Annotated in this window: 104 protein-coding genes, 2 pseudogenes and 1 riboswitch (2 of these 107 cut by a window edge); of the genes and pseudogenes, 60 read left to right on the top strand and 46 right to left on the bottom strand. The window is 70.3% G+C overall.

Going from position 1 to position 112,271, the window contains the following annotated elements; genetic code table 11:
- Positions 1-241, top strand: the 3' portion of a protein-coding gene (locus AB0E78_RS12480; protein WP_361831174.1) for a PPOX class F420-dependent oxidoreductase. It extends 146 nt beyond the left edge of the window; only the last 241 of its 387 coding nucleotides appear in the window; its start codon lies beyond the left edge, outside the window; the stop codon is at positions 239-241.
- A gap of 90 nt (positions 242-331) precedes the next feature.
- On the opposite strand, the gene AB0E78_RS12475 is transcribed toward AB0E78_RS12480, so the two are convergent.
- Positions 332-1,360: a tetratricopeptide repeat protein gene (locus tag AB0E78_RS12475; protein ID WP_361831172.1), complete on the bottom strand. Its 1,029-nt coding sequence runs from the start codon at positions 1,358-1,360 to the stop codon at positions 332-334.
- A gap of 179 nt (positions 1,361-1,539) precedes the next feature.
- Positions 1,540-2,724, bottom strand: coding sequence for a hypothetical protein (locus AB0E78_RS12470; protein WP_361831746.1), 1,185 nt, complete (start codon positions 2,722-2,724; stop codon positions 1,540-1,542).
- Between the two features lie 447 nt (positions 2,725-3,171).
- Here AB0E78_RS12470 and AB0E78_RS12465 point away from each other — a divergent pair, with 447 nt between their 5' ends.
- Positions 3,172-5,400, top strand: coding sequence for an MMPL family transporter (locus AB0E78_RS12465; RefSeq protein WP_361831169.1), 2,229 nt, complete (start codon positions 3,172-3,174; stop codon positions 5,398-5,400).
- 124 nt (positions 5,401-5,524) lie between these two features.
- On the opposite strand, the gene AB0E78_RS12460 is transcribed toward AB0E78_RS12465, so the two are convergent.
- Together AB0E78_RS12460 and AB0E78_RS12455 are read right to left on the bottom strand one after the other, a co-directional pair.
- Positions 5,525-6,499 carry a DUF3048 domain-containing protein gene (locus tag AB0E78_RS12460; protein WP_361831167.1) on the bottom strand — a complete coding sequence of 325 codons (975 nt, stop codon included), beginning with the start codon at positions 6,497-6,499 and terminating at the stop codon, positions 5,525-5,527.
- A gap of 182 nt (positions 6,500-6,681) precedes the next feature.
- Positions 6,682-7,827 (bottom strand): S1 family peptidase, encoded by a 1,146-nt coding sequence (locus AB0E78_RS12455; protein ID WP_361831164.1) that lies wholly within the window; start codon positions 7,825-7,827, stop codon positions 6,682-6,684.
- Positions 7,828-8,157: 330 nt separating this feature from the next.
- On the opposite strand from AB0E78_RS12455, the gene AB0E78_RS12450 reads away from it, so the two are divergent.
- The gene (locus tag AB0E78_RS12450; RefSeq protein WP_361831161.1) at positions 8,158-10,119 is read left to right on the top strand and encodes a M13-type metalloendopeptidase; all 1,962 of its coding nucleotides are present in this window, start codon (positions 8,158-8,160) and stop codon (positions 10,117-10,119) included.
- Between the two features lie 72 nt (positions 10,120-10,191).
- Here the strand turns inward: AB0E78_RS12450 and AB0E78_RS12445 are convergent, their stop codons facing one another.
- Together AB0E78_RS12445 and AB0E78_RS12440 are read right to left on the bottom strand one after the other, a co-directional pair.
- Positions 10,192-10,626 (bottom strand): DinB family protein, encoded by a 435-nt coding sequence (locus AB0E78_RS12445; RefSeq protein WP_361831158.1) that lies wholly within the window; start codon positions 10,624-10,626, stop codon positions 10,192-10,194.
- Entirely contained in the window at positions 10,623-11,372 is a 750-nt protein-coding gene (locus AB0E78_RS12440) for a hypothetical protein (RefSeq protein ID WP_361831156.1), read from the bottom strand. Before AB0E78_RS12440 ends, AB0E78_RS12445 begins: the two co-directional genes overlap by 4 nt.
- Positions 11,373-11,990: 618 nt before the next feature.
- Positions 11,991-12,104, top strand: a riboswitch (SAM riboswitch).
- A 47-nt stretch (positions 12,105-12,151) separates the two neighbouring features.
- Between AB0E78_RS12440 and AB0E78_RS12435 the strand changes: the two genes are divergently transcribed.
- From AB0E78_RS12435 to AB0E78_RS12420, 4 genes are all read left to right on the top strand, one after another.
- The gene (locus AB0E78_RS12435; RefSeq protein WP_361831153.1) at positions 12,152-12,304 is read left to right on the top strand and encodes a putative leader peptide; all 153 of its coding nucleotides are present in this window, start codon (positions 12,152-12,154) and stop codon (positions 12,302-12,304) included.
- Between the two features lie 76 nt (positions 12,305-12,380).
- Positions 12,381-13,646, top strand: coding sequence for an LLM class flavin-dependent oxidoreductase (locus AB0E78_RS12430; protein ID WP_361831151.1), 1,266 nt, complete (start codon positions 12,381-12,383; stop codon positions 13,644-13,646).
- 19 nt (positions 13,647-13,665) lie between these two features.
- Positions 13,666-15,129, top strand: a complete 1,464-nt coding sequence (locus AB0E78_RS12425) for an NtaA/DmoA family FMN-dependent monooxygenase (RefSeq protein ID WP_361831148.1) — start codon at positions 13,666-13,668, stop codon at positions 15,127-15,129.
- A 14-nt stretch (positions 15,130-15,143) separates the two neighbouring features.
- On the top strand, positions 15,144-16,271 hold the full coding sequence (locus AB0E78_RS12420) for an LLM class flavin-dependent oxidoreductase (RefSeq protein WP_361831146.1): 1,128 nt from the start codon (positions 15,144-15,146) through the stop codon (positions 16,269-16,271).
- A 55-nt stretch (positions 16,272-16,326) separates the two neighbouring features.
- On the opposite strand, the gene AB0E78_RS12415 is transcribed toward AB0E78_RS12420, so the two are convergent.
- A complete protein-coding gene (locus tag AB0E78_RS12415) occupies positions 16,327-17,019 on the bottom strand; it encodes a hypothetical protein (RefSeq protein WP_361831143.1) in 693 nt (230 codons plus the stop codon).
- A gap of 200 nt (positions 17,020-17,219) precedes the next feature.
- Positions 17,220-18,446: a helix-turn-helix domain-containing protein gene (locus tag AB0E78_RS12410; RefSeq protein ID WP_361831140.1), complete on the bottom strand. Its 1,227-nt coding sequence runs from the start codon at positions 18,444-18,446 to the stop codon at positions 17,220-17,222.
- A gap of 182 nt (positions 18,447-18,628) precedes the next feature.
- Between AB0E78_RS12410 and AB0E78_RS12405 the strand changes: the two genes are divergently transcribed.
- On the top strand, positions 18,629-19,801 hold the full coding sequence (locus AB0E78_RS12405) for a lactate 2-monooxygenase (protein WP_361831138.1): 1,173 nt from the start codon (positions 18,629-18,631) through the stop codon (positions 19,799-19,801).
- Entirely contained in the window at positions 19,798-20,775 is a 978-nt protein-coding gene (locus AB0E78_RS12400; protein ID WP_361831135.1) for an NAD(P)-dependent oxidoreductase, read from the top strand. The genes AB0E78_RS12405 and AB0E78_RS12400 overlap by 4 nt, the downstream gene beginning before the upstream one ends.
- 70 nt (positions 20,776-20,845) lie before the next feature.
- Here the strand turns inward: AB0E78_RS12400 and AB0E78_RS12395 are convergent, their stop codons facing one another.
- A complete protein-coding gene (locus AB0E78_RS12395) occupies positions 20,846-21,667 on the bottom strand; it encodes an endonuclease (RefSeq protein ID WP_361831133.1) in 822 nt (273 codons plus the stop codon).
- A gap of 213 nt (positions 21,668-21,880) precedes the next feature.
- On the bottom strand, positions 21,881-22,471 hold the full coding sequence (locus tag AB0E78_RS12390; RefSeq protein WP_361831131.1) for a TetR/AcrR family transcriptional regulator: 591 nt from the start codon (positions 22,469-22,471) through the stop codon (positions 21,881-21,883).
- A gap of 104 nt (positions 22,472-22,575) precedes the next feature.
- Between AB0E78_RS12390 and AB0E78_RS12385 the strand changes: the two genes are divergently transcribed.
- Positions 22,576-24,012, top strand: a complete 1,437-nt coding sequence (locus AB0E78_RS12385) for an aldehyde dehydrogenase family protein (protein ID WP_361831128.1) — start codon at positions 22,576-22,578, stop codon at positions 24,010-24,012.
- Positions 24,013-24,037: 25 nt separating this feature from the next.
- On the opposite strand, the gene AB0E78_RS12380 is transcribed toward AB0E78_RS12385, so the two are convergent.
- Complete coding sequence (locus AB0E78_RS12380) at positions 24,038-24,820, bottom strand: thioesterase family protein (protein WP_361831125.1); 783 nt, start codon at positions 24,818-24,820, stop codon at positions 24,038-24,040.
- A gap of 113 nt (positions 24,821-24,933) precedes the next feature.
- Positions 24,934-26,148, bottom strand: coding sequence for an acyl-CoA dehydrogenase (locus AB0E78_RS12375; protein ID WP_361831122.1), 1,215 nt, complete (start codon positions 26,146-26,148; stop codon positions 24,934-24,936).
- A 215-nt stretch (positions 26,149-26,363) separates the two neighbouring features.
- Between AB0E78_RS12375 and AB0E78_RS12370 the strand changes: the two genes are divergently transcribed.
- Positions 26,364-26,585, top strand: a complete 222-nt coding sequence (locus AB0E78_RS12370) for a hypothetical protein (RefSeq protein ID WP_361831120.1) — start codon at positions 26,364-26,366, stop codon at positions 26,583-26,585.
- 26 nt (positions 26,586-26,611) lie between these two features.
- Positions 26,612-27,106 carry a hypothetical protein gene (locus AB0E78_RS12365; RefSeq protein ID WP_361831117.1) on the top strand — a complete coding sequence of 165 codons (495 nt, stop codon included), beginning with the start codon at positions 26,612-26,614 and terminating at the stop codon, positions 27,104-27,106.
- On the opposite strand, the gene AB0E78_RS12360 is transcribed toward AB0E78_RS12365, so the two are convergent.
- Positions 27,063-27,521, bottom strand: coding sequence for an Rrf2 family transcriptional regulator (locus AB0E78_RS12360; protein ID WP_361831114.1), 459 nt, complete (start codon positions 27,519-27,521; stop codon positions 27,063-27,065). The genes AB0E78_RS12365 and AB0E78_RS12360 overlap by 44 nt on opposite strands.
- Before the next feature lie 147 nt (positions 27,522-27,668).
- Here AB0E78_RS12360 and AB0E78_RS12355 point away from each other — a divergent pair, with 147 nt between their 5' ends.
- The 6 genes from AB0E78_RS12355 to AB0E78_RS12330 all read left to right on the top strand — a co-directional run bounded on the left by AB0E78_RS12355 (position 27,669) and on the right by AB0E78_RS12330 (position 35,547).
- The gene (locus AB0E78_RS12355) at positions 27,669-27,767 is read left to right on the top strand and encodes a putative leader peptide (protein ID WP_361831111.1); all 99 of its coding nucleotides are present in this window, start codon (positions 27,669-27,671) and stop codon (positions 27,765-27,767) included.
- 123 nt (positions 27,768-27,890) lie between these two features.
- Entirely contained in the window at positions 27,891-28,913 is a 1,023-nt protein-coding gene (locus AB0E78_RS12350) for a TauD/TfdA family dioxygenase (RefSeq protein ID WP_361831108.1), read from the top strand.
- Between the two features lie 355 nt (positions 28,914-29,268).
- On the top strand, positions 29,269-29,496 hold the full coding sequence (locus AB0E78_RS12345) for a type A2 lantipeptide (RefSeq protein ID WP_361040187.1): 228 nt from the start codon (positions 29,269-29,271) through the stop codon (positions 29,494-29,496).
- Between the two features lie 93 nt (positions 29,497-29,589).
- Complete coding sequence (locus AB0E78_RS12340) at positions 29,590-30,396, top strand: HlyD family efflux transporter periplasmic adaptor subunit (RefSeq protein ID WP_361831105.1); 807 nt, start codon at positions 29,590-29,592, stop codon at positions 30,394-30,396.
- Positions 30,393-32,678, top strand: coding sequence for an NHLP family bacteriocin export ABC transporter peptidase/permease/ATPase subunit (locus AB0E78_RS12335; RefSeq protein ID WP_361831102.1), 2,286 nt, complete (start codon positions 30,393-30,395; stop codon positions 32,676-32,678). The genes AB0E78_RS12340 and AB0E78_RS12335 overlap by 4 nt, the downstream gene beginning before the upstream one ends.
- A 1-nt stretch (position 32,679) precedes the next feature.
- Complete coding sequence (locus AB0E78_RS12330; protein ID WP_361831099.1) at positions 32,680-35,547, top strand: NHLP bacteriocin export ABC transporter permease/ATPase subunit; 2,868 nt, start codon at positions 32,680-32,682, stop codon at positions 35,545-35,547.
- 36 nt (positions 35,548-35,583) lie between these two features.
- Here AB0E78_RS12330 and AB0E78_RS12325 read toward each other — a convergent pair whose 3' ends face one another.
- The 3 genes from AB0E78_RS12325 to AB0E78_RS12315 all read right to left on the bottom strand — a co-directional run bounded on the left by AB0E78_RS12325 (position 35,584) and on the right by AB0E78_RS12315 (position 37,890).
- Positions 35,584-36,759 carry a serine hydrolase domain-containing protein gene (locus tag AB0E78_RS12325; protein WP_361831097.1) on the bottom strand — a complete coding sequence of 392 codons (1,176 nt, stop codon included), beginning with the start codon at positions 36,757-36,759 and terminating at the stop codon, positions 35,584-35,586.
- A gap of 127 nt (positions 36,760-36,886) precedes the next feature.
- Positions 36,887-37,402 (bottom strand): lytic polysaccharide monooxygenase auxiliary activity family 9 protein, encoded by a 516-nt coding sequence (locus tag AB0E78_RS12320; protein ID WP_361831095.1) that lies wholly within the window; start codon positions 37,400-37,402, stop codon positions 36,887-36,889.
- Positions 37,403-37,542: 140 nt separating this feature from the next.
- Positions 37,543-37,890, bottom strand: coding sequence for a DoxX family protein (locus tag AB0E78_RS12315; protein WP_361831092.1), 348 nt, complete (start codon positions 37,888-37,890; stop codon positions 37,543-37,545).
- Between the two features lie 258 nt (positions 37,891-38,148).
- On the opposite strand from AB0E78_RS12315, the gene AB0E78_RS12310 reads away from it, so the two are divergent.
- Together AB0E78_RS12310 and AB0E78_RS12305 are read left to right on the top strand one after the other, a co-directional pair.
- The gene (locus tag AB0E78_RS12310) at positions 38,149-39,072 is read left to right on the top strand and encodes an NADP-dependent oxidoreductase (protein ID WP_361831089.1); all 924 of its coding nucleotides are present in this window, start codon (positions 38,149-38,151) and stop codon (positions 39,070-39,072) included.
- Positions 39,073-39,143: 71 nt separating this feature from the next.
- Positions 39,144-40,082: an AraC family transcriptional regulator gene (locus AB0E78_RS12305; RefSeq protein ID WP_361831087.1), complete on the top strand. Its 939-nt coding sequence runs from the start codon at positions 39,144-39,146 to the stop codon at positions 40,080-40,082.
- Positions 40,083-40,120: 38 nt separating this feature from the next.
- Here AB0E78_RS12305 and AB0E78_RS12300 read toward each other — a convergent pair whose 3' ends face one another.
- On the bottom strand, positions 40,121-40,597 hold the full coding sequence (locus AB0E78_RS12300; RefSeq protein ID WP_361831084.1) for a carboxymuconolactone decarboxylase family protein: 477 nt from the start codon (positions 40,595-40,597) through the stop codon (positions 40,121-40,123).
- 106 nt (positions 40,598-40,703) lie between these two features.
- On the bottom strand, positions 40,704-41,456 hold the full coding sequence (locus AB0E78_RS12295) for a sulfite exporter TauE/SafE family protein (protein ID WP_361831081.1): 753 nt from the start codon (positions 41,454-41,456) through the stop codon (positions 40,704-40,706).
- A gap of 230 nt (positions 41,457-41,686) precedes the next feature.
- Here AB0E78_RS12295 and AB0E78_RS12290 point away from each other — a divergent pair, with 230 nt between their 5' ends.
- Entirely contained in the window at positions 41,687-42,640 is a 954-nt protein-coding gene (locus tag AB0E78_RS12290; protein WP_361831078.1) for a LysR family transcriptional regulator, read from the top strand.
- A gap of 64 nt (positions 42,641-42,704) precedes the next feature.
- Positions 42,705-43,667, top strand: a complete 963-nt coding sequence (locus AB0E78_RS12285) for an ankyrin repeat domain-containing protein (protein WP_361831075.1) — start codon at positions 42,705-42,707, stop codon at positions 43,665-43,667.
- A 31-nt stretch (positions 43,668-43,698) separates the two neighbouring features.
- Here the strand turns inward: AB0E78_RS12285 and AB0E78_RS12280 are convergent, their stop codons facing one another.
- A complete protein-coding gene (locus AB0E78_RS12280) occupies positions 43,699-44,187 on the bottom strand; it encodes a molybdopterin-dependent oxidoreductase (RefSeq protein WP_361831073.1) in 489 nt (162 codons plus the stop codon).
- A gap of 156 nt (positions 44,188-44,343) precedes the next feature.
- On the bottom strand, positions 44,344-45,450 hold the full coding sequence (locus AB0E78_RS12275; RefSeq protein ID WP_361831070.1) for a substrate-binding domain-containing protein: 1,107 nt from the start codon (positions 45,448-45,450) through the stop codon (positions 44,344-44,346).
- A gap of 272 nt (positions 45,451-45,722) precedes the next feature.
- On the opposite strand from AB0E78_RS12275, the gene AB0E78_RS12270 reads away from it, so the two are divergent.
- The gene (locus AB0E78_RS12270; protein ID WP_361831067.1) at positions 45,723-46,925 is read left to right on the top strand and encodes a carboxylesterase family protein; all 1,203 of its coding nucleotides are present in this window, start codon (positions 45,723-45,725) and stop codon (positions 46,923-46,925) included.
- A gap of 4 nt (positions 46,926-46,929) precedes the next feature.
- Here the strand turns inward: AB0E78_RS12270 and AB0E78_RS12265 are convergent, their stop codons facing one another.
- A complete protein-coding gene (locus AB0E78_RS12265) occupies positions 46,930-47,850 on the bottom strand; it encodes an MBL fold metallo-hydrolase (RefSeq protein ID WP_361831064.1) in 921 nt (306 codons plus the stop codon).
- A 79-nt stretch (positions 47,851-47,929) separates the two neighbouring features.
- On the opposite strand from AB0E78_RS12265, the gene AB0E78_RS12260 reads away from it, so the two are divergent.
- The 7 genes from AB0E78_RS12260 (at position 47,930) to AB0E78_RS12230 (ending at position 54,119) form a co-directional block, all read left to right on the top strand.
- A complete protein-coding gene (locus AB0E78_RS12260) occupies positions 47,930-48,358 on the top strand; it encodes a MarR family transcriptional regulator (protein ID WP_361831061.1) in 429 nt (142 codons plus the stop codon).
- Between the two features lie 277 nt (positions 48,359-48,635).
- Positions 48,636-48,839 carry a cold-shock protein gene (locus tag AB0E78_RS12255; RefSeq protein ID WP_100598391.1) on the top strand — a complete coding sequence of 68 codons (204 nt, stop codon included), beginning with the start codon at positions 48,636-48,638 and terminating at the stop codon, positions 48,837-48,839.
- Between the two features lie 163 nt (positions 48,840-49,002).
- Complete coding sequence (locus AB0E78_RS12250; RefSeq protein ID WP_361831057.1) at positions 49,003-50,532, top strand: DEAD/DEAH box helicase; 1,530 nt, start codon at positions 49,003-49,005, stop codon at positions 50,530-50,532.
- A 79-nt stretch (positions 50,533-50,611) separates the two neighbouring features.
- On the top strand, positions 50,612-51,190 hold the full coding sequence (locus AB0E78_RS12245; protein ID WP_361831054.1) for a TetR/AcrR family transcriptional regulator: 579 nt from the start codon (positions 50,612-50,614) through the stop codon (positions 51,188-51,190).
- A gap of 100 nt (positions 51,191-51,290) precedes the next feature.
- The gene (locus tag AB0E78_RS12240) at positions 51,291-52,073 is read left to right on the top strand and encodes an oxidoreductase (protein WP_361831052.1); all 783 of its coding nucleotides are present in this window, start codon (positions 51,291-51,293) and stop codon (positions 52,071-52,073) included.
- 114 nt (positions 52,074-52,187) lie between these two features.
- On the top strand, positions 52,188-52,757 hold the full coding sequence (locus tag AB0E78_RS12235) for a WHG domain-containing protein (protein ID WP_361831049.1): 570 nt from the start codon (positions 52,188-52,190) through the stop codon (positions 52,755-52,757).
- A 108-nt stretch (positions 52,758-52,865) separates the two neighbouring features.
- Positions 52,866-54,119, top strand: a complete 1,254-nt coding sequence (locus tag AB0E78_RS12230; protein ID WP_361831046.1) for a GDSL-type esterase/lipase family protein — start codon at positions 52,866-52,868, stop codon at positions 54,117-54,119.
- Between the two features lie 18 nt (positions 54,120-54,137).
- On the opposite strand, the gene AB0E78_RS12225 is transcribed toward AB0E78_RS12230, so the two are convergent.
- Positions 54,138-54,872 carry an ankyrin repeat domain-containing protein gene (locus AB0E78_RS12225; RefSeq protein ID WP_361831043.1) on the bottom strand — a complete coding sequence of 245 codons (735 nt, stop codon included), beginning with the start codon at positions 54,870-54,872 and terminating at the stop codon, positions 54,138-54,140.
- 197 nt (positions 54,873-55,069) lie between these two features.
- Between AB0E78_RS12225 and AB0E78_RS12220 the strand changes: the two genes are divergently transcribed.
- The gene (locus AB0E78_RS12220) at positions 55,070-56,149 is read left to right on the top strand and encodes a chitinase (protein WP_361831744.1); all 1,080 of its coding nucleotides are present in this window, start codon (positions 55,070-55,072) and stop codon (positions 56,147-56,149) included.
- Between the two features lie 39 nt (positions 56,150-56,188).
- On the opposite strand, the gene AB0E78_RS12215 is transcribed toward AB0E78_RS12220, so the two are convergent.
- The gene (locus AB0E78_RS12215) at positions 56,189-56,368 is read right to left on the bottom strand and encodes a hypothetical protein (RefSeq protein WP_361831040.1); all 180 of its coding nucleotides are present in this window, start codon (positions 56,366-56,368) and stop codon (positions 56,189-56,191) included.
- A gap of 252 nt (positions 56,369-56,620) precedes the next feature.
- Between AB0E78_RS12215 and AB0E78_RS12210 the strand changes: the two genes are divergently transcribed.
- Positions 56,621-57,457 carry an endonuclease/exonuclease/phosphatase family protein gene (locus tag AB0E78_RS12210; protein ID WP_361831038.1) on the top strand — a complete coding sequence of 279 codons (837 nt, stop codon included), beginning with the start codon at positions 56,621-56,623 and terminating at the stop codon, positions 57,455-57,457.
- Here the strand turns inward: AB0E78_RS12210 and AB0E78_RS12205 are convergent.
- Positions 57,454-57,990 carry a helix-turn-helix domain-containing protein gene (locus AB0E78_RS12205; RefSeq protein ID WP_361831035.1) on the bottom strand — a complete coding sequence of 179 codons (537 nt, stop codon included), beginning with the start codon at positions 57,988-57,990 and terminating at the stop codon, positions 57,454-57,456. The genes AB0E78_RS12210 and AB0E78_RS12205 overlap by 4 nt on opposite strands.
- 109 nt (positions 57,991-58,099) lie before the next feature.
- Between AB0E78_RS12205 and AB0E78_RS12200 the strand changes: the two genes are divergently transcribed.
- The gene (locus tag AB0E78_RS12200; protein WP_361831033.1) at positions 58,100-58,864 is read left to right on the top strand and encodes a methyltransferase domain-containing protein; all 765 of its coding nucleotides are present in this window, start codon (positions 58,100-58,102) and stop codon (positions 58,862-58,864) included.
- A gap of 66 nt (positions 58,865-58,930) precedes the next feature.
- On the top strand, positions 58,931-59,461 hold the full coding sequence (locus AB0E78_RS12195; protein ID WP_361831030.1) for a GNAT family protein: 531 nt from the start codon (positions 58,931-58,933) through the stop codon (positions 59,459-59,461).
- Here AB0E78_RS12195 and AB0E78_RS12190 read toward each other — a convergent pair.
- Positions 59,448-60,452, bottom strand: a complete 1,005-nt coding sequence (locus tag AB0E78_RS12190) for a DMT family transporter (protein WP_361831027.1) — start codon at positions 60,450-60,452, stop codon at positions 59,448-59,450. The two genes, AB0E78_RS12195 and AB0E78_RS12190, sit on opposite strands and share 14 nt — an antisense overlap.
- Positions 60,453-60,683: 231 nt before the next feature.
- Between AB0E78_RS12190 and AB0E78_RS12185 the strand changes: the two genes are divergently transcribed.
- Positions 60,684-61,082, top strand: coding sequence for a TOBE domain-containing protein (locus AB0E78_RS12185; RefSeq protein ID WP_361831024.1), 399 nt, complete (start codon positions 60,684-60,686; stop codon positions 61,080-61,082).
- A gap of 123 nt (positions 61,083-61,205) precedes the next feature.
- On the opposite strand, the gene uvrA is transcribed toward AB0E78_RS12185, so the two are convergent.
- The 3 genes from uvrA to AB0E78_RS12170 all read right to left on the bottom strand — a co-directional run bounded on the left by uvrA (position 61,206) and on the right by AB0E78_RS12170 (position 64,941).
- Positions 61,206-63,692, bottom strand: coding sequence for an excinuclease ABC subunit UvrA (uvrA, locus tag AB0E78_RS12180; RefSeq protein ID WP_361831021.1), 2,487 nt, complete (start codon positions 63,690-63,692; stop codon positions 61,206-61,208).
- An 82-nt stretch (positions 63,693-63,774) separates the two neighbouring features.
- A complete protein-coding gene (locus AB0E78_RS12175; RefSeq protein ID WP_361831019.1) occupies positions 63,775-64,278 on the bottom strand; it encodes a hemerythrin domain-containing protein in 504 nt (167 codons plus the stop codon).
- A 222-nt stretch (positions 64,279-64,500) separates the two neighbouring features.
- A complete protein-coding gene (locus AB0E78_RS12170) occupies positions 64,501-64,941 on the bottom strand; it encodes an ATP-binding protein (protein ID WP_361831016.1) in 441 nt (146 codons plus the stop codon).
- A gap of 325 nt (positions 64,942-65,266) precedes the next feature.
- Here AB0E78_RS12170 and AB0E78_RS12165 point away from each other — a divergent pair, with 325 nt between their 5' ends.
- Positions 65,267-66,076: an alpha/beta hydrolase gene (locus AB0E78_RS12165; protein ID WP_361831013.1), complete on the top strand. Its 810-nt coding sequence runs from the start codon at positions 65,267-65,269 to the stop codon at positions 66,074-66,076.
- A complete protein-coding gene (locus AB0E78_RS12160; protein WP_361831010.1) occupies positions 66,076-67,347 on the top strand; it encodes a SpoIIE family protein phosphatase in 1,272 nt (423 codons plus the stop codon). Before AB0E78_RS12165 ends, AB0E78_RS12160 begins: the two co-directional genes overlap by 1 nt.
- Before the next feature lie 15 nt (positions 67,348-67,362).
- Here the strand turns inward: AB0E78_RS12160 and AB0E78_RS12155 are convergent, their stop codons facing one another.
- Positions 67,363-67,827 (bottom strand): peroxiredoxin, encoded by a 465-nt coding sequence (locus AB0E78_RS12155; RefSeq protein WP_361831007.1) that lies wholly within the window; start codon positions 67,825-67,827, stop codon positions 67,363-67,365.
- Positions 67,828-68,030: 203 nt separating this feature from the next.
- A complete protein-coding gene (locus tag AB0E78_RS12150; RefSeq protein WP_361831004.1) occupies positions 68,031-68,873 on the bottom strand; it encodes a SigB/SigF/SigG family RNA polymerase sigma factor in 843 nt (280 codons plus the stop codon).
- A gap of 450 nt (positions 68,874-69,323) precedes the next feature.
- Here AB0E78_RS12150 and AB0E78_RS12145 point away from each other — a divergent pair, with 450 nt between their 5' ends.
- Positions 69,324-69,650, top strand: a complete 327-nt coding sequence (locus AB0E78_RS12145) for a plasmid stabilization protein (RefSeq protein ID WP_361831001.1) — start codon at positions 69,324-69,326, stop codon at positions 69,648-69,650.
- 68 nt (positions 69,651-69,718) lie between these two features.
- On the opposite strand, the gene AB0E78_RS12140 is transcribed toward AB0E78_RS12145, so the two are convergent.
- A complete protein-coding gene (locus tag AB0E78_RS12140; RefSeq protein WP_361830999.1) occupies positions 69,719-69,958 on the bottom strand; it encodes a DUF5133 domain-containing protein in 240 nt (79 codons plus the stop codon).
- A 63-nt stretch (positions 69,959-70,021) separates the two neighbouring features.
- Entirely contained in the window at positions 70,022-70,855 is an 834-nt protein-coding gene (locus tag AB0E78_RS12135; RefSeq protein ID WP_361831742.1) for an RNA polymerase sigma factor SigF, read from the bottom strand.
- Between the two features lie 378 nt (positions 70,856-71,233).
- Between AB0E78_RS12135 and AB0E78_RS12130 the strand changes: the two genes are divergently transcribed.
- Complete coding sequence (locus AB0E78_RS12130) at positions 71,234-72,397, top strand: PP2C family protein-serine/threonine phosphatase (protein WP_361830997.1); 1,164 nt, start codon at positions 71,234-71,236, stop codon at positions 72,395-72,397.
- Positions 72,398-72,470: 73 nt separating this feature from the next.
- On the opposite strand, the gene AB0E78_RS12125 is transcribed toward AB0E78_RS12130, so the two are convergent.
- The 4 genes and pseudogenes from AB0E78_RS12125 to AB0E78_RS12110 form a co-directional block, all read right to left on the bottom strand.
- Positions 72,471-72,968, bottom strand: coding sequence for a MarR family transcriptional regulator (locus AB0E78_RS12125; protein ID WP_361830994.1), 498 nt, complete (start codon positions 72,966-72,968; stop codon positions 72,471-72,473).
- Positions 72,969-73,256: 288 nt separating this feature from the next.
- On the bottom strand, positions 73,257-73,511 hold the full coding sequence (locus tag AB0E78_RS12120; protein WP_361831799.1) for a hypothetical protein: 255 nt from the start codon (positions 73,509-73,511) through the stop codon (positions 73,257-73,259).
- Positions 73,477-73,800, bottom strand: a pseudogene (locus AB0E78_RS12115) (response regulator transcription factor); the annotation flags it as partial. The gene AB0E78_RS12120 and the pseudogene AB0E78_RS12115, both read right to left, overlap by 35 nt.
- Positions 73,797-75,164, bottom strand: coding sequence for a histidine kinase (locus AB0E78_RS12110; RefSeq protein ID WP_361830991.1), 1,368 nt, complete (start codon positions 75,162-75,164; stop codon positions 73,797-73,799). The gene AB0E78_RS12110 and the pseudogene AB0E78_RS12115, both read right to left, overlap by 4 nt.
- A gap of 120 nt (positions 75,165-75,284) precedes the next feature.
- Here AB0E78_RS12110 and AB0E78_RS12105 point away from each other — a divergent pair, with 120 nt between their 5' ends.
- The 3 genes from AB0E78_RS12105 (at position 75,285) to AB0E78_RS12095 (ending at position 78,615) form a co-directional block, all read left to right on the top strand.
- A complete protein-coding gene (locus AB0E78_RS12105) occupies positions 75,285-75,494 on the top strand; it encodes a hypothetical protein (RefSeq protein ID WP_361830989.1) in 210 nt (69 codons plus the stop codon).
- Positions 75,495-75,755: 261 nt separating this feature from the next.
- Positions 75,756-78,167: a phosphoketolase family protein gene (locus tag AB0E78_RS12100; RefSeq protein ID WP_361830988.1), complete on the top strand. Its 2,412-nt coding sequence runs from the start codon at positions 75,756-75,758 to the stop codon at positions 78,165-78,167.
- Between the two features lie 112 nt (positions 78,168-78,279).
- Positions 78,280-78,615 carry a hypothetical protein gene (locus tag AB0E78_RS12095; RefSeq protein ID WP_361830985.1) on the top strand — a complete coding sequence of 112 codons (336 nt, stop codon included), beginning with the start codon at positions 78,280-78,282 and terminating at the stop codon, positions 78,613-78,615.
- Between the two features lie 10 nt (positions 78,616-78,625).
- On the opposite strand, the gene AB0E78_RS12090 is transcribed toward AB0E78_RS12095, so the two are convergent.
- Together AB0E78_RS12090 and AB0E78_RS12085 are read right to left on the bottom strand one after the other, a co-directional pair.
- Positions 78,626-78,988 carry a DoxX family protein gene (locus AB0E78_RS12090; protein WP_361830982.1) on the bottom strand — a complete coding sequence of 121 codons (363 nt, stop codon included), beginning with the start codon at positions 78,986-78,988 and terminating at the stop codon, positions 78,626-78,628.
- A gap of 12 nt (positions 78,989-79,000) precedes the next feature.
- Positions 79,001-79,495, bottom strand: a complete 495-nt coding sequence (locus tag AB0E78_RS12085) for a cupin domain-containing protein (protein ID WP_361830980.1) — start codon at positions 79,493-79,495, stop codon at positions 79,001-79,003.
- An 80-nt stretch (positions 79,496-79,575) separates the two neighbouring features.
- Between AB0E78_RS12085 and AB0E78_RS12080 the strand changes: the two are divergent.
- The 3 genes and pseudogenes from AB0E78_RS12080 to AB0E78_RS12070 all read left to right on the top strand — a co-directional run bounded on the left by AB0E78_RS12080 (position 79,576) and on the right by AB0E78_RS12070 (position 84,230).
- A pseudogene (locus tag AB0E78_RS12080) lies at positions 79,576-80,426 on the top strand (LysR family transcriptional regulator).
- A 104-nt stretch (positions 80,427-80,530) separates the two neighbouring features.
- Positions 80,531-81,148 (top strand): TOPRIM nucleotidyl transferase/hydrolase domain-containing protein, encoded by a 618-nt coding sequence (locus AB0E78_RS12075; protein WP_361830977.1) that lies wholly within the window; start codon positions 80,531-80,533, stop codon positions 81,146-81,148.
- 241 nt (positions 81,149-81,389) lie between these two features.
- Entirely contained in the window at positions 81,390-84,230 is a 2,841-nt protein-coding gene (locus AB0E78_RS12070; RefSeq protein ID WP_361830974.1) for an NACHT domain-containing protein, read from the top strand.
- Between the two features lie 19 nt (positions 84,231-84,249).
- On the opposite strand, the gene AB0E78_RS12065 is transcribed toward AB0E78_RS12070, so the two are convergent.
- Positions 84,250-84,492 (bottom strand): DUF6411 family protein, encoded by a 243-nt coding sequence (locus tag AB0E78_RS12065; RefSeq protein ID WP_361830971.1) that lies wholly within the window; start codon positions 84,490-84,492, stop codon positions 84,250-84,252.
- A 225-nt stretch (positions 84,493-84,717) separates the two neighbouring features.
- Here AB0E78_RS12065 and AB0E78_RS12060 point away from each other — a divergent pair, with 225 nt between their 5' ends.
- Positions 84,718-85,941: a phospholipase D-like domain-containing protein gene (locus tag AB0E78_RS12060; RefSeq protein ID WP_361830968.1), complete on the top strand. Its 1,224-nt coding sequence runs from the start codon at positions 84,718-84,720 to the stop codon at positions 85,939-85,941.
- A 47-nt stretch (positions 85,942-85,988) separates the two neighbouring features.
- Here the strand turns inward: AB0E78_RS12060 and murJ are convergent, their stop codons facing one another.
- The 3 genes from murJ to AB0E78_RS12045 all read right to left on the bottom strand — a co-directional run bounded on the left by murJ (position 85,989) and on the right by AB0E78_RS12045 (position 89,496).
- On the bottom strand, positions 85,989-87,671 hold the full coding sequence (gene murJ, locus AB0E78_RS12055; RefSeq protein WP_361830965.1) for a murein biosynthesis integral membrane protein MurJ: 1,683 nt from the start codon (positions 87,669-87,671) through the stop codon (positions 85,989-85,991).
- 47 nt (positions 87,672-87,718) lie between these two features.
- Positions 87,719-88,342: a hypothetical protein gene (locus tag AB0E78_RS12050; RefSeq protein WP_361830963.1), complete on the bottom strand. Its 624-nt coding sequence runs from the start codon at positions 88,340-88,342 to the stop codon at positions 87,719-87,721.
- A 92-nt stretch (positions 88,343-88,434) separates the two neighbouring features.
- Positions 88,435-89,496 carry a methyltransferase gene (locus AB0E78_RS12045; protein ID WP_361830960.1) on the bottom strand — a complete coding sequence of 354 codons (1,062 nt, stop codon included), beginning with the start codon at positions 89,494-89,496 and terminating at the stop codon, positions 88,435-88,437.
- A gap of 212 nt (positions 89,497-89,708) precedes the next feature.
- Here AB0E78_RS12045 and AB0E78_RS12040 point away from each other — a divergent pair, with 212 nt between their 5' ends.
- The 4 genes from AB0E78_RS12040 (at position 89,709) to AB0E78_RS12025 (ending at position 94,817) form a co-directional block, all read left to right on the top strand.
- A complete protein-coding gene (locus AB0E78_RS12040) occupies positions 89,709-90,701 on the top strand; it encodes a DJ-1/PfpI family protein (RefSeq protein ID WP_361830957.1) in 993 nt (330 codons plus the stop codon).
- A gap of 133 nt (positions 90,702-90,834) precedes the next feature.
- The gene (locus AB0E78_RS12035; RefSeq protein ID WP_361830956.1) at positions 90,835-91,479 is read left to right on the top strand and encodes a cysteine hydrolase family protein; all 645 of its coding nucleotides are present in this window, start codon (positions 90,835-90,837) and stop codon (positions 91,477-91,479) included.
- 381 nt (positions 91,480-91,860) lie between these two features.
- Positions 91,861-92,271: a VOC family protein gene (locus tag AB0E78_RS12030; protein ID WP_361830953.1), complete on the top strand. Its 411-nt coding sequence runs from the start codon at positions 91,861-91,863 to the stop codon at positions 92,269-92,271.
- A gap of 152 nt (positions 92,272-92,423) precedes the next feature.
- Positions 92,424-94,817, top strand: a complete 2,394-nt coding sequence (locus AB0E78_RS12025) for an excinuclease ABC subunit UvrA (protein WP_361830950.1) — start codon at positions 92,424-92,426, stop codon at positions 94,815-94,817.
- A gap of 281 nt (positions 94,818-95,098) precedes the next feature.
- Here AB0E78_RS12025 and AB0E78_RS12020 read toward each other — a convergent pair whose 3' ends face one another.
- Positions 95,099-95,281 (bottom strand): hypothetical protein, encoded by a 183-nt coding sequence (locus AB0E78_RS12020; RefSeq protein ID WP_361830948.1) that lies wholly within the window; start codon positions 95,279-95,281, stop codon positions 95,099-95,101.
- 662 nt (positions 95,282-95,943) lie between these two features.
- A complete protein-coding gene (locus tag AB0E78_RS12015; protein WP_361830946.1) occupies positions 95,944-96,234 on the bottom strand; it encodes a hypothetical protein in 291 nt (96 codons plus the stop codon).
- 396 nt (positions 96,235-96,630) lie between these two features.
- Between AB0E78_RS12015 and AB0E78_RS12010 the strand changes: the two genes are divergently transcribed.
- The 5 genes from AB0E78_RS12010 (at position 96,631) to AB0E78_RS11990 (ending at position 105,635) form a co-directional block, all read left to right on the top strand.
- A complete protein-coding gene (locus AB0E78_RS12010) occupies positions 96,631-98,187 on the top strand; it encodes an alpha/beta hydrolase (protein WP_361830943.1) in 1,557 nt (518 codons plus the stop codon).
- 385 nt (positions 98,188-98,572) lie between these two features.
- Positions 98,573-99,736, top strand: coding sequence for an ATP-grasp domain-containing protein (locus tag AB0E78_RS12005; RefSeq protein ID WP_361830940.1), 1,164 nt, complete (start codon positions 98,573-98,575; stop codon positions 99,734-99,736).
- Positions 99,737-99,944: 208 nt separating this feature from the next.
- The gene (locus AB0E78_RS12000) at positions 99,945-102,683 is read left to right on the top strand and encodes a non-ribosomal peptide synthetase (protein WP_361830937.1); all 2,739 of its coding nucleotides are present in this window, start codon (positions 99,945-99,947) and stop codon (positions 102,681-102,683) included.
- Positions 102,684-102,697: 14 nt separating this feature from the next.
- A complete protein-coding gene (locus AB0E78_RS11995) occupies positions 102,698-103,660 on the top strand; it encodes an NAD(P)-dependent oxidoreductase (RefSeq protein ID WP_361830936.1) in 963 nt (320 codons plus the stop codon).
- A gap of 1 nt (position 103,661) precedes the next feature.
- On the top strand, positions 103,662-105,635 hold the full coding sequence (locus AB0E78_RS11990; RefSeq protein WP_361830933.1) for an aminotransferase class I/II-fold pyridoxal phosphate-dependent enzyme: 1,974 nt from the start codon (positions 103,662-103,664) through the stop codon (positions 105,633-105,635).
- Between the two features lie 6 nt (positions 105,636-105,641).
- Here the strand turns inward: AB0E78_RS11990 and AB0E78_RS11985 are convergent, their stop codons facing one another.
- A complete protein-coding gene (locus AB0E78_RS11985; protein ID WP_361830930.1) occupies positions 105,642-106,091 on the bottom strand; it encodes a hypothetical protein in 450 nt (149 codons plus the stop codon).
- A 151-nt stretch (positions 106,092-106,242) separates the two neighbouring features.
- On the opposite strand from AB0E78_RS11985, the gene AB0E78_RS11980 reads away from it, so the two are divergent.
- The 5 genes from AB0E78_RS11980 (at position 106,243) to AB0E78_RS11960 (ending at position 112,051) form a co-directional block, all read left to right on the top strand.
- Positions 106,243-108,021 (top strand): carbamoyltransferase C-terminal domain-containing protein, encoded by a 1,779-nt coding sequence (locus AB0E78_RS11980; RefSeq protein WP_361830927.1) that lies wholly within the window; start codon positions 106,243-106,245, stop codon positions 108,019-108,021.
- A gap of 143 nt (positions 108,022-108,164) precedes the next feature.
- Complete coding sequence (locus AB0E78_RS11975) at positions 108,165-109,640, top strand: esterase (RefSeq protein WP_361830924.1); 1,476 nt, start codon at positions 108,165-108,167, stop codon at positions 109,638-109,640.
- Positions 109,641-109,777: 137 nt separating this feature from the next.
- A complete protein-coding gene (locus AB0E78_RS11970) occupies positions 109,778-110,587 on the top strand; it encodes an SDR family oxidoreductase (protein ID WP_361830921.1) in 810 nt (269 codons plus the stop codon).
- 215 nt (positions 110,588-110,802) lie between these two features.
- The gene (locus AB0E78_RS11965) at positions 110,803-111,189 is read left to right on the top strand and encodes a helix-turn-helix domain-containing protein (protein WP_361830918.1); all 387 of its coding nucleotides are present in this window, start codon (positions 110,803-110,805) and stop codon (positions 111,187-111,189) included.
- A 16-nt stretch (positions 111,190-111,205) separates the two neighbouring features.
- Complete coding sequence (locus AB0E78_RS11960) at positions 111,206-112,051, top strand: aldo/keto reductase (RefSeq protein WP_361830915.1); 846 nt, start codon at positions 111,206-111,208, stop codon at positions 112,049-112,051.
- On the opposite strand, the gene cynR is transcribed toward AB0E78_RS11960, so the two are convergent.
- Positions 112,029-112,271, bottom strand: partial view of a transcriptional regulator CynR gene (gene cynR / locus AB0E78_RS11955; protein ID WP_361830912.1) — the final stretch only. Its footprint extends 645 nt past the window's final position; 243 of the gene's 888 nt are visible here — the last part of the coding sequence; its start codon lies off the right edge, out of view; its stop codon occupies positions 112,029-112,031. The two genes, AB0E78_RS11960 and cynR, sit on opposite strands and share 23 nt — an antisense overlap.

Raw genomic sequence — 112,271 nt, 5'->3', positions numbered from 1 at the left:
GAAGGTCAAGCGGATCCGCAATCGCGCCGACGTCCTGATCGGCCCCTGCGACCTGCGGGGCAACCCCACCGGCGAACAGGTCCCGGCCACCGCGGAGATCTGCGACCCCGAGGTGACGGCGCATTACCGCACGCTCATCGTGCGCAAGTACGGTCTGATCGGCCGCCTCACGCTGCTCGGCAGCAAGCTCCGCCGCGGCACCAGCGGGACGATCGGGATCCGCATCACGCCGACGGAATGACGCCCCGGCGCCCCGGCGCCCCGGCGCCCCGGAGCCTCTCCGCCCCGGTGCCTCGACGCCCCCGAGTCCTCAAGCCCCGACGCCCCTGCGTCACGTCATGCTGAGCTCCGAGGCCGTCTCCTTCCGGAATTCGATCGCCGCCTCCCGCGCCTGCCGCAGCCCGATGCGGGCGAAGTCCCCTTCGAGCTCGGCGAGTTCGGCCAGCGTCTCGCTGCGGTCGCGGCCGAGCCGGGCGCGCGACTTGACCAGGCCGAGCCGGGACAGGGCCACACCGCGCGGCTCCCGCATGGCGTCGAACTCCTCCAGGGCGACGGCGTACATCTCGCGGGCGGCGACGTAACTCCCGTGCCGGTACAGGACGTTGCCGCGCATCTTGTGGTTGTACGCGAGCGCGCTCGCCAGATCCATGGCGCGGCAGATGACCTCCGCCTCCGAGAGCAGGTCGAGGGCCTTCCCCGTCTCGCCCCGCAGGGAGAGGACGTCCGCGACCCCGCGCAGCGACCAGGCGCGCCCCCGCGCGTCCTGGGCGTCGGCCGAGATCCTGACGCACTCCTCGAACAACTCGAGCGCCTCGGTGTAGTCGCCGGTGTTGCGCCGCATCTGGGCGATGCCGGACATCGCCCACACCATGTGCCGCGCCTCGCCGTGTGCCCGGCCCTGTTCCAGGAGCTGCTCGTGGAGGGCGGCCACCGCCGCGTAGTCCCCCTGGATACGTCCCGTCTCGGCGAGTCCGGCGAGTGCGTAGCCGTGCGCGAGCCGCTCGCCACTGTCGGCGGCAAGCTCGACGCCCCAGGTCAGCAGCCTTCGGGCGAGCCTCAGCTGTCCGCACTGGCGGGCCAGCGTGCCGCCGCTCCACAGCGCCCAGGCCATGGCGCCCGCGTCCCCCGCGGCGCGTGCGCTGCGGTAGCTCTGCCGCCAGGCGGAGCCCGCGTCGTCCACCTGGCCGAGGCGCCGGTTGGCCTCGGCCAGCGCGAGGGCGGCGCGCGCCCTCTCCAGTGCGGTGTCCGCCTGGGAGAGGGCGCGGTCCGCCGCCGTCAGCACATCCTCGTAGGAGGAGTTCACCCCGAGTGCCGCGCCCAACTCGCCCTGATATTCGGGCGCGAATGCCTTGCCGTGCATAGATTCATGACCTCTCGATCAACTCCGTACGTCGGTCTCCGTACGTTGATCAAGAAGCTACGAGCCAGGTGGGGTGCGGCGAATCCCTCCGCGTATGGGTCATGCCGTACGACTCCAGGGCTACGGACAGGGCCATGGTCATCATCGGGATGTACGGGAGAGCGGAGGGCCCGCGATCGTCAGCCGGCGTCCGTGGTGGCGTCCGGGGTGGCGTCCTGCGCGGCGGTGGCCGTGTCGTCGAAGACGGGCATGTCGTCGAAGACGGCGACGGCGTCAGCAGCCGCGGTGACGGTGGCGGCGGCAGTGGCGGAACCGGTGGCAGACGAACCCGCCGTCGCCGACTGCAGCGCCGTGATGCACGCCGCGATCGACTTCTGCAGCTCCTCCAGGCGCAGCAGCATGTCGTCCTCGTAGATGTCGTCGACCTCGGCGTCGTCGAAGGTCAGCTCCTCGAAGACCTTCGTCGCCTTCTGCAGGCTGCTGTAGAACTTCGCGCGGCGCTCCTGCACCCGCAGCTGCGGGTCGCTCTGGACGGTCTGGGCGACCAGGTCCTTCACGGTGTCGTACGCCTCGCGGGCCCACTCGCCGGAGTCCTCGCCGTCGTCCAGCTCGTCGATGAGGGAAAGGTGCCGCTCGGCCTCTTCCTTCAGCTCGGCGGGCGCGTCGATCAGCTGGCCCGCCGGCGTCTTGACCTGCCCCTTGTCGACGATCTGGCGGACGTAGTCGACGCGGTCGCCCGCCTTGGCCTCGGCCGCGACCGCCTTCTTGAGGTCGTCGGCCCGCACGATGTCCCGGACGAGCTCGGTGCGCAGCGCCGGGTCGTCGTCCAGCCGGTCCATCAGCGCGCGCCGCGCCGCCTCGGCGGTCCCGGGGTCGGCGAGGATCGCGGCCCGCAGCGCGGTGGGGTTCTCCGCGACCTCCAGAGCCTTGGTGGAGCGGATGCCCTCGGCCTCGGCGGCCTCCGTGATCGCGGTGCCGCGCGGGGAGAGGGCGCTGGAGCGGGACGCGTAGTAGGTCAACCACACGTCGGAGTCGGGAAGTTCGATGTCCTCGCCGGGCGTGAGCGCCTCGAAGTGGGGTACGAGGCCGTCGTCAGCGGCCTTGTCCCACGCTTTGTAGTAGCGCATGACGCGCTCGGCGGAGCAGCCGGCCAGCTCGCTGAACTCCTTCGCCGAGACCTTCGGCGTCTCGTCGGCCCCCTGTCCGCCGGGGCGCACGCTGCGCGCCACCTTCAGGGCGAAGGCCCAGCCGCCGGTCCGTGCGTAGGCACCGAACTCGCGGGCGTCCCGGGCCACCGCCTCGGGCACGGCGGCCGCCGGGGCCGCCGCGGGGTCGTCCGAGGGGACCGCCGAGAGGTCGTCCACGGAGGTGTCGCCGGACGAGTCGGCGGCTTCAGACGGCGCGATGGCAAGAGTCACGAAGGTTCTCCTGGATGGTGATGACAAGTATCTGAGAGCTGACTCGCCACCTTATCTCTCCTATTGAGGTGGTATGAGGGCGAGTTGTTCTGTGGTGAACAGGTGTCCCACGGTACGGAGGCGAAGCCTCCGGTGATCGCCGGTGGGATGTGGGGTCTACACATCCTGACCACATCTCCTCCCCGAGGATGACCCAGCGTGCACGGCACTACAGCGGCCGTGGGCCGATAGTCCGACTCTGAGTCTGACTTCCTGGCCGGTTCCCGCCCGGACCATTGAGGGGAAAGCCGCTGACCGCCCTGACGTGCACTGATGTGACGACGGGGAGTCGCCTCTGCCTTGTCTGTCCCTGCCTGTTCCTGCCTGCCGATCCCCGACGGGAGCCCTTTCGCCGTGGCTACGTTCCTCTACAAACTGGGCCGCCTCGCCTTCCGGCGACGCCGCTATGTGGCACTGATGTGGGTGGTGCTGCTGGCCGGCGTCGGCTTCTCCGCGTCCGCCGCACCCGCACCGCCCGAAGACTCCTTCTCCATGCCGGGGACGGAGTCCCAGAAGGCCTTCGACCTCCTCGACGAGAAGTTCCCCGCGGCCAGCGCCGAAGGCGCCACCGCCCGCGTCGTCATCCGTGCCCCCGAGGGCGAGAAGCTGACCGAGTCCGGCCCGAAGGGCGACGTCCAAAAGCTGGTCAAGACCCTGGGCGAAGGCCCGCAGGTCTCCGAGGTCGCTGACCCGTACAAGGCGAACGCCGTCAGCAAGGACGGCACCACCGCGTACGCGTCCGTCACGTACAAGGTCAACGCCCAGGAACTCACCGACAAGGCGCGCGACGCGCTCACCAAGGCCACCGACGACAGCCGCAAGAGCGGCTTCACCGTCGAGACCGGCGGCGACGCCGTCATGGCCGAGCAGGAGATGGGCGGCTCCGCCGAGCTCATCGGCATCGCGGTCTCCGCGGTCGTCCTGATCATCACCTTCGGCTCGATGGTGGCCGCGGGCATGCCGCTCCTCACCGCCATCATCGGCGTGGGCATCGGTGTTTCGGGCATCGCGGCTCTCGGCAGCGTCCTCGACCTCTCCGGCACGACCTCGACGCTCGCGACGATGATCGGCCTCGCCGTCGGAATCGACTACGCCCTCTTCATCGTCTCCCGCTACCGGGCAGAGATCGCCGACGGCAGGGAGCCGGAGGAGGCAGCGGGACGCGCCACCGGAACCGCCGGTTCTGCCGTGGTGTTCGCCGGACTCACCGTCGTCGTCGCGCTGTCCGGCCTCGCGATCGTCAACATCCCGATCCTCACCAAGATGGGTCTCGCCGCGGCCGGCACGGTCGCGGTCGCCGTTCTCATCGCGCTCACCATGATCCCCGCGCTGCTCGGCTTCGCGGGCAAGAAGGTGCTGCGCCGCAAGGACCGCAAGAAGCCCGCGGGCAAGCTCCACGACTCGAACGCCAAGCCGAATCTGGGCACGCGCTGGGCACGCTTCGTGCTGCGCCGCCCGATCCCGGTGCTGCTGCTCGCGGTGGTCGGCCTCGGTGTGGTCGCCGTACCGGCCACCAGCCTGGAGCTCGGCCTGCCGGACGAGGGCACGTCGGCGCCGGACACCACGCAGCGCAAGGCGTACGACATGCTGTCCGAGTCCTTCGGCGCCGGCTTCAACGGCCCGCTGATGGTGACGGTCGACATGGACAAGGGTGCGGGCGCCGCCGCGGCGGCCGACACCGTCGGCAAGGAGATCGCCAAGATCGACGGCGTCGCGGCCGTCACCCCGGCGAACGGCAACAAGCCCGACGACACCGCGATCTTCAACGTCGTACCGAAGACCGGTCCCAGCGACCACAAGACCGAGGGCGTCGTCAAGGAGATCCGCTCGACCGTCGACGGTCTCGGCGACAAGACGGGCTCCGAGGTCCTGGTCACCGGCGCGACCGCCATGACCATCGACTTCTCGCAGACTCTGGACGACGCGCTGCTGCCCTACCTGGGACTCGTCGTCGGCCTGGCATTCCTGCTCCTGATGCTGGTCTTCCGCTCGGTCCTCGTACCGCTCAAGGCGGCGCTCGGCTTCCTCCTGTCGGTGGCCGCCGCGCTCGGCGCCGTCGTCGCGGTCTTCCAGTGGGGCTGGCTCGCCGACATCGTCGGTGTCGACCAGCCGGGCCCGATCATGAGCATGATGCCGATCTTCATGATCGGCGTGGTCTTCGGCCTCGCCATGGACTACGAGGTCTTCCTCGTGACCCGCATGCGTGAGGCGTACGTCCACGGGGCGCGCCCCGGCGAGGCCGTCGTCACCGGCTTCACGCACGGCGGACGGGTCGTCGCCGCAGCGGCGGTCATCATGATCAGCGTCTTCTCCGGCTTCATCATGGAGAACGACGACATGATCAAGATGATGGGCTTCGGCCTGGCCATCGCCGTCCTCTTCGACGCCTTCGTCGTCCGCATGGCGATCGTCCCGGCCGTGCTCGCCCTGCTCGGCAAGAAGGCATGGTGGCTGCCGAAGTGGCTGGACCGCGCGCTGCCGAACGTCGACGTCGAGGGCGAGAAGCTGCACAAGCAGCTCGGCGACTACCCCACGGCGCACCAGGAGGACCAGGAAAGGGAGCTCGAGTCCCTACGCGGCTGAGCACCTGACGCTCCGTGCGGAGCACCCCGTCGGCCCGGTGACCGGACACGGTCACCGGGCCGACGCCTGTCCGGGCCTGTCCGGGCCTGTCCGGGGCCTGTCAGGGGCCTCCGGCCGGGGTGGCTCAGCGGTCCGCGAAGACCATCCAGACCTGCCCGGGAGCGAAAGGCATCCGCCGGCCGTTGGAGAGCGTGAACGACGTGCCGCCCTCGGGGCTCGACCGCTTCCAGTGGGTCTGGTACGCCTTGCCGCCCCGCAGGACCGTCGCCCTGCCGCTGCCGACCGTCTTGATGTACGGGGTCGCCGCGCCGTTGACGTCCTTGTAGCGTGACGGCGGCATGTCCACGTGCTGGATCACGATGGTCCTCGCTCCGAGGCGCGCCCCCGAGGTGCTGCGGGCCGGGGCCCCGTCGAAGGAGGCGAGCCAGCGCTGCTCCTGGGGTGACCAGCTGAAGGTGTGGCTGGCCGAGGCGTAGCGGACGGTCCGCACCGATGCGGGAGTGCCGCCTTCCGGGGCCGGGCCGAAGCGGAATCCGATGTCGGTGGGGTGGTCGGCCCGCGGGGCCGAGCGCAGCACGGCCTGGGGGCGGACGAAGAGGTCGTGCGGGGCGGGGCGGTTGCCGTCGCGGAAGTAGGCGCTGGGGACACGGTCGTGCGGGCGGACGTACAGCGGTGACCGCTCGAGCATCTTGTGGAGCGAACTGCGCACCCCCGAGTAGGCGAGTGCCGGGCGGCCGAACTGCCGCAGCAGCTCGACGTCGGACTCCCGTGCGCTGCGCACCGGGCCGACGGCCTCGGGGAGGCGGCTCGAGTACACGCCCATGAGGCGGCTCATGCCGCCCTCGACCTTCTCCACGTAGACGATGTCCGCCTGCGCCAGACCGGTGTGCGGCCGGGCCATGCGCGCGTTGTCGAACTTCACCGCGAGCACCGGGCCCTGATCCGCCCTCGTTCCGGTGAAGGGTGATCGCTCCAGCGGCGGGGCCCCGGCGTCCGCCGGTGCGCTCGGAAGTGCGGCTCCCGTCGTAAGAGCGCCCGCGGCGACCATGACAAGAAGACACGTGCCGATGCGGGCGCGGCTGCGGGCCCTAGCTGTCATCGTGGTTCTCCGTTCGTCCCCGGACGCGTGGTCCCGGGACCGGTTCGTTCCTGGCAGTGGCAGCCGCAGTCCTTCCTCCGGGGCGCGTGCGGTGAACCCCGTTGGGGCCATCCAGCCGCCAGGACTCACCGCAGCGGCGTACGCGCCGGACCCTCGCGTGGGCCCGGCGCGGTCCGCCGCCGTCAGGCGGTGTGCAGGGTCAGTCCGTAGCGCCCGAGGATCTCGTTGATCGGCTGGTGCCAGGTCTCACCGCCGCCGCTGCAGTTGCCCCAGCCGCCCGAGGTGACGCCCTGGGCCTGGTCGCCGCTGATGAACGAGCCCCCGGAGTCGCCGGGTTCGGCGCAGACGCTCGTCTTGGTCATCTGGTGGACGGCGCCCTGGCTGTAGTTGACGGTCTCGTTCTTGGCGAGCACGGTGCCGCAGTGCCAGTGCGTGGTGGAGCCGGAGCGGCAGATCGAGGCACCCACGGGTGCCTCCGCCGAGCCGCGGACGAGCTGGTCGGAGACGGTGCCCCAGCCGAGCACCACCGGGACGGTCCACCAGCCGTTGCCCACGCTGACGTACGCGTAGTCGTTGTCGGGGAACGAGGAGCCCTGGAAGTTGCCGATGGGCGAGTTGTCCCAGCCGCGCACCGCGGCGCCCGCCTGCCCGCAGTGGCCCGCGGTGACGAACCCGCCGTGCACCGAGAAGCCGATGGAACAGCGGACGTTGCCGGTGTAGTACGGGTCGCCGCCCACGGTGCCCGCGGCGAAGGTGCTGGGTGCCTTGCCGACCGTCTCGACCTGGACGGGACCGGCCTTCCGGGCCCGGTCGACGAACCGTCGGACATCGTTGTCGTCCTTCTGAGCAGCGACGACGTTCACCACTATCTTGTTGCTGCGCGGCGCCACGTGCCAGCTGCTGACGCCCTTGGGTGCGGACAGGGAGTCGATGCGTTCCTTGGCGGCGTCCAGTTGCTTCGCGCTGTGGCGGACCACGCGGACGGCGGCGCCGGTCTCGCGCAGGGCCTCGGTCCTGCCCGCGCTGGTGGTGGCGACGGTCAGCTTGCCGGTGTCGGCGTCGTACCAGGAACCGGCGTACGTGGATCCGGCCGCCCGCTGCGCCGCGCGGTCGACACGGGTCGCGGTCTTCTCGGCGGCGAGGCGGGCGCGCGCCTGGCCCGCGGTGAGTCCGAGGTCGTCCTGCAGGGCGGTGAGCATGCCCGCGGATGCCGGGGGAGCGGCGGGCGCGGGGGCGGCGCTCGCGGTGGGGGCGAGCGAGGCACTCGCCCAGGTGCCGGCCAGAAGCAAGGAGGAGAAGGCGATGCGGACTCCGGTTCTGCGTCTCACGGCAGGGCCCTTTCTGTCGTTCCATCGGGGTGGGGAGGAACAGGGGGTGATGAGAGCGCTCTCACGATGAGTTCAGGCGGAGCATAAGAGCGGCCCGGCAGTCATGTCCATACCAACTGGGCGTCATCCGGAGGCAATTGGAGCCAAAAAACAGCGGCCGGGTGGTGTTCACCGACACGCCCGCGTGCCCGGGTGGCCGGCGGTGACACGGTGACGGCACGGCATCCGCGGGAGTGCGTCGACGACTGAGGACGGCGGGGGCCGGCCGGGGCACGATCGGCGGCCGCAAGCCGATCGTGTTCGGCCACGCTGTCCGCGTAGGGTGCGTGAATGAGCATGCTGGATGACGCCCGCACGGGCATGAACCCCGAGATCCGGCCGCAGGACGACCTGTTCGGCCACGTCAACGGTCACTGGCTGGAGCACGAGCCGATCCCCGAGGATCGCTCCAGCTGGGGCCCCTTTGTACAGCTGGTCGACACGGCCGAGGAACAAGTGAAGGTGATCATCCAGGAGCTGGCGTCGGCCGCCTCGTCCGGCGCCGTCCCGGATGACGCGCGCAAGATCGCCACGCTGTACGCCTCCTTCATGGACGAGGAGACGATCGCCGCCCGCGGGCTCGCCCCGGCCCAGCCCCTGATCGACGAGGTCGCGGGGCTCCGCGACACCCGGGAGCTCGCGGCGTTCCTCGGCCGCTTCGAGCGGATCGGCGGCTCCGGTCTCTTCGGCTCGTACATCGACTCGGACGACCGGAACTCCGACCGCTACCTCTTCAACATCCTCCAGGGCGGGCTCGGCCTGCCCGACGAGTCGTACTACCGGGAAGAGAAGTTCGCCGAGATCCGCGAGAAGTACCTCGCCCACCTCACCGAGCTGCTCACGCTGGGGCAGCACGCCTCGCCCGCCGAGGCCGCGCAGACGGTCCTTGCCCTGGAGACGCGGCTCGCCGCCGGCCACTGGGAGCGGGCCGAGACGCGTGACGTCCAGAAGACGTACAACCTCACCACCCTGCACGAACTGATCACCCTGGCGCCGCACTTCGACTGGCGCGCCTTCGCCGAGGGGCTCGGCGGCTCGGACGCCACCATCGCCGAGACGTGCGTCCGCCAGCCGTCCTACTTCCGTCACCTGTCCGCGGTCCTCGACGAGGTGCCGATCGAGCAGTGGCGGGACTGGACGCTCGTCCGGGTGCTGCGCTCCAGCGCGCCGTACCTCACGGACCCCTTTGTCCGGAACAACTTCGAGTTCTACGGCCGCACCCTCAACGGCACCCCGGAGCTGCGCGCCCGGTGGAAGCGGGCGGTCGCCTTCGTCGAGGGCTCCATCGGTGAGGCCGTCGGCAAGGAGTACGTGGCGCGGCACTTCCCGCCGAGCTCCAAGGCCATGATGGACGACCTCGTCGGCAACCTCCTCGAGGCCTACCGCCAGTCGATCGCCCGCCTGGACTGGATGACGGACGAGACGAAGGAGCGCGCGTACGAGAAGCTCGCCACGTTCCGTCCCAAGATCGGCTACCCGGACACGTTCCGCGACTACTCGGCGCTCCAGGTCTCCGACGACGACCTGCTCGGCAACGCGCACGCGGCAGCCGCCTTCGAGTCCGACCGGCAGCTCGCCAAGATCGGTGCGCCGGTCGACCGCGACGAGTGGTTCATGCTGCCGCAGACGGTCAACGCGTACTACAACCCGGGCACCAACGAGATCTGCTTCCCCGCGGGCATCCTGCAGAAGCCGTTCTTCTCGCCCGACGCCGACCCCGCGGAGAACTACGGTGGCATCGGCTCGGTCATCGGCCACGAGATCGGCCACGGTTTCGACGACCAGGGCGCGCAGTACGACGGCGCGGGCAACCTCAACGACTGGTGGACCGCGGCCGACAAGACGGCGTTCGAGGCGAAGTCGAAGGCACTGGTCAAGCAGTACGACGCGTTCTCGCCCCGCAACCTCCCCGGCGAGTTCGTCAACGGCTCGCTCACGGTCGGCGAGAACATCGGCGACCTGGGCGGCCTGACCATCGGGCACACGGCGTACAAGATCGCGCTCGACGGCGCCCCGATGCCGGAGCGCGACGGCACGACCGGTTCCCAGCGGCTCTTCATGAACTGGGCCTACTGCTGGCGCACCAAGCGCCGCAAGGAGCAGGAGCAGCAGTACCTCACCATCGACCCGCACTCGCCGCCGGAGTTCCGGGCCAACATCGTCCGCAACCTCGACGAGTTCCATGACGCGTTCGGGACGGTGGAGGGCGACGGGCTCTGGCTTGACCCGGCGGAGCGCGTCAGGATCTGGTGACCTGATCTCCCCGGGGGCGGCCATGGCACTTCGCCGTGGCCGCCCCGACCCGTTTCCGCGCCGCCCGCCCGCTCACCGGTCCGGCTCGCGCGCGGCGCGCAGCAGGCGGAGTTGGCCGATCTCGGCGGCGTTCTTCATCAGCTCGGAGTTCACCCAGGCGAGCATGTCGGCCACGGTGTGCCCGGGGTCGTGCTGCCAGGGGAACGGAGCGGTGGCGTCCAGGGCGGCGTCGTCGAGCCGGTCGAGCACCGCCAGCCAGTCCGTGCGCAGGTCACGCAACCAGTCGACGGCTGCCTTGCCGCCACCCGGCCAGGTGATCTCGGTCCGCTGACGCGGCAGTCGCCCCCGCGCGTGGTCGATCGTCACGCTCCACCACCAGCCGATGTGCCAGCTGATCCAGCCGATCGTCGGAACAGGGACGGGCTCGAGCCGCTCCAGGTGGTATTCGAAGAGCGACCAGGTCAGGTCGAACTGCCCGCGGAGCAGAGTGTGCCGGGAATCCGTCACCGGGTGACCCTGGCACAGGGCCTCTCGGCTGGGGAAACGGATTTTGTGCCGCACTCGGGTGGGCTCGGCCGCCGGTTCGGTTCAACGGGGTGCGGGTGGTTGGCGTGGAAGGCCGGGTGGTCGTGCAGGCGGCGTACGTAGGACCACACGTCGGGGCGGGCATCCGTCGCCTCGGCTGCGTCGGGGGTCCGGTGGACGAGCCGCGCCCACAAGTCCACGTCCGCCGCGGTGAGTTCCTCGCCCACCAGGTAGGCGTGGCGGGCCAGTCGGCGGTCGACGTGGTCCAGCGTCGCGGGGGTGAGGGGGCCCGCGAGTTGCTCGTGCCAGGCGTCGATCCGTGCCGCGAGGGCCGACGGGCGCAGCCGGGGCAGCGGGCCGCCGGCGTGCGCGGCGAAGCGGCAGGCCAGGTCGCGCAGGATGTCGGGGGTGTGGTTGCTGACGACGTGCCCGCTCCATCGGTCGCACAGTGCGGGAACGGTCGGCGGACCGTCGAAGTGGTGCTCGGTGGCCTCGTAGTGGCGGTGTAGGTCGGCGTGGGCCGCCGCGGTGGTGTCCGGTGTCAGGAGCGTCGTGGTGACCGCGCTCCTGAGGCCGAGCAGGTCGAGGGTGATCGAGACGCGCAGGGAGCGCGGACATCCGGCCGAGAGGTACAGGTGATAGCGGTGGGGCGCCGGGTAGAAGCCGCCCGCGAGATCGGCTCCGATGCGGCTGCGGATCTGCGGGCGGTGCGACGTGGTCTCGGGCATGGCTCTCCAGACAGGTGAGGGGGCGCCCGCGGCGCTCGGTGCCGGTGGGGCGGCGGGGGAGAGGGGATGGCGTGGCAGCAGAGGGCCTCAGAGGCCACGGAGAGCCGGAGCGATGACGAGCCCTTGCTGCCGGGCGGGCGGTCGGCTCTTGCGCGGTGACGTCAGAGAGCTGGAGCCGAGGCGCTGCACACGCGCAGCAGGTCGATGTGCAGCCGCCTGGTCAGGACGTGGGGGCGGGGTCTGGGTGCGGACAGGGGGGATCGCGGGGTGCTGTTCCTCGCGGCGACCGCCCTGGACATGTTCACCAGCCCTGCTGTCGAGGCCCGTGGTATCCGGAGGTGTACCCGGAGCCGATGGCCCGCTCGGGGACCCGTTCGAGACCGTCCCCGGAAGTCTGGGTCCGGGGTTCCCCCGCCGTCAAGAAGGCCTGTGGAACTCCCCGACCCCCAGGAAACTCCCTGGAAGTCCCCGGAACTCCCCCAGCGGGAGCGGAACAGAAGGCGTGGCCCGCCGGTTGACCCTGACGGAGTCCCACGAAGAGACACGTACGGCGATGTGAGCCCTGCCATGATCCACGGGGCATTGCGCACGGCTACGACCTCACGTAACGTCCGAGCAGGTTACGAGTGTCAGCGTCAAGCCCTGGCTTGCTGACCGGCAACCCTCCCTCGCGGCGGGGTGCTCCAGGTGAGGACCGGGCGGTTCCCGACCAGGGTTCCGCAAGCGCGAGACAGGCGGGGCCCCGGGCCCGCCGAGCCGGAAGGGCGGAGGTGACGGACATGCCACTGGTGCCGCCCGTTCCTGCGCCCGTGCCGCCCGTGCACGCGCCCGCGCCACGCGTCCTGGTGATCGCCCCGAGCCGCCAGGTGCATCTCTACTCCCGGCCGCACATCGACCTGCAGCGTGTCGCCGGCGCGCTCTGTCGTTCCTGACCCGTCACCCCGCCGCCGCACCCTCGGAGCCGAGGGGCCGGTGTTCTCGTACGGTCGATCAGGAAGGCACTCCTCCGTGTCGTCATCACCTTCACCTTCATCCGCCCTGCCCTTTTCCGCTGACTCCGCCTCTTCGGCCGCGCTGCACCTCGCCGTCGCGCTCGACGGCGCGGGCTGGCATCCGGCCGCCTGGCGTGAACCGGTCTCCCGGCCAGGGGAGTTGTTCACCGCCCGGTACTGGACCGATCTGGTCACCGAGGCCGAGCGCGGTCTGCTCGACTTCGTGACGATCGAGGACGGGCTCGGACTCCAGTCCTCGCACTTCACCGAGCCCGACGGACGCACCGACCAGGTCCGCGGACGGCTCGACGCCGTCCTCGTCGCCGCGCGCGTCGCGCCGCTGACCAGCCACATCGGTCTGGTGCCGACGGTGGTGGCCACCCACACGGAGCCCTTCCACATATCCAAGGCGATCGCCACGCTCGACTACGTGAGCACGGGCCGTGCGGGCGTACGTGTGCAGGTGTCGGCGCGCCGGAACGAGGCCGCGCACTTCGGACGCCGCACGCTGCCCGCCCTCGAGGGCGTCGAGGATCTCGGCAGGCCGGACGTACGGGAGTTGACCGCCGACCTCTTCGACGAGGCGGCCGACTACGCCGAAGCCGTGCGCCGCCTCTGGGACAGCTGGGAGGACGACGCGGAGATCCGGGACGTCGCCACCGGCCGCTTCATCGACCGCGACAAGCTGCACTACATCGACTTCGAGGGCAAGCACTTCAGCGTCAAGGGCCCCTCGATCACACCCCGGCCGCCGCAGGGCCGGCCCCTCGTCAGTGCGCTCGCCCACGAGGGCCCGACCGACGCACCGTTCCGCCTCCTCGGCCGCTCCGCGGACCTCGGATACGTCACTCCGCGCGACGCCGGGCACGCACACGCCATCGTCAGGGCGGTCCGCGCCGAACAGGACACGGCCGGACGCGGCGACGAGCCCCTGCACCTCTTCGGCGACCTGGTGGTGTTCCTCGACGACGACCCGGCCGCCGCCGCGGCCCGCCGGGAACGGCTGGACTCCCTCGCCGGGCAGCCGTACACCAGCGACGCGCACATCTTCACCGGTACGCCCGCTCAACTGGCTGATCTGCTCGCAGAGTTGGCGCAGGCCGGGCTCACCGGATTCCGGCTGCGCCCCGCCGTCGTCGGCCACGACCTCCCGGCGATCACCCGGGGCCTGGTGCCCGAGCTCCAGCGCCGCGGCGTCTTCCGCCGCGCGTACGAGGCCGACACCCTGCGCGGTCTGCTGGGCCTCGCCCGCCCCGCAAGCCGCTACGCCGCCACCGCCTGAGCGGGAAAGGACCACCGACATGAGCAAGTCAACGTCACCGGACAAGCCGCTCAAGCAGATCCACCTCGCGGCGCATTTCCCGGGCGTCAACAACACCACTGTGTGGAGCGACCCCGAAGCCGGCAGCCACATCGAGTTCAGCTCCTTCGCGCACTTCGCACGCACCGCCGAGCGCGCCAAATTCGACTTCCTGTTCCTCGCCGAGGGGCTGCGGCTGCGTGAACAGGGCGGTCAGATCTACGACTTGGACGTCGTCGGGCGGCCCGACACCTTCGCCGTCCTCACCGCGCTCGCCGCTGTCACCGAACGCCTCGGTCTGACCGGCACCATCAACTCCACCTTCAACGAGCCCTATGAGGTGGCCCGCCAGTTCGCCAGTCTCGACCACCTCTCGGACGGCCGAGCCGCCTGGAACGTCGTCACCTCGTGGGACGCCTTCACCGGCGAGAACTTCCGCCGCGGCGGATTCCTCCCGCAGGACGAGCGCTACTCCAGGGCGAGGGAGTTCCTCGGCACGGCGGGCGAGCTGTTCGACTCCTGGCGCGGGGACGAGATCCTCGCCGACCAGCAGACCGGCACCTTCCTGCGTGACGCCAAGGCGGGCGCCTTCGTCCACCAGGGACAGCACTTCGACATCCAGGGGCAGTTCAACGTCCCGCGCAGTCCCCAGGGGCGCCCGGTCATCTTCCAGGCGGGCGACTCGGAGGAAGGTCGGGAATTCGCCGCCGAGGGCGCGGACGCGATCTTCAGCCGGTACAGCACGCTCAAAGAGGGGCAGGCGTTCTACACGGACGTCAAGGGCCGCCTGGCCCGCCACGGCCGCACCCACGACCAGTTGCTCATCCTGCCCGCCGCGACCTTCGTTCTCGGCGACACGGACGCCGAGGCGGAGGAACTCTCCCGGGAGGTGCGGCGCAAGCAGGTCAGTGGCGCCACCGCGATCAAGCACCTGGAGTTCGTCTGGAACCGCGACCTCTCCGCGTACGACCCGGAGGGCCCGCTGCCCGACATCGACCCGGACCTCGGCGAGCACACCGTCGCGCGCGGCCGGGCCCAGGTGCGGATGTACCGTGACCCGCTGGCCACCGCCCGGGAGTGGCGCGAGCTCGCGGCGGCGAACAAGTGGTCCATCCGCGACCTCGTCATCGAGACCGGCAACCGCCAGTCCTTCGTCGGCTCCCCGGCCACCGTCGCCGAGGCGATCAACTCCTTCGTCCAGGCCGACGCGTCCGACGGGTTCATCCTCGTCCCGCACATCACCCCCGGTGGCCTCGACGCCTTCGCCGACACCGTGGTCCCGCTGCTCCAGGAGCGCGGCGTCTTCCGCACGGAGTACGAGGGCACCACCCTGCGCGACCACCTGGGCCTGGCCCACCCCGACGCCAGGCCGGGCTTCCCCGAGCCCGCATCCGCACCCACGCCCGAGACCGCACCCACGCCCGAGACCGCACCTACGTCCGTGCCCGCGCCGGCCGGCCGCTGAGGAGGACCACACCCATGTCAGCCATCCCTCTCGGCGTCCTCGACCTGGTCCCGGTCTCGTCCGGTTCCACCGCGGCCGAAGCGCTCCACCACTCCATCGACCTGGCCCGGCAGACCGAGCGATTCGGCTACGCCCGCTACTGGTTCGCCGAACACCACCTCAACCCGGGCGTGGCAGGCACCTCACCCGCGGTCGTCCTCGCCCTGACCGCCGCCGAGACCTCCACGATCCGGCTCGGGGCAGGCGCCGTACAGCTCGGTCACCGCACCGCGCTCTCCACGGTCGAGGAGTTCGGCCTGATCGACGCGCTGCATCCCGGACGCCTCGACCTGGGACTCGGCCGCTCCGGCGGCAAGCCGCCCGGTACGCCACCCGCCGCGCCGCCGACCGTGACCCCCGTCGTCGACGGCCACGCGCCCAACGGGCTGCGGATCCCGCCGCGTTTCTCCTACGAGCATCTGCTGGGCTCACCCCGCGTCGCCCTCCAGCGCAAGCTGCTCCAGCAGCCGCACGCGCAGGCGCAGGACTACGGGGAGCAGGTCGACGACATCCTCGCGCTGCTCGCCGGAACGTACCGGTCCGCTGACGGCATCGAGGCGCATGTCGTCCCCGGTGAGGGCGCCGACATCCAGGTGTGGATCCTGGGCAGCAGCGGCGGCCAGAGCGCGGACGTCGCGGGCCGCAATGGCCTGCCCTTCGCCGCGAACTACCACGTCAGTCCGGGCACGGTCCTGGAGGCCGCGGAGGGCTACCGTGCCGCGTTCGAGCCCTCCGACGTACTCGACAAGCCCTATGTCAGCGTCTCCGCCGACGTCGTCGTCGCCGAGGACGACAAGACCGCCTGCGAACTCGCCGCCGGCTACGGCCCGTGGGTCCGCAGCATTCGCACGGCCGAGGGCGCCATCCAGTACCCCACACCGGCCGAGGCACGCCGGCACACCTGGACCGACGCGGACCGGGCGCTCGTCGAGGACCGAACCGAAACCCAGTTCACCGGCTCCCCGGCACGCGTCGCGGACCTCCTGGAACAGCTCCAGGAAGCCACCGGAGCCGACGAGTTGCTCATCACCACGATCACCCACGGCCACGCCGACCGGGTGCGTTCCTACGAACTGCTCGCCGAGGAGTGGCGACGCAGGTGACGGGACCGTCCGCCGGGCGAAGGGCCGCCCGGCGGACGGTCGCGGGCGCCCGCGGTCAGGCGATGGGCCAGCAGTTGTACGCGTTGTAGTTGACGCCGTTGCAGCTGAACCACTTGCCGTAGAGGCAGGGGCCGATGTCGTTCCAGTAGCCGTGACAGCACGCCAGGCAGGTGAAGCCCCCGTACCCGTCGCTCACACAGGCCGAGCTGCCGTCCACACAGTCGGCCTGGGCCCGGGGCGTGGTCTCCGGTGGCGTGCCCTGCGGGGCGACGCCCCAGGTGAGGGGGGCCGCTCCGGGGGCCTGAGCTCCTGAGCCGTGGGGCCGGGGGTGGCGCGGCGGCTGTGACTGTGGCTGCGGCTGCAGCTGGGCCTGCGGGCGGCCCTGCGGCGGGGGCTGGGCGTGGGCCGGTGTCCCGCACGGCGAGGCCGTGGGGGCGGCGCTGATGCGTGAGTAGTGGGCGAGCAGGGTGGCCAGAACGGCGTGTTCGGGGGAGTCGGACTCCTTGAGGGTGAGCTGGACGAGGCTGTGCGTGTGGTCGTCGCACGGCACCTGGCGCAGCAGCTCCACCCGGTCGATGAGGCCGACGGGGATTGTCGTCCAGTCCTGGCATGTCGTGCCGGGGGCGAACTGGACGCTGTCCGTGCCCTCTTCGGACTTCTTGACCATCCCGATGACGGCGGGTTTCTCGCGGACCGTGTCCGATGCGAGTGCCTGCAGGAATTCCGCACCGTTGAACGACCTGGACATGTGTCTCCTCTCGGCGCCCCGCGGGCGCCAGCCGGTGCCACGAGATTCCCGTGATCGCCGGGAGCGGCACAACGGAGGCGGAGGCGATCAGTCCGGATAGGTGAACCGGGTCTGTGCGCGGGGGCGTTGGGCTTCGGCCGCACGCCGGGGAGGGGCGACCGCGCATCGGGGGAGGCGAGACCGTACGCCCGCCCTGGCCGTCATCGGCCGGGCCCCTGCCCGCCCCGGCCCCCGAGCACGATCGTGCGGGCGATGTCCAGGGTGAGGCGCTGCCACGGGTCCTGGGGGTCGCGGGACGTGAGGTCCCGGACGCGGCGCAGGCGGTAGCGCACGGACTGCGGGTGGAGGTGGAGTTCGCGCGCAGCGGCGTTGGCGGAGCCGGTGTCGATGTACGCGGTGAGGGCTTCCAGGAGGTGGCGCTGGGCGCCGTCGACGAGGGGGCCGAGGACGATGCGGCCGATCTGGTCGGGGCTCACCACGGGGTGGCCCGCGAGCAGGGAAAGGACGTGCGCGTCGGCGTCGGTGAGGACCCGGTCGGGGTGATGGGCGTGCGGGGGAGCGGCGTCCAGGGCGCCCGCGGCGAGCCGGTGGGCGACCGCGACGCGGTCCAGGCTCTCGCCCGAGATCACGCAGCCGCGCCAGGCGTGCCTGCGCAGGACCTCCGGCGCGGCGTCGGCGGAGGCGGCGGGCAGGAGCAGGACGGCGCGCGAACCGTGGGTCGTCGCCAGGGAGGTCGTCACCGGGGACGTTCCCCGCGCCCCGCCGCCACCGAGGGCCGTGAGCAGGGCGGTCGACGTGGTCAGCGAGATGTCGGACCCGCTGCTGTCCAGGGCTTTGGTATCCACCGGCTCCGCCACCAACAGGCAGTAGCGCTCGGGGAGTTGAACACCCAGGCGGGATGCCCTGGCGTCGAGCGCGCCCAACGACGCGTGCCGTCCGGCGATCAGGTCGTCGAGCAGCAATTGGAGTGATCGGTCGCGGTCACCCGTGAGGCGCTCACTGGTGGCCGCGTACGCCGTGGTCATCTCCTCGGAGATGGTGTCCATGGCCGTGAGCAGCAACTGTGTGAGGGCGAAGGCGTCCTGCGCGGACAGGTGCGGGGCGCGGGCGGCGACCTCGTCCGCGAGCACCGCGGCGGCGACCCGGTAGGCGCGGAGCACGGCCTGCAGGGGGCGGCCGTCCGCCGCCCGCGCCGCCGCGATCCCGCGGAAGCGCCGCAGATCGCCGGGGCCGATCACCCCGTCCGTGACCCAGTGGTCCAGGAGGCGGTCCGTCGCCCAGGCCGCGATGGCCCGCACTTCCGGGAACCTGCTTCCGTCGAGCGCCGTATACGCCGGAACCTGTTCGTGCACCGCGTCGACGATGGCCTCGACGAGGTGGGGGTCGGCCAGGAGTTCCTGCCGGACGCGCTCCCGCTTGTTTGTCACAAGGTGATAGTCCCATCGGAAAAGGGTGCGTACGACCATGGACGGGGCTTGTCACTGTGGCAAGGATCGTCGGGTGGGCTGTGCCCTCTCAGGCCCTCTCAGGCCCTCTGCACTCCCACGCCCTCTCACCCACACGCACGCAGCCTCAGGCAGTCTCACGGACACCGGACGGGACCCACCACATGACGAAGCCGAACTGGGCGGACTTCCAGTACGAGATCTATCTCAACGGCATGACGGGCGCCGTACCCCGCCTGCCCACCGACCTGACCCGCCTGGAGGAGCTGACCGAGCAGCGCCTCGGCCCGGGCCCGGTCGGCTACGTCTCCGGAAGCGCGGGCAACGGCAGCACCGCCCGCGCCAATCGCGAGGCGCTGGAGCGGCGCCGGATCGTGCCCCGCATGCTGCGTGACGTACAGGAACGCGATCTGTCCGTGGAGGTGCTCGGCCACCGGCTGCCCGCGCCGCTCGCCCTCGCCCCCGTCGGCGTCCTGTCGATCATGCACCCGGAGGGCGAGTCCGCCGCGGCCCGCGCGGCAGCGTCCCGCGGCGTCCCGTACATCCTGTCCTCGGCGTCCAGCACCCCCATGGAGCAGGTCGCCAAGGAGATGGGGGACGCACAGCGGTGGTTCCAGCTCTACTGGGCCAAGGACCGCGACGTCACCAGGAGCTTCCTGGACCGGGCGAAGGCCTCGGGCTTCACGGCCCTGGTCGTCACGCTCGACACCCCGCTCCTGGCCTGGCGCCCGCGCGACCTCGACCAGGCGTACCTGCCCTTCCTGCACGGCGTGGGCACCGCCAACTACTTCAGTGACCCGGCGTTCCAGGCGGGCCTCGCCAAACCGGTGCACGAGGACCTGAACGCGGCCGTGATGCACTTCGTCGGCATGTTCGCCGACCCCGCGAAGACCTGGCCGGACCTGGCGTTCCTGCGCGAGAACTGGGACGGTCCGATCGTGCTCAAGGGCATCCTGCATCCGGACGACGCCCGCCGCGCCGCCGACGCGGGCATGGACGGAGTGGTGGTCTCCAACCACGGCGGCCGTCAGGTCGCGGGTTCCGTCGCGGCGGCCGACGCGCTGCCCCGCGTGGTGGAGGCGGTCGGCGACCGGCTCTCCGTCCTGTTCGACAGCGGGATCCGCACCGGCGACGACATCTTCAAGGCGCTCGCCCTCGGCGCCGAGGCCGTGCTCGTCGGACGGCCGTATGCCTATGGGCTGGGCCTCGACGGCCAGGCAGGTGTCGACCATGTGATCCGCTGTCTGCTCGCCGAGCTCGACCTCACCCTGGCCCTGTCCGGGCACGCCGGGCCGGCCACCCTCACCCCCGACGACCTGATCGAGGAGACCGCATGACCGCCGTGAAGAACGTCCTCGCCATCGTCTCGCCCCACGTGGGCGGCCGCGCCGCGGGAGGCGCCCTCGCCGGGCTGCTGCCCGCGACGGCACATGTCACCGTCGTCGAGTCGGCCGACGAGGATCCCGCGGCGCTGCGCGCGGCACACGTCATCATCACCGGCCTCGCCCCGGTCACGGCCGAACACATCGCGGCGGCGCCCGGCCTGGAAGTCGTCCAGTGCGCGAGCCACGGCTTCGACTACGTCGACGTGGACGCCGCCCGCGCCCGCGGGGTCTCCGTCTGTTCGATCGGCTCCAGCGGGGCCGAGAAGCAGAACGTCGCCGAGCAGACCTTCGCCCTGATGCTGGCCCTCGCCAAGCAGTTGATCCCGGCGCACACCGCTCTCACCGAGGCCGACTGGGCGCTGCCCCGCCTCCAGCAGTCCATCACGGAGCTCTCCGGAAAGACGCTCGGCATCGTCGGGCTCGGCCACATCGGCGAGGAAGTCGCCCGCCGCGCGGTCGCGTTCGACATGAGCATCGTCTACGCGGGACCGAGGCCGGTGAGCGCCGAGATGGAGGCCCGCCTCGGCGGTGCGCGGCACGTCGAACTCGACGAACTGCTGCGTACGTCCGACTACGTCAGCCTGCACGCCCCGCTGACGCCGGACACCCGCCATCTCCTGGACGCCGAACGCCTGGCCCTCCTCAAGCCGACGGCCTTCGTCGTCAACACCTCACGCGGCGCGCTCATCGACCAGGACGCCCTCGCCGACGCCCTCACGGCGGGCACCCTGGCCGGGGCGGGCATCGACGTCTTCGACCCCGAACCGCCCACCGCCGCCCTGCGCCTGCTCAAGGCGCCGAACGTGGTGCTGTCCCCGCACGTCGCGGGCGTCACGCGCGAGACCCTCGTGCGCATCGGCCTCGCCGCGATCCAGAACGTGGCCGGCCACCTGGAGGGCAAGCCGCTGGGTGACGTGGTGTCCTGACGGCGCCTCAGCTGCCGGTCGTGGCAACGGCCCCGCACGGGCCGCTGCCACGACCGTCGGCAACCGTGACCTACCAGATCGCTCCGACCCACTCGGGGTGGTCGATGAACGGGTTCCGGTTGTGCTGGAACTTGTCGAAGATGACCTGGTTGCGGTTCTTCTCGAAGGTGTCCGGCGGGTCCTCGTCGCTCCACTGCTTCAGTACGGACAGCCGCCCGATGGCAGGGGCGCTGCCGTTGGAGACCTTGTCGTTGGGCTCCAGGTCGGCGAAGCCGTCCTCGCCGTCGTAGCGCACGGCCATGTAGAGGATCATGCGGGCGACGTCGCCCTTGACGGCGTCACGCGGCTCGAAGGAGTCGGCGTCGGTGAAGTTGCCCGGCGCCTCGCCGACCTCGCTGCCGCCGTTGTCGAAGTCCTTGTTGCCGCGCGTGCTGTTGACGGACACATCCGCCGGGCGCAGGTGGTGGATGTCGGTGCCCGGGCCGGTCGCGGTGCCGAAGTCGCCGTGGGACTTGGCCCACACGTGCTCACGGTTCCACTGGTCCGGGTCGCTGCCGTTGCTGTCCTTGCTCTGCGAACGGCCGGTGTAGAGCAGGATCACGTTGCTGCTGTTGTCCGGGTCCGCGTCGGTGGTCTTCAGCGCGTCCCAGACCTGGTCGTACGACAGCTTGGTCTGGTCGCTGATGATCGTGTGCAGGGCGCTCTTCAGCTCCGGACCTGTCTTGCCGAGCGCGTCCTTGTAGTACGTGTCGTCATAGGCGCCGGTGGCTGCCGCGGTCGGCGTGGGGGCCGTGGTCGCGGCGTCGGCGGCGGCCGGGACGGTGATCCCGACGAGGACCGCGGCGGCGGTCATGGCCAGCGGTTTCCAGCGACGTATGTGAGGGACGGGCATGTGGGGGTGTCCTCTCCCGGAGGCTCACGCACCGCGGATCCCTTCAACGGGGCCCGCGTTCTACGCGAGTTGACAAGTGGGCCAACGGGAGAGTGGCACGGGTGGGCACGTCACTGTATGAACGTTATGGGTCGACTGTGTGACGATGTCGTGGACACGACATGCTGCGCGAATGGGTGGATCCTGGGACGGTAGATCTCGGGGCGGCGGATCTCAGGACGTGCGTACGCCGTCGAGCACGGTGGCGACGGTGCGGCGGGCGAAGTCGTCGTCCAGCGGCTGGCGGCGGAAGACGGCGCGCAGCCAGACCGCGCCGGCGAGCAGGTCCATGAGGAGCATCGTGTCGGTGCCGGGCGGCAGTTCGCCGCGCGCGACGGCGCGGTCGATCAGTGACTGCTCGCGTGCGAGTCGGTCGGCGAAGAAGCCCTGGATGTAGGTGGCGAGCCCGGGATCGCCCACGGCCGCTCCCAGCACGGACCGGGCGACGGCGCCCGAAGGGTGCGTGGTCAGCAGTCGGACGAGGCCGTCGACGAGGTGCTCCAGGTCGCCGCGGAGATGGCCGGTGTCGGCCATCGGCAAGTCCATGAGCGGCGCGTCGATGAGGGCGGCCCCCAGGAGCGCGGACTTGGAGGGCCACCAGCGGTAGATCGTCGTCTTGTTGACGCCGGACTCCTCCGCGATGCCCTCGATCGTCATGGACTCGAAGCCGTCGCGCGCGAGGGCCTTCAAGGTGGCGTCGAAGATCTGCTGCTTGCGCCGCGGGCCGCCGCTCCGGGCGGTCTGCGGGCGGTCGTTCGTCGTCATGGTCCGGAGTCTAACGCAACGCAACGGTGCGTTGCGCAACGGAGGTTGGAGGGCTACGGTCGGCGAAACGCAACGCACCGTTGCGCCTGCGGGGAGGAGACGCGATGGAGCAGGTACTACTCACCGTCGGGGTGCGGGAGCCGGGCGCGAGCGGGGCGGGCGAACCGGCGGGCGACGCCGCGGGGACCGTCGCCCGGCTGCGCGCGACGTTCGCCACGGGCCGGACGCGGCCGACGGCCTGGCGCCGACGGCAACTGCGCGCGCTGCGCGCCCTGCTGACCGAACAGGCGCCCGCGCTCACCGAGGCACTCGCCCTCGACCTGGGCAAGAGCCCGGTGGAGACGCACACATCGGAGCTGGGCTTCGTCGTCAACGAGATCGACCACACGCTGCGCCACCTGGAGCGCTGGCTGCGCCCGCGCCGCGTCCCGGTGCCCCTCACACTGCTCCCGGCCCGCGCCCGGACAGTGCGCGAACCGCTCGGCGTGGTCCTCGTCATCAGCCCGTGGAACTACCCGGTGATGCTCGGGCTCGCCCCTCTGGTGGGCGCCCTCGCCGCGGGTAACTGCGCCGTGCTCAAGCCGAGCGAACTGGCTCCGGCGACCTCGGCCGCGCTGGCCCGCCTCCTGCCCCGCCATCTGGACCCGGACGCCGTCGCGCTCGTGGAGGGCGCCGCGGAGCGGACCACGGACCTCCTGGAGCAGCGCTTCGACCACATCCTCTACACCGGCAACGGCACGGTGGGCCGCATCGTCATGACGGCCGCCGCCCGCCACCTCACCCCCGTCACCTTGGAACTGGGCGGAAAGTGCCCGGTGTTGGTCGAGCCGGGCACCGATCTGGCCGCCGCCGCGCGACGGATCGTCTGGGGCAAGTTCCTCAACGCGGGGCAGAGCTGCACCGCCCCCGACCACGTCCTGGCCATCGGCGGCACGGCAGGCCCGCTGGCCGGCCACCTCGCCGACGCGATCACGTCCATGTACGGGAGCGACCCCGCCCGCAGCCCCGACTACGGCCGCATCATCAACGACCGCCACTTCGACCGGCTCACCGCCCTGCTCGGTGACGGCCGCCCGGTGATCGGCGGCGAGCACGACCGGGCCACCCGCTATCTCGCGCCCACCGTGCTCGCCGACGTAGACCCGGACGCCCCCGTGATGGCCGAGGAGATCTTCGGCCCCATCCTGCCGGTCCTGTCCCTGCCCGACCTGGACACCGCCGTCGCGTTCGTCAACGCCCGCGCCAAGCCGCTCGCCCTCTACGCCTTCACGCCCCACCGGGAGACCCGACGGCGACTGGTCAGGGAAACATCGTCGGGCGCCGTGGGCTTCGGGCTCCCCAACGCCCATCTCACCCTGCCCGGACTGCCCTTCGGCGGTGTCGGGGAGAGCGGCACCGGCAGCTATCACGGCCAGTACTCGATCGAGACCTTCAGCCACACGAAGGCCGTCCTGCACAAGCCGCTGCGGCCCGATACCGTGCGGGCCGTCTATCCGCCCTTCACGGCGGCCAAGGAGCGGTTGATCCGGCACTTCACGTGATCGGGCGCCTCGGACGCCAAGTGGACTACAGGGGACGGACGGTGAGGATCTGCTCCGCGTGGCCGACCGGGCCCGAGATGTCGTGCAGGACGGTGCTGGTGATGCCCTGGCCGGTCGGGCCGAAGGTGACCGTGGTGTCGAGTCCCGTCCAGCCGCCTTCCGGCTGGCGGTGGAGGTGGACGGTGAGGTCGACGTTGGGGAACATCCACGCGGTGGGCGGCTGGCGCACGGCGATGCCGTTGGCGGTGTCCACGAGCGTGATGAACGACGCGAGGGGGCTCGCGGTCCGCCCGGCGACGAGGTCGAGCCCGGTGGAGATCCACGCCGTCGTACGGCCCGGCTGCGGCGGTCCGACGGGGCGCACGTCCACGGAGGCGATGTACCCGCCCGGCCACACGGACGCCATGTGCCAGGGCGCCAGTTCCTCGGGGTGCGTGAGCCTGTCGGCGCCGCCGCCCGCGACGGCGCTGGTGTCGACGGAGGCGAGCAGCCAGGCCCGCGCCCGGACCACCGGACGGCCGGCCATGAGCACGACGGCTTCGACCAGTTCGATGGTGCGGCCCGGCCGGATGGTCTCCACCCGGATCTCGCACTCGTCGAGGGCGAGCCGGCCGAGGATGTCGAAGCTGATCCGGGACAGGACCAGACCGCTGTCGGGCCGTGCGGCCACGTACCGGTCGATGGCGTGGACGATGAGGCCGCCGAGCGGGCTGAAGTGCTGCTCGTCGACGTCCCAGGCGCCACCCGCGTGGGGCGTGGGCTTGTAGCGGTGCTCGTCGATGGGCTCGTAGTAGCTGCCGGTGTGCACGGTGCTTCCCTCTCGGCCTTGCGGGTACGGAACGGGACGGCCCCAGGGTGTCGAGCTGTTCGGGTCCCAGTGTCCGAAGATCGTACTGGCCGGGCGGGAGGCGGGGCCGACGGCTAGTGCAGGCCGTTGAGGTAGTGCTCCCCGATGTCGCGGAGGCGGTGCGCGGCCGAGCTGTGGGCCGTCAGGGCACGGGCGTTGCGCCAGAACCGGTCGAGGCCCGGGTCGGCCGAAGGGGCGGGTGCGTCGGCGGTGAGTTCGAGGACGCGGGTGGTGATGTGCAGGGCGGACTGGGTGGTGACCGCTTCGGCCGCGCCCACGAGGAACGCGATGTCGGCGCGCTCGCCGGCGCCGAGCGCGGGCCCTGTATCCAGGCCTCGGGCCAGCGCGTCCGTCGCACGGTCCACCACCGCGGCGGCGCTGTGCGCGGCCGTCGCCAACTCTCCGTAGGCGAGCAGCAGATAGGGGTCCGTGGGCGGCGGCCCGCAGTCCCCGCCGGTGACGAGAGCCGCCGTCAGAGCGGGGCGCGGCAGGGCGCGGCTGATATCCCGTGCCTCGGCCAGCGCGCCCTCCGCGTTGCCCAGACCGACCTGGACGAGCAGGAGGCGGCGGGTCAGCGGGGCGAGCGCGGTGAACGGTGAGATCTCGTGCTCGTCCACGGGGACCGTGCCGAGCACCTGGTGCGAGGCCACCGCTACGTCGTCGTAACTGACGCCGCCCGCACCGCTCAGGCGCTGCCCGAGCAGGTCGTGTGCCGGTTCGGCGTGGACGCCGGGGTGGGCCGGGTCCACGTGGACGACCACCCATTCGCCGTTGTCCGTGCGCCGCGCCGTATGGACGAACCGGTCGGCGACGGCGACGCCCGCGGTCAAGGGCCGGCTGCCGTTCAGGACGTACCCGTCGCCGGCCGGGGTGAGCGCGAGGTCGCTGCCCGTCTGCGCGTCCGGCAGCTCGATGTCGCCGCCCCAGAGCCACTGCTCGCGTACGGCACGCAGTTCGAGCGCGGCGGCGGCTTCGGGCGTGCCGAAGAGGCGCGGGCTCCATGACAGCGCGTGGTGGTGCGCGAGGAGTTCGGCGATGGAGCTGTCCGCCGCCGCGATGTCCCTGACCGCGGTACACGCGGTGCGCCAGTCGCTGCCCCGGCCGTCCGGTCCGTCCGCGCTCCCCTGGCCGTACGGGGTCAGGAGCGCCGGCAGTCCCGCCTCGCGCAGCCGCGAGACCTCGTCGACCGGAGGCTTGCCCGCCCGGTCGCGCAGGTCCGCGTCGACGGCGAGATCGTCGGCGAGTTCCCGGACGACGCGCGGCGAGGCGGAGGGGATCAGCGTTGTCACGGGGACGCCTCACAGATTCCTAGTTTCCCTACCTGATTGATAGGAATAGTGGATGTGAACTGACGCCGCGACAAGGGGGTGTTCAAGGGGTGGACCGCAGTGTCTCGCAAAGTGGGATCGAGAGGGCCGTTCCGATGGCGGCCTTTGCTGCCGATCGCCCTGGGCGCACCGAAATTCAGTAACGGAACCACGTCCGGGATGCCTAGCATCCGAGCATGCCAAGACCCTCCGGCTTCACCTACGAGCAACATCCCGACGCCAGCGTGACGATCACCCACCACGGTCGCGCGGCCGGCACCCTGCGCGGTACGCGCGCCGACAAGTTCCTCGCCGAGGTCGCGTCCGGCGATGCCCAGCTGGTGATGGCCCGCTGGACGGGTGCGTACAAGCACGGCAATGAGCGCACGGCCCGCGACCACCCGCGCAACCGGCGCTAGTGCCCGAGGTGGAGGCAGTAAGAGGCGTGGGACTGGTCGAGCGGCTGTGGGCGGCCGGGGAGATGCCCTTCCGTGACGGGCTCTACCGGTCGGACGACACCGGCGTGGAGGTCCACGTGGACGGCCCCGGGGCCTACCACCCGGACGCCGGGCAGCCGATCCCCTTCCGTCTCGGAGAGCCGCTCGACGTGGCCGAGGCCATCGAGGAAGTAGGCGTCACCGAGGCGTACCCCGCCTTCGAGAGCCCGCTGCCGGACGGAGCGGGACGGGTGTGCGGCGGGGGCAGCGGCATGGGCAACATCGGCTACCTCGCCCGTCTCGACGCCGACCGCTCCTTGAAATGGATCATCGTGATGTTCCGCTCCAACCCGTTCGTGGGCGTGCGCCACGACGGAGCGACCGCCGTCTTCACCAACGACTGGGGAAACCGGCTGGCCCTCGACCTCAGCGGACCGGTTCTTGCCCAGGGCGTCGTCCCTAAGGGTTCGTCCAGGCCGCGGGATCCGCGGCGAGAGCCGTGACCGTGGCGGGCAGCTCGGCACCCGCGACATCGGCGAGGGACACGCCGTCGAGGATCTGGCGGACATTCGCCCGCACCGCGATCCACAGCGGCAGCAAGGATTCCGCGGGCCCGCTGTAGGCCAGTTCCGGGGGGCGTACCCCGCGCACCGACACCAGGGGGCCCTCCACGACGCGGATGACGTCCGCGATGCTGATGCGGTCGGCGGGCCTGGCCAGGCGGTAGCCGCCGTTGCCGCCGCGCTGGCTGAGGACGAGACCGCCGCGCCGCATGTCGTTGAGGATGCCTTCGAGGAACTTGTGCGGGATCTCCTGGGCCTCCGCGATGGCCTCGGCCTTCAGCGGCCCGTCGTCCTGGCACGCGGCGAGTTGCAGCGCGGCACGTACCGCGTAGTCCGCCCTGGCTGAGATCCGCATGGCCGCATTATGCTGCACCGCCCCGTATGGCCCGCATCGCCCCTGATCCCGGGGAGGGCAAGGACCACTCGCGTCCGCGATGTCGGGCCCGTTGCAGGGTCGTGAAGCGGGCGGAGGATTCCTTGACCCTCCTTCCGACGGGCGCACATGCTCCTGGACATGACCGCGATGACCCCTCTCGTCCCGCGGCTCCACGTAGACCTGGGCCGCCTCGCCTCCGCGGCGTGTCGTCTGCGCGTGGCCTGACCGCCGCCTCCCTTTCAGCCGTTGCCGAAGCTGCCGCTGTGCCGCTTCCGCTTCCGCGCCGCTGCCCCGTGGCTTCCGCTCCGAGTACATCCAACGCTCGCCCCATCGAAGGGATCCCGACCCATGACCACGACCGCACCCGCAACAGAAGAGACCCTGAGCGCCTCGGCGTCCCCCACCGTCCAGAAAGTGGGCGGCCGTATCGGCGCGGTGATATCCGGAGTCCGCCTCGGCGGTGACCTGGACGAGGCCACGGTGGCCGCCGTGCGCGCCGCGCTCCTCGAGCACAAGGTCGTCTTCTTCCGCGACCAGCGGCACCTCGACGCGGAGAGCCACGAGGCCTTCGCCCGGCTGCTCGGCACCCCCGTCGCCCACCCCACCGTGCCGTCCGTGGACGGCCGTTATGCCCTCGGCATCGACAACGACCGCGGAGGCCGCGCCAACCAGTGGCACACCGACGTCACGTTCGTGCCCGCCTACCCGGCGTTCTCCATCCTCCGCGCCGAGGTCATCCCGCCGTACGGCGGCAACACCCTGTGGTCGAACACCGCCGCCGCGTACAAGGACCTGCCCGAGCCGCTGCGCGTCCTCGCCGACAGCGTGCGCGGCGTGCACACCAACGACTACGACTACGCGGCCACCCGTCCCGGCGCCTCCTCCGCGGCACTCGAACAGCACCGGAAGGTGTTCACCGCGGTCACGTTCCGGACCGAGCACCCCGTGGTCCGCGTCCACCCCGAGACCGGCGAACGCACGCTGATCCTGGGCAACTTCCTGCAGAAGCTCAGCGGGTTCAGGGCCGCCGACTCCCGAGCCCTGATCGGCGTACTCCAGTCGCACGTGGAGCGGCCGGAGAACACGGTCCGCTGGCAGTGGCGCGCGGGCGACGTCGCCATCTGGGACAACCGCGCGACGCAGCACTACGGGGTCGACGACTCCGACGACCACGAGCGGACGCTGCGCCGCGTGACCATCGACGGCGACGTGCCGGTCGGCGTCGACGGTCGCCGTTCGGTGCTGCTCGCCCCGGAGTCGGTGCCCGAGCCCGGCCACGGAATCGCATCCGGCGCATCGACGGACGGCGCGGTCGCGGAGCCCGAGCTTCCCGGTGTCCCCTTCGGCGACGATTCGGCACGCCTTCAATAAACCTGCACATCGAATGCGCAGCGCAGTCACGCCATTCGGCGAATACTCCACGTGCGGCGCTTGTGTATTGACCACAGAACTTTCGCTTTGGTGCGAGAGTGTCCGCTTTGGTGGAAGGAGTCCTTCCGCTCACGCGATTTCCTTCTGTGAATCTTGTGAAGGAGCTGCCCCCACGCGGTGAACATGCCTGCACGCAGCGGTGATTCGATGCCGCGAGCGCTGTGGAGCGCTGCTCCGTCGATTGGATGTACGACCTGCGAACGTGCTTTGATCCTGGCCACTGCGGAATTCGCACATCACGTTCCGCAGTGTTGGAAACACCTTTGCAACATTCATGAGAAGGGCAGCTCACACCATGAACTACACCCCCCAGGTCGAGACCCTCGAGATTTCCGACGCCGACCTCGACAACGTCTCCGGTGGCCTCGTCGCCGGTGTCGCGGGCAACGTCACGGACACCGTTGACTCCATCGCCCCGGTCTCGGGCGTCGTCGGCGGCGTCGTCGGCACCGTCGAGGGTGTCACCGGCCTCAACACCGGCGCCGTGACCGGCCTCGCCGGCGGTCTGACCGCTGGTCTCTGAGCCTCAGCTCACTGAGACGCCATGATTCGTGAGCCCCGGAACCACTGGTTCCGGGGCTCACGGACGCCACAGGCAAAGTAAGGGAAGCGTTCCGTGCAGTTCCGCCAACAGGCTCTGTCCAAGCTGCAGTCGCCCGAGGAACTCGACCTTCCGGTGCGCTACGCCCGACCCCAGGGCCTCCTCGTGCTCGCCGTCACCGTCGTCGTCATGGCCGCCGCCAGCATCTGGGCCGTGACCGGCTCGATCCCCTCCACACTCCGTGCACCCGGCATCCTCACCCACGGGCAGGGCAGTTACGTCCTGCAGAGCCCCGTCACCGGACAGGTGACGCGCGTCCTCGCCGAAGAGGGAAAGCGGGTCGCCGCGGGCGCTCCCGTGCTCAAAGTCCGTACGGACCAAGGCGACAAGGTCGTACGCTCCATCGCCGCGGGCCGCGTGACCACCCTGGTCGCCAGGATCGGCACCGTCGTCACCACCGGCGCCGACGTCGCCACCGTCGAGCGTGTCTCCGGCAACGACGACCCCCTCCTCGCGATGCTCTACGTACCCGCGGACAGCGCGGCCACCGTGCCCGTCGGCGCCTCGGTGGATCTCACGGTCCAGTCCGTGCCCACCGACGAGTACGGCATGCTGCGCGGCCGGGTGAAGGCGATCGGGCGCACCGCCCAGAGCGACCAGAAGATCAGCGGGTTCCTCGGCGACAAGGACCTGGCCGGGCAGTTCACCAAGGACGGGCCACCCGTGGCCGTCCTCGTCTCGCTTACACGCTCGTCGGCCACCGAATCCGGCTACCAGTGGTCGTCCGCCGAAGGCCCGCCCTTCGCGCTCGACTCCATGACCCTGGCCGACGGCGCCTTCCACCTCGCCGAGCAGCGCCCGATCGATTGGCTGCTTCCGTGACCGCACCGCCCCCCTCCCCGGCACACCAGCAGCAACTGCCGCCCCCCGGCGGCCGTCGCAGGCACCGCCCCGAGCCCCCGCAGCGAGGCCGCCGCCGCGCCGCGCCGCGCCCCGCGTCCAAGGGCAAGCGGCAGAAGACCGTCCGTACGCCCACCGTCCTGCAGATGGAAGCCGTCGAGTGCGGTGCCGCCGCGCTCGCCATGGTCCTCGCCCACTACGGACGGCACGTCCCGCTGGAAGAGCTGCGCATCGCGTGCGGCGTGTCCCGCGACGGCTCGCGGGCCAGCAACCTCCTGAAGGCGGCGCGCAGTTACGGCCTCACGGCCAAGGGCATGCAGATGGAACCGGCCGCCCTCGCCGAGGTGAAGGCGCCCGCGATCCTCTTCTGGGAGTTCAACCACTACGTCGTCTACGACGGCATGGGCCGCCGTCTCGGCCGACGCGGCGCGCACATCAACGACCCGGACAAGGGCCGCCGCTTCGTCCCCGCCGAAGACTTCGACACCAGCTTCACCGGCGTCGTCCTGGTCCTCGAGCCCGGCGAGAACTTCCGTCGCGGAGGCCGCAAGCCGGGCGTCATGCGTGCCCTGCCCGCGCGGCTGCGCGGCACCACGGGCACCATGCTCGCCGCGCTCTTCGCCAGCCTGCTGCTCGTCGCGGTCGGCGCGGCGCTGCCCGCGCTCAGCCGCACGTACATCGACCTGTTCCTGATCGGCGATCAGACGTCCCTGCTGGGTGCGCTGTTCGCGTCGATGGGCGCGATGGTGGCGCTCACCGTCGTCCTCACCTGGCTGCAACAGGCGAACCTGCTGCGCGGCCGCATCATCTCCTCCACGCTGAGCAGCGCCCGCTTCCTGCGTCACCTGCTACGTCTGCCCGTCACGTTCTACGCCCAGCGCAGCCCCGCCGACCTCGTCCAACGGCTCGCGTCGAACGACGCCGTCGCCGAGACGCTGGCCCGCGATCTCACGGCCGCGGGCGTCGACGGCATCGTCGTGCTCCTCTATGCCGCCCTGCTGTGGACGTACGATCCCCAGCTCACCCTCGTCGGTGTCGGCATCGCCCTGCTGAACATCGTCGCGATGCGCGTCGTCGTCCGACTGCGGGCCACCGGCACCCAGAAGCTGCGCGCCGACAGCGCCAAGCTCACCAACACCTCGTACACCGGCCTGCAGTTGATCGAGACGATGAAGGCCACCGGCGGCGAGAACGGCTACTTCCGGCGGTGGGCGGGCCAGCACGCCACCACCCTGGAGCAGCAGCAGCGCCTCGGCGTGCCCAGCGCCTGGCTCGGTGTCGTCGCGCCGACCCTCGCGACGCTCAACAGCGCGCTGATCCTGTGGATCGGCGGTCTGCGCGCGGTGGAAGGGCATCTCTCGATCGGTCTGCTCGTCGCCTTCCAGGCCCTGGTGACCCGCTTCACCGCGCCGATCACCCGCCTCAACGGCGTCGCGGGCCGCATCCAGGACTTCGGTGCCGACGTCGCCCGCCTCAAGGACGTCGAGAACTTCCCCGTCGACACCCTCTACTCCCGCCCCGAACCGGCCGCGAGCACCCGCCGCCTCAAGGGCCACGTCACGCTCGACGACATCACCTTCGGCTACAGCCCCCTCGACAAGCCGCTCCTGACCGGCTTCTCCCTCACGGTCGGCCCCGGCCAGCAGGTCGCGCTCGTCGGCGGCTCCGGCAGCGGCAAGTCGACCGTCTCGCGGCTGATATCGGGGCTCTACAGCCCCTGGGAGGGCACGATCCGCATCGACGGACAGCGCCTGGAGGACATTCCGCGCGGCGCGCTCGCCGCCTCCGTGTCCTTCGTCGACCAGGACGTCTTCCTCTTCGAGGGCACCATCCGCGACAACGTGGCTCTGTGGGACCCGTCCATCCCGGACGACGCCGTCGTCGCCGCCCTCAAGGACGCCTGCCTGTACGAGGTCGTGGCCCGCAGGCCCGGCGGCATCCACGGCCGCGTCGAGCAGGACGGCCGCAACTTCTCCGGCGGGCAGCGCCAGCGCCTGGAGATCGCGCGGGCCCTGGTGCGCCGCCCCAGCATCCTCGTGCTCGACGAGGTGACCAGCGCCCTGGACGCGGAGACCGAGCAGGTCATCATCGACAACCTGCGCCGCCGCGGCTGCGCCTGTGTCGTCATCGCCCACCGCCTGAGCACCGTGCGCGACAGCGACGAGATCGTCGTCCTGGACCACGGCTCGGTCGTGGAACGCGGACGTCACGAACACCTCGTCGCCGCCGGCGGAGCCTACGCCGACCTGGTCAAGGAGCACTGAGGTGACCTCGGTACCGGAGCAGCAGTACACCCAGGCCGCGTACAACGACGACGCGGTCGCCGCCGCCTTCGGAGCGCTCGGCACCCCCGCCGACTGCACGGGCCTGCGCAGCGTCCACCTCGAAGGCCCGCAGGTCCTGTGGCTCGTCGTGGCCGGCGCACTCGACCTGTTCGCCGTCGACGCCGTGCAGCAGGGCCACTGGCACTTCCTCGGCCGCCTCGAACCGGGCACCCTGCTGCTCGGGCCCGTCGAAGGCCCCCAGCACACCTTGGTCGGGCGCCCGCTCCAGGGCTGCGAGCTGCGCCGCATCCCGCTGCGCGAGCTCTACCGCCCCGACTACGGCGACACCTGGGCCTACGAGCAGCAGTACCCCAGTCAGTACGACACCCAGGACCAGGCCCTGAGCCTCCTGGAGCACGCCTTCGCGCTCGGCATCGGACGCAGCCACCGGGTCCTGTTCGAGGCGCCGCTCGACGGCCGCACCCTGGGCGACGACGTCGTGACCGACGACGACATCCTCTGGATGCCGGTCGCGCCGGGCAGTGTGCAGTACGGCTCCGCCTACAGCTCGGAGGCCGCGGGCGATCTGCTCGTCGACGCCGCCATGTGGCAGCGCATGGTCAACCAGCAGTACCGGCTGCTCTCGACCCTCGACCGCTGGATCGAACGCCTGGAGCGTGCCCACGAGGACCGCACGGCCGCCGGCATCAAGGCGGGCGAGACGGTCCGCGAGCAGGCCGACCGGACGCTGATCGCCTCCATCGGCCGCTCCGGCAGGGGCGGTGCGCGCCGCACCGCAGCGCGAGGCGGTGACGACGCGACGTACGCGGCCTGCCGTCTGGTCGCCGAGGCCGCGGGCATCAAGCTGTCGGGAGCCGCGGAGGGCGGTGCGGTCAGCGACCGGATCGACCCGGTGGAGCAGGTCGCGGTGGCCTCACGCATCCGCACCCGTGCCGTGCGGCTCGACGGGCGCTGGTGGCGCGAGAACACCGGCCCGCTGGTCGGGCACCGCGCGGCCAGCGGGCAGCCGGTCGCGCTGCTGTGGCGGCGCGGCGGCTACGAGTCCGTGCACCCCACGTCCGGCCGGCGCACGCGCGTCGACAAGACCAACGCGGAGGAGTTCGAGCCGCAGGGGGTGATGTTCTACCGGCCGCTGCCGGAGCGGACGCTGACGCCGTGGCGGCTCTTCCGCTTCAGCCTGCGGGGCACCGGCGGCGACGTGCGCAATCTGGCGATCGCCGGTCTGGTGACGGTCGCGATCGGGGCGCTCGTGCCGATCGCGACGGGACAGGTACTCGGTGTGTTCGTGCCGAACGGCGAGAAGAGCCTCATCGTCCAGGTGTCCCTGGCGGTGATGATCACGAGCATCGTCTCCGCGGCTTTCATGCTCCTCCAGAACCTCACCATCCTGCGGATGGAGGGCCGTATGGAGAGCGCCCTCCAACCGGCGGTCTGGGACCGCCTGTTGAACCTCCCCACCCGCTTCTTCGCCTCCCGCTCCACCGGTGAACTGGCGAGCGCGGCGATGGGAGTCAGCGCGATCCGCCGGGTCCTGTCGGGCATCGGTCCGGTGGCCCTCCAGGCAGGCACCATCGCCGCGATGAACATCGTCCTCCTGCTGCTCTACAGCGTCCCGCTGGCCCTGGCCGCACTGGCGATGCTGGCGGTCATCGCGGGCGTGTTCCTCACGCTTGGCCTGTGGGAACTGCGTTGGCAGCGCCGCCTGATAGAGCTCTCCAACAAGCTCAACAACCAGGCCTTCCAGACGCTGCGAGGCCTGCCCAAACTCCGGGTGGCCGGGGCGGAGAGCTTCGCGTACGCCGCATGGGCGGGGGAGTTCGCACGCAGCAGGGAGCTCCAGCAGCGCGCGGGCCGCATCAAGAACGTGACGACGGTCCTCAACTCCGTCTATCTGCCGCTCTGCACGCTCATCATGTTCATCCTCCTCGCGGGCCCGGCCCGCGGCAGCCTCACGGCGGGGGAGTTCCTCACCTTCAGCACGGCGGTGACGATGCTCCTGACGTCCGTCACGCAGCTGACCGGTGCGCTGATCTCGGCGGCCGGGGTGCTCCCGATGTTCGAGCAGATCAAGCCGGTGCTCGAAGAGGCGCCCGAGGTGCGCGGCGCGAGCACCCAGCCGGGCGAGCTGCAGGGCGAGATCGAGGCCCGGTCCCTGTCCTTCCGCTACGCGGACGACGGCCCCCTGGTCCTGGACGACGTGTCCCTGTCCATCCGCCCGGGCGAGTTCGTCGCGGTCGTCGGCCCCAGCGGCTGCGGCAAGTCGACACTGCTCCGCCTCCTGATCGGCTTCGACAAGCCGGTCTCCGGCAACGTCCTCTACGACGGCCAGGACCTCTCCGCCCTGGACCAGGCGGCCGTCCGCCGTCAGTGCGGCGTCGTCCTGCAGAACGCGCAGCCGCTCACCGGCTCGATCCTGGACTGCATCTGCGGCGCCGAGACGTTCACCCAGGAGGAGGCGTGGGAAGCCGCCGCGATGGCGGGCCTCGCCGAGGACATCAAACGCATGCCGATGGGCCTGCACACCATGATCTCCGGCGGCGGAGCGGTCTCCGGCGGCCAGCGCCAGCGCCTGATGATCGCCCAGGCCCTGATCCGCCGCCCCCGCGTCCTGTTCTTCGACGAGGCGACCAGCGCCCTGGACAACGAGACACAGCGCACGGTCATCGACAGCACCCGCGCCCTGAACGCCACCCGCATCGTGATCGCCCACCGCCTCTCCACGGTGATGGACGCCGACCGCGTCATCGTCATGTCGGAGGGCCGGGTCGTCCAACAGGGCCCCCCCGCGCAGCTGTTGGCGGACACGGGCGGACGGTTGCACGAGCTGGTGCGACGGCAGCTGAGCTGAGGCCACCGGGGCCTTTGGGCCCGTGGCTGTCTGCTCTCAGCTCCCGGCCGCGTACCGCCAGAAGTCCCGCATCAGGTCGGGGAAGCTGGGGCCGCCCATCTGGAGCTGGCTGAGCATGAGGGTGACCGTGCCGGTGGACGGGATGATGTGCGCCGTCGTGCCCGTGCCGCCGACCCAGCCGTAGCGGCCCGGTACGTTCCACGGTTCGACGACCTCGACGTCCACCGAGCCGCCGAAGCCCCAGCCCATCCCTTCGAGGAAGAGACCGGCGGACTCCCGCTCAGCGGTGGTGAGTTGATTGGTCGTCATCTGCCGTACCGAATCGGGTGTGAGCAGGCGGCGCCCGTCCGCCGCCCCCTCGGCGAGCAGCATCCGTCCGAAGGCGAGCCAGTCGTCGACGGTCGACACGAGGCCACCGGCGCCGGACGGGAAGGAGGGCAGGCTGCTCCACTGGCCGTCGGGAGCATCGAGCAGCTCCAGGCCGCTGCTGGGATCGCGTTCCGGCCCGGCCTCGGATCCGGCCGCGTAATAGCTGGTGAACCGGTCGAGCTTGCCGGGCGGCACCGCGAACCCGGTGTCGGTCATCCCCAGCGGCTCGAACACCCGCTCCGCGAGGAACTCGGGCAGCGAGGCCCCCGTGACCCGGGAGATCAGGACGCCCTGGAGGTCGGAGCTGAGGTTGTAGAGCCAGCCGTCACCGGGCTGGTGCAGGAGCGGGATCCGGGACAACGCGGCCATCCAGGCGTCCGGCGCAGGGACGGCCTGCGGCTGCGGCGGCCCCTGCTTCAGTTCGCTGAACAGCGGCGCGACCGCGGGCAGCGCGAAGTCGGACGGGAATCCGTAGCCCGTACGGGAGGCGAGCAGATGGAACACGGTGATGGGGCGGACCGCCGGGACCACGTCGTCCACCGGTGAGTCCGGAGTGCGGACGACGCTCGGCGACGCCAGCTCCGGGAGCCACTCCCGGACCGGGGCGTCCAGCGTGATCCGGCCCTCGTCGACCAGCATCATGACGGCCGCGGCGACGATGGGCTTGGTCAGCGACGCGATACGGAAGAGGGAGTCCCTGGCCATCGGTGCGGTGCCCTCGACATCGACGGACCCGACGGCCGCGACCTCCTCGCCCCGGTCACCGCGGGCCACCAGGCCCACCGCTCCCGCCACGGAGCTGTTGCTGACGTGCGTCTCCAGAGTCTTGCGCAGATCGGCCATGTCTCCACCATCTCAGCCCGGACCCGCCGGGTACGCGAAAGCCCGGTCTGCCGCGCCGTCGGCGTGGTGACACCGACGGCACGGCAGACCGGGTGGGGTGGCGTGGGGGAGCCACCCGCGCGGGGGATCAGCCCCTGATGTTCACATCGATGCAGGCGTAGAAGGCGTTGGCCGTGTCGGCGATGTTCCACACCGCGAGCACCTTCTGCTTGCCGCTGAGGCCGCCGAAGTCGACCTTGTGCGTGACGGTCTCGCCCGGCTGGGCGCCTCCGTCGTCGACCTCGGCGATCTTGTTGCCGCCCACGAAGTACTGCCACGTGCTGGTGCTGTGACGTGCCGTCAGCTTCCAGCTGAACTCCTGCGACGAACCGACATCGGTGGCCTTCCAGCCCTTACTGTCGTCGTCGAGGTCGGCGAACCGCGTGTTCCCACCGCTGCACGTCGTCTGCCCCTTGGGGCCTTCGACGCTCTGTGGTTCGTTCGTGATCTCTCCGCAGGACACGGTGCCTGCCGCGCACTGTGCCTGACGGCTCGGGGGTGAGGAGACGTAGCCGTGCGCGCTGGCCGGGGTGACGGAGGCCAGGACGAGCACGGGCGCGACTGCCGCGCCCAGAGCGGCTGCCAGTTTCTGCTTCTTGTTCATCTCTGTTCCCTCTGAGTGGGGGGATGAGGGGCAAGAGACAACCGGGCGCCTCGGTCGACTCATTGGCCTAGACCATACTGGTTGTCAGGGCTCAGTCAACCCTTCAAGTAATGCCCGTGGTGCGGAAGTTACGGCTGGGGCTAGGCGGCGAAGCCCAGGGCCAGGGCGCCGACCACCGGCGCCGCGTACAGCAGGGGGAACGGAATGTGCGCGTACCAACGGGCCCGGATCACAGTGATGACGGCGCCGGTGAAGTACAGCGCGAGGCCGATCCCGGAGACGGCGCCGACGGCCGGTACGAGCAGTCCGACCAGTAGGCCCGCCGCCCCCGCGGCCTTGGCCGCGCCGAGCCAGGGCAGCCACGAGAAGGGGACGCCGTAGTCGGCCATGGGCTCCACGACCCACTTGGCGCGCAGGAACACGGAGACGGCCGAGAAGCCCACCATGACGGCGGCCAGGACGGTGACGACAACGTAGGCGGTGGACATCAGGAATGCTCCCATCGGGCGGGTGCCGGGCCGGACTTGCTCCGGCCGGGCTCTCTGCTTGCTTCACTGCTCTGACGGGCCGCGGAGCGGGAATGTGACCGATGGGCGCCGATCGAGGTGTGACCTGGGACACGCATGGCCGAGGGTGCCTCTGGACAAGACGCTGGGACATGTAGCCGAGACAGAAGGCTATTCTGCGGCTCATTCGATCTCCCTAGAGTTGAGGGCATCAACCGGACGAGATCCAGGAGAAGTACCGTGCGCGCAGTCATCCAGCAGTCCATCGGCGGCCCCGAGGTCCTCGAGGTCGTGGAGGCCGAACGGCCGAATCCGCAGGCCGGCGAGGTCCTCGTCAAGGTCCACGCCAGTGCCGTCAACCCGGTCGACGTGGCCGTCAGGTCCGGCGCCCTGCCGCTGCTCGGCGAGCCCCCGTTCGGCGTGGGCTGGGACATCTCCGGCGTGGTCGAGGAGGCGGGCGCCGACGCCGGGTTCGCGGTGGGCGACGAGGTGTACGGCATGCCGCACTTCCCCCGCGCCGCCACCGGGTACGCCGACTACGTCGTCGCGCCCTCCGGCCAGCTGGCCCGCAAGCCCGCCTCGCTCGACCACGTGCACGCCGCGGCCGTGCCCCTCGCGGCGCTCACCGCCTGGCAGGGCCTGGTGGGGGCGGCGGACGTCAAGGAGGGCGACCGCGTGCTGATCCAGCGGGCCGCCGGTGGCGTCGGCCACTTCGCGGTGCAGATCGCGAAGGCGCGAGGCGCCCATGTGATCGCGATAGCCAGCGCGGCCCGCCACGATTTCGTACGCGGCCTCGGCGCCGACGAGATCATCGACTACCGCACCACCGACTTCACCGAGGCCGTCAAGGGCGTGGACGTGTTCCTCGACTCCACGGCCCAGGGCGACCTCTCACTCGGCGTGGTGCGCCCCGGCGGCGTACTCATCAGCATCCTGGAACACCACGACAAGGAGCTCGCCGCGCGCGTCGAGGCCGCCGGCCGGCGCTTCGCCGGAGTCATGGTCGAACCGGACGCCACCGGTCTCGCAGCCGTCGCGGAACTGATCGACGCGGGCCGTGTCCGCCCCTTCGTCGAGGAGACGTTCCCGCTGGAGGAGGCCGGAAAGGCACACGAGCTGGTCGCCTCGGGACACGTACAAGGCAAGATTGTCCTGACGGTCTGAACAGGACGGTCTGAACAGGACGGTCCGCACAGGACGACCGCGACGGGCGGCACCAGGAAGGGCGAGGCCGGATGGACATCCTCACCGAGGCACTGGCCTCGATGCGCACCGGACATCCGGCGTCCGTACGGACAAACGGCCGCGCCCCCTGGGGCCTGCGGCTGCCGCCCGTCGCGGGCGCCGGGTTCCACGTGGTGCTCTACGGCACCTGCTGGCTGGTCCCGCTGCCCGAAACGTCCCCGCACCTGGAGCCGATTCCGCTGAACCCCGGGGATGTGATCTTCCTGCGTGACGGGCGGGGCCACATCCTCGCCGACCAGCCCTCCACCCCGGCCGAGGAGCTCAAGGACGAGCAGCTCCACGGGGGTTCACCGATCGGCTCGGTCACGCTCGGCGGCGAGGGCGCCGAGACCAGCCTGCTGTGCGGCAACTACCACCTGGACCAGGGCCGCCCGCACCCCCTGGTGCGCCAGCTGCCCGAGGTGATCCACCTGCCGACGCGGCACGGCCGCCACCCGGAGCTCAGCGCTGCCGTCCAGCTCCTCGGCTCCGAGCTGGAGAACCCGCGTATCGGCTCCGACGGCATCGTGCCCACCCTGATCGACTCGCTGCTGCTCTACATCCTGCGGGCCTGGCTGGACGATCAGCCGCCGGCCGCCGCTCAGGGCTGGGCGGCGGCTCTGGGCGACTCGGCGGTCGCGCCCGCCCTGACGGCCATGCACGACGACCCCGCGGCCTCCTGGACGGTCGAGTCCCTGGCGGCGCGGGCCGGACTGTCCCGCGCCGCGTTCGCCCGGCGGTTCGCGATGCTGGTCGGCGAGCCGCCGATGGCGTACCTGACCCGGTGGCGCATGACGACCGCCGCCCGCATGCTGCGGGAGTCCGACGCCCCGCTGACCACGGTCGCCGCCCGTACCGGATACGGCTCGGAGTTCGCCTTCGCCAAGGCCTTCAAGCGCGAGTACGGCCTGGCGCCGGGCGGCTACCGCCGCCAGAGCAGGGCGGCCTAGGCTGCCCCGCCCCAGCGGTCACTCCCGTCGGCCCGGCGTCAGCCGAACTGGCCGGGCCGGTAGTCCCCGGCGGGCTGCTGGACGATGACGTTGAAGCGGTTGGCCGCGTTGATGAGGGAGATGAGTGACACCAGGGCGGCGAGCTGCTCCTCGTCGTAGTGCTTGGCGGCGTTCGCCCACACCTCGTCCGGTACGCCACCGGCCGCGTCCGCGATCCGCGTGCCCTGCTCGGTCAGTTCCAGGGCGGCGCGCTCGGCCTCGGTGAACACCGTGGCCTCCCGCCAGGCGGCGACCAGGGCGAGGCGCACCGGCGTTTCCCCGGCGTGCGCGGCGTCCTTGCTGTGCATGTCGGTGCAGAAACCGCAGCCGTTGATCTGGCTCGCCCGGAGCATCACCAGATCCTGGGTCGTGGACGGCAGAGTCGACTCCGAGAGGATCGTCTTGCTCGCGGACGCGAAGTGCTTCAGGGTCTTGGCCGCGAAGGGAATGGCGACGAGATTCAAGCGGGCTTCCATGGTGAACTCCTTGCCGTTGCCGGTGGTTGCACCTCCTATACGCGGCGGCCCGGCGCGATACGACAGCAAAGATTGTGACGCCCGTCACTTCGTCGTGCGGAGGCGCTCAGATGGCCACGGCGACGGCCGCCGTCACCCCGACCACCACGATGAGCCCGCGCAGCACGGCGGGTGAGAGGCGGCGGCCCACCCGCGCACCGATCAGACCGCCCGCGGTCGAGCCGAGGGCGATCACGCCCGCCACCGTCCAGTCGACCGTCGTCACGGCGATGAAGACGACCGCGGCGACGCCGTTCACGATGGACGCGAGGACGTTCTTGACGGCGTTCAGGCGCTGCAGGTCATCACGGAGGAACGACCCGAACAGGCCCATGAGCAGCACCCCTTGGGCCGCCCCGAAGTAGCCGCCGTAGACGCCGGTGACCATGACGCCGGCCCACAGCGGAGCGCCGCCGTTCGCACGGCCGCGCGCGTCGCGCCGCGCGAGCCACTTCTGGATGCGGGGCTGCAGCAGCACCAGAGCGCAGGCGAGCAGGATGAGCACCGGCACCGCGGCGCGGAACGTGTCGGCGGACAGCTTCAGGAGCAGGACCGCTCCCGCGACACCGCCCAGGAGCGAGGCGAGGCCGAGCCTGATGAGACGGCGCCGCTGGCCCTTGAGCTCGGCGCGGTATCCGTACGCCGCGCTGATCACGCCCGGGACGAGGCCGATGGTGTTGGAGACGTTGGCCAGCACGGGCGGGTACCCGAAGGCGAGCAGGGTGGGGAAGGTGATCAGGGTGCCGGAGCCGACCACCGCGTTGATGCCGCCTGCCGCGACGGCCGCGGCGGCTATGGCCACTGTCTCGAGTGCCTGCATGGAGCGCCCTTCCCGGGACGGTCGGCGTACCGGAGTGCGGGCAGCCCGGGACGGAGAAGTCTGGTGCGGAGCCGACGGGTCGGCACCCGGCACGGTCCGTCCGTCCTCCGGAAGACGCAGGAACCGGGCCGGGTTGCCGCCCTGGGCCCGGAAAGATCGTCCCGCTCCCCCAACACCCAAGTCAATCCTCGGGTTTCCTTGCAGACCCCCAAGCTGTAGCTTCACTGTCCATGACTCTCGATGACCTGCGCGTCTTCGTCGCCGTCTGCCGGACGGGCAGCCTCAGCGCCGTCGCCCGCGACCTCTCCTGTACGCAGCCCGCGGTCAGCCAGCACATCAGGCGCCTGGAGCGCGAGCTGGGGCTCAGCCTGCTCGAACGCCACCCGCGCGGGGTCGTCCCCACACCGGCCGGACTGCTCCTGCAGAACGCGGCGGCCGGTGGCCTCGGCGACATCGATCACGCCCTGCGGCGGCTGAGCGACCTGGTGCGCGGCGAGGCCGGATCGGTGCGGATCACCACAGGCGCGACCACGGTGCGGCACTTCATGTCCGACGCGATCGTCGCCTTCCGCCGCCGCCATCCCCAGGTGAGCCTCGAATTCGAGACCGCGCATTCCAGCCGCAGTTGTTTCGACGCCCTCATCGCGGGCGGCCTCGACCTGGCCTGGATCACCCTCGGTACCCCGGTCAAGGGCATCGAGCAACGCCCCGTCATCGAACTCCCGTGGGTCCTGGCCGTCCACCGCGAGGACCCCCTCGCCACGAAGCCGCTGATCGCCACCGCCGACCTGGCCGGCATCCAGCTCATCGGGCTCCCGGAGAGCACGACATCCCGTGCGCGCCTGGACGCCTGGTTCACCGAGCGCGGCATCAGTCCGGCCTCCGACACCAGCGTCGCCGACTGGGACACCGCCCTCCTGCTCGCCGAACTCGGCCTGGGCCACGCGATCGTGCCCGACCTGCCGGGCTGGCGCGGGCCCGGCCACCCCGACCTGCGCCTGATCCCCATCCCGGACCTGCCCACCCTGTGGACCGGCTGGGCCGTACGCCGCTGGGACGCGCTGTCGCCCCTGGCCAAGGCCTTCGCCGACACGGTGAGCCACAACTGTCCGGGAGCACGCGTCCCCCAACAGGCGTCGGAGGAGTCAGAGAAGAGGGAAGAGATTGTCAGTGGCCGTCTGTAGCGTTCAGTAAGTGGCCGACTACGACACGAGGCAGATCTTGGGGTCACCACGAAGGGGGAGTGTCATGGGTGTTGTCGAGGGTGACGGCTGGGAGGGTTTCGGCTGGGAAGGCTGGCGCGACCTCGCGCTGGTCCGTGACCGCCTGGAGCGCGGGGCCGACCCTCATGTGCGGGGCAGCGGCCGCCCCCTGCACCAGGCGGCCGTGTTCGGCTCACCGGAAGTGGTCGCCGAGCTGGCCCGCCGCGTCGATGACGTCGACGCGGAGGAGGAGGGCCGCACCGCCCTCTGGTCCGCGGTCCTTGCGGACCGCGCGGACAACGCCCGTGTGCTGGCCGCCGCCGGCGCCGACCCGTGGCGGATCGTGTTGGCGGACTGGTCGCCGGGCCGGCTCAGCCTGGCGGGCCCTACCCCGGGCCTCTTCTTCGTTCCGGCCGGTGAGCGCGGCCTGACCCCGGCGGAGTCGGCCGCCGAGACCGAGGCCAGACGGCTGACCGCGGCCCTCGGTGACCTCCACGACGACGGCATGGGCCTGGCCTTCGTGGCCGGGATCGACGCGGCCCGGGCCGCGCGCCGCCTGGGGGCGGAGCCCTACGAAGACCCCGAGCTGGACGAACTCCTGGAGGACCCCTCGTCGTACGACATGGATGAGTCCCTGCGGATCGTCGGAGCCACCGATGTACCGGGCGGTTGCATCATCACCCAGCCGTGGGGCTATGCCCCGTCGATGCCCGGTGTGGTGCGCCTGCTCTCCGCGGGCACCGTCTGTTACGGCCTCTATGCCCATCCCAAGAGCGGAGACCAAGGCAGCATCACCCGCGATGGAGTCATAGTGGGCTGGGACCTGCACCCGGGAGGCGGCCCCGACGAGGGCGACTCCTCGGCGGAGGTCCTCGCCTCCTACCTCTACCGCCACAACGCCATCGCCTACTCCTGCGCCTACGTGGGGCTGAGGCCGGCCGACCCCCGCGCCGTCACCGGTCCGCCCGACCTCTGGCTCAAGCTGCCCCGGCACGTCTACGAGGACTGAGCGGCCCGGCCGCCACGCATCGGCAGACCGCTCAGGATTCCGCGGGCACGCGGCACGCACCGATCCAGATGCTCCTGATCGCGCTGATGTAGCGCGCACCGCAGCGGTCGGACGGCACCACGAGCTGGCTCCCGACGGCGTCCAGCTCCCGACCGTCCAGGCGGGTGGCGAGCAGGATCGGCGCATCGCCGAAATCGGCGTCGATCTCCGCCCAGGCAAGGACGGTGTGGTGGCCGTCCCCGCCGGTGACGGCGAGCACGAAGCGCGAGCGGTCCTTGCGGCGCCGGGCGTCGAACGCGGGCAGCGCGTCGCCGGCGACCTCCCGGAGCAGGGGCCCGGAGAAGGTGTGGTGCTGCGGCCCGTTGGTGGCGCAGTCGAAGACCACGGCGGACTCGTGCTGCTCCCAGCGCTCGCGCAGATCCGCCACGGTCAGCGTGCCGGGACGGCCGATGTCCCCGCGCACGGCGAGGGTTCCCGTGCGTACGGGCATCGCGCGCGTGGGCGTGCCGGGCCGGCTCATCGGATTCCCCCTCCGGGCAGTCGTGGCTGCCGGGTCATACCCGGCAGCCACTCGAGGGAATCGTGGATGCGACCCGTTCGGCCGTTTCTCCTCGCTGGTGTGAGCTTGCTACGAGGTCTGGGCTGGCGAATTCCAGCTCATCCTTCGAGCCGGGGCCTAGCCCTTGAGGCCGACCGTCGCGCACGCTGCCTTGAACTCGGCCGTGCAGATCTCCTCGGTCTTGTAGATGCCGTCCTTGATGACCGTGGACTTGACGGTGTCCCGGGTCAGGGGGCGGACCGAGACCAGGAGGGAGGGGATCTTCTTCGTGGTGGCGTTCTCGGACCTGTCCCCGGCCAGGGCGTCGTACTCGACCATGCGGCCCTGGGCGATCCGGACCGCCATCTGCGCGGCGCCGACGGCCTCTTCGGGATAGGGCTTGTAGACGCTCATGTACTGCTCGCCCGTGACGATGCGCTGCACGGCCGACAGCTCCGCGTCCTGGCCGGTGACCGGCGGCAGGTCGGTGACGCCCGCGGCCTTGAGGGCCTTGATGGCGCCGCCCGCCATGCCGTCGTTGGCGGAGTAGACGGCGGCGATGTCGCCCTTGCCGATCGCGGTGATCGCGTCGGTCATGTGCTCGCCCGCGATCTGCGGCTTCCAGCCATCGGTGTCGTACGTCTTGGCGATGACCACCTGGTTCTGGAGCTGGGAGAGCGCGCCGTCCTTGAAGACGGCGGCGTTCGGGTCGGTCGGCGCCCCGTTGATCATGACGATCTTGCTGGTCTTGCGGGCGCTGCCGAGCGCCTTCAGGATCGCCTGGCCCTGGACCTGGCCGACCAGCTCGTTGTCGAAGGCCACATAGCCGGAGACGGGTCCCTCGGCGAGACGGTCGTAGGCGATGACGGGAATGTCCGCCTCCTTCGCCTTCTTGACCGCCGGTGCGAGTTTCTTGGCGTCCACCGCGCTCACCAGGATCGCGTCGACCTTGTCGGCGACCATCTGGTCGAGCTGGCTGTTCTGCTTGGCGGCGTCGCCCTCGGCGTTGGCGTAGACGAGCTTGCCCTTGCCGTTGGTGAGCTTCTTGACCTGCTTCTCGATGATGGGGTGGTCGAACTTCTCGTAGCGGGCCGTCTCCGTCTCGGGCAGGAGCAGGCCGACGGTGACCGCGTCACCCTTCCGCTCTTTCTGCGCTTTCCCGTCGTCCGAGCCGAGCAGGCTGCCGCATGCGGCGAGCGAGAGTGCCAAGGCGCTCACAGATACGGCGACGGTGGCTTCACGCATACGGGTTTTCATTCGCCCACTTCCTCGATCGGACCGCTTCGTTGTGATCCGAGGTGGCTGAAAGCCAACCCTGGAGCGTTCCCGGCGTCAAGGAGTCAACACATAACGAGATTGCAATGGAATATGCGTTTCAGTATTGAACTGTCCCGCATTGACACGTGACATCAGCGGCGGGACCGTGGCCGTTCATGACTCGTCAATGGTGGCGCTGTTCCGTGCGGGGCGGAGACTTCGGCCGGTGCAGCCGTACTCACCACGGAGGGCGCCGACGCATGACCGAACCGACGATGATCCGCACCGGACCGATCCGCTACGCCACCGCCGAGCGCTTCGCCCGCCCACGGCCCGTGCCGCACCCGGACCCCCACCCCGCCAGCGGTGAGATCTGCCCGCAGCTTCCCTCCCGGCTCGACGCGGTGATGGGCCCGCCCCTGGACCGCCACCCGCACGGCGAGGACTGTCTGAACCTGTCGATCACGACACCGGCCCGCGACGCCGGGGCCCGCCCGGTGCTCGTGTGGTTGCACGGCGGCGGGTTCAGCAGCGGAGCGGGGCTGCTGGACTGGTACGACGGCGGCGCGCTCGCCGCCCAGGGTGATGTGGTGGTCGTCGGCGTCAACTACCGCCTCGGCGCGCTCGGTTACCTCTGCCTCGACGGGACCAGCGAGGGCAACCTCGGTCTGTACGACCAGCTGGAAGCGCTCCGCTGGGTCGGCGCGCACATCGCCGCGTACGGGGGAGACCCGGCCAACGTCACGGTGCTCGGCCAGTCGGCCGGCGCCCTGTCCATTCGCCTCCTCCTCGAGCTGCCGGAGGCCGAGGGGCTCTTCCGTCGCGCGATCCTGCAGAGCGCCCCGCTCGCGCTCGCGGCACGCCCCCGCAAGGAAGCGCAGGTTCTGGGCCGCCTCTTCGCCGACTTCCTCGCCACGGACCCGTACACCGCTGACGTGTCCGCGATCCTGGCGGCCCAGCGGGAGACCGCCCTGGCCAACCTGAGCCGGTCCGGCAGCACGATGGAACCCGCGTTCACCCCTGTCGAGACCGAAGACGCCGGCTCCTCCCACACCTTGGAGGGGTACGTACGGGGCCTCGACATCCTCTACGGCTGGAACCTGGACGACATGACCGCGTTCCCCGGCGAGGGGGACGACGCGGCGGAGCTGACCCGCCTCACCTACGAGGAACCCCTCGCCCTCTTCGGGGCGCGCGCGGCACGTGCGGGCGCCCAGGTGCACACATACCGCCTCGACTGGCGCCCGGCGGGTTCACCCTTCGGCGCCACCCACTGCCTCGAACTCCCGCTCCTTTTCGGCTCGCGCGAGGCGTGGCGGGCGGCGCCGATGCTCGGGTCCGTCCGCTGGGAGGACGTGGACGCACTGGGCTCGAAGCTGCGCACCGCCTGGCTCACGTTCGCCCGCACCGGGACGCCCGGACGGATGTCCGCACCGCTGCACCAGGGGCGGGTGCCCGACTAGGGCCTCAGGAGCCGTCGTCGTCGAGGGGCTGCCATACGGCTCGGCCCTGCTCGGTGCGGACCCGTCCGAACACCACATCGGCGAAGTGGATGCCGAAGCCGATCGTGCCGGGCTCCTGGAGTTCCTCGACGAGGCGGCGGCGGAAGTCCGCGGACCGGACGGAGTCGTGGTCGGGGGCCGCGGACCACTCGGGGTGGCCGACCTGGACGGGGGAGTGGAGCGCGTCACCGAAGGCGATGAGGCGTCGTCCGTCGGAGCCCTGCCCGCCCGCCGTGATGACGTAGGCGGCGTGGCCCGGCGTATGGCCGGGGATGAACCGCACGCGTACGCCGGGGAAGATCTCCTGGTCGTCCGCCACGGTCCGCACCTTCGGTGCCAGCGCGTCGAGCGTCTCCTTGCTCGTGCCGTGTGCCTCAAGGAGATGGCGTTGTGACCACTCGGGCTCGGCCACCAAGTAGTCGGCCCGGGTGAAGGCGGGGCTGTCACTGCCCGGTCCCGGATGCCAGGCCCAGCCGATGTGGTCGGTGTGCAGGTGGGTGAAGGCGACCGCTTCGATCTCCTCGGGCGCGCGGCCGAGCGCGGCGAGGTTCTCCAGGAGCGCGCCGCCCTGGATGGCGCCTATCGCGCTGCCCGGCTCGGCGGGGAAGGACCGCGGCCCGAAACCGGCGTCGATCAGCAGGGCCCGGTCGCCGTGCTCCACGAGCAGGCCACCGATGCCCGCGGTGAGGTGGCCGGTCTCGTCCACGTACTCGGCATGGGTGGCCCAGTCCGCGTCGGTGCTGGCCGGCAGCCAGCCGCGCGGCGTGAGCTGGACGGCTCCGTCCGGCACGTACGTCACCTTCGTCTCGCCCAGTCGCAGGGAACGGATGCCGGAGGGGCGGCGCAGCCGTGCGGTCGCGGTGTGGTGCTGGGAGGAAGTGGTCATGGGGACGACTATATGCATCAAGCTTGAATCATTCAAGCTAGTAATATGCAGACTGGATGCACTTGCTAGGCTTGGCCTCATGACGAACCCTGAATCGCAGGCCATCGCCGAGCGGCAGCTGTGCGGCCTGGTGAACGGGATGGCCGACCAGATCGCGGAGCATCTGCGTGAACGCGCCGTCAGTCTGGGGCTCACCGCTCCGCAGGCGACCGCCCTGCGTGAGCTCGCGGGGCCCATGACCATGCGCGAGCTCGCCGAACGCATGAGCTGCGAGCCCTCCAACGCCACCTTCGTCGTGGACAAGCTGGAGAAGCAGGCCCTGATCGAACGGCGCCCGCATCCCTCCGACCGCCGCGCCAAGCAGCTGGTGCTCACCTCGGAGGGTGTCGCGCTGCGGGAGCGGCTCCTGGGGATGCTGGGCGAGGACTCGCCCCTCGCCGCCCTCACGCAAAAAGAGCAGGACGCGCTGCGCGACCTGCTCCAGCGCGCCATTTCCCGCCCGAGGTGAGACCAGAGGTCCACAAATTTCCGCAATGTGGTGGGGGTCCAGGGCCGGTCGGGTGAAATCTGTTGAGCTTGCCCGCGCCGTGACGGCCATCTCGTGCTACTGTTGATCGTAGTTGCAGTTGTGGTTCCCATAAGACTTCAAGTGCCTTTGGTGGATCTATTCCGCCGGGCACTTTTGTATTTCCGGGAGAAGTTTTCCCGGACGGGGCAATCAACGTGGCGACGCCGGGGTCCGCACAGTGCGGGTCTCGGAGCTTGCCCCGAAGGAGATATTTAGTATGGCTACTGGCACCGTGAAGTGGTTCAACTCGGAAAAGGGCTTCGGCTTCATCGAGCAGGAGGGTGGCGGCCCCGACGTCTTCGCCCACTACTCGAACATCGCCACCCAGGGCTTCCGTGAGCTTCAGGAAGGCCAGAAGGTGAACTTCGATGTCACTCAGGGCCAGAAGGGCCCGCAGGCCGAGAACATCGTTCCTGCCTGACGCTGAAGCGTAAGACGACGCTGGTGCCCGCGCCTCACGGCGCGGGCACCAGCTCGTTGCTGTTTAAAGAAGATTTGTCTTTTATCCGGCTCGTGCTTGCAATTCGTTCGGTTGAAATTCACCGAGAATTCCTCGATGCGTGCCATATCGAGGAAGGTTCTCCATGAACCGTTCAGCTCGCACGAACGACCGCTATTCCAATCCCCGTAACGGCGGCGGCTCCCGCGGTGCCAGCCCCCGCAACGGTGGCGGCCGCCCCGGCAACCGCTCCGGCGGCCAGGGACGCCGACCCGCCGCCCCCCAGGGTGAGTTCGCCCTGCCGGTCACCATCACCCCGGGCCTGCCCGCGGCGGAGACCTTCGCCGAGCTCGACATGCCGGCCCCGCTGCTGAAGACGCTCACCGGCCTCGGCGTGACCGAGCCGTTCCCGATCCAGGCGGCCACGCTGCCGAACGCCCTCGCGGGCCGGGACGTACTGGGCCGCGGCCGCACCGGCTCCGGCAAGACCCTCGCCTTCGGGCTCCCGCTCCTCGTGCGCCTCGAAGGTCAGCGCGCCGAGTCGAAGCGGCCCCTCGCCATGGTCCTCGTTCCCACTCGGGAGCTCGCCCAGCAGGTCACCGAGGCACTCACTCCGTACGCCCGGTCGCTGAAGCTGCGTATCGCCACGGTCGTCGGCGGCATGTCGATCGGCAGGCAGGCCGGAGCCCTGCGCTCCGGTGCCGAGGTGCTCGTCGCCACGCCCGGACGCCTCAAGGACCTCATCGAGCGCAAGGACTGCCGTCTGGACCGGGTGAGCATCACCGTCCTCGACGAGGCCGACCAGATGGCCGACATGGGCTTCATGCCCCAGGTCACCGAACTGCTCGACCAGGTGCGCCCCGACGGTCAGCGGATGCTGTTCTCCGCCACGCTCGACCGCAACGTCGACCTGCTGGTCCGCAGCTACCTCCATGACCCCGTCGTGCACTCGGTCGACCCCTCCAAGGGCGCCGTCACCACGATGGAGCACCACGAACTGCATGTGCACGGCGCCGACAAGATGGCGACCGCCACCGAGATCGCGGCCCGCGACGGCCGGGTGATCATGTTCCTGGACACCAAGCACGCAGTCGACCAGTTCACCAAGCACCTGATGGGCAGCGGCGTACGGGCCGCGGCGCTGCACGGCGGCAAGTCGCAGCCCCAGCGCACCCGCACCCTCGCCCAGTTCAAGACCGGCGCGGTGACGGTCCTGGTGGCCACGAACGTCGCCGCACGCGGCATCCACGTCGACAACCTCGACCTGGTGGTCAACGTCGACCCGCCCATCGACCACAAGGACTACCTCCACCGCGGCGGCCGTACGGCCCGCGCAGGTGAGTCCGGCAGCGTCGTCACCCTCGTGACGCCCAACCAGCGCCGTGACATGAACCGCCTGATGTCCGCCGCGGGGATCAGGCCGCAGATCACCCAGGTGCGCTCCGGCGAGGCCGCGTTGAGCCGCATCACCGGCGCGAAGGCCCCCTCCGGTGTGCCGATCGCCGGCAGCAGCGCGCCCAGCACGGAGCGCCCCAAGCGCGGCGGCGCCCCCTTCCGGGGGATGGGCACGCGTCCCGGGCAGCCCGGCCGCTCGGGCGGCGGCTCCCGCCGGACCGCCGAATCCCGCGAGATGGCGGAGGCCCGTAAGGCCGCACGGGTGCGTCGCGCTGCCTGAGCACCGCCCTGAGCGCCATCCCGAGTCCCGTGAAGACCGTTCTTGACCTACGGGTCAAGAACGGTCTAGGCTCCTGGTCATGGGAAGGCCGAAGCAGTTCGATCCGGACGCCGCCGTAGAGCAGGCCATGGACGTGTTCTGGCGCAAGGGATATGCCGCCACCACGCCCCAGGACCTCGTGGACGCGCTCGGCATCGGCAAGGGCAGTCTCTACAACACCTTCGGCAGCAAGCACGCCCTGTTCGAGCGGGCGCTGCGCCGCTACCGCGACAGTCAGGCCGTGGCTCTCATCGAGATGCTCGAGGAGTCGGGGCCCGTGAAGGAGCGGTTGCGTGCGGCGCTGTGGCTGCTCGTCGAGATGGACCTCGCCGATCCTGACCGGCGCGGCTGTATGGCGGTCAACGCCGCCGCGGAGCTGGCCGGCACGGACGAGGTGGCGACCGAGCTGGTCCGGCGCATGTTCGACCGCACCGAAGAGGCCTTCTCCGCGCTGGTGGAGAAGGGGCAGCGAGCGGGGGAGATCGACTCCGCCCGTGACGCTCGCGCCATCGGGAGCCTGCTGCTGACCACGGTCGTCGGTCTGCGTCTGATGGCCCGGGTCGCGGAAGGACCGGAGCGCCTGTCCAGGGTGATCGACGCGACGGTCGACTCTCTCTGACCTTTCCGGCCCGTTTTTCGGGTGGGTTTCGGCTGCTGACGTGTACCCATGTTTTGTACCTGTAGTTCAAAAAATATGTGTCTGAAGGAGCTGGGGAAGCATGAAGCTCGACCTCGAGGGCAAAACCGCCGTCGTCACCGGTGCCAGCCGGGGAATCGGCCTGGCCACCGTCAAGGTGCTGATCGACGAGGGCGTACGTGTCGTGGGCGCGGCCCGCACCATCACCCCCGAACTCAAGGAGTCGGGAGCCTTCGCCGTGTCGGCCGACCTCGGCACCCCGGAGGGGGTGGCCGCCCTCATGGACGGCGCCTTCGCCGAACTGGGCGGCATCGACCTGCTGGTGAACAACGTCGGTGGCGGTGACGCCGTGGAGCCGGTCGGTTTCCTCGACACCGACGACGCGCAGTGGCAGGGCGTCTTCGATCTCAACCTGCTCAGCGCGGTCCGGGTCAGCCGCGCCGCGCTGCCGAGCCTGATCGAGCGCCGCGGTGCGATCGTCAACGTCTCCTCCATCAACTCCCGCCTCCCGGCGGCCGGTCCCGTCGCCTACAGCGCGGCCAAGGCCGCCCTCACTTCTCTGGGCAAGTCGCTGGCCGAGGAGTTCGGGCCGCAGGGGGTGCGGGTCAACACCGTCTCGCCCGGCGTGGTGCGCACCGCCATCTGGGAGGACCCCGACGGCTTCGGCGGCAAGGTCGCGGCCGGGTTCGGGGCCGAGCACGCGGAGTTCCTCACGCAGATACCGACGGCGTTCAACATCACCAGCGGGCGGATCACCGAGCCCCGGGAGGTGGCGTCACTGATCACGTTCCTGCTCTCGGAGGTGGCTGGCAACGTCACCGGTGCGGACTACGTGATCGACGGGGGCACGGTCAAGACAGTCTGAGGCCTAGGGGGCGATGGGGGTCCAGGGGTACGTGCCTCTTCCTGTACGGCTAGCTGATTTGCCTAAAGGTATTAGGCAACTGCATAATCGGCTCAGCCGAAGAGGAGGAAGGGCATGGTTCGCGCAGGACTGACCGTGGAGCGCCTGGCGCAGGCCGGGGCGGAGCTGGCCGACGAGGTCGGCTTCGAGCAGGTGACCGTCTCGGCGCTCGCCAGGCGCTTCGACGTCAAGGTCGCGAGTCTGTACTCGCATCTGAAGAACTCGCAGGACCTCAAGACGCGGATCGCCCTCCTCGCCCTTGAGGAACTCGCCGACCGGTGTGCTGCCGCGCTGGCAGGGCGGGCGGGGAAGGACGCGCTGACCGCGTTCGCCGACGTCTACCGCGACTACGCGCGTGAGCACCCCGGGCGCTATGCCGCGGCCCGGCTGAGGCTCGACCCGGAGACGGCCGCCGCCAGCGCGGGCGTCCGGCACGCACAGATGACGCGGGCGATCCTGCGCGGCTACGACCTGACGGAGCCCGACCAGACCCACGCGGTCCGGATGCTGGGCAGCGTCTTCCACGGCTACGTCAGCCTGGAGATGGCGGGCGGTTTCAGCCACAGCGAACCCGACTCGCAGGAGACGTGGTCCCGCATCCTGGATGCCCTCGACTCCCTGTTGCGGAACTGGCCCGCGTCCTGACCTGGGCTCGACCGGGGCCGGACCGGGCCGACTTCCGTGGGGGCGGCGGCGTATCGCCGCATCGGCGCCTCCCGACACCTCAGACACCATGATCAGCAGGCGGAGACCATGCACACCGAGCACCACGATCACATCGAGCATCACGATCACACCGAGCACCACGACTGGATCACCACACCCATCACCGAGGACATCCTGCGCGGCGCCCACGACCTGGAGCGCACCGCGCACGGCGTCCTGCCGCACCGGCTGCCCGCACGGGCCCGCGCCCAGTGCACCGACGGACAGCTGGCCATGGCCGAGTCCCAGCCCGCCGGTGTACGCCTCGTCTTCCGCACCCGGGCCACCGCGCTCGAACTGGACACCCTGCCCACCAAGCGTGACTACGTGGGTGCCCCGCCCCGCCCGGAGGGTCTCTACGACCTGCTCGTGGACGGCCGCCTGGCCGGTCAGGCCTCCGTGAGCGGCGGCAACACCCTGACCATCGACATGGCTGCCGGGACCTTCGAGCACCGGCCCGGGCCGGTCGGCACCCTCCGCTTCACCGAACTGCCCGACGGCGCCAAGGACATCGAGATCTGGCTGCCGCACAACGAGACCACCGAACTCGTCGAGCTGCGCACCGACGCACCCATCGAGCCCGCACCGGACCGGGGCCGCAAGGTGTGGCTGCACCATGGCAGTTCGATCAGCCATGGCTCCGACGCCGCGAGCCCCACGACCACTTGGCCCGCCCTCGCCGCGTCCCTCGGTGGTGTGGAGCTGATCAACCTGGGGCTCGGCGGCAGTGCGCTGCTCGACCCGTTCACCGCGCGCGCCCTGCGGGACACGCCCGCCGACCTGATCTGCCTCAAGATCGGCATCAATGTGGTCAACGCCGACCTGATGCGTCTGCGTGCCTTCGGCCCCGCCGTCCACGGCTTCCTCGACACCATCCGTGAAGGCCACCCGCGTACGCCGATGTTGGTCGTCTCGCCCATCCTGTGCCCCATCCACGAGGACACACCCGGCCCCAGCGCGCCGGACTTCAGCAATATCAGCTCGGGGCGGCTGCAGTTCCTCGCCATGGGTGATCCGGCGGAGCGTGCGAGCGGGAAGCTGACGCTCGGTGTCATCCGCGAGGAGCTGGCCAGGATCGTGGAGCAGCGGGCGGCAGAGGATCCCCACCTCTACTACCTCGACGGGCGTGAGCTGTACGGAGAGGCCGACTCGGCCGAGCTGCCGCTGCCCGACCAGCTCCACCCGGACGCCGCCACGCATCGGCTGATGGGAGAGCGGTTCGCCAAGCTGGCGTTCGAGACCGACGGTGCCTTCGGCGGCATCGGCGTCGGCATCGGCGGCATGGGCGCCTTCGAGGGCTGAGGGGCCCGAAGTCGTGACTCACCCGAGGTCGGCGCGTGCCTTGGCTCCTTGGGTGAGCAGCCACTGGACGACGTCACCGGCGCCCTGCGCGCGGGCGATGTCCAGGGGTGTCATGTCGTCGTAGCCGATCCAGTTCACCTGCGCGCCGAGCTGCAACAGGCGCTCGGCGGTGCGGAGTTGACCTCCGTGACAGGCGCCCCAGAAGGCGCTGGTGAGCTCGGACGCGGTGGGGGAGTCCGGGGTGGCGAGGAACGCCTCCACCTGGTCGAGCAGGCCGAGGGTGGCCGCGTCCTGCAGGTCCGCGCGGGCGCCGTGCTCCAGGAGCCTGCGGGCTGCCCGCCATTGGCCGAAGCCGCGCGCGTCGGCGAGCGGGGTGCCGCCGCCGATGACGGCACCGGACGCCTCGATGTCGGCGCCCGCGGCGATGAGGGCGTCCACCGCGATGACGTCGTCGTTGCTGGCGGCCCAGTGCAGAGGCGTTTCGGTGTGGGCGCCGACGAAGCGGGCGTCGGGGTCGGCGCCCGCCGCGGCGAGGGTGGCGATGACCGCATCGGCGCGGGGGTGGTGGCCGGGCCAGTCGGTGGCGATGTGCAGCAGACTCCGCTGTCCCGCGGCCCGACCGTCCTGACTGATCCGGCTGGTGGCCAGTGCCGGGTGGTCGGCCAGGAGCCGGCGCAGCGCGGGGATGTCGCCCTTCCGGATCGCCTCGGTCACCGAGATGGCCGACGGATCGGTGGAATCGAGGATGTCCATGAAGGGGAGGCCTCCTGCTCGATCGATTTGGTCCAGACCTATTGACGGAAGGTCTGGACCTCTTTACGGTGTGGCGCGTCGTACCACTTACGTCTCCAGGCACCACAGTCCAGGAGGTAAGCGTGTCATCCCGAACCTTCCCCCACGCCCCCGCCCCGCGCCGTGCCCCCTCCCGTCTCCTGGCAGCCGGTCTGGCGATGGCCTTCGCCGTGCCGGTGCTCCTCGGAGCGGCACCGGGCATCGCGGCACCGCACGACGGCCGGGACGACTCCCGGGCCGCGCGGGTCGCACAGGCCGGCCACGACGCCCGGGGTGCCCAGGACGAGACGTGCGCGGTCAAGGCGAAGCCCACCGGGAAGGTGCTTCAGGGCTACTGGGAGAACTGGGACGGAGCCGCCAACGGCGTTCACCCGCCGTTCGGTTGGACCCCAATCACCGACACCCGGATGCGCGACCACGGCTACAACGTGATCAACGCGGCGTTCCCCGTCATCCGCTCCGACGGCACCGTCCTGTGGGAAGACGGAATGGACTCGACGGTCAAGGTCGCCACCCCGGCCGAGATGTGTCAGGCGAAGGCGAACGGCGCCACGATCCTGATGTCGATCGGCGGCGCGGCGGCGGGCATCGACCTCAGCTCCAGCAAGGTCGCCGACCGCTTCGTCGAGACCGTGGTGCCGATCCTGAAGAAGTACAACTTCGACGGCATCGACATCGACATCGAGACCGGCCTCGTAGGCAGCGGCAACATCAACCAGCTCTCCGCGTCCCAGGCCAACCTCGTCCGCATCATCGACGGCGTCCTGGCCAGGATGCCGTCGAACTTCGGCCTGACGATGGCACCCGAGACGGCGTACGTCACCGGGGGCAGCGTCGCGTACGGCTCGATCTGGGGCGCGTACCTCCCGATCGTGAAGAAGTACGCGGACAACGGTCGCCTCTGGTGGCTGAACATGCAGTACTACAACGGAAGCATGTACGGCTGCTCCGGTGACTCCTACTCCGCCGGAACCGTCCAGGGATTCGTCGCGCAGACGGACTGCCTGAACAAGGGCCTGGTCGTCCAGGGCACCACGATCAAGGTCCCTTACGACAAGCAGGTCCCGGGCCTGCCCGCACAACCGGGCGCGGGCGGCGGCTATATGGCCCCGAGCCTGGTGGCCCAGGCGTGGAACCACTACAACGGCGCGCTGAAGGGCCTGATGACCTGGTCCATCAACTGGGACGGCTCGAAAGGCTGGACGTTCGGCGACAACGTGAAGCGGCTTCAGTCGTAGGCCGGTTGAGGCTGCGGCGCGCAATGCTGCGGGGCGGGATCAGACGCGCTTGGGCGGGGACAGGATCGTCATGTCCAGCGGGCCCATGGTGACCACCGATTCGGAGACCCCGGAGGTCCAGACGGTGTCACAGACGGTGCAGGTGAAGCGGTTGGAGAGGCCGTCTGTGTGACGGCCGCATCGTGGGCACTGCTCCGTGGTGAAGTATGCGTCTGCCATGGCTGTGCACCCGTCACTAGGCCTTCCGTCCGATCGCGTCGCCGGATCCCGCTGTCAGTCCTGAACAGTTCTGCATGCTCGCAGGGGCAGGGGGCCGGGAGAAGTCCGGCCCCCCGCGCCGCCGTGTACGACGGGCGGCAGAGCAAGTGAAACTCACCAGGACGAGGTCCGACAGTAAGTTGAAGGCGGAAGGTCCCATTAACCTCATGCGTGGAGACGTCAGATGTCACGTGCATCCACCCTGAGGAGGCGATGGTGCTCGGAACGAGCACGCGGTTGGTCGCGGGGGCCATGACCCTGGTCTGCATGATGCTCATCGGCCCCAGTGCACCGAGCGACGCGCTCTTCGCGAGGCCACCCGTCGAGCCCGTCCGGGATGTCGTGCCGAACCGGGTCATGACGTGGAACATCTGCAACCCCTGCGCCGAGAGCGACGTCGACCGGGCCGCGGAGATCGCCCGGCACGCGCCGCAGGTCATCGGCCTGCAGGAGGCGTGCGTGGGTGACGTCGAGAGGATCCGGGACTATCTCGAGTATCTGCACGGGCTGGTCTACCACGTCGAATACGGTTCGGTGCTGCGCAGTTGGGGCCGCTGCGGGGGAGTGCCGTGGAGCCCGGGGGGCTTCGGCCAGGCGGTCCTCTCGGCAGCACCGATGACGGACCGCGTGAACGTGGAGTACCCCGACGGCGGGTCCGAAGACCGTGGGTACATGGGAGTCACTACGAGCGTGGGCGGCCGGTCCGTCCGGGTCTTCATCACGCACCTCGCCCAACGACAGCAGGAAGCCGTCCGGGCCGCCCAGGTCGATGTGCTCGCCGCGGCCGTCGCCCGGCACGACCGCGCCATCGTTCTCGGCGACTTCAACGCCGTGCCGGAGTCTCCCGAACTCGCCCCGATGTGGAAACTGGCCACGGACGCGGACCCGCAGTGCCGTCCCTCGCTCGCCGGCACCTGCACTCCGACCACCGACTGGCGGAGCAAGTTCGACTACATCTTCCTGCGAGGCATCAACCCGCTCAGGCACCGGGTACAGCTCACCTCGTACTCGGACCACGACATGCTGCTCGCCGACTTGAAGCCCATCTAGCGGGAGCCTGAGGGGGCCGGCGAGGGGTCCGCCGCTTCCCGTGCGGCGATCAGCGGTCCCAGCAGGCGGGTTCCCGTCCCCACCTTGCCGCCGGGGCCGGGAAGCTGGGTCGTGTCGGCCACCGTGAGCGGCTCCCGGCAGGCTCCGCAGGCCATGACCGGCGTGGTGACGTGCCCGCAGGCGTCATGGCGGACCTTGGCCGGGGGGCCCGCGGGTCCCGCGTACCACTTGTCGCCCCAGGCCATCAGCGCCAGCAGCACGGGGTAGAGCTCCTGACCCTTCTCCGTGGCCACGTACTCCTCGCGGGGCGGGCTGTCCTGGTACCGCTCGCGGGTCAGTACGCCTTCCTCGACGAGCCGGGCCAGTCGCGCGGCGAGGACCTTGCGGGACAGGCCGAGGTCCTCGGCCAGCTCGTCGAAGCGGCGGATGCCGACGAGGACGTCGCGCATGATCAAGGCCGTCCAGGCGTCGCCGAACACGTCGGTCGCGCGGGCGATCGAGCAGGCGACATCGGAGAGAGGGGTACGGGTCACGCTTCCACCGTAAAGGCCTGGGTTCCCTCAGGGAACTCGGCGGTGCTAGGTTTCTTGAGGGAACCTGATCCTGACCCTGGTCCTGAACCTGATCGTCGAGGAGCCTGCCATGACCGCCGTCCCGCTCATCGCACTGGACTCTGCCTCGGCCGTCGACGGCCGCCACATCCGGGCCGTGACCTTCCAGTCCGTACGCATGGAGTATCTGGGACGCGTGCTCGGGGAGCTGGACCTCGCGGCGGCAGGCAGCCGGGCGCTCGTCGTGGGCAGCGGACGCGGCGTCCTGGCCCGCGGCCTCTCCCGGCTCGGGTTCGAGGTCGTCGCCGTCGACCCGTCCCGCGCCGCGACGGCGCTCGCCACGGACGCGGACGAGGGTCTCGGCATCACCTACGGGACGACACCCGCCACGGAACTCGACTTCCCTGACGGCTCCTTCGATCTCGTGTACTGCGCCGACACCCTTGAGATCACCGAGAAGCCGGACGCTGTCCTCGCGGAGGCGACGCGCGTGCTGCGCCCCGGCGGCGCCTTCGTCTACGACACGGTGAACCGCACCCCCGTGTCCCGTCTCATCTACCTCGGCGCCTTCCAGGCCTTCCCGGGCACGCGCATCATGCCCCCCGGCCGCTATGCCGCACAGCGTCTGCGCCGCCCGGACGAGCTCGCCGAGGCCTTCGGCCGGGCCGGGCTTTCGACGCGCGGCGTCACGGGGTTCAAGCCGCGCAACGTACGGAGCCTGGTGCGGGCGACGCGCGGACGCAGGCGCGGCACGCTGACCGACGAGCAGCTGCCGGAGCTGGTCGACATGGAGCTCGAGCCCGAGGGCACCAAACCGCTGGTGACGTACTTGGGCCACGCGGTCCGCCGGGCATAGACGCGGTCCAGGACCCGCCGCCGTACCGCGTCCTGCAGTAATGACGCGGCTGCGTACGATGCGCCGATGATCGACAGCAGCTACTTGGCAGAAGGACCGCGGGTGGCCATACGCCGCCTGAGCCGCTCGGACTTCGCGGAGATCCATGCGCTGCGGGAGGAGAGCGCACCGATGCTCGCCCGCTGGCTCGGGGTGCGGGAGAACACGCGGGAGGCGTTCGACAGTTCGCTGGACCGGTTCGAGCAGCCCACGCGTGAGGGCCTGGTGATCTGCCTGACCGGCACCGGGCAGATCGTGGGCGGCGTCAACATCAACGACATCGTCAGGGGAACGCTGCAGAGTGGCGTACTGGGTTATACCGCGTACGCGTCGACGGCCGGACGGGGCTACATGACCGAGGGGCTCGGGCTCGTGGTGCGCTTTGCCTTCGACGAGTTGGGCCTGCACCGCCTTGAGGCCAACATCCAGCCGGACAATCTCCCCTCGTTGAAACTGGTCGAGCGCCTCGGGTTCCGGCGCGAGGGCTACTCCCCGGCCTTCCAGCACATCAACGGTGAGTGGTGTGACCACGAGCGCTGGGCGCTCACCGCTCAGTAGGGCCGTCCACCCGCTCCGAAGCCGCGGTACGCAGCGCGCTGCTCGAAGCGACGACCCGGCCTGCCTTGGAGCCCGAGAGCGCCGCGAGCGCGACCGCGGCCAGGGCGAGCACGACGCCCGCGACGGTGGCCGCCGTGACGTGCGTGTCGCCGTGCGGCAGCAGCAGGTCGAGGGCGAGTGAACCGACCAACTGACCGGTGATCGTGCACAGCCCGAGCAGCAGGACGCCGAGCTTCTGGACGGCGGCGACCGCGATGGTGATGAACGTGATGCCGACCAGTCCGCCGAGGTAGAGATACGGCTCGGTCGGCAGGCGGGACGGGACCCCGGCGGCCACGGCGTGCACCAGGAAGATCACGGTCAACGCGCCGGTACCGGCGACGAAGTTGAAGAACGTTCCCGCGTACGCGGAGCCCGCGGCGTTCTTCACATGCCCGTTGACGGCCTGCTGCCAACTCACGCACACGCCCGCCACCAGCGGCAGCACGAGCATCAAGTACGGGAATCCGCCGCCCAGTTTGTCCGCCATCGACAGGCCCACGGCCGCGAGCACGAGCACCGCCCCGACGACCCTGCGCCGCGTGGGCCGCTGCGGTCCGGCAGGACCGAGCCCCATCCGGTCGAAGAGCAGGCCCCCGGTGACCTGGCCCGCGACGATCGCGACCGTGAACAGCGCGACCCCCAGAGCCCCGACGGTCAGCCCCTGCGCGAGCAGGAAGGCAGCACCGCCGAAGCCGCCGAGCACCTGCCACCACTTGAGCCGCCTGCCGCGTACCTCCGCGAGCACCAGGCCGACCCCGCGGCGCGGCCCGCGCAGCACGAGGAGTCCGAGCGTCAGGACCACGAATCCCGAGCCGAACGAGATCACCGCGGCGGTGAATCCGTCGCCGCCGAGCCCGGCGGCGAGCTCACCGGTGATGCGCGCTTGCAGGGATATCAGGGTGCCGGAGAAGACGGCGAGGAGCAGCCAAGGGGCTGCGGCGGCGGGCATGTGCGGACAACCTCTGGGGAATCGGTGCCGGGCTTCGGTGGTGGGGTCCGGTCCTGGGCTTCGGGGCTTGGTTTCGGTGGTGGGTGGGGCTCTCAGCAGTTCCTTTCTAACTGATCACGGCGTCGTCGGGCAGGGCGGGACCGGATGACGAGACAGCGCAGAGGGGGGGCGAGGGCCGACCGAGGCCGAAGATCCGCAGGCTGTGCACGGCAGGGCCCTAGAGTGCGCTGTGTGTCGTCGTACAGCATTGGGCAGGCAGCGAAGCTCCTCGGCGTGAGTGCGGAGACCGTCCGGCGGTGGGCCGACTCCGGACGGCTGGACATGGACCGGGAGGGGCCGGGGAACCGGGCGATCGACGCGGTCGGTCTCGCCGCGTTCGCGCAGGAGCGGGCCCAGGGGATGCATCCGCTGCCGGAGAGCCCCGTGGCCACGTCCGTACGGAACGCGTTCGTCGGGATCGTGACCCGGGTGACGCTCGACGACGTCGCCGCGCAGGTCGAGATCCAGTCGGGACCGCACCGGATCGTCTCGCTGGTGACGCGGGAGGCCGTCGAGGAGCTCGGCATCGAGGTCGGCATCACGGTCACCGCGCGCGTGAAGTCGACCAACGTGCACATCGACACCCCTTGAACTCCTGCCCCGGCGCGCATCAGCGGCACAGAGGCACGGCGTGGAGATACCGGGCGTCGTACGGCGTGGTCTCCGCTTCACCGAGATGCCCGTGACCCGGGACCACGTCCGGCCGGCGATGGATCAGGGTCGCGTCAGCCGTGGCGCGAGATAGGGCGCGGTGGCGCTGTGTCGTGATCGGGCGACTTTCGCGGGTGTGCCGGTCGCCACGACCCGGCCGCCCGCGTCGCCGCCGCCCGGGCCGAGGTCGATGACCCAGTCGGCGGTGGCGATCGTGTCGAGGTCGTGCTCGACCAGGACGACGGTGTTGTCGGCGTCGACGAGCCGGTGCAGCTGGCGGAGCAGCAGCGCGATGTCCGCGGGGTGCAGGCCCGCGGTCGGCTCGTCGAGCAGGTAGAGCGCGTGGCCGCGGCGGGCCCGCTGGAGTTCGGTGGCGAGCTTGATGCGTTGTGCCTCGCCGCCGCTGAGCTCCGTCGCCGGCTGGCCGAGGCGCAGATACCCGAGGCCGACCTCCCGGAGCGTTTCGAGGCTTCGGGAGGCGGCGGGAACATCGGTGAGGAACGTGGCGGCGTCATCGACGGACAGCGCGAGGACGTCGGCGATGTGCTTGCCCCGGTAGGTCACTTCGAGCGTCTCGGCGTTGTACCGCGCGCCGTGGCACGTCGGGCACGGCGCATAGGTCCCCGGCAGGAACAGCAGCTCGACCGAGACGAAGCCCTCGCCCTGGCACGTCTCGCACCGCCCATCCGGAACGTTGAAGGAGAAGCGGCCGGGGGAGTAGCCGCGCGCCCTGGCCTCGTCCGTCGCCGCGTACAGCTTGCGTACCGCGTCGAACATCCCTGTGTACGTCGCCAGGTTGGAGCGGGGTGTGCGGCCGATGGGCCGCTGGTCGACCCGGACGAGGCGGTCGAACGATTCGAGCCCCTCCGCGTCCTGGACGTCGATCTCGAACTCCGCTTCGTCCGCGTCATCCGTCTCCTCGCGCTCCTCCGGCGCAAGGCCGAGGTGACCGCGCACGACCTCGGCGAGTACCTGCGTCACCAGGGTCGACTTGCCGGAGCCGGATACGCCGGTCACCGCCGTCAGCACGCCTAGCGGTACGTCGACGGAGACGTCCCGCAGGTTGTGGCGGGAGACGCCGCGCAGGTGCAGCCAGCCCTGCGGTTTGCGGGGACGGTGACCGACCGGCTCGGCGCGTCCGAACAGATACCGGCTGGTGGCCGACTCCTCGACCTTTTCGAGCCCGTCGACCGGCCCGCTGTACAGCACCCGGCCGCCCGCTTCTCCGGCGCCGGGTCCGATGTCGACGACCCAGTCCGCCCGCCGTACGACGTCCATGTCGTGCTCCACGACGAACAGCGAGTTGCCCGAGGCCTTCAGCCGGTCCAGGACGTCGAGCAGCGGCTCCGCGTCGGCGGGGTGCAGTCCCGCGGAGGGTTCGTCGAGCACGTAGACGACGCCGAACAGGCCCGAGCGCAGCTGCGTGGCGATCCGCAGGCGCTGTGCCTCGCCGGGGGAGAGCGTCGTCGAGCGGCGGCCGAGGCTGAGATAGCCGAGCCCGAGGTCGAGCAGCACCTCGACGCGCGCGACCACGTCGGCGCAGATGCGTACCGCGACCTCGGTGGTCTCCCCGGACCGGGCGGTCGAGGTGGCGGCCGAGGCCTCCGGCAGCTCCGCGACGGGACGCAGCAGGGCGGCGACCTCGGTAAGCGGCATCGCGTTGACCTCGGCGACGGAGCGGCCCGCGAAGGTGACCGCGAGGGCTTCGGGCCGCAGACCGCTGCCCTCGCACGCGGGGCAGGGGACACCTTGGACGAAGCGCATCGCGCGGTCGCGCATCCGCTGGCTCTTGGAGTCGGCGAGCACGTGCATGACGTGCTTGCGGGCGCTCCAGAATTTCCCGTAGTAGCCGTAATCGACACGTCCTGGTTCGGGCTCGATGAGAACGGACGGCTGCTCGTCGGTGTAGAGCAGCCACTCCTTGTCCTTCTTCTTGAGCCTGCGCCACGGCCTGTCGATGTCGATGCCCAGACCGCTCACGATGCTGCGCAGGTTGGCGCCCTGCCAGGCACCCGGCCAGGCCGCGATCGCGCCGTCACGGATGCTCAGCGCCGGATCCGGGACCAGCAACTCCTCGGTGACGTCGTGCACGGCGCCCAGACCGTGGCACTCGGGGCACGCGCCGGCCGACGTGTTGGGCGAGAACGCCTCGGCCTCCAGCCGTTCGGCGTCCGGTGGGTAGGTTCCGGCACGTGAGTAGAGGATGCGCAGCAGGTTGGACAGGGTGGTGAGCGTGCCGACCGTGGACCGCGAACCGGGCGTCCCGCGGCGTTGCTGCAGGGCCACGGCGGGCGGCAGCCCGGTGATCTCCTGCACGTGCGGAGCGCCGACCTGCTGCAGCAGGCGGCGGGCGTAGGGCGCGACGGACTCGAAGTACCGGCGCTGGGCCTCGGCGTAGAGCGTACCGAAGGCGAGGGAGGACTTGCCCGAACCGGAGACGCCGGTGAAGGCGACCATCGAGTCCCGCGGAATGTCCACGTCCACGTTCTTCAGGTTGTGCTCGCTCGCGCCCCGGACACGCACGCAGTGGTCAGCCGCATTTTCTTCCATGGCATGTCTCTTAACCGTTCCGAGCCGTGGCGGTTGGCCGCCACGCGAATGAAACGGGCCCGCTCGGGTGCCTGTCCGGTGGTCAGTTCTTCACGATGCGGCGGACATTTTCGATGCTTCCGCAGCCCGCCTCGAGGTGTTTGTCGCGTTCCCTGGTGAAGGCGGCGCCCAGTTCCTCCCGGCGTTCCATGGCCACGTTCTCGCGTGCGCCGTTGAGGATCGTGCGCTCCTCCTCGTCGGTGTGGTGGGCCACTGCCTCGACGAGCTTCTCCAGCTTTTCGTCCCAGTCGTCGGAGCCGACCTCGCTCACCTCCAGGAGGGCGAGGAGCGCCTCGTTGCCCTCCTCGTGTTCCTCGACGCCGTGTTCGACCTCGTCGTTGTCGATGTCCCGGTAGCGCCTGAGGGCGGGGTAGACCTCGGCCTCCTCGGCGAGCGCGTGCGCGATGAGCAGGTCGGCGAACTTCTTCAGGGCGTCGGCCCGTTCGGCCTCCACGCTGCGCATGTCGCGGAACAGGTCTTCCATCCGCCGGTGATCATCGAGAATCAGCTCGACGACGTCCGTGGTCGGTGCTGCCTTGTCCGGCATGTCGGGGCTCCTTCTCGGCAGGGGCAGGGCACAGAGGGCTCAGCGCTGTGAGCGGTTCCGTGGTGAGCCTTTTCGTGGTGAGCGACTGCGTACAGATACGTAGCGCGCTCACCGGCCCACGAGTTGCCTCGTGTACCCGGACGTCGCGTGTGTCACTCCTGCGGCCCATCGAAGCAGCGCGCCCCGAGTGCCGCCGGTGCTGCTCGGGGAACCGTGAGCTGATCAGCGAGAGCTGTGGGGAGAGCGGGCTCCGTGGAGGCCGAGGCCCGGCTCGTCGGTCAGGGCGATGTCGGCGGTGACGCGTTTGCCGCCCGGTTCGAGGTGGACGTGGAAACTCTGGGAGACGGCCCTGACGATCTCCAGGCCGTGCCCGCCGATCCTGTGCGGGTCCTCGGAGCGGGCGACGGGACGGGCGCGGACGCTGTCGTGCACGCTCACCGCCACCGTGGAGTCCATGATGCGCAGCTCCATCAGCATGGGCCCGGGGGCGTACTTGCGGGCGTTGGTGACCAGCTCGCTGACCACCAGCTGCGTCAGGTCCAGCGCGCGGGCGGAGATGTCCACGGCATGCTCCGTACGGGCGCGGGTGAGGAAGTCGAGCGCGAGATGGCGTGCTTCGGCGATGGAGCAGTCCCCCTCGTTCAAGGGGACGGCGACAGCCATGGGATGAGCTGCCAACGACCCCTCGCCGCCAATGCCGGCTGACTCCATTTCCTCTCCACCTTCGTCCCCGTGGCCCCGATTTCTGCTCACCTACCCTGCCGGACGCGAGACATTCTGCTCCGGCCCAGAGCGATAATCCGTTCGAGTGCGCGCATGCTCGGGCCCGCGCCGCAGCAGCGGGTGCGGTCGAGAACATGGTGACAGACACACGCCGAGGACACCCCGTGCTTCACCCTCGTACCCGTCGCGAGGGGCACCGGCGGCGCCGCGGACCGTCGGGGAAGCGGAGGAAGCAGTCGGCGGGGATTCTGCGACGATGTTCCTTATGACGGCACTGAGCAGGAACCATGTGACGGTGACCGGCCGCACCGGAGGGCCGGTGGTGATGCTGGCGCACGGGTTCGGGTGCGACCAGAACATGTGGCGGCTGGTGGTGCCGCTGCTGGAGCGGGACTTCACCGTGGTTCTGTTCGACCACGTCGGAGCCGGGCGCTCCGACCTGTCGGCGTGGAGCGAGCAACGCTATTCCTCGCTGGAGGGCTACGTGGAAGACGTGCTGGAGATCTGCCGTGAGCTGGAGCTCGGCCCGGTGACCTTCGTGGGGCACTCGGTGAGCGCCATGATGGGCGTCCTGGCCGCGGCGCGGGAGCCGGAGGCGTTCGCCGGTCTGGTCCTGCTCGCCCCGTCGCCGTGTTTCATCGACGATCCGGCAGCCGGCTATCGCGGCGGGTTCAGCCGCGAGGACATCGATGAACTCCTCGGCTCGCTGGAGGCGAACTACCTGGGCTGGTCGGGTGCCATGGCTCCGGTGATCATGGGCAATCCGGAGCGGCCGGAGCTGGGCGAGGAGCTGACCAACAGCTTCTGCCGCACCGATCCGGACATCGCCCGCGTCTTCGCCCGTGTCACTTTCCTGTCCGACAACCGTGAGGACCTCGCCGCGGTCGGCGTTCCCACGCTGGTCGCGCAGTGCTCCAGTGACGCGATCGCACCCCCGGAGGTCGGAGCCTTCGTACGCGACCGGATCCCCGGAAGCCGTCTCGTCACGCTGAACGCGACCGGGCACTGCCCCCAGCTCGCCGCGCCGGAAGAGACGGCCGCCGTACTCACCGACTTCGTCGGAACCGCGCGATGATGAGCAGGACCAGCGACGGGGGGAACGGCGAGCCCCCGGATCCCGGGGGCCGGCCCGACGACGAGCAGGCGGCGTTCTCCGCGCTGCTGGAGGACAGCGCCGAGGATCTGTACGAGCACGCGCCGTGCGGCTACCTCTCCACCCTCCTCGACGGCACCATCGCCAAGATCAACATGACGCTGCTCGACTGGCTCGGGTACGCCCACGACGAGCTGGTGGGCCGCAAGTCGTTCTCCGACCTGCTGACCGTGGGCGGTCGGCTCTACCACGAGACGCACTTCGGCCCGCTGCTGCGCATGCAGGGCGAGGTCAGAGGGGTCGCCCTGGAACTCAAGGCGGCCGACGGCAGGCGCCTGCCCGTCCTGGTGACCTCCACGGTCAAGACCGGCGGTGACGGACAGCCGCTGTTGATCCGCACCACGGTCTTCGACGCCAGAGACCGCCGCGCCTACGAGACGGAGCTGCTGCGCGCCCGGGAACAGGCCGAGCGTGAACGCGCAGAACTCCAGCGACTCAACGCCGTCCTCCAGCAGACGCTGCTGCCCCCGGCGCTGGTGAGCGTGCCCGGCCTGGAGGTGGCCGCGCACTACCACATCGCCTCCACCGACATGGTCGGCGGCGACTTCTACGACCTCTTCCCTCTCGCCGCGGGGACCTGGGGGCTGTTCCTGGGAGACGTGTGCGGCAAGGGCGCCGCCGCCGCGGCCATCACCTCGCTGGCCCGCTACACCCTGCGTGCCGCAGCCGTCTACGATCCCGATCCGGCCGCCGTCCTGCGCAATCTCAACACCGTCCTGAACCACGAGTACAACGGTGACGATCCGCGCTTCTGCACGGTCATCTTCGGACTGCTCACCCCCGACGCCGAGGGGGGCGGCTTCCGCGTCACCCTGGCCAGCGGCGGCCACCCCCCGGCCCTGCTCCTGCGCGCCGACGGAAGCGCCGACTACCTGCCCACCCCGGGTGGCCAGCTCGTCGGGGTCCTGCCCGACGCGCACATCGCCACCACGACCATCTGTCTCGCGGCAGGCGACACCCTGCTGCTGTACACGGACGGCCTCACCGAAGCCCACACGGCGTCGAACAGCGAGGACGAGCGCTATGGGGACGAAGCCCTCCTCGACTTCGCCCAGGCCCTGGCACCGACGACCGCGCCGGGCGCCGTCGCCGCGATCCGTGACCTGCTCGACACCTTCGGTACCGGAGTCGACGACGACACCGCCGTCCTCGCGATCAGCGTGCCCGCACACACCGGTGACGACCACGACTGACGCGCGGGAGCCGGTTCAGCGGGCCGTCGCCCGCAGTGTTTCCAGGGCGCGGTCCGCGTGGGTGCTCATGCGGAACTCGCTGCGGACCACCTCGAGTACGCGCCGGTCGGTTCCGATGACGAAGGTGGTCCGCTTGGTCGGCAGGGGGCCGAAGCCGCGGGCCACGCCGAACCGGCCGCGTACCACTCCCTCCGGGTCGGACAGCAGCGGGAACCCGAACGTGTGCAGCCCCGCGAACTCGCGCTGGCGCTCGACGGCGTCCGAGCTGATCCCCACCGGCCTGGCGCCCACGGCCGCGAACTCGGCTGCCAGGTCCCGGAAGTGGCACGCCTGGGCGGTGCAGCCGGGGGTCATCGCCGCCGGGTAGACGAACACCACCACCGGGCCTTCGGACAGGAGCGACGAAAGGGACGTGGGCGTGCCCGTCTCATCGGGCAGGGTGAAGTCCTCGACGAGGGAGCCGACTTGCACGCGGGTCATCGCTGGGCTCCTTGGCCTGGGTGAAGCGGGCGAGAGTGAAGGGCGGGCACGGGGGTCTCCTGACGGCTCGGCGGCACGGGCAGCGTGGCCGCGATACTACTCGGCGGTAAGGAGGGGGCGGTCCGGCGGTCCGAGCCCCTGGGGCGGCCCTGGCGCCCCAGGGACTCGACGCGGGCAGCGCACGGTTCGCACGCTGCCCGCGGTCATGCCGCCTGAGCGTGCCCGGTGCCGAACTCTCCGCGGGTGGCCTCCGCGCGGACACGGGCACAGCTGGTGGTGATCAGGCGGGAGACGTGCATCTGCGAGATGCCGAGCTCCTCGGCGATCCTGCTCTGCGTCATGTCCTCGAAGAAGCGCAGGTACAGGATGGTCCGCTCACGCTCCGGCAGCCGCCGCAGACCGGTCTTGGCGGCCTCCCGGTCGGTGATGCAGTCGTAGGCGGGGTCGGGCGCCCCCAGTGTGTCGGCCAGGCTGAATCCATCGGGGTCGGCGGAGACTTCGGCGTCCAGCGACAGGGCGCTGTAGCTCGACATGGCCTCCATCCCCTCACGGACCTCATCCTCGGTCAGCTCCGCACGCTCGGCGATGTCGGCCAGGCTGGGCTCGGCGTCGCTGCCCGGTCGCTCCAGGAGCTCCCGGCGCGCGACCCGGACCTTGTTGCGCAGCTCCTGCACGCGGCGGGGCACCCGCACGTCCCACATGCGATCGCGGAAGTGCCGGCGCAGCTCTCCGGTGATGGTGGGCACGGCATAGCTCTCAAAGGCCCCGCGCTCGGGCTCGAATCGCTTGACGGCCTTGATGAGGCCCATGGCGGCAACCTGCCGCAGGTCCTCGAGGTTCTCGCCCTTGTTGCGGAAGCGGCTGGCCAGCCGGTGTGCCATGGGCAGCCAGGCCGTCACGATCTCCTCGCAGAGCAGGTCGAACTCGGGCCCGCTGTCCAGCGTGGCCAGATGCGCGAAAGCCGACTCGGTGTCGGGAGCGTCGTCATGGATGTGCTGGGTTCCCGTACGACGACGGGCCGTGGGCGCGGCGAGATCGGTAAGCATCAGGAATTGCTCCTCAGGCGGTGGACGAACAAGTGACCGCGGAGAAACGGGACGGCCCGGGGCCGGGCATCCGACGGGAGAGGGCATACCGCTCCCCGCGAATGCGCCTCCGGTCCGAAGCACGAAGTCCGCCTGCCCCTGGACTCGGTGGGGAAACAAACGGGAGTCGTGCGCCCGCGTACGAAACCGTGGGCGAAGGCCCGCGGAACGGTCCGCGCGCACCCGCGGGCCGATGAATCACCCGCCTCTTTCCGGGTACCTGAGGGTCTCGGGTGCCTGAGGGCACGCACCGCCCAGAAGGGCGCGCACCGCCAAGTCGCCTGGCTCGCCACCGCCCGAACCGTCGACATGCGAGCCGCACGGTGACCGAGAACGATGGTGACCAAGAACCATGCGGGCGGGACGAACAGCCCGGCCACGTGGAACTCGCCGATGAGAAGGGTGCAGGGCATGCCTGCTGGATCCAGTAAGAAGCGTGAACGCCAGTACGAGCACATCAAGGACAGTGCCGAGGACCGCGGGGCCTCGACGAAGCGCGCCAAGGAGATCGCCTCCCGGACGGTGAACAAGGAGCGGGCACGTTCGGGAGAGTCGAAGACGGCCAGCAAGACGTCCACGGGGGACAAGAAATCGGCGTACGAGCGGGGCGGGGAGCGTTCGCACAGCGGTGCGCAGGGCCCGACCAAGGATCAGCTGTACGCCGAGGCCAAGAAGAAGAACATCGAGGGCCGTTCGTCCATGAACAAGAAGGAACTCAAGCAGGCCCTCGGGCGCTGAGCCGTCGGACGCGGGCTTCGTCGATCGGCCGCGTCTGGGTGCGGCCGATCGACGGAGGGCGTGCGTTGTTACCGGAGCGCTTCGTCCGAGAGCAGGGAGTCGTCGGCGAGGCGGGCGCCGGGCAGGTGATGGCTCGCGGCCACCAGGGCGGCGTCGATGTCACTGGTACCGGTGGCCAGGCACAGGCTGTAGGCGACGTCTTCGTACTCCTGGCGGCCTTCGGCGCCTCCCTGGTCGGCCCGCAGCACGGCCAGGGCCTTGTAGCGTTCCAGCAGGTCTGCCAGGACCACCGGGTGTGCCAGCAGCATGAACATCCTCTTTCGGGGGTGCGGTTCTCGGGGGGTGCGGTGCGGACCTCGTATGAGGGGGTGTCAGGCCAGCATTCCCCTGCGGAGCTTGTTGAGGGTGCCGGTGAGAAGACGGGAGATGTGCATCTGGGAAACGCCGAGTTCGACCCCGATCTGCGACTGCGTCATCTCCTGGCCGAAGCGCAGTTCAAGGATGCGGCGCTCCCGCTCGTCGAGTTCGTCGAGGAGCGGTGCCAGCGCGTGCAGATTCTCCACCGCTTCCATGGCCGGATCCGGTTCACCCATCACATCGGCCAGCGTCCGCGTCGGCGTGGCCGCGCTCTCACCGCCGTCGGTGGGTGCCTCAAGGGAGCCGGCCGTATAACCGTTGGAGGCGATGAGGCCGTCGATGACCTCTTCCTCGGTGATGGACAGGTATTCGGCGAGTTCCTTGACGGTCGGGTCATGGTCCAGATGGGCCGAGATCTCCTCCTTGGCCTTGGCGAGCTCCACACGCAGCTCCTGGAGCCGGCGCGGCACGTGCACGGCCCAGGTGGTGTCACGGAAGAACCGCTTGATCTCGCCGAGGATGTAAGGCACCGCAAAGGTGGCGAACTCGACCTCACGACTGAGATCGAACCGGTCGATGGCCTTGATGAGGCCGATGGTGCCGACCTGGATGATCTCTTCCATGTCGCCGTTGCCGCGGTTGCGGAACCGGCGGGCCGCGAAGTGCACCAGCGTCAGGTTCATCTCGATAAGGGTGTTGCGCGCGTACTGGTATTCGTGCGTGCCTTCTTCCAAGGTCTGCAGCCGGTCGAAGAACAACTTCGACAACGCGCGGGCATCCTTCGGGGCGACCTTGTCCGTGTCCTCTATCCACGGGAGCGCACCCTCGACGGCAGTCGCCTGGCCCATCTCCGGGATCTCGCCCGAGGCCGCGGTCCCGTCCGCGTGGACGGTCTCGGCAGCCTGTTCAGAGATCAGTGACATGTCTCTACCTCCCCTGGTCTACGAAGCTTCCTCGTACCGCCCCTGCCCCGACTCATGGCAGGCATGTGCGTTGAACCAAATTTTCTTGCTGTGGGGAAATAGTTGTCTCCATGCATCGTACGATGTGGGAGGTTGCCCGGCTTCAGCCAGGCATCGCCCAGACCTGACAGCCCCAGCCACCGGAGTGACTCCTCGGGCGCACCGTGTTGGACTGGAGTCATGTCCCCGGACGCCGAAGGCCGACGGACCGGGGATGCTGTCGGCCGGGTCAATTCGGCGTGGCTAAACGAGAAGCAGGATCACGTGGACAGATTCGCTGCCGTCGAGCGGGAGCTGCGCAACGCGGCGCCCCATTTGCTGCTCGATGTCGTGACGGGGGCGTTGCGGGAGCAGTACGGGGTCGAAGAGGCGGAACTGCGGCTCGCCGACTACGGCTTGACCACCCTCCAGATGGTGGAGGACGTGCCGTTCGTCTCCGAGTCGGTACCCATCCAGGGCAGCCCGCAGGGCAGGGCGTTCGGCGCCCAGGAACCATGTGTCGAGTCCAAGGTCGTGGACGGCATGGCGACCATCCATCTGCCGGTGACCGTCCGGGGAGACCGGATGGGCGTGCTCACCGTCACCATCCCCGAAGAGCGCCATGACCAGGCCCACCTGCCGGAGATGCAGCGCATCTGCGAGGCGCTGGGCCACGAGATCCTGGTCGCCGAGCGCGACACCGATCTGTACCTCCTCGCGCGCAGGGCCGCCCGCCTCACGCTGGCCGCCGAGATGCAGTGGCAGCTGCTGCCGGGTCGCTCGGTGACGCGTCCGGAGTTCCAGCTGGGCGCCCACCTGGAGCCCGCGTACGCGATCTTCGGTGACAACTTCGACTGGTCGGTCTCGCCGCGCCACCTCACGCTCACCGTGACCAATGGAATGGGCCACGGGATGGAGGCGGCGCTGCTCACCAACCTCGTGGTGAACGCGCTGCGCAACGCCCGCCGTGCGGGACTCGACCTTCCCGGCCAGGCGAGCCTCGCCGACCAGGCCGTGTACGCGCAGTACCGGGGCGAGCTGCATGCCTCCGTCCTGCTCCTGCGTTTCGATCTCGCCACCGGCGAGGTGGAGGTCGTCGACGCCGGATCGCCTCGCATGTGGAGGTACCGGGGGCGGGCGGTCGAATCCGTCGACTTCGACGCGCAGCTTCCGCTGGGGATGTTCGAGGAGACGGCCTACGTCGTGGAGCGCCTGCAGCTGGAACCGGGCGATCGCATCCTGGTGAGCAGCGACGGCGTCTACGAGAGCGTCTCGAAGGCGGGGGAGCGGTACGGGGAGCGGGCGCTCGCGCGGTCCCTGTCGGCGCATCGACTGCTGCCCGCCGCGCAGGTGCCGCAGGCGGTGCTGCGTGATCTCGCCGAGTACCGCGGTCCGCTGCCCCTTGACGACGACGCTCTGGTGGTCTGCCTCGACTGGTTCGGGCGGTAGCAGACGGCGCCGACGCGGTGTCATGAGCGGAGAATGAGCCGGCCTGAGCGCTCAGTGGTCCGGTCTGTCCGGTCTAGCCGACCGAGCGCCAGGTTCTGGCTCTGTCGTCGTCCTGCTCGGACGCGATGGCCACGTCACGAAAGCCCCGGAGCCCTTCGAGCAGGGCGCGGCGCGCTTTGGGCGGCATGGCGTCGATGGTGGCCATCAGTATGCTCTCGCGCCGCTTGCGGAGGTCGGCGAGGTACGCCCTGCCATGGCTGGTCAGCCGAAGCTCCAGTTCCCTTCGGCTGACCGGACTGGGTGTTCGTTCGATCAGGCCCGTGGCCTGCAGCCGGTCGCACAGGCGGCTCACCGAGGGGGGAGCCGACCCCAGGGCCTCGGCGAGCATCCGCAGATTGATGCCCTCATCGCGGTCCAGTGCGTACAGGACGCGCAACTGGGACGGCGACACGGGCCCGGTCGGGACGGCCTCACGTCCCTGTTCCCACATGACTTCCAGCAGTTCGATGAACTCGGAACCCGCGTGAGCCGCATCCCCGGAGCTGTGATCGGGTTCGGGACTCAGACCCATGTCGATGACACTCCGATCGGCGTTGTCTCACTCGTACATCTTGCCACCGGGGCACGGTCCACACATCGTGACCGGATCGGCCTGCAAGGACACGCAGGTCGCGAAGCTTCCCTCAGATGACGGGCACGGTGCGACGGGGGCACCGGTGGAGCACGCGGCACCGGATCGCATCTCGGCACGGGCGGTTGTGCGACGAAGCATAGTGGAAACCGGCCCGGGCTTCGCTGCCGAGGGGGTGTGCGTACGGTCCGCGACGGGGGACACGGACCATACGCACACGTACAGAAGCTACGAGAAGAGCGAACCTCGTTCTTGGAGCATTTCGTTGATGCGGTGCTGGACGGTGTCCTTCACCTCGGTCGCCGACTTCTCCACCACCAGCGGATCGTCCGCGGCGCCGGGGGGAAATCCATCGGTAGGTACGGGTGGATCGAAGCGGATGGTCCATTTCGTCGGGACCAGTATCGGCCCGAGCACCCCGAAGAGGGGAAATGTGGGCGTGATCGGGGCCGGAAGCTCCGGCCCGCAGTGCGTCCACGACATGCTCGTCGGTGTCGTAGGTGGTCAGCACGAGCACGCCGACCCCCGAAAGATCCGGATCCCCGGCGATCAGCCGGGCGGCCTCGATGCCGTCGGGCTCCGGCATCTGCACGTCCATCAGGACGAGGTCGGCACGCGCGCTCCGGGCCAGCAGCACGGATTCCCGCCCGGTCGCGGCCTCACCGACGACGCTCATGTCGGGGGCGGAGGCGAATGGTCTGGCGAAGGCGGACCGCACCAGCGTCTGGTCGTCGGCCAGCACGACCCGGATCGGTTGCGCCGCCGAGCTCATCCGCGCACCCCCGGACCTTCCGCGCTTTCCGGGTCTTTTGGTCCGGGCACGTCGAGGGGGAGGCGAGCACGGACCGCGAACCCCGAACCGTCGCTGCTGGGTGCGGCGGTGAGCGTCCCGCCCACGCTGCGGGCGCGTTCCCGCATTCCTGTCAGACCGAACCCGGCCGCCGCGCCGGTGACACCACCGGTCGTGCGCTCCGGAACCTTCGGGCCGCTGTTGTTGAGGACGACGACACGCAACGCCTCGCCGTCCGCGGTGTGTTCGACCGTCACCCACACATGGACGCCGTGGCCGGCATGCCGCACGGCGTTCGTCAGGGCCTCCTGAACGATGCGGTACGTGGCGGCCCCCACGGCGGCGGGCACCGGCCTCTCGGGCGAGTCGTGCCCCTGCCGCGCCGCCGCGTCCCGCACGTCGAGCACGACGTGGGCGCCGGTCGTCCGCGCCGTCCGCACCAGGTCGGTCAGCCCCGCGATGTGCGGCAGCCGCCGTCCGTCCTGGGGGTCCGTGGCAGCCGTCCCGGCGGGGCCGCCCGCAGGGCCGGGAGAGTCGGAGTCACCCTTCCGCAGCGTCACGAGCGTGGTCCGGAGCTCACCGCGTGCGCTGCGGCACGTCTCGGCGATGCCCTCCAGCGCCTCGGCGACGGACGCGCGATCGAGCCTGCCGGGATCCTCGACGAGCAGATGGGCCGCCACCGAGGTCTGCACACCGATCAGCGTGATGCTTTGCGCGAGCAGATCGTGCAGGTCGCGTGCGACCCGCAGGCGCTCCTCGGCGACGCGCCGGGCGGCTTCCTCCTCACGGGTGTGCTCGGCGTGCTCGGCGCGGTCGATGAGCGCGTCGACATAACGGCGGTGGACGCGCAGGGCCTCGCCGATCACCGCGACGGCGACCAGCCAGCCGGCGTCCCGGAACATGCCGGGCACGGCCTGCGCCTGCCCCACCGCGAGCGCGGCGGCCGTCATGAGCAACAGCGTGCCGCCGAGAGTGAGCAGGCTCCGGATCGGGGGTCCTGCGACGGCGAGGTGGAACAGCACGACGACACCCACCGGGAGCGCCGCGGTGTGCGTGTAATCGAGCAGGTGGTACGGGGCGTTGAGCACGAGGACGGTGACGGCGGCGAACCACACCGCACGCCTGCGCAGGAGCAGCACCAGCGGCATGGCCGTCAGCAGGGCCCAGCCCCACACGTCGGGTGCCCGCCCGTTCTGGGTGGCGGGCAGCACGGCCAGGAGGGTCTGGAGGAGCAACAGCGAGGCGACCACCGCCACATCGCGCGCGGCGGTGTGCGGCACCGCCGCCCGCCGGGGGAGGAGCGTGTGCGCGATGGCTCTGGCGATCGGGTCCTCGATTGTGCTCACGGCACCATCCTGGATGACGTCGCTGTTCCCCGGAGCAACTCCTGTACCGCATGGCGGGATCTGGCGCGTTGCCGGGTGCGGGAGCCCGGCAGGGGGCGGGCCGGCGGTGCTCTTCGTGGCATGGGCCGTCCCCGCCGGTCGGAGCCCCATCCGCGCCTCTCCTCATCCCTGGTCGTCACCGGAACCGGCCCCGCACGCGGCACCTCCTCGGTGGCGATCACTCCCCAGCCGGGATCCGCGGGCAGGCTGCACCGGCTCACGGGCCCGGAGGCGCATTGGGGTCACCTCGCGGACGCGTCCGCGAGGAAAGAGGCGGAGGAGCCGGTGTAGCAGGCGTCGACGCTCGGTGACACCGCCCGCGGGTGACAGAGGACGGATTACGCGGGTGCGTACTGGGAACCCGGCGGCGCGGGGCATGCGTCCGGCGGACTCCGGGAGGCGTGTGATCCGGCACGCCGTTACGTTGAGCGTGGCCGGTGACGCATCCGATGACGCGCCACGCCCTTCGTCCGGTCCGCCGGGGGCGAACGCCGCCGTGCCGGTCCGCCGCCCCGACCTCAGGACCGGCCGTCATCCTCGGAAGGAGCACCCATGGGCGACCCCGCGGTGAACGCGGCCCCAGCCGCCGAACCGGCCTCCGCTGCCGAACTGCAGGCACTGGAACGGTATTGGAGGGCGGCGAACTACCTCTCGGTGGGCCAGATCTATCTGATGGACAACGCCCTGCTGCGGCGCCCCCTCGCGGCGGAGGACATCAAGCCACGCCTCCTTGGCCACTTCGGCACCTCGCCCGGGCTCAACCTGGTGCACGCCCACCTCAACCGCGTCATCAAGGCGCGGAACCTGGACACCGTCTGCATCTGGGGGCCAGGGCACGGCGGGCCCGCGGTGCTTGCCAACTCCTGGCTGGACGGCACGTACACCGAGACGTATCCCGACATCACCCGCGACGAGGAGGGGATGACCCGGCTCTTCCGCCAGTTCTCGTTCCCCGGCGGGGTACCGAGCCATGTCGCCCCCGAGACGCCCGGCTCCATCCACGAGGGCGGCGAACTCGGCTACTCCCTCTCGCACGCCTACGGCGCCGCGTTCGACAATCCGGACCTGCTGTCGGTGTGCGTCATCGGCGACGGAGAGTCCGAGACCGGACCGCTGGCCGCCTCCTGGCACTCCAACACCTTCCTGGACCCGGTGCACGACGGCGCGGTGCTGCCCGTCCTGCACCTGAACGGCTACAAGATCGCCAACCCGACGATCCCGGCCCGGCTGCCCGAGGACCAGCTCGACGCCCTCATGCGCGGATACGGGTACGAGCCGGTGCACGTCACCGGCGACGACCCCATGACCGTCCACCGGGCCTTCGCCGCCGCCCTCGACCGCTGCCTCGACGGCATCGCGGCGATCCAGCGCGAGGCCAGGGCAGGCGGCGAGAGCGAGCGCGCCAAGGACGCCGCCGGACCCCGCTGGCCCATGATCGTGCTCCGTACCCCGAAGGGCTGGACCGGCCCCAAGACGGTGGACGGCAAGCAGGTGGAGGGCACGTGGCGCGCGCACCAGGTGCCGCTGTCCAACGTCAGGGAGAGCGACGAGCACCGTCACCAGCTGGAGGAATGGCTGCGCTCCTACCGGCCCGAGGAACTGTTCGACGCCCAGGGGCGCCCCGCAGCCGGGCTCCTCGACATCGCCCCGCAGGGCACCCTGCGCCTCGGCGCCAACCCGCATGCCAACGGCGGGCTGCTCCTGCGCTCGCTCCCGCTGAAGCCGCTGGAGGGGTTCGCGGTCGACGTGGACAAGCCGGGCGCCACCATGAACGAGCCGACGCGGGTGCTCGGCGGCTACCTGCGCCAGGTGATGGCCGACACCGCCGAGCGGCGCGACTTCCGGCTCGTCGGCCCGGACGAGACCGCCTCCAACCGGCTCGACGAGGTCTACGGGGCGTCCGGAAAGGCCTGGCAGGAAGAGATCCACGACGTGGACGAACACCTCACGCGGCACGGGCGGGTGATGGAGATCCTCTCCGAGCACACCTGCCAGGGCTGGCTGGAGGGCTATCTGCTGACGGGCCGTCATGGCCTGTTCTCCTGCTACGAGGCGTTCGTGCACATCGTCGACTCGATGGTCAACCAGCACATCAAGTGGCTGCGTACCACCCGCGAGTTGTCCTGGCGGGCGCCCATCGCCTCGCTGAACTACCTGCTCACCTCCCATGTGTGGCGCCAGGACCACAACGGCTTCTCGCACCAGGACCCCGGCTTCATCGGACACGTGCTCAACAAGAGTCCGGAGGCGGTACGGGTCTACCTGCCCCCGGACACCAACACGCTGCTGTCCACCGCCGAGCACTGCCTCGCCTCACGTGACTACGTGAACGTGATCGTGGCCGGCAAGCAGCCCGGCTTCGACTGGCTGAGCCTGGACGAGGCGCGCGCCCACTGCGCGCGGGGCGCCGGGGTGTGGACCTGGGCCGGCACGGAGGCCCCCGATCAGGAGCCGGACGTCGTACTGGCCTGCGCCGGGGACGTGCCCACCCTGGAGGTGCTCGCGGCCGCGAGCCTGCTGCGCACCCACCTGCCGGACCTCGCGGTGCGCGTGGTCAACGTGGTGGACATCGCGCGGCTGCTGCCGGAGGGCGAGCACCCGCACGGCATGCCGGACGCGGAGTTCGACGCGCTGTTCACCCGCGACAAGCCGGTGATCTTCGGATTCCACGGCTACCCCTGGCTGGTGCACCGCCTTGCCTACCGGCGCGCGGTCCACCCGAACCTGCATGTCCGCGGCTACAAGGAGCGCGGCACGACGACGACACCCTTCGACATGGTGGTCGCCAACGACCTGGATCGCTTCCGCCTGGTGATGGACGTCATCGACCGGGTGCCGGGCCTCGGCGTCCGCGCTGTCGAGGCACGCCAGTGGATGCAGGACGCGCGGCTGCGCCACCACGCCTACGTACGCGCGAACGGCGTGGACCTGCCGGAAGTGCGGGACTGGTCCTGGCAGGACTGATCCCCCCGCCGCCTCTTGATCCATACTCTTCCCTGGTTGCTCAGGGGAGGGGTTGGTCATGCGGCGCGACAGGGCGAGGGGCGCATCAGGCGTGGGAAGGGTGGTGCGAGCGGTGACGGCGGCTGCTGCCGTCGTCACCGCCGGCTTGCTGGCCGGCTGTTCCTCGGACGACTCCGACTCCGCGCGGGACGAGGAGTTTCGGCACACCTACTGTTCCGCGCTGGGGAGTTGGCAGCAGGAGAAGAGCGAGGCGCCGGGCACCGACGGCTTCGGCGGATATACGGTCGTCGCTGCCGCGAAACGGCTGAACCGGGAGGGGCTTGACCGCGAGGGCAGCCACATCCTCGATGACACCGCGATGGCGGTCGGCGGTGACACCGCCGCCGAGGGGCGTGCCGTCTCCTACTGCGACGACTCCGGTTACGAGACCCTGATGAAGGCGGGCTAGTTCTCGGATCTCAGAGCCATGCCGTCGCCAGCCAGACGGTCACGGACGCGGTGAGCAGGAGCGTGATGTTGAGGGCGATGTCGCGGTCGCCGCGGCGCAGGTGCACCCTGGTCGCGCCGATCTGCAGGACCACGAAGCCGATGGCCGCGGCCAGGGCCAGCCAGGGTGCGATGCCGGTCAGCGGCGGCAGGATCAGCCCGATCGCGCCGAGCACTTCGGTCACCCCGATGGCCCGCACGGCCGGCATCGGCGTGCTGTCCACCCAGGCCATCATCGGTCGGAGCTGCTCGCGGCTCCGGACCACCTTCACCCCGCCCCCGTAGAGGTAGAACAGGGCGAGCAGGCCGGCGACGGTCCAATAGGCGATGTTCATGATGTCCGGCCCTCAGGCGAAGTCGGTGGCGGGCTCGGTGGCATAGCGGCTCATGACTTGGATGTTCGCCTGCGGGGTCAACGGCTGGCAGCCCGCGATCATGGCCTGCAGATCCCGGAAGTACTGCACGTACAGGTCAGGCGTGAAAGTGCTGACCATGACGGCCGGTTGATCGGTCGTGTTGGCGAACGTGTGCGGCGCACCGGGCGGGACCATCACGAGCGACCCCGCGGTCGCGTCGTAATGCTGCTCGCCGACCGTGAAGCGCACCGTGCCGGAGACCACGTAGAAACCCTCGTCGTGCTGGGCGTGACGGTGTTGCGGCGGTCCCGGCGTGTGGGGCGCGAGGACCGATTCGGCGAGCCCGATGCGGTGCCCGGTGTTGCTGCCGTCCTCCAGGACGCGCAGCCGTGTGGTGCCCAGGACGATGGTCTCGCCCTCGTCGGGGCCGACCACTGATACGGAGGCGACAGGAGCCGGCTCACTGGTTCTCGCTTCGTCAGTCATGCCTTGATTCCACCGCCACGGCACCGCGACCGTCCAAGACCCGTTCCACGCCACCGATACCCCACGGGTATCGTCGCAGCATGGAGCTACGCACCCTGCGCTATTTCGTGGCGGTCGCCGAGGAACTCCACTTCGGCCGGGCCGCCGTCCGGCTGCACATGAGCCAGCCGCCCCTGAGCCGGGCGATCAAACGGCTGGAGACCGAGGCCGGCGCCGCGCTGTTCGAGCGCTCGCCCTCCGGCGTCACCCTCACCGCCGTGGGCGCGGTGCTGCTCGACGAGGCGCGCGCCCTGCTGGACCAGGCGGACGTGCTGCGCGTACGCGTCGCCGCCGCGGCCGGCGCCGCGACCATCACCGTCGGCATCCTGGGGGACAGCGCCGACCCGGGCGTGACCCGTCTTGCCGGGGCCTACCGCCGACGGCACCCGGAGGTCGACGTGCGCATCCGCGAGGCCGATCTGACCGACCCGACCTGCGGGCTCCATGCCGGTCTCGTCGATGTCGCCCTGACCGGGGGCCGTTCGACGAGACGGGCCTGGCCGTGCACGAGCTGCGCGCCGACCCGGTGGGCGCACTGCTGCGAGCCGACGATCCGGCGGCCCGCCGCGACAGCCTGAAGCTGGCCGACCTGACCGGCCGCCGGTGGTTCGTCTTCCCGGCGGGCACCGACCCCCGGTGGCAGGCGTACTGGAACGGCGGAGAGCCGCGCGAAGGCCCGGTGGTGCGCGCCGTCGCGGAATGCAGGCAGGCCGTTCTCTGGAACGGAACCGTCGGCATGACGCTCCTGGACCACGAGCCGGGGGACGGGCTCACCGTGGTGCCGGTGATCGACATGCCGCCGAGCCGCGCGGTGGTGGCGTGGAACGCCAGCGACACGAATCCGCTGATCCGCTCCTTCGTCCGGATCGCGATCGCCGCCTACCGGGACTGAGTACGCAGGGACGCAGCGAACTGAGGCCGAGTACGCGGGGCATGGCGAGCGGCGCCGTCGAATATCGCGTGCCGTGGCGCCGGTGAACGTGCAGACTCGCCCCCATGGCGGACATGCGGGCGTTCCGGGACGCGGTGACCGACTGGGCGGCCGGCGGGCCCGGCGGGCCGGCGAGTGAGCTGGCCCAGCAGGTGGGGGTGCGGACGGCGGTGCTCCTCGAAGGGCCGAGCGACCTCGAAGCCGTCGAGGCGCTGGCCGCGCGGCGCGGCCGGGACCTGTCCGCCGAGGGGGTGTGCGTCGTGTCGATGGGCGGGGCGATGAGCATCGGCCGCTACACCGAGCTGCTCGGGCCGCCCGGCCTCGACCTGCGTCTTGCGGGCCTGTGCGACGTGGGCGAGCGGCGCTTCTACGACCGCGGTCTGGAGCGGGCGGGCGTGCCGGGCCGGGACTTCTTCGTGTGCGTGTCGGACCTGGAGGACGAACTCATCCGCGCGCTGGGCACGGCGAGGGTCGAGGAGACCGTCCGGGCCGAGGGTGACGAGCGGGCCTGGCAGACCTTCCTGCACCAGCCCGCACAGCACGACCGGCCCCGGCACCAGCAGTTGAGACGCTTCCTCGGCACGAAGAAGGGCCGCAAGATCCGCTACGGCCGCCTCCTCGTCGAGGCCCTCGACCCCGCACTGACACCGGCACCGCTCGACGACCTCCTCACGAGCCTGTGAGCCCCCACGTGGCCTGCTGAGCAGGGCACCCGGACGGCCCCTGCGCACACCCTGCACACCCGGCGTCCCCCGTTCCGCCCTGCCGGTCGTGCCTGTGCTGGGACAATGTGCGGCACCAGCCAGGGCGCGGCGGACGGGGGCGCGACGGATGAGGTACTGGCGGCGCGGGATATGGGTAGGGGCAGCGCTGGGGACCGGCGCGCTGGCTGCGGTGACGGTACGGGACCGGAGCCTCGAGGGCGTGGGCCCTCTCCTTTCGGTCCTGGGTTTCCTGGTGTCGTTGGCGGGGCTCCTGCACACGACGGTGCGGCCCGCCGTCGTCCTGTCGCCCGCCGAGCGGTTGGACCGGGCCGCCGATGCCCTCGCCGACGCGGTGCGCGCCCAGTGGCAGGCCGAGTGGCGGCTGCGCAGGCTCCAGGACCCGGAGCCGCTCGCCGTGCGCTGGTCGTCCGCGCAGCCCTGGCTCTCCGATCTCGACGAGGCCGTCGGCTGGCCCGCCCGGGACGCCGAACGCCCCGACCTGTCCGGCCGCCTCTCCGAGATCACCCAGGTCTTCGGGTATGTGCCCTCGCGGCGCCTTGCCGTGCTCGGACAGCCCGGCAGCGGCAAGACGGTGCTCGCGGTGCGCTTCACCCTCGACCTCCTGGAACGCCGGAGCGCGGGTGACCCGGTGCCGTTCCTGTTCCAGGCGGCGAGCTGGCAGCCCGACCAGCAGGACCTGCGCCAGTGGCTGGCGGACCGCATCGTCGCCGGACACCCGGGGCTTGCGGTTGACGGGCCATCAGGCGACATGCTGGCCAAGGAACTTGTCGCCACGGGGCGCATCCTCCCGGTCGTGGACGGGCTCGACGAACTGGGCGGGCCGTCGCGTACGCGCGCGATCTGGCGGCTCAACACCGAACTCGACGCCGGTGACCCGCTCTTCCTCACCTGCCGCAGCGGCGTCTACTCCGACGTCGTCGAGGCCGGGGACGTCCTCACGTCGGCCGCCGTCGTCGAACTCCAGCCGCTGGGTTTCGAAGAGGCCGCCGGGTACCTGACCCGCACCGCCCGCCCCGTGCGCGGGCCCGGCGGCGCGCGTGCCACGGCCTGGGACCCGGTGCTCGAACACGTCAGACGCCACCCCGACGATGCGGTGGCTCGCTGCCTGCGCCAGGTTCTGGAACTGCCCCTGATGGTGGCGATGGCGCGCGCCGTGTACGGCGATACGAGCGTCGATCCCGCCGAACTGCTGCGCCGCCGCGAACTCGCCGAACCGGGCGCCATGGAGAAGCACCTGCTGGACGCGTTCGTCCCCGCGTCGTTCCGCACGTCGGCCCGCTGGGACGGCGCCGACGCGATGCGCCGACTCCGCTTCCTGGCCCGGCACTTGGAGCGCCGGGGCACCCGCGACCTGGCCTGGTGGGAACTGCACCTGGCGCTGCCGGGTCCGCTGCGCCTGCTCGGCCCCCTGCTGCTGCTCGGCGCGGTCGGGGAGATCCTCTGCCTCACCGTGTGGCTGGCGGGGCAAGGTGCCGCGGCACCGGTGGTGGCGGCCGCGATCCTCACCGGCCTGTGCGCGGGGTACGCGGTCCTCGCGCGCGAAGGCGCGGGCCTGCGGCGCACGCTGCTGCTGTCGCTCGCCTGCCTGATCCCGCTCGCGGCGACCGTCGGAGCGGCACGCCCGCTCTCCCGGGACCCCTACTTCGACGTTCCGTTCGCCGGTATGCAGGAGCTTCTCGGCTGGCTGACCGTCGGCGCGCTGTACGGCGTGGCGGTGGCGGCGGGGCTCGGCGTCATCGGCGTCACGGCTGCTCCCGCGCCGGCGACGATGCCGTTCCCCGTCCTGCGCACCTGGCGCCACCGGCGATGGCTGTGGAAGACGGTGGCAGCCGTCTTCGTGGCGCTCCCCGCCGTGCTCCTCACCGACCTGCTCGTGTACCCGGTCTCGCGGACGACCCTGCTGACCGTCGCGGCCGTCGCCGCCGCGCTGGGCGCCTTCGCCGTACGCGGAGAGGGGGCGACGGCCGTCGCGACCGGCAACCCACCGCGTCGCTGGTACGGACCGGGTCAGGCGGGCAGACTCGGCAGGGCCGTTGCCCGCGGGCTCGGCGTGGGGTTGGCGGCGGGGGCCGTGCTCGGCCTGGTCTTCGCGCTCGTGGTGGGCGGTACGGCCGCGGGGAGGGCCGCGATGCGCGACGACTTCCCGTTCGGAGCGACGGTCCACCGCTCGGCCGACGCCGGTCGCTACGTGGTGGCGGACGACGGCACGCGCTTCGGGGTGCGTCCGGACGGCAGGACGTACATCCGCCGGGCGGGCCCTCTGAGAGGGGCCGTCGTCCCGGAGTGCTACGGGCAGGGCCCGGTCTTCGTCCCCCGGAGCACGGGCCCGGAGGCCGATCCGTGCGGAGGCGGCGAGGGTCACGGCCAGGACGGCGGGAAGCGGGCGAGCGTCACGGCCGTCATGGACGTGACCGCGGGCACCCTCGAAACGGGTGCCGTACGCGTTCGACTGCCGGACGGCCGTGTCGTGGCGGCCGGCGGCCTGGCGCACGACCTGGACGACACGCAGTGGCAGTGGCTCACCCGGCAGAGCCCCGGCCAACTCATGGGCTCCGCCTTGTCGTTCGGTCTCGCGGGCGGTCTCGGCCTCGGATTCGTGGCGGGGTTCGCGGCGGGGCTGCACCGCTGGCTCGGTGCGCCCGTCGACACGTCCCGTACGCCGAGCCCGCTGGCCAGCCTCCGCACGGACCGGGACACGGGGCTGGTCCGCGGATTCCTGATCACGCTGGTGGCCTGGCTCTGCGCTCTGTTCGTCGCCGTGCTGCCCCTGGGCGCGGCGGTCGCGACCGTCGTGGTCATCCCGACAGGCCTCGTCACCGTCGCCCTGTCCGCATGGGGGCGTCTCCTCACGGCCCGCCTGTGGTTCTGCTCGACCGGCCGGCTGCCCTGGCGGCTGATGGCCTTCCTCGCGGAGGCACATGAGCGGGGCGTGCTGCGACAGGCGGGGGCCGTCTACCAGTTCCGGCACGCGCGGCTACAGGAACGCCTTGCTTCCACGGACGCCGACGCGGGCGGGGATGGGGACGGCGAGGGCCGTTGAGGGTTGAGGGGTGTCCGCGTCAGAAGGGCATGCGGCCACGGGTGCGCCGACCGGCGGAACCGCTGCGGCCCACGGCCTTGGAGCTGCTGCGGAACGGCTTGCTGAAGAGCCGGCCCAGGATGCCCGGGGCCTTGCTGCCGGCGCGTGAACCGGCTCCCAGGGTGCGCTGGGTGCCACGCTCGGGGTGCCGGGAAAGGCGTGGCAGGAAGAAGGCGAGGACGGCCAGAACGATACAGACAGCGACTATGCCGACAATGATCATGAAAGGCTCCCTGTGTCGAGGCGTGTCGAGGCGTCCCTGCCGGGTGCCCTGTCGCGCGAGGTGTATGCACGAGGCCCCGACCGTCCCCACCGCCCTGGCAACCCCGCCCCCACCACCCCGGCAACCCCGGCGCCCCGCCCGGTAGGGTCGGCTCGCCGCTCAGCCCGTGCCGGACCGGGCGCCGCGGCCTGATGCATCCTCCTCACGTACCGGCCAGGTGACACCATGACCAGTACGCAGGAATCGCCCGAGCTGACTCCGCGGACGTCCGACGGGGCGGACGCACCGTCCGCCGATGACCGCGTCACGCGGATAAGACGGCGCCTCGAACGGCTGATAGGCATCGCGGCGACCGAGGGAAACGCCCTCACACCGCTGCGCAACGGCGACGAGATCTTCGCGGCCATGCTCGCCGGGATCCGCCGTGCCGAGCACACCGTGGACATGATGACGTTCGTGTACTGGAAGGGCGACATCGCCCTCCGGTTCGCCGAGGCACTCGCGGAGCGGGCCCGCGCCGGGGTGCGCGTGCGGCTGCTCCTCGACGGGTTCGGCAGCCGGCTGATCGAGACCGAGCAGCTCGACGCGATGGACCGGGCGGGGGTGCAGGTGGCGTGGTTCCGCAAGCCGCAGTACCTCTCACCGCTCAAGCAGAACCACCGCTGCCATCGCAAGGTTCTGGTCGTCGACGAGGAGACCGCGTTCACGGGCGGGGTGGGGATCGCGCAGGAGTGGTGCGGCAACGCGCGCGACGAGAACGAGTGGCGCGACACCCATGTCGAGGTCCGCGGACCCGCGGTGGACGGCATGGCCGCCGCGTTCGCGCAGAACTGGGCGGAGTGCCACGACGAACTCTTCGACGACCGGGACCGGTTCATCGGGCAGCGCCCGCAGGGTGACGCCATCGTGCAGGTGGTGCGCGGCTCGGCCAGCCTCGGCTGGCAGGACATGCAGACCCTGATCCGGGTGATGCTGGAGTCGGCCGAGGACCGCTTCCGGCTGTCCACCGCGTACTTCTCACCGGATGCGTACTTCATCGAGCTGCTGTGCGACACCGCGCGGCGGGGGGTCGAGGTAGAGATCCTGCTGCCGGGACCGCACACCGACAAGCGAGTCAGCCACCTTGCGGGCCAGCACTATTACGAGGACCTCACCGCGTGCGGGGTGAAGATCTTCCAGTATCAGCCGACGATGATGCACGCCAAGATCATCACCGTTGACGGGGTCGCCGCGCTGATCGGCTCGACGAACTTCAACCGCCGCTCCCTCGACCACGACGAGGAAGTCATGCTCGCCGTCCTGGACCCGGAGTTCACCGCGACCCTGGACGAGCACTTCGACGACGACATGGCGGTCAGCGACCTGATCCGGCCGGGCCGCTGGAAGAGACGCTCCGTCGTCCAGCGCGCCCGGGAGCTGTCCGTCCGGCCGATCCGCCGCTTCCTGTGACGAGCCCGGCTGACGAGCCCGCCTGACGAGCCCGGCGCGGGCCGGACTCAGCGTATTCCGGGCAGCCGCCGCAGTTCGCCGACCTTCATCAGCCGGGCAAGGACGAGGTATCCCAGGACCGTGGTGAACACCCCGGCGCAGAGCGCGGCGGCGGTCGGCCACGTCCCGCTGCCCAGCCCCGCGCACGCGCGCGTCGCGGCCCAGCCGAGTCCCGCCGCGGGACCCGCGGCACAGAGCAGCTTGCCGTAGGTGCGGCGCAGGGTGCCGTCGTCGATGCGGGCTCCGAGTCTCCTGCGCAGCAGGTACGCGGTGAGCGCGAGGCCGGCCAGATAGGACAGGGTGTAGGCCCCGGCCATGCCGACGACCGCCCAGCGGGCCGGCAGCAGCAGGTGACAGGCCGTGGCCAGGGCGATGTTCACCACCGCGATCCAGGACGCCATGAAGAAGGGCGTCCGGGTGTCCTCCAACGCGTAGAAACCGCGCAGCAGGAGGTACTGGGCGGAGAACGGGATGAGGCCGAGCCCGAAGGCCTGCAGCATGTATCCCAGTGGCCGGGCCGATGCGGCGTCCGCCGCTCCGTGGGCGAACAGCAGCGAGGCGATCTGCGGCCCCAGGGCGAGGAGGAGGAAGGCGGCGGGCACGATGACCACGCCGCTGATCCGCAGGGACCTGGACAGGTCCGCGCCCAGGTCCTGGAGCCGTCCTTCCGCCGCGGCGCGGCTCATGCGCGGCAGCAGGGCCGTCACCAGGGACACGGTGACGATCGACTGCGGCAGCAGCCAGATGGTCTGCGCGTAGGTGTAGGCGGAGTAGCCGACGCCGTCGTGCGGCAGCTCCTGGTCGGCGGCGTTGGCGTAGTTCGTGACCACCGTCAGGGCGGCCTGGTTGGCCAGGACGAACAGCAGCGTCCACTTCGCCGCGTGGACGCTGCGGCCCAGGCCGGTGCCCCGCCAGTCGAAGCGCGGCCTGAACCGGAAACCCGCCGCCCGTGCGAACGGGACGAGGGACAGGGCCTGTACGGCGATGCCGGCCGTCGTGCCGAGGCCGAGCAGCCGCACCTGGGTGGCGGTGATGTCCTCGACCTGATCGGGAACGGTCATCAGGGTCAGATAGGCGGCGAACATGCCGACCAGGACGACGTTGTTCAGGACCGGCGTCCACATCATCGCGCCGAACTTCTCGCGGGCGTTGAGGACTTGTCCGTAGATGCTGAACAGGCCGTAGAAGAAGATCTGCGGAAGCAGGAACCTGGCGAACGTCACCGTCAGTTCGAACGACGCGTGCGTGGTGGGGGTGTCGCGCATGTACAGGCCCACGATCTGTGGGGCAGCCCACACCGCCAGCGCCGTCCCGACGCCGAGCACACACGCCACGAGCGTGACCAGACGCTGTTCGTAGGCACGGCCGCCGTCGGGCTGCGTCGCCCTGGCGCGCACCAGTTGCGGCACCAGGACGGCGTTGAGCGCGCCACCGATCAACAGCGTGTACAGGCTCGTCGGCACGGTGTTGGCCGTGTTGTAGGTGCTGGCCAGCAGGCCCGTTCCCAGCGCGGCGGCCTGCAGCACCTGCCGGATGAGACCCGTCGCTCTCGATACCACCGTGCCGACGGCCATCAGCAACGACGAACGGACGAGCCCGCCCTGCTTCTTCTTCCGTCGGGCGGCATGCCGCGCGCCCGTTCGCTGCTCCTGCGGCCTGGTCCGCGCCGCGGGGCTCGCCCCCTCCACCATGTGGTCAACCTATGCCGACGAGCATCAGCGGCCGCCACCGGCCCGGGTCAGCCGGTGATGGACCCCGTGAACTCCGGGAAGTCCAGGTTGAGTTCCTCGCTGTTGCGCTGCACCGTGACGACGATCTTCTTCCCGTACTTCGTCTCGAGCGCGTTGTCGTTCGTCTTGGTGGCCGACACCCCGGGAGCCAGGCGACCCTGGAGCGGCTCGGCCCCCTTCTCGAACGCGGTCTGCGCGGCCTCGCCGCCGTTCGTGGCGCCCTCGATGATGAGGGACAAGTCATCGAGGGCGACGGCGGACTTGCCGGAGTTCGTCAGCTTCAGCCGCACGCGGAAGTCGGTGTTTCCGGGCTCGGCGGACTCCATCAGCTCGGTGTCGTAGTCCTTGAACACCTTCGCCTCGGTGACGGACACCTTCAGGCCGTCGGGCCAGGTGTAGGACCCGCCGAACTCCAGGCCCGTCGCCTCCTCCTCGCTCCCGTCCGCTTCGCTGCCGGCACCCTCCTCGGAGCAGTGCTTGGTCCAGTCGGCCTGACTGATGTCCTCGTCGGCGCAGTCGACCTTCTTGGCCGCCGCCCCCTTCGAGTCGTCCGACGACTTCGAGTCGGCCGCATCGCCGCCACCGTCACTGCCGCCGCACGCGGTCAGAGCGGCCAGAAGTATGGCGGCCACAGCCGCAGTAGCGCGAACGCGCATATGTCCCCCCAAGGTTGAGCCAGCCGGAATACGGTAGGTCATATGCGGTTGAAACATGGAGGATGTGATCAGGTCGTGATGCGGGCCGCTGTCGCCTCGATGAGGCAGAACGGATCCGCCTGCGCCAGCGGGGTCACCGCCGTGAGGGTCAGGCCTGCCTCGTGGCAGAGGTTCTCGAAGTCGGGACGTGTGCGTTCCCTGCCGCCCACGTTCACCATCATGTTGAGGTCGGTCAGGTACGTGAGTCCGGCGGTCTCGGTGTCGACGACCTCGGGCAGGACCGGCTCCACGATCAGGACGCGCCCTGCGGGCGGCAGTACCTCGCGGCAGTGGCGCAGGATCGAGGCAGCCTGTTCGTCCGGCCAGTCGTGCAGGATGCTCTTCATCAGGTAGACGTCGGAGCCTTCGGGAACCGAGCGGAAGAAGTCTCCGGCCACCAAGGAGCATCGTGTCGTGAGCCCGTGGCGCTCCAGCGTCGCCGAGGCCTGGGCCAGGCCCTCCTCGGTGTCGTAGACGACGCCCGTCAGGGCCGGGTGCTCGCGGAGTACCGCGCTCAGCAACGTGCCGTCCCCGCCACCGACGTCGGTCACCGTGGTGAAGCGGCCGAAGTCGAAGGCGCGCGGCAGGGCCGCCGCCGTTGCCCTGACCGCCTGGCCCATGGCCGCGTTGAACTCCGCGGACAGGTCCGGGACATCCTTGAGGTAACTGAAGAAGTCCTTCCCGAAGATCGCGTCGAACGCGACGTCACCGGTACGGACGCTGTCGTCCAGGTGCTCCCAGGCGCGCAGCATCGCCGGCTCGGTGAACATCCGTACGAGCGAGGTGATCGAGCCGGGCCGTCCGGGGTCCAGGATGGCTCCCGCGGGGGTCACCGAGAAGGAGCCCGCGGTGTGTTCACGCAGCAGGCCGAGGCTCGCCAGGGCGCGCAGCAACCTGGTCATGGGCTGGGGGCGCGCTCCGGCGTCGGCGGCCACTTCGGCGGCCGTCCGCTCCTTGTCGCCGATCAGCTCCATCACCCGCAGCCGGACGGCCGCGCGGACGGTCTGCGCGGCCAGGCTTCCGAACACGAGCTGTGCGACCACGTCACGGACGCCCTCGGTGTCGTTCGCAGTGGTGTCGTCGTTCGCCATCTTTGCTTCCCCTCGTTTCGCCGGGCAGCCGGTGTGCCGCTCGGTGCCCCGACTCTGCCGATGGCGGGCAGCGGCCGTCTTGGACGAATGTTCCCGGCGGCGCTCCAGCGCGACGGGCCGCCCGCCGGTCATCCGCCGCTCGTCTGCCGCATGTCCGGATGTGACAGAGAACCGTCATTGCGGCCATCGGTAGGGACGGTGAGGATGGGGCCATGCCCACTCCGCACCGAGTCGTCATCGCGGTCTTCCCCGATGCCGATCTCCTCGACGTCACCGGCCCTGCCGAGGTCTTCGCGCTGGCCAACCGGGAGACCGCGGGCCGCGCCGGCTACCAGGTCCGCCTCGCCGGGCCGGTCGCCGGTGAGGTCCGTACGTCGGCGGGGGTGCGGTTGATCGCCGACCTGGGCTTCGACGAGGTCCGCGGACAGGTGGACACCCTGCTGGTGCCCGGCGCGGTCGACATGACCGAGGAGGGCCCTGTCGCCCGTATCGACGCGGACGTCGTGGCGTGGGTGAAGGCGACCGCCCCGCGGGCCCGCCGAGTGGCATCGGTGTGCGTGGGCGCGCATGTGCTGGCGGCGGCGGGGCTCCTCGACGGGAAGACGGCGACCACCCACTGGTCGACCGCCGCCCAGCTCGCCGCCGAGCACCCGGCGGTCACGGTCGACCCTGACCCCATCTTCGTACGCACCGACCGGGGCCGGTTGTGGACCGGCGCCGGGATCAGCGCCTGCCTGGATCTCGCCCTGGCGCTCGTGGCCGAGGACCAGGGCGAGGACGTGGCCCTGTCGGTGGCCCGGCAGCTGGTCATGTACCTCAAGCGCCAGGGCGGTCAGAGTCAGTTCTCCGTGCCGCTCAGCCGTCCCGCGTCCGCCCGCCGCGACATCGACGCACTGCGGCTGTGGATCGCCGAGCACCTCGACGAGGACCTGTCGGCGGCGGCGCTCGCGGCCCGGATGTGCCTGAGCGAGCGGCACTTCGCCCGGGTGTTCAAACAGGAGACGGGCACCAGCTCCGCGGACTACGTGGAGGCCGCCCGCGTAGAGGTGGCGCGCCGCCTCCTGGAGACCGGTGACGGGCCGCTCGGCCAGGTCGCGACCGCCGCCGGGCTCGGCTCGGTGGAGACCCTGCACCGGGCGTTCAACCGGCAGCTCGGCACCACACCGGCGGCCTACCGCCGCCGCTTCCGCATCCAGACCCCCTGACCCTCTTCACCCCCGCCCCGCCCCACCAATTCCCCACCCCCTCCCTCGGGCATACAGGCAAGCCCTGCGGATTCGCCATGCCCACTCACCGCGAAACACCAGACACCAGACACCACACGCGAAAGGCTCACCCATGAGCACGTACACGAATCAGCCCTCCACGGACCAGCCCTCCACGACCCTGCGCGACGTGATCGGCCTGGACAACCAGCCGCCCCGGCTGAGCGAATCCGCACTGATCCTGATCGACTTCCAGAACACCTACCGCACCGGCGTCATGGCCCTGGACGGCGCCGAGGAGGCACTCGCGGCCGGGGCCCGCCTCCTGGAGCGCGCCCGTGCCGCGGGCACCCCGGTCGTCCACATCCTCAACGACGGCGGCGAAGGCACCCCCTACGACATCCGCGCCCACATCGGGGCCATCAGCGACGAGGTCGCCCCGGTGGATGGCGAGGCAGTCGTGGTCAAGCAGTTCCCCAACTCCTTCCACGCCACAGAGCTGGAAAAGACGCTGACCGAACTGGGCATCGCCCCGGGCAGCGGCAAGGACCTGGTGCTCGCCGGGTTCATGACACACATGTGCGTCAACTACACCGCCCAGGGCGCCTTCAACCTCGGGTACCGCCCCACCGTCGTCGCCGAAGCCACCGCCACCCGCGCCCTTGCCGCCCCGGACGGCACCGTCCTGCCCGCCGCCGCGCTCCAGACCGCGGCCCTGACCACCATCACCGACCTCTTCGGCACCGTCGTCGCCACCGTCGACGCGATCCCTGCCTGACCTGTCTGAGCCTTCCGCCCCCGGGTGCGCGGCCGGGGGGCACGGCGTCGTGGGGAGCAGATCGCCACATGTGGTGTGCGTCGTGACGTAGGCCACGTCATGACCAGGCGTCGTCCTGGGTAGGGGGCGCATGATCGCCTGGGCTCGTGCCCGGGAAGCAATACGGGAACCACGGAGGTATCCATGTCCTCGAAGCGACGTCGCAAGAAGAAGGCCCGCCGCAAGAACGGCGCGAACCACGGCAGCCGTCCCCAGTCCTGACGACGGGCGCGGCGATCGGGGGCGGCACCATACGGTGCCGCCCCCGAGGCATGTCCCGGTGGCCGGACCGGTCAGGATTCGAGAAGCGCGGGCCCGAGCGCCGCGCCTAGCGTGAGGTCCATGGACGTCACCCTGCACGCGAGCTTCCTCCCGCACAGCGACCCGGACGCCTCCCTCGCCTTCTACCGGGACACCCTCGGCTTCGAGGTCCGCCACGACATCGGCTACGACGGGATGCGCTGGATCACCGTCGGCCCCGCCGGCCGGCCCGGCGCCTCCCTCGTCCTGCAGCCGCCCGCCGCCGATCCCGGCATCACCGCCGCCGAGCGCCGCACCATCGACGAGATGATGGCCAAGGGGACCTACGCCGGCATCCTCCTGGCCACCGCGGACCTGGACGCCACCTTCGCGCGGCTGCAGGCCAAGAACGCCGAGATCGTCCAGGAGCCGACCGAGCAGCCCTACGGCGTACGCGACTGTGCCGTGCGCGACCCCGCCGGGAACCTGCTCCGCATCCAGGAGCTGCGCTGAAGACAGCCACCGCCAAGCGGAAGCACAGAGATCCGTTGCCGCGGCCACGCCGACGAAGTAGAACCTGTCGTAGCGCTCGGCGATGATCAGATCGAGTCAGGCGACACCGACGGAGACCGCGCGGGCGGCTCCGCCCGACAGATGGAGACACCATGAGCCCGGCCAAGAGAAGGACCACCCAGTCGCCTGAGCTCCATGCCGCCGACAGCCACGACCTGATCCGTGTGCACGGCGCGCGCGTGAACAATCTCAAGGACGTCAGCATCGAGCTCCCCAAGCGACGCCTGACGGTGTTCACGGGTGTCTCCGGCTCGGGCAAGAGCTCCCTGGTGTTCAGCACGATCGCCGCGGAGTCGCAGCGGATGATCAACGAGACCTACAGCGCGTTCGTGCAGGGCTTCATGCCGACGCCGGCGCGCCCCGAAGTCGACGTACTCGACGGCCTGACGACCGCGATCATCGTCGACCAGCAGCGGATGGGCGCCGACCCCCGCTCCACGGTCGGCACCGCCACCGACGCCAACGCGATGCTGCGCATCCTCTTCAGCCGTCTCGGCAAGCCACAGATCGGCCCGCCCAGCGCGTACTCCTTCAACACCGCGTCGGTCCGGGCGAGCGGCGGGATCACGGTCGAACGCGGTGACGCCAAGACCAAGACCGTGAAGGCGACCTTCCACCGCACCGGCGGCATGTGCACGCGCTGCGAGGGCCGCGGCTCGGTCTCCGACATCGATCTCACCCAGCTCTACGACGACTCGAAGTCGCTCGCCGAGGGCGCGTTCACCATCCCCGGCTGGAAGTCGGACAGCCAGTGGACCGTGCAGGTCTACGCCCAGTCCGGCTTCGTCGACCCGGACAAGCCGATCCGCAAGTACACCAAGAAGGAACTGCGGGACTTCCTCTACGGGGAGCCGGTCAAGGTCAAGGTCAACGGCGTCAACCTCACCTACGAAGGTCTGATCCCCAAGATCCAGAAGTCGTTCCTGTCCAAGGACAAGGAGGGGATGCAGCCGCACATCCGGGCCTTCGTGGAGCGTGCGGTCACCTTCTCCACCTGTCCAGAGTGCGACGGCACCCGGCTCAGCGAAGGGGCCCGGTCCTCGAAGATCAAGAGGATCAGCATCGCCGACGCCTGCGCCATGGAGATCCGCGACCTGGCCGAGTGGGTGCGAGGACTCAAGGAGCCGTCGGTGGCGCCGCTGCTGACCGCGCTGCAGCAGACCCTCGATTCGTTCGTGGAGATCGGCCTCGGCTACCTCTCGCTCGACCGCCCCGCGGGCACGCTGTCGGGCGGCGAGGCACAGCGCGTCAAGATGATCCGCCACCTCGGTTCCTCGCTCACCGATGTCACGTACGTCTTCGACGAGCCGACCATCGGTCTGCACCCCCATGACATCGAGCGGATGAACAAGCTGTTGCTGCGGCTGCGGGACAAGGGCAACACGGTCCTTGTCGTCGAGCACAAGCCCGAGGCCATCGCGATCGCCGACCACGTCGTGGACCTCGGCCCCGGCGCCGGTACGGCGGGCGGTGCGGTCTGTTTCGAGGGCACCGTCGACGGGCTGCGGGCCAGCGACACCGTCACCGGCCGCCACCTCGACGACCGCGCCACGCTCAAGGAGACGGTCCGGGAGCCTTCCGGCTCGCTGGAGATCCGCGGCGCCACCCGCCACAACCTGCGGGGCGTCGACGTCGACATCCCGCTCGGTGTGCTGTGCGTGGTCACCGGCGTCGCGGGCTCCGGCAAGAGCTCGCTGATCCACGGCTCGGTCCCCGCCTCCGCGGGCGTCGTCTCGGTCGACCAGGCGCCCATCAAGGGCTCGCGGCGCAGCAATCCGGCGACGTACACCGGACTGCTCGACCCGATCCGCAAGGCGTTCGCCAAGGCCAACGACGTGAAGCCGGCGCTGTTCAGCGCCAACTCCGAGGGTGCCTGCCCCGCGTGCAACGGCGCGGGCGTCATCTACACCGACCTGGGGATCATGGCCAGTGTCGAGTCCCCCTGCGAGGACTGCGAGGGGAAGCGGTTCCAGCCCGCGGTCCTCGAATACACCTTCGGCGGCCGGGACATCAGCGAGGTGCTCGCGATGTCGGTCGCCGAGGCGGCGGAGTTCTTCGGTGAGGGCGAGGCGCGTACGCCTGCCGCGCACAAGATCCTGGAGCGGCTCGACGACGTGGGGCTCGGCTATCTCACCCTGGGCCAGCCGCTCACCACGCTGTCCGGCGGCGAGCGGCAGCGGCTCAAGCTGGCCACCCACATGGGAGAGAAGGGCGGTGTCTACGTCCTGGACGAGCCGACCACCGGCCTGCACCTCGCCGATGTGGAGCAACTGCTCGCGCTGCTCGACAGGCTCGTGGAGTCCGGCAAGTCGGTGATCGTCATCGAGCATCACCAGGCGGTCATGGCGCACGCCGACTGGATCATCGACCTCGGCCCCGGTGCGGGCCACGACGGCGGCAAGGTCGTCTTCGAGGGCACGCCCGCGGATCTCGTGGCCGACCGCTCCACGCTCACGGGCGAGCACCTCGCGGCGTACATCGGCTGATCCGTATCGATCACCTCAGCGGCTGCCGATACGGAGAAATAGCGGCGTCTGGGCAGAGAATATGGATCGACGGGGTTTCGCGCAGCTGTCTTGCATAAACCCGTCACTCAATCGAGTGTCACAGTTTGAAAAGCGACACTGGCGATGAGGGCCAGCGTTGAGTAGTCGCGAGCAGCATGCGATGTTGTGTGCAAAGAGTTGCGCTCGAAAGGGACGTGAACAGGTGGAGATCGTGGACCGACGCGCGGTCGGCCCACGTCACCTCTTGGCCAGGGGAGGAACTAGGTGTCGGATCCTGTGCGGTTCAGCCTCCTCCCCATCCGCCGGGCGGTTCGGAAGGCCAGCCGGACGAGGAGTGCGGCCTCGGGTACGAGGGCGCACGCGAAGGTGGCGAAGTCACCTGCGTCCGCCGAGTTGTCGATGATCCGGCCCAGCAACTCCGCACACTGCATTGCTGCGTTCATCGCTCTCCGCGAGCGATCATGGTCGCGGCCGTCCCCTTCGGGGCGGTCGTCGTCGGCTGGATCGATCGGTCGACGTTCGGGCATAGGGCGTCACTGTTCTATGTCGGAGGTCGGCACTCCTGGGCCCCTGGGCAAGGAGTAAGTCCCAGGAGTGCCGGCGCACAGCCATTGTGCGCGTTACACCTGCCAACGACGCTTGGGCACGATGGGTACCGAACCGGCGCTCGGCTTCTCTCGTTTGGGTACGAATTCGAAGACCGCACACAGACGGTCCGTCGAGTCAGTAATCTGCATCTGACGTTCCCTTAAGCCCGTGGCATGCGCATGCCACGGGCTTATTGCCGGACGCGGACGAAATCCTGCAGGTTCCGGGAGTGGAAAGGATCGTTGGACTGCGCATGAGCGATGCGGGGAACGGGGTTCCTTCACCGCGGCCGCCCCGAGCCGGGACGAGGACGGGTGGTGGGGAGGCTGCTTCGCAGGCGCCGATCTACGACGCGTTGGTACGTGAATGGCAGGCGCAGGACCGGGAAGTGCCACGTACGCCCGCCCCGTGCTCGCGCTGGGAGCGCGTCGACCCGCAGGATCTGTTCCACCGAGGCTGACCGGCCGCCGCTGGCGTCGCCACCGCGGGTGGGTGCGGGATGCACACCCGCGTCGCGTCACGTGAGCGGCATCGCGTGCTGGGCATGGGTGTTGAGCCAGCGGCGGATCGCGAGGGCGACGGTGTCGTCGAGCGTGCTCAGCGCGTCGATGGCCTTGGTGTCGTCGGGGTGGGGAGGAATTCCGGCCGTGGTGAGCGTCGCGTGCAGGCTCAGACGGTGCCGGTCGCGGGGGGTGAGCACGGTCGGGGCAGCCATGTCCAGACGCTGCGTCGGGTCCGGCGGGGGCAGCAGGAAGTCGGCCTCCGCGTCCCAGTTGACGCTCGGCAGGATGGTGGCGGGTGAAGTCATGGCGGCTTCCTCACGACGTGCGGGCAATGCCTGTGTCGGACAGGAAGCGGTCGGGCGGCCATCTGGTTGCACCCGGCGCGCCAAGACACCCGAACGCGCTAATGGCCGGGTGCCGTCTTCCACGTCGACCGTGCGCGACGGGGAGTTGGGCGCGTCGCCGACGGACGCCGGGTTCTGAGCGGCTGGTTGCTCCGAGCCCTGAGACGCGTACTCCTCCCAGGGGAGTAGACGCATGGTCCCTGGGTGCCACGTGAGGTGGAGTCAGTCGGACCTCCGGGAGGAGTCGCGCGACGGCTCGACGGGACAACATCGCTCATGTCCCGCAATATCCCTGCCCATTGGCGCCCATGGGCGCCCATCGGGGTTCAGCAGGGGCTCATCGGAAGGATCGTCCGCATGCAAAGAAGACCGCTCGTACCGCTGCTTGCCGTGAGCGTGATGGCGGCTCTGGCCCCCGGCCTCGCCGCCACTCCGGCCACCGCAAGCCCGTCCGCCTCCTCGGCTCCCTCCTCTGCCGCCTCCTCGTCAGCCTCTACGGAGGCCGGGGCCCTGCGTCCGTACACCCAGCAGAAGCCGGTCTGGGGGCGGTGCGGCGGCGACACTCCCGCCGCCCTCCAGTGCGCGACCCTGAAGGTTCCGCTGGACTACCGCGCCCCCGGCGGCAAGAAGATCGACATCGCGATATCCCGGCTCAGGACCAGCGCCCCCGGCAAACGCCACGGCGTGTTGCTCTCGAACCCGGGCGGTCCCGGCGGCCCCGGTCTGGAGATGCCGCTGGAGCTCGACGAAGCGCTGCCCCAGAAGGTGAAGGAGCGGTACGACCTCATAGGGTTCGACCCGCGGGGAGTCGGCCGCAGCACACCCGTCCAGTGCGGCCTCGACGCCGAGGACAACACGATGCTGCGCCCGCTGCGGACCTTCGACAAGAACGTCCTCTGGGCCAAGAACGTTGCCGACAAGTGCCGTTCGAATGCGGGGGACACCCTCCCGTACGTCACCACCCGCAACACCGCGCGCGACATGGACGTCCTGCGGGCGGTCCTCGGCGAGCGGAAGATCTCGTACTACGGAGTCTCGTACGGCACTGCCCTGGGCGCCGTCTACACGCAGATGTTCCCCCGGCGTGCCGACCGCTTCGTCCTCGACAGTGCCGTCGACCCGAAGCGGGCGTGGCGCGGGATGTTCCAGGTCTGGGCCCCGGAGGCGGAGCGGGCGTTCCAGCGGTGGACGAAGTGGACCGCCGCACGCGACGCGGCCTACGGCCTTGGTGACACACCGGCCGCGGTGAGCAAGAGCTTCTGGGACGTGGTCGCCAGGGCGGACCGGGATCCCATCGTGGTCGACGGGGTGCCGCTCGACGGCGCGGGCGTGCGCGACCTGGTGCGCAGGGACTTCTACACCGTCCGCGACGCGGCCGAGCGGGTCGTGAAACTGAAGGAGGCCGCCGGGGCCAGGGCGGCGAACGACCGGGATGATCCCGAGCCTCCGGCCGAGGACGACATCTCGGCCGCCGTGACCGTGATGTGCGCTGACGGGCCCTGGCCGCGCGACCCCGAGACATACCAGAGGGACTTGATCCGTGACGCGGTCCGCTATCCGCTGTACGGGGACTTCGCCTCGGGCATCATGCCCTGCGCCTTCTGGGACAAGCCTGTTGAGCCCGCCACCGAGGTGAACAACAAGGTCCCCGCTCTGATCGTGCAGAACGAGTGGGACTCGCAGACCCCGCTGGTCACCGCGCGCGCCATGCACCGTCAGCTGAAGGGCTCGCGCATGGTGACGGTCGACGAGGGCGAGGGCCACGGCGTCTACTCCACGAACCCGTGCGCGGACTCCGCTGCCGACTCCTACCTGGCCACCGGCAGGCTGCCGGCTGCCGACGTGACCTGCCGGGCGACGGGGGGCGAGCGGCGCGCCGCGTCCTCGCTCCCGGCCCCGGGGCCTCTCGGCTGACTGCCCGGAGGGTTTCCTGACCCTGTCCGGACGGGTGCCTGAGCCGGGGTCTGAGCGGGTGCCTGAGCGGGTGGCGGCCACCGCCACCCGCTCAGGCACATCTCGTACATGGAGCCCTTGCTTGTCTTCGCTTCCCCATGCGGTGCCATATGGGGCTTTGTTTGCTTGTACCGGTCGAATTAAGCGGGCGGGTGGGTGCGGTGAATTTGCTTCACCGGGCTGGCGCGGAATGAATCATTCCATGCCTATTCGACTAAAGCTTTACTTGTGAGTTAAATCACATCTCAACTGGCAAACGATCATGACTGTGCATATCCACATGCCTGTTACGGGTGTGACAGGATGCGTCGAGTTGGTTGGCTAGCTTTATTTCGGGGAGACAAGCATGCCGACGATGATTGTTATCGGATACAGGGATGATCTCGACCAGGCACTCCTGCGCAGGGGATTGGATCCCTGCTATATAGTGCCGGCGCCCGCGAGCGCGCCAGAGGGGCGACGCTTCAAGCGGGTCGCCGACATTGAGAACGCTCAGGAAGTATTGCGAGCAGTGCTCTCCGCGCATGTGGATGATGCGGCAGGAGTGCTCACCGTTCATGAAATGGGTGTCTTTTGTGCCGCCTATGTGCGGCAACAGTTGAACCTCCCTGGAAATGTGGACTCAAGAGCATCCCTCTATTTCCGGGACAAGTATCTCCAGAAGAGCAAGCTGCCGCCGCACATCAAGCGGGCGCAGTGCCGGTACGTAGCGGAGGGCACTTCGTTCCTGGAGCTCGCCAGGGACCTGGGGGACGTCTTCGTGATCAAGCCGGCGATCGGAGCCGGCTCGCTGCGCACGAGCATCGTTCGTTCTTACGAAGAGTATGCGAGGGCCCTGGAGCCGTTCCCGGGCCGGTCGGACGTCGAGATCGTCGCCGAGTCCTTCGTCGACGCCCCCGAGGTCTACGTGGACGGCATCTGGAAGAACGGCCGCCTTCAGTGGTCGTCGATGAGCAGCAACCACATCTCGCCGCTCAGTGCCGTACAAGGCGGCATCCTGTCCGCGCACATCCTGGACCGCAGACTGCATCCGGAACTGTTCCGGCAGGCCGAGGAGCTCGCGGGACAGGCGTTGGAGAGTCTCGGCGCACCTGATTGCGTATTCCACATGGAAGCTTTCGTGCGGGAAGCCGGTCTCACTTTCGGCGAATGCGCCATCCGGCTCCCGGGCGCGCTTTCCCCGCAGGTCAATCAATTGACTTTCGGCGTCGACCTCTTCGACGTGGAAATAAGCCTGGCGCTCGGCGAGGAGCCGACTTTCGCCCCGGATAGTCATGCGCCCGACCGGTTCTACGGGTACATCCTCCTGCGCCGTTCGAGCGACGGTACCTTGACCCAGCAGGATTTCGAGCGCAACTTCGCCTTCGACGAGATCAAATATCCTGTGTCGCCCGATGCGTCGATCGGTCCGTACGGCAGATACGGACAGGCGATCGTCTCCGACCCGGACGAACTGAAGCTGCAGAAGACGATCGACGAAATCGTCCGCTTCAACGAGGTCGGCGGCTGACGGGCACCGCCCATACCGCCGGTCTGTAGGCGGTTTCCACGAGAATTCCTGGCTGTGCCTTCCCACGCGCTCAAGTGCGCCCGTGTGCCGACGTGCGCCCGTGCGTCGGCGTGCGCCCGGCCCGAAGCTCGGACCGTGCCGAATTGCCAGCCATTTCCCCTTTATTTCCCAGTCATGGTGCTTTCTCTGATCGGAGGTCGTCATCCCTATGCCGGATCAACGTCATGCCTCGACGCTCCCGCAGCTGCTCGAAAGCGCGGCGCGGGACACATCCCGCGGCATCACCTTCATCGGCGGCTCGTTCCTCTCGTACGCCGAGCTGCGGGAGTGCGCCTGCCGGATCGCCCAAGGGCTGCGCGACGGCGGCACCACCCCGGGCGAGCGCGTACTCATCTCCGCCCACGACCCCGAGAACTTCTTCCGTGCCTTCTGGGGGTGCGTCCTGGCCGGAGTGGTGCCCTGCCCGGTCGCGCCGCCGGCCGACCCTTCCCGGTGGCGCACCCAACTGGAGCACCTGCGCACGCTCTTGGGTGACCCGTTGATGATCGTCTCCAAGGAGCACCAGGGGGACCTGCCCGAAGTCGGCTTGCGGGCAGTGACAGTGGAGGAGTTGAGCCATGCCTCCGCCGAGCACGCCCAGCTGCACGATTCCGCCCCGGACGACCTCGCCGTACTGATGCTCACCTCGGGGTCCACCGGATCGAGCAAGGCGGTCAGGCTCACCCACGCCAACCTCCTCGCCGCGCAGGCCGGGAAGGCGGGGGCACTGGACCTGGGGCCCGACGACACGTCGCTGAACTGGATATCGGCCGACCACATCGCCGCGATCGAGGCGAACCTGCTGCCGATGTTCAACGGAGCCGACCAGGTCATGGCGACCCCGGCCACGGTGCTCGCGGACCCCGTGGAATTCCTCAGACTGGTCGCGGCACACCGGGTGCGCGTGACGTTCACCCCCAACTTCCTGTTCGGGCAGATCAACCAAGCCCTCGCCCAACGCCCCGTATCACCAGCCGAGTTGGACCTGTCGCACGTACGGCACATCATCTCCGGCGGCGAGGCCACCGTGACCGGCACCGTCCGGGCCTTCCTGGACGCCCTCGCTCCCTACGGCCTGCGCGAAGACGTGATCGTGCCCGCGTTCGGGATGACCGAGACGTGCGCGGGCAGCGTGTTCAACCGTGAATTCGCCGCCCGTGACCAGGAGACGGAGTTCCCTCCGCTGGGCCGTCCCGTACGGGGACTGCGCATACGCATCGTGGACGGCGACGGCACGGTCCTCGCCTCCAGCGACCGGCCCGCCACGGCCGAGTCCGGTGAGGTGCAACTGCACGGCACGATGGTCACCGACGGCTATTTCGGCAATGACGAGGCCACCGCCCAGGCATTCACCCCCGACGGCTGGTTCCGCACCGGCGACCTGGGACGCCTCGACGCCGAGAGCCGGTTGACGCTGGTCGGCCGGACCAAGGACTCCGTCATCGTGAACGGCGTCAACTACTACAGCCACGACCTGGAAGCGGTCCTCGACGAGCTGGACGGCGTGCGGCGGGGCCGGCTAGCGGCCTTCCCGATCCGCCCCGACGGCGCCGATTCGGAACAGCTCGCCGTCGCGTTCGTCCCCGCGGGCGATCCGGCCGACGACTCCGCCGTGTACCGGGCCCTCGTGGCGATCCGCAGCTCCACGGTGATGCACTGGGGCTTCCGGCCCCAGCTGATCCTCCCCGTCGCCGAGGAGGACATCCCCCGCGGCAACCTGGGCAAGGTTCAGCGGTCGCGGCTGCGGACGGCCGTCGAGACCGGTGCCCTGGACGCCGCCGTCCGCCGGTCCGACGAGGTGAGCACCCGCTTCCTCGGCGATTACGTGGCACCGGAGGGCGACGTCGAGATCGCCCTGGCCGCCATCTACGCCCGGGTCCTGAACACCGAGAAGGTCCCGACGACCGCCAGCTTCTTCGACCTGGGCGGCACCTCACTGGACGTGCTGCGGCTCAAGCTGGAGATACAGACCGAGTTCGGCATCGACGGCGTGCCGATGTCCATGCTCCTGCAGGCCCCCAGTGTGCGCGCCCTGGCCGTCCGCCTCACCGCCGCACGGAGCGCCGACGCGGGCTCCGCCTACGACCCGCTGGTGCCGCTCCAGGTCACCGGCGACGGCACGCCGTTGTTCTGCGTCCACCCCGGCCTGGGGGAGGTGCTGGTGTTCGTCAACCTCGCCAAGTACTTCACCGGGGAGCGGCCGTTCTACGCGCTGCGGGCCCGCGGATTCGGGCAGGGCGAGAGCCATTTCGCATCGTTCGACGACATGGTCACCACCTATGTGGAGGCGATCCGCCGGACCCAGCCGAGCGGACCGTACGCCGTGGCGGGGTACTCCTACGGCGCGGCCGTCGCGTTCGAGATCGCCAAGCGGATCGAGGCCGACGGCGACGAGGTCAAGTTCGTCGGTGTCTTCAACCTGCCGCCGAGCATCTCCGGCCGCATGAACGAGATCACCTTCACCGACGGCGCGATCAACCTGGCGCTGTTCCTGGAGCTGATCGCCCCCGCCGACATCGAAGGGCTGACCGCCACCCTTCGCCCGCTGCCGGAAGCCGACCAACTGGCCTACCTCATCGATCACGCGCCGAAGCGGCGCCTGATCGAACTCGACCTGACCGTCGAGCAGTTCACCACCTGGGTGCACCTGGCGCAGAACATGGTCCACCTGGGCCGGAGCTACGAACCCTCGGGGACCGTCGACGACGTACGCGTCTTCTACTGCACCCCGCTCAAGGGCACCAAACAGGAGTGGCTCGACCACCAGCTGCGTCACTGGGACGACTTCACGCGCAACCCCAACCGGTACATCGAGGTCGACGGCGAGCACTACACCCTGATGAGCCCGCAGCACGTACAGACCTTCCAGGCAACGTTGCGGCACGAACTGAGCCTCGCGCTCGGCTAAGGACGGACACAGGAATGCAAGGCAAGAGGATTCTCGTCACGGGTGGCACCGGGCAGGTCGCGATGCCCGTCGCCGAAGCGCTCGCCCAGGACAACGAGGTGTGGTGTCTGGGCCGGTTCGGCGACCCGGCCGCCCGCAAGGCCCTGGAAGAAATGGGCGCGCACACCTTCACCTGGGACATGGCCACCGACACGCTGGACGACCTGCCGCGCGGCTTCACCCACGTACTGCACTCGGCGGTGCACCGGGGCGACGGCACGGACTTCGCGGAGACCGCCCGCGTCAACGCCGCGGGCACCGCACGGCTGATGACCCACTGCGCCACCGCGGAGGCGTTCCTGTACGTCTCGTCCGGGGTGGTCTACAACCGGGCCGACAGCACCCACCGCTACCGCGAGAGCGATGCCGTGGGCGGTGCGGTGCCGTGGCTGCCGACGTACCCGGTCGGCAAGCTCGCCGCCGAAGGAGTGGCGCGGGGCCTGGCCGAAGCGCTCGGGCTGCCGACGGTGATCGCCAGGCTCAACATCGCCTACGGCCCGTACGGCCACGGCGGTGTGCCCATGATCCTGTTCAAGCAGATGCGCAAGGGACAGCCCTGCGCGGTGCCTCGGCAAGGGCAGAACTACTGCAACCTGCTGCACACCGACGACCTGGTCCGGCAGGTGCCGCTGCTGTGGGGCGCGGCAGGGACGCCCGCACGGGTGGTGAACTGGGGCGGGGACGAGGAGGTCGGCATGACCGACCTCCTGGAGCACATGTCCGCGCTCACCGGTGTGCCGGTCCAGCTGGACCGCAGCGACTACAGCCGCGAGACCGCGCTCTTCGACCACGAGGTCCGCCGGGGTCTGATCGGCGACTGCTCCGTCGACTGGAAGACCGGCATAGCCCGCACGCTGTCCGAGCTGTTCGAGGAGTACCGCGACCGCATCGAGGCCCACGCCGGCGAGCACACGGCGGGGCGAGGAATGGAGCACTGACATGCGCAGACCCACAGACGCAGCGGCGCTTCAGCGGATGCTCGGCGCCGCTCTCGGCTCCCGCGAGCCGGTGGGGCCCCTGGCCCAACTGGCTGGAGGCAAGGGAGCTTTCGACTCCCTGGACCCCGCCGTACTGGAGCGCCCCACCCTGATCGGCGGCGGGGCCCTGTACACCCCGACCAGCCCCGCTCCCACCGCCCCCGCGGCCGAAGAGCTGGTGCGCCACGCCCAGGCGCTGGACGTGCCCCAGATCCTCGTGCCCAACGTGCGCCGTACCGACGACTCCCGCGCACTGCGGGCCGCGGGATTCCTCCCCTACGCCGCCGACCCCGAGTGCGTCGTGCGGCTGACCGGGGACGTGGACGAGCTCCTGCGCGCCCGCGTGGGCGGCGGCCGACAGCGCGCCCTGCGTCGTTGCCATGACGCCGTCTCCCGTGACCTCACCTGGGAGCGGATCCGCGTGAGCGACCTCGGCGGGCAGCCCTGGGCGCGGGACGCTTTCGTGGAACTGCACCGGCACCGGGCGGAGCGCCACGGCGGCGGCCACAACCCCTACAACGCCCAGGCCCTCGACGCCCTGGTCGACGGACCGTTGGCTGATCGCGCGGAGATGGTGGTGCGCCGCCGGGGGAGCACCGTCGTCCAGGTCGCGCTCACGGTCACGTCCCACAACGGCCGGGGGCTCTACCACCTGACGCAGGCCATCGACCCCGCCGCATACGACCCCGTCTCCGAGAGGGGCCTCCACGAAGCGGCCTTGTACGGGCTCTACCTCGACGCCCGGCGCGCGGGCCTGCACTGGGTCCACCTCGGCCCGGGGAACACCGACGGCAAACGCAGCCTCGGAGCCGACCTGTTCGTCCCCCTCGACCACTGGCTGCGCGCCGAAGGCGTCACGGTCCCGGAGGACACGGGGGAGGAGCCCGCGCTGTCGCGCTTCGCGGCTCCGCCCGTCACGACCGTGCCGGTCCCGGGCCCGGCACGCGCCCGCAACCAGCCACGGTTCGACACCATCGACCTGTCGAGCAACACCAACCCGTTCCTGGGCGCCGCCGGCCAGTACCCCCATCTCGACACGACCGAGCTCGCCCGCACCTACCTGGACACGATCTCGAAGCTGCCCGGCCACCAGGGCACCGGCGCACTGACACCGGACCATCTGCTGTTCTCCAGCGGGTCGGTCGACGGCGTCATGCTGCTCCTCGCGGCGCTGGCCTCGCCCGGTGAGAGCGTGTGTGTCACGCCGCCCACCTTCCCGCTCTACGCCCACTTCGCCCGCCTGCTGCGCCTGCCCCTGGTCGAGGTGCCCCTGGGCGGCGACGACCTGGCCGAGCTCGACACGGAGCGGATCCTGGCCGCCGATCCGCGGGTGACCATCCTGTGCGATCCGAACAACCCCGTGGGAACCAGGCTCGATCCGGCGCAGGTGCGGGCCCTCGTCGCCGGCGCGCGGGGCCTTGTCGTGATCGACGAGGCGTATGTCGAGTTCAGCGAGAAGCCCTCGTACGCCGGTCTCGTCGCCGAGCACGACAACCTCATCGTGCTCAGAACACTTTCGAAGGCATGGGCTCTGGCCGGCGCCCGTTGCGGGATCGCCCTGGCGCGGCCCGGCATCATCGACGCGCTGCGGCGGGTCCAAGTGCCCTTCGGGTTCACCGACGCGTCGCAGGCCGCCGTGCGGGACCGGCTGACGAACACACGACGGCCGCTCGCCGCCATCCGGCACATCCGGGCGGAGCGCGACCGGATGGCCGGACTGCTGGCGGATCACCCCGCGGTGGAGCGGGTGTTCCCCTCGGAGGCCAACTTCCTGCTGGTGCGGCTCCATCAGCACGAGCGCGTCATGGAGCAACTGCACCATGCCGGGATCGTGGTCGCCGACGTCAGCTTCCTCATTCCCGGCACCTGCCGCATCTCCATCGGCAACCGGCGCGCGAACGACGCACTGCTCGCCGCGTTCTCCGCGGCGCTATGAGGCCGATCAGGAGTCGGTGACGCCATCCGTCAAAGGAAGGGGCTTATTGGCCCCTTCCTTCATCTCGACGACCAGGAACGACAGAACACGGTCGCCGATATTCTTGAAGTCATGGAGGTGATGGCGCTCTTCGCTGAAAGTGAAATGCCGGGTCTGCCCGCGGACATACGAGATCTCTCGGCTGCTGCCGTCACTCGCGTGCTGGCGGGCCCGGCCATCGGTGAGGGCTATCCAGGTGTAGTCGAGGACGTGCCGGTGGACGGGAATTCGCTCGCCCGGCTGGAGATGGGTCTCCCACATCCGCAGGGAATCGGTCTCTTTCACCAGCGTCTGGCCCACGCGGCCGTTGTGGGCGTTGTTCTCGAAATCCTGGTGCAGTGGAGGGCTCCAGCGATCAAAGTTCTCTGCGACGACCGTGCTGGTCAGAGGGGTTGCAGCGGAAGAGTTGTGGCCCACGGAGCGGATCCTTTCGTCACGGGTGTCCGGCACCAGATTATGGCCGCCGGAATTGGAGTGGCAAGGTCGTGCGGCACTCCTATCTCACATGCATGCGGGCCAAGTAGCCTGCCGTGCACCGTTATTGTCATGCTGGGGAGGCTGAAGGCCCGTGATTGTTCTCGGTTACAACGGATTCACCAGGGGCGCGGAACTTTTCGGACGTCTCTACGGGGCGACCGGCGTCGGCCGTAATCTCCTTGTGGGGCACGACGCCGCGGCAGCCCTGACCATCGACGGCGAAGTCGTCGCCGCCGTCGAGGAAGAACAGCTGAGCCGGGTAAAGAAGACCTCCGACTTCCCGGCGAACGCGATCACATGGTGCCTGGAATCCGCCGGGGTGGAACTCAACGAGGTCGACGTCTTCGCCTTCCCCTGGCGGTTTTCGCCGACCGTGGCGGAGGAGATGATGTCGCGGATAACCGGCTCCGACATGCCGGTCGCGGCGAAGTTCGACGCGCTGCGGCGCACGGGCGAGCTCTACACCGACATGCTCAGCCGCGAGGCGGTGTACGGCGACTTCGTCCAGCGCACCGGCCACGCACTGGACCCCAACAAGCTCGTCCTGGTGCCCCATCACCTGGCCCACCTCATGTGCGGTGCCTACCTGGCGGGCGGGGGCGACGCGGCCTTCCTGGTGAGCGACGGCCGGGCCGAGACCCTCTCCTCCGTCATGGGCGAGCTGCGCGACGGCGTGGTCCGCGTCTTCGACGAGAGCACCGTCGACATGGCCAGTTCGCTCGGCGTGGCCTACGGACGGATCACCCGCTATCTGGGCTTCGTGCCCAACAACGACGAGTACAAGGTCATGGGCCTGGCCGCCTACGGCCCGCCGCCCCAGCACAACCCCCTGCTGGAACACGTGGTGCGCCTGCACGAGAACGGCTCGTACACCCTGTCCATCCCCAGCGACATCGGGGCCTATTACGCGCTCTTCGACAGCCTCTTCGACGGTGACAGCGAGAAGCGCGAGGAGTTCGACTTCCGGGTCAGGGTCGCCGGTCTCGCCCAGCACATGGTCGAGGCCGTCACCGCCCATCAGATGCGGAGCCTGACCGCCGCGTCCGGCATGGACACCCTGCTCTTCGAGGGCGGCCTCGCGCTCAACTGCGTGGCCAACACGAAGATGCTGGAGCGGTCGTCGTTCACCGGCATGGAAGTCAGCTTCGGGGCGAGCGACCCGGGCGTCGCCATCGGCGCGGCTGTCTGCACGGCCGGCCTCAGGAACCGGCCCGCGGACGCGGTCACCACGCCCTACCTGGGACCTTCGTACGACGAGCAGCAGATCCTCGATGTCCTGGGGGAGTACGCGGACCGCGTGGAGTGGCAGGAGGAGCCAGACGTCTCGTCGGCCGCCGAGCGGACGGCGGGGCTGCTGGCCGAGAAGAACGTCGTCGGCTGGTTCCAGGGCCGTGCCGAGTTCGGGCCGCGCGCCCTGGGGAACCGCAGTATCCTCGCCAACCCGGCCTTCCCCGACATCAAGGACATCATCAATACCCGGGTCAAGCACAGGGAGCCCTTCCGCCCGTTCGCGCCGGTCGTCCTCGAGTCCGAGGCTCCCCGGATCTTCGAAATGGGCAAGAAGACCTCGTCCCCGTACATGACGTTCGTCTTCCCGGTGCGCAAGGAGTACCAGGAACGGATCCCCGGCGCCTGCCACGTGGACGGCACGGCACGGGTCCAGACGGTCGACGAGCGGCAGAACCCCGCGCTCGCGGAGCTGCTGCGCGCCTTCACGGCACGGACGGATGTGCCCTGCCTGCTCAACACCTCCTTCAACGTGGCCGGCGAGCCCATCGTCTGCTCGCCGCGGGACGCCCTGGAGTGCTTCCTCGCCACCGAGATCGACCACTTGGTCATCGACCGTTTCGTGGTCACCAAGAAGATCTGATCCCAAGGTCTGATCCCGTGGAATCGAAGGCCGCGTACAACCCTTGTGCCCCAACCGGTGTCGAACAGGGCGCCGGACAAGGAACGGGCCCTTTCCGGACACCCTCGCGCCTGCCCGGCCACTTTTCTCCACAGGAGCCGCTCGTGCGCAAGAACCGTTCGGCCGCCCTCGCCGCGGCCTCATTCCTCCTTCTCACCGGGGCGGGCATCGTCGCCGCCCCCTCCGCCGTCGCGGGCACCCCCGGGGGTACGCACGCCGACGACCGCAACAGTGACTTCAACGGCGACGGATACGAGGACGTGCTGGTCGGAGCCCCGGGGGCGACGGTCAGCGGCCAGAAGGGCGCCGGGCTCGTCACGGCCCAGTACGGCTCCTCCGGGGGCATGAACACCACCAATGTCGGCCGCTTCAGCCAGTCGACGGCCGGTGTCGCGGGCGCCGCGGAGGCGGGCGACGGCTTCGGGAAGGCCGTCGCCACCGGTGACCTGGACGGCGACGGCTTCGACGACGCGATCGTCGGCATCCCCGGCGAGGACATCGGCGACACGGCGGACGCCGGTGGGGTCGCGATCCTGTGGGGCTCGAAGCAGGGCCTCAGCGGTGAGGCCAGCGACTGGCTGGAGACCCAGGAGCCGACCCAGGGCGAGCAGTTCGGCCTGAGTCTGGCCGCGGCACACCTCACCGGTGAGACGCCGGGCGACGTGCTCGCCGTACTGGACCGGGACGACCTGGAGCTTTTCGCGTACGACGCGGCGCCGCAACCCGGGCAGGCCCCGCTGAAGCGCCGGGCGACCGAGCGCCTTTCCGCGGTGGCCGAGGAGCGCGACATCACGCCGAAGTCGCTCACCACCGGCGACTACGACGACAACGGCTACGCCGACCTCGTCGTGTCCGGCGTGACCGTGGGCGACGAGCCGGGGCACGGCTGGTCCGCGTACTTCTCCGGCAACGCCGACGGACTCAAGTACGAGCACGATCTGCGCGGCGGGCCCGTGGCCGCGTCCGGCGACATCAACCACGACGGCTTCGACGACCTGGTGACCGGCGAGCCCAACTCCCCGGACGACGGCGGCGAAACGATGACCGGCGGCCTGGTGGGCGTCCGCTACGGCGACGAGAACGGCCTCAAGGACGAGGCCAAGTGGTGGACCCAGGACAGCGCGGGTGTGCCCGGAACCGCCGAGCGCGGTGACGGCTGGGGCGGCGACCTGTCCGTGGCCGACACGAACGGCGACGGTTACGCCGACGTCGCGATCGGTGCACCGGGCGAGGACATCGGCACGGTCGCGGACGCCGGTGCGGTCTGGGTGCTGCGTGGCGCGGAGGTCGGCCTGACGTCGGCCGGCGCCAAGTCCTTCGACCAGAACTCCGCGGACATCCCCGGCGTGGCCGAGAAGGGCGACAAGTGGGGTGCCCAGGTACGCCTGACGGACCCGAACCGCGACGGGCGCTTCGGTCTCCTGGCCGCCGCACCCGGCGAGAACGCCGGTGACGGCGTGGTGTGGGTCCTGTCAGCGGGGACGGGCGGCATCACCGCGGCGGGCTCCTGGACGTACGGCGGGGACTCGCTGGGCACGCCGGGCAAGGGCGCGGCGTTCGGCGCGGCGATCGACGAGTAGGAACCGGCGGCCCGCAAGGGCCCTCGGGCAGGCGAAGGGCCTTCGGGCAGGCATCCGAACGCGGTCGTGAGCGGCCGACGCGGCCTACGTATGATCACGGCCATGTGCTCACGACCGCGTTCGGAGGCTGAACAGGCATGACGGAGAGTCGAGTTGTCATCGTCACGGGCGGTGGGACAGGCATCGGTGCCGCCACGGCCCGGCAACTGCGCGCCGCCGGGCACCGCGTCGTCGTCTCCGGGCGGCGGCCCGAGCCGCTGCGCCGCGTCGCCGAGGAGACCGGGGCGCTGGCCCACCCCGCCGACGCGGGTGATCCCGCGGCGGTCGCCGGTCTCGTCGCGGCGGCCACGGAGGCCTACGGCCGCATCGACGGGCTCGTGCTCAACGCCGGGGTGGGGCGCAGCGGAGCGGTCGGCGATCTGTCCGACGAGGACTGGGACGCCGTGCTGAGCACCAACCTCACAGGACCCTTCCTCCTCATGCGGGCCGCGCTTCCCCACCTGCTCGAAGCACGCGGCTCGGTGGTCGCGGTCGCCTCGGTCGCCGCACTGCGCAACGGCGTGGCCAACGCCGCGTACGCCACGTCCAAGGCGGCGCTCCTCCAGCTGTGCCGCTCCCTGGCCGTCGACTACGGAAAGGCCGGGCTGCGCGCCAACACCGTGTGCCCCAGCTGGGTGCGGACCGAGATGGCCGACCGGCGGATGACCCGGTTCGCCGAGGAGGCCGGTCTGGGGGACGGCGGGGCTGACGCGGCGTATGAGGAAGCGACGCGGCTCGTCCCGGCGGGCCGGCCGGGAGAGCCCGAGGAGGTCGCCGAGGCGATCTCCTGGCTGCTTTCGCCCGCCGCCTCCTTCGTCAACGGCGCGGTGCTGACCGTCGACGGCGGGGTCACGGCGGTGGACCCCGGAACCTCCGCGTTCGACTTCAGCATCACACCGCGGGCCTGAGAATCCGGTAGGGGCGGCGAGCTCCGGGGTCGGCCGGTGCGCTCCACGCGGAGCTGGGCGCACAGGGGTGCGCGTTTCGTGTTCTTTTGTGTTCCACAGGGCTCTGCTCCCGCAGGACCATGCCAAGGTTCGAGGCTCGGCATGGAACCGAACTCGCTTTCGGTTCGTCGTCGTTGGGTGACAGGTGTGCCGCCACTTCCCTGAAGGGGGGACGCATGAGCGCCAACTCGGCCCGGACAAGCCCGGCGACGCCGGTCGGCCCGCAGGTCTGCCCGGTCGGCCCGGTCGTCGACATCGTGTTCAGCCGCTGGGCCACGCCGATCCTCTGGACGCTGAACGAGTACGGCCGCCTGCGCTTCGTGGAACTGCAGCGCGCCATCGCCGGCATCACGCCCAAGGTCCTGACGCAGCGGCTGCGGCAGCTGGAACGGGACGGCCTGGTGATACGCACCTACTACCCCGAGGTCCCCCCGCGCGTGGAGTACGAGATCAGTCAACTCGGGCGCAGCCTGGGGCCGTTGTTCGCCACGCTCGCCGAGTGGTCCACGGAGAACCTGGACAAGGTGGAGCAGGCACGGACAGACTTCGACGGCGACAAGTGAGGGGTGGACGCTACACATGACATCGAGCACCTTCCGTATCGGCGGTGAGATCGGCGTGCGCCGGATCGGGTTCGGGGCGATGCGCCTCGCGACCGAGTCCGGGGCGCCCAGGGAGGCCTCCATCGCGGTGGCCCGGCGGGCCGTCGAGCTGGGCATCACACTGATCGACACGGCGTACATGTACGGGTGGGGCGCCAACGAGGAACTGCTGGTCGAGGCGCTGTATCCGTATCCCGACGACCTGCTGATCGCGACCAAGGTCGCCATCGAACGGCCAAGCCCAGGCGAAGAGGCGGCGGTCAACGGACGGCCGGAGTTCCTGCGTGAGCAGGTCGAGCAGGCCCTGCGTCGGCTGCGTGTCGAGCGGATCGGGCTCCTCCAGATGCACCGCCTCGACCCGAAGGTGCCGCTGGCCGAACAGCTCGGCACACTACGGGAGTTCCAACTAGACGGCAGGATCGGCCACATCGGCCTCTCGGAGGTCACCGTCGACGAACTCGACGAGGCACGGCGGATCGCCGACGTGGCGAGCGTGCAGAACCGCTACAGCCTGCTCGACCGCGAGCACGAGGCCGTGCTCGACGCCTGCGACGCGGCGGGGATCGCCTTCCTGCCCTGGCGGCCTGTCCACCCGGCGGCATCGGCGGCCACGGCCGAGATCTCGGCCGTCGCGGCCGAACTCGACGCCACGGCGGCGCAGGTCGCGCTGGCCTGGCTGCTCGACCGTTCGCCGGTCGTGCTGCCGATTCCCGGCACCGCCTCGCTCGACCACCTGGCGGAGAACGTCGCCGCGGCGGATCTGAGGCTGAGCGCCGGGCAGCGCGAGCGCCTCGACCGGATCACGCTTCCCACTGCCGGATGAGCCGGGTCAGCGCCTGCGCCGCGGCACTGGTGTAGGCGCTGTCGCGGCGCAGGAGCACCACCGTGCGCGCGGGCAGGGCGGGAGCGAGCGGGACGGGGTGCAGGTGGGGGTGGTCGCGGGTGAGGGCATCGGGCAGGACCGTCGCCAGCTCGGTGCGCCGGACGATCTCGGTCAGGGCATTGATCGAGTTGGCCTCCACGGTGATGCGAGGCTGGACGCG

The organism is Streptomyces sp. NPDC032198, from assembly GCF_040636975.1.
Taxonomy (GTDB): domain Bacteria; phylum Actinomycetota; class Actinomycetes; order Streptomycetales; family Streptomycetaceae; genus Streptomyces.
This window is presented reverse-complemented; position numbering and strand designations above follow the sequence as displayed.

Bases quoted from the DNA above. Each gene is read 5' to 3' on its own strand.
- AB0E78_RS12475 (WP_361831172.1), bottom strand. From the start codon at position 1,360: ATGCACGGCAAGGCATTCGCGCCCGAATATCAGGGCGAGTTGGGCGCG.
- AB0E78_RS12460 (WP_361831167.1), bottom strand. From the start codon at position 6,499: ATGACAGCTAGGGCCCGCAGCCGCGCCCGCATCGGCACGTGTCTTCTT.
- AB0E78_RS12450 (WP_361831161.1), top strand. From the start codon at position 8,158: ATGAGCATGCTGGATGACGCCCGCACGGGCATGAACCCCGAGATCCGG.
- AB0E78_RS12440 (WP_361831156.1), bottom strand. From the start codon at position 11,372: ATGCCCGAGACCACGTCGCACCGCCCGCAGATCCGCAGCCGCATCGGA.
- AB0E78_RS12435 (WP_361831153.1), top strand. From the start codon at position 12,152: ATGCCACTGGTGCCGCCCGTTCCTGCGCCCGTGCCGCCCGTGCACGCG.
- AB0E78_RS12425 (WP_361831148.1), top strand. From the start codon at position 13,666: ATGAGCAAGTCAACGTCACCGGACAAGCCGCTCAAGCAGATCCACCTC.
- AB0E78_RS12420 (WP_361831146.1), top strand. From the start codon at position 15,144: ATGTCAGCCATCCCTCTCGGCGTCCTCGACCTGGTCCCGGTCTCGTCC.
- AB0E78_RS12415 (WP_361831143.1), bottom strand. From the start codon at position 17,019: ATGTCCAGGTCGTTCAACGGTGCGGAATTCCTGCAGGCACTCGCATCG.
- AB0E78_RS12405 (WP_361831138.1), top strand. From the start codon at position 18,629: ATGACGAAGCCGAACTGGGCGGACTTCCAGTACGAGATCTATCTCAAC.
- AB0E78_RS12400 (WP_361831135.1), top strand. From the start codon at position 19,798: ATGACCGCCGTGAAGAACGTCCTCGCCATCGTCTCGCCCCACGTGGGC.
- AB0E78_RS12395 (WP_361831133.1), bottom strand. From the start codon at position 21,667: ATGCCCGTCCCTCACATACGTCGCTGGAAACCGCTGGCCATGACCGCC.
- AB0E78_RS12390 (WP_361831131.1), bottom strand. From the start codon at position 22,471: ATGACGACGAACGACCGCCCGCAGACCGCCCGGAGCGGCGGCCCGCGG.
- AB0E78_RS12385 (WP_361831128.1), top strand. From the start codon at position 22,576: ATGGAGCAGGTACTACTCACCGTCGGGGTGCGGGAGCCGGGCGCGAGC.
- AB0E78_RS12370 (WP_361831120.1), top strand. From the start codon at position 26,364: ATGCCAAGACCCTCCGGCTTCACCTACGAGCAACATCCCGACGCCAGC.
- AB0E78_RS12360 (WP_361831114.1), bottom strand. From the start codon at position 27,521: ATGCGGATCTCAGCCAGGGCGGACTACGCGGTACGTGCCGCGCTGCAA.
- AB0E78_RS12355 (WP_361831111.1), top strand. From the start codon at position 27,669: ATGCTCCTGGACATGACCGCGATGACCCCTCTCGTCCCGCGGCTCCAC.
- AB0E78_RS12350 (WP_361831108.1), top strand. From the start codon at position 27,891: ATGACCACGACCGCACCCGCAACAGAAGAGACCCTGAGCGCCTCGGCG.
- AB0E78_RS12345 (WP_361040187.1), top strand. From the start codon at position 29,269: ATGAACTACACCCCCCAGGTCGAGACCCTCGAGATTTCCGACGCCGAC.
- AB0E78_RS12325 (WP_361831097.1), bottom strand. From the start codon at position 36,759: ATGGCCGATCTGCGCAAGACTCTGGAGACGCACGTCAGCAACAGCTCC.
- AB0E78_RS12320 (WP_361831095.1), bottom strand. From the start codon at position 37,402: ATGAACAAGAAGCAGAAACTGGCAGCCGCTCTGGGCGCGGCAGTCGCG.
- AB0E78_RS12315 (WP_361831092.1), bottom strand. From the start codon at position 37,890: ATGTCCACCGCCTACGTTGTCGTCACCGTCCTGGCCGCCGTCATGGTG.
- AB0E78_RS12305 (WP_361831087.1), top strand. From the start codon at position 39,144: ATGGACATCCTCACCGAGGCACTGGCCTCGATGCGCACCGGACATCCG.
- AB0E78_RS12300 (WP_361831084.1), bottom strand. From the start codon at position 40,597: ATGGAAGCCCGCTTGAATCTCGTCGCCATTCCCTTCGCGGCCAAGACC.
- AB0E78_RS12295 (WP_361831081.1), bottom strand. From the start codon at position 41,456: ATGCAGGCACTCGAGACAGTGGCCATAGCCGCCGCGGCCGTCGCGGCA.
- AB0E78_RS12290 (WP_361831078.1), top strand. From the start codon at position 41,687: ATGACTCTCGATGACCTGCGCGTCTTCGTCGCCGTCTGCCGGACGGGC.
- AB0E78_RS12285 (WP_361831075.1), top strand. From the start codon at position 42,705: ATGGGTGTTGTCGAGGGTGACGGCTGGGAGGGTTTCGGCTGGGAAGGC.
- AB0E78_RS12280 (WP_361831073.1), bottom strand. From the start codon at position 44,187: ATGAGCCGGCCCGGCACGCCCACGCGCGCGATGCCCGTACGCACGGGA.
- AB0E78_RS12275 (WP_361831070.1), bottom strand. From the start codon at position 45,450: ATGCGTGAAGCCACCGTCGCCGTATCTGTGAGCGCCTTGGCACTCTCG.
- AB0E78_RS12270 (WP_361831067.1), top strand. From the start codon at position 45,723: ATGACCGAACCGACGATGATCCGCACCGGACCGATCCGCTACGCCACC.
- AB0E78_RS12265 (WP_361831064.1), bottom strand. From the start codon at position 47,850: ATGACCACTTCCTCCCAGCACCACACCGCGACCGCACGGCTGCGCCGC.
- AB0E78_RS12260 (WP_361831061.1), top strand. From the start codon at position 47,930: ATGACGAACCCTGAATCGCAGGCCATCGCCGAGCGGCAGCTGTGCGGC.
- AB0E78_RS12255 (WP_100598391.1), top strand. From the start codon at position 48,636: ATGGCTACTGGCACCGTGAAGTGGTTCAACTCGGAAAAGGGCTTCGGC.
- AB0E78_RS12250 (WP_361831057.1), top strand. From the start codon at position 49,003: ATGAACCGTTCAGCTCGCACGAACGACCGCTATTCCAATCCCCGTAAC.
- AB0E78_RS12245 (WP_361831054.1), top strand. From the start codon at position 50,612: ATGGGAAGGCCGAAGCAGTTCGATCCGGACGCCGCCGTAGAGCAGGCC.
- AB0E78_RS12240 (WP_361831052.1), top strand. From the start codon at position 51,291: ATGAAGCTCGACCTCGAGGGCAAAACCGCCGTCGTCACCGGTGCCAGC.
- AB0E78_RS12235 (WP_361831049.1), top strand. From the start codon at position 52,188: ATGGTTCGCGCAGGACTGACCGTGGAGCGCCTGGCGCAGGCCGGGGCG.
- AB0E78_RS12230 (WP_361831046.1), top strand. From the start codon at position 52,866: ATGCACACCGAGCACCACGATCACATCGAGCATCACGATCACACCGAG.
- AB0E78_RS12225 (WP_361831043.1), bottom strand. From the start codon at position 54,872: ATGGACATCCTCGATTCCACCGATCCGTCGGCCATCTCGGTGACCGAG.
- AB0E78_RS12220 (WP_361831744.1), top strand. From the start codon at position 55,070: ATGGCCTTCGCCGTGCCGGTGCTCCTCGGAGCGGCACCGGGCATCGCG.
- AB0E78_RS12215 (WP_361831040.1), bottom strand. From the start codon at position 56,368: ATGGCAGACGCATACTTCACCACGGAGCAGTGCCCACGATGCGGCCGT.
- AB0E78_RS12210 (WP_361831038.1), top strand. From the start codon at position 56,621: ATGGTGCTCGGAACGAGCACGCGGTTGGTCGCGGGGGCCATGACCCTG.
- AB0E78_RS12200 (WP_361831033.1), top strand. From the start codon at position 58,100: ATGACCGCCGTCCCGCTCATCGCACTGGACTCTGCCTCGGCCGTCGAC.
- AB0E78_RS12195 (WP_361831030.1), top strand. From the start codon at position 58,931: ATGATCGACAGCAGCTACTTGGCAGAAGGACCGCGGGTGGCCATACGC.
- AB0E78_RS12190 (WP_361831027.1), bottom strand. From the start codon at position 60,452: ATGCCCGCCGCCGCAGCCCCTTGGCTGCTCCTCGCCGTCTTCTCCGGC.
- uvrA (WP_361831021.1), bottom strand. From the start codon at position 63,692: ATGGAAGAAAATGCGGCTGACCACTGCGTGCGTGTCCGGGGCGCGAGC.
- AB0E78_RS12175 (WP_361831019.1), bottom strand. From the start codon at position 64,278: ATGCCGGACAAGGCAGCACCGACCACGGACGTCGTCGAGCTGATTCTC.
- AB0E78_RS12170 (WP_361831016.1), bottom strand. From the start codon at position 64,941: ATGGCTGTCGCCGTCCCCTTGAACGAGGGGGACTGCTCCATCGCCGAA.
- AB0E78_RS12165 (WP_361831013.1), top strand. From the start codon at position 65,267: ATGACGGCACTGAGCAGGAACCATGTGACGGTGACCGGCCGCACCGGA.
- AB0E78_RS12160 (WP_361831010.1), top strand. From the start codon at position 66,076: ATGAGCAGGACCAGCGACGGGGGGAACGGCGAGCCCCCGGATCCCGGG.
- AB0E78_RS12155 (WP_361831007.1), bottom strand. From the start codon at position 67,827: ATGACCCGCGTGCAAGTCGGCTCCCTCGTCGAGGACTTCACCCTGCCC.
- AB0E78_RS12150 (WP_361831004.1), bottom strand. From the start codon at position 68,873: ATGCTTACCGATCTCGCCGCGCCCACGGCCCGTCGTCGTACGGGAACC.
- AB0E78_RS12145 (WP_361831001.1), top strand. From the start codon at position 69,324: ATGCCTGCTGGATCCAGTAAGAAGCGTGAACGCCAGTACGAGCACATC.
- AB0E78_RS12140 (WP_361830999.1), bottom strand. From the start codon at position 69,958: ATGCTGCTGGCACACCCGGTGGTCCTGGCAGACCTGCTGGAACGCTAC.
- AB0E78_RS12135 (WP_361831742.1), bottom strand. From the start codon at position 70,855: ATGGGCCAGGCGACTGCCGTCGAGGGTGCGCTCCCGTGGATAGAGGAC.
- AB0E78_RS12125 (WP_361830994.1), bottom strand. From the start codon at position 72,968: ATGGGTCTGAGTCCCGAACCCGATCACAGCTCCGGGGATGCGGCTCAC.
- AB0E78_RS12120 (WP_361831799.1), bottom strand. From the start codon at position 73,511: ATGTCGTGGACGCACTGCGGGCCGGAGCTTCCGGCCCCGATCACGCCC.
- AB0E78_RS12105 (WP_361830989.1), top strand. From the start codon at position 75,285: ATGGGCCGTCCCCGCCGGTCGGAGCCCCATCCGCGCCTCTCCTCATCC.
- AB0E78_RS12100 (WP_361830988.1), top strand. From the start codon at position 75,756: ATGGGCGACCCCGCGGTGAACGCGGCCCCAGCCGCCGAACCGGCCTCC.
- AB0E78_RS12090 (WP_361830982.1), bottom strand. From the start codon at position 78,988: ATGAACATCGCCTATTGGACCGTCGCCGGCCTGCTCGCCCTGTTCTAC.
- AB0E78_RS12085 (WP_361830980.1), bottom strand. From the start codon at position 79,495: ATGACTGACGAAGCGAGAACCAGTGAGCCGGCTCCTGTCGCCTCCGTA.
- AB0E78_RS12075 (WP_361830977.1), top strand. From the start codon at position 80,531: ATGGCGGACATGCGGGCGTTCCGGGACGCGGTGACCGACTGGGCGGCC.
- AB0E78_RS12065 (WP_361830971.1), bottom strand. From the start codon at position 84,492: ATGATCATTGTCGGCATAGTCGCTGTCTGTATCGTTCTGGCCGTCCTC.
- AB0E78_RS12060 (WP_361830968.1), top strand. From the start codon at position 84,718: ATGACCAGTACGCAGGAATCGCCCGAGCTGACTCCGCGGACGTCCGAC.
- murJ (WP_361830965.1), bottom strand. From the start codon at position 87,671: ATGGTGGAGGGGGCGAGCCCCGCGGCGCGGACCAGGCCGCAGGAGCAG.
- AB0E78_RS12045 (WP_361830960.1), bottom strand. From the start codon at position 89,496: ATGGCGAACGACGACACCACTGCGAACGACACCGAGGGCGTCCGTGAC.
- AB0E78_RS12040 (WP_361830957.1), top strand. From the start codon at position 89,709: ATGCCCACTCCGCACCGAGTCGTCATCGCGGTCTTCCCCGATGCCGAT.
- AB0E78_RS12035 (WP_361830956.1), top strand. From the start codon at position 90,835: ATGAGCACGTACACGAATCAGCCCTCCACGGACCAGCCCTCCACGACC.
- AB0E78_RS12030 (WP_361830953.1), top strand. From the start codon at position 91,861: ATGGACGTCACCCTGCACGCGAGCTTCCTCCCGCACAGCGACCCGGAC.
- AB0E78_RS12025 (WP_361830950.1), top strand. From the start codon at position 92,424: ATGAGCCCGGCCAAGAGAAGGACCACCCAGTCGCCTGAGCTCCATGCC.
- AB0E78_RS12020 (WP_361830948.1), bottom strand. From the start codon at position 95,281: ATGAACGCAGCAATGCAGTGTGCGGAGTTGCTGGGCCGGATCATCGAC.
- AB0E78_RS12015 (WP_361830946.1), bottom strand. From the start codon at position 96,234: ATGACTTCACCCGCCACCATCCTGCCGAGCGTCAACTGGGACGCGGAG.
- AB0E78_RS12010 (WP_361830943.1), top strand. From the start codon at position 96,631: ATGCAAAGAAGACCGCTCGTACCGCTGCTTGCCGTGAGCGTGATGGCG.
- AB0E78_RS12005 (WP_361830940.1), top strand. From the start codon at position 98,573: ATGCCGACGATGATTGTTATCGGATACAGGGATGATCTCGACCAGGCA.
- AB0E78_RS12000 (WP_361830937.1), top strand. From the start codon at position 99,945: ATGCCGGATCAACGTCATGCCTCGACGCTCCCGCAGCTGCTCGAAAGC.
- AB0E78_RS11995 (WP_361830936.1), top strand. From the start codon at position 102,698: ATGCAAGGCAAGAGGATTCTCGTCACGGGTGGCACCGGGCAGGTCGCG.
- AB0E78_RS11990 (WP_361830933.1), top strand. From the start codon at position 103,662: ATGCGCAGACCCACAGACGCAGCGGCGCTTCAGCGGATGCTCGGCGCC.
- AB0E78_RS11970 (WP_361830921.1), top strand. From the start codon at position 109,778: ATGACGGAGAGTCGAGTTGTCATCGTCACGGGCGGTGGGACAGGCATC.
- AB0E78_RS11965 (WP_361830918.1), top strand. From the start codon at position 110,803: ATGAGCGCCAACTCGGCCCGGACAAGCCCGGCGACGCCGGTCGGCCCG.
- AB0E78_RS11960 (WP_361830915.1), top strand. From the start codon at position 111,206: ATGACATCGAGCACCTTCCGTATCGGCGGTGAGATCGGCGTGCGCCGG.